Below are 110,302 nucleotides of genomic sequence, written 5' to 3' on the forward strand. Positions count from 1 at the left end.
GATGACGGCCGAGAACCGTGCCGCGTACCTCGCCGACGAGCGCGCCTACCTGGACGCGTGGCCGCTGCGCGAGGAACAGAAGCGGGCGCTGCTCGACCGCGACCTCAACGCCGCCGTGCGCGAGGGCGGCAACATCTACTTCCTCGCCAAGTGGGGTGCCACGCTGGGCTTCTCGTTCCAGCAGATGGCCGGCTCGATGACCGGGATGACCGAGGAGGAGTACCGGGCCATGATGGCCGGCGGCGGCCGGTCCGTGGAGGGCAACCGCATCGACCACGCCGTCCTCGAAGCGGCCCACGCCCCCACCGCCCCGTCCGGGCGCGCGACGGTCACCGGCGCCGTCTTCACCTCGCACGTCCCCGCGATCGGCGCGGCGATGGACCACGGGAAGACCGAAGAGCCGTACTGGCGGCCGGTGTTCGAGGGGTACGAGCGCTCCAGGGCGTGGCAGCGGGAGAACGTGCCCGACGTCGTCGTCCTCGTCTACAACGACCACGCCAGCGCCTTCGACCAGTCGCTCGTCCCGACCTTCGTGCTCGGCACCGGCGCCTCCTTCCCCGTCGCCGACGAGGGGTACGGCCCCCGGCCCGTGCCCGCCGTCGAGGGCGACCCGGACCTGGCCGCGCACCTCGCGCACTCGCTCATCCGCGACGACTTCGACCTCACCCTCGCGAACGAGATGACCGTCGACCACGGGCTGACCGTGCCGCTCTCGCTGATGTTCGGCGACGTCGAGAAGTGGCCGTGCAAGGTCATCCCGTTCCACGTCAACGTCGTGCAGTACCCGGTCCCTTCGGGTGCGCGCTGCTTCCGGCTCGGCCAGGCGCTGCGGAAGGCCATCGAGTCGTACGACCGCCCCGTCGAGGTGCAGGTGTGGGGCACCGGCGGCATGAGCCACCAGCTCCAGGGACCGCGCGCCGGGCTCATCAACCGCGCCTGGGACAACGCCTTCCTCGACCGGCTGGTCGAGGACCCGGCCGGACTGGCCGAGGTGCCGCACCTGGAGTACGTCGAGGAGGCCGGCTCCGAGGGCATCGAGCTGGTCATGTGGCTGATCGCGCGCGGCGCGCTCAGCGACGTCGACGGCTCGGGAGAGGTCGCGGTCGAGCACCGCTTCTACCATGTGCCGGCGTCCAACACCGCCGTCGGCCACCTGATCCTGGACAACCGCCCCCGGGCCGAAGAGCCCGCCGAGAAGGAGTGACATGACTGACGACCGGACCCTGCGGATCGCCCTGGCCGGCGGCGGCGCCTTCGGCGCCAAGCACGCGGCCGCGCTGCGGCGGATCGAGGGCGTCGAGGTGGCCGCCGTGGTGAGCAGCAGCCTCGAACGCGCCCGGAAGTTCGCCGCCGAGCAGGGCGTGGGACGCGCCGTCGGCTCCCTCGACGAGGTGCTCGCGATGGACGACGTCGACGCCGTCGTCCTCGCCACCCCCACCCAGCTGCACGCCGCGCAGACCCTCGCCTGCCTGGAGGCCGGCAAGCACGTGCAGGTCGAGATCCCGCTCGCCGACTCCCTCGGCGACGCCGAGGCGTGCGTGGCGGCGCAGGAGCGCACCGGGCTCGTCGCCATGGTGGGCCACACCCGGCGCTTCAACCCCAGCCACCAGTGGGTGAAGCGGCGCATCGACGCGGGCGAGTTCGGCATCCAGCAGATGGACGTGCAGACGTACTTCTTCCGCCGGACGAACCTCAACGCGCTGGGGCAGCCGCGTTCCTGGACCGACCACCTCCTGTGGCACCACGCGGCGCACACCGTCGACCTGTTCGCGTACCAGACGGGTTCGCCGATCGTGCGGGCGAACGCCGTCCAGGGGCCGGTCCACCCCGAGCTCGGCATCGCGATGGACATGTCGATCCAGCTGCAGGCGGCGAACGGTGCGATCTGCACCCTGTCGCTGTCGTTCAACAACGACGGCCCGCTGGGCACCTTCTTCCGCTACATCGGCGACACCGGCACCTACATCGCCCGGTACGACGACCTGTTCACCGGCAGGGACGAGCCGATCGACGTGAGCGGCGTCGACGTGTCCATGGACGGCATCGAGCTCCAGGACCGGGAGTTCGTCGCCGCGATCCGCGAGGGCCGCGAGCCGAACTCCTCCGTCGCCCAGGTCCTCTCCTGCTACCGGACGCTCGCGGACCTTGAGGCTCAGCTGGCCGGCTGAGGCCCCGGCCGGAAGGAGCCGGGGAAGAGCTCGGCGGTGGTGCGGTGGAGGTAGTCGCGGCCCGCGTAGGCGTCCTTCATGCGGTCGAAGAGGCGCTGGGCCCGCAGCCGCGAGGCCGTCTCGTCGACGCCGGGGACGACGCCGCCGCGCAGGACGGTGCGGCCGTCGACGACGACGGTGTCGACGTCCGCGCCCGAGGTGTTCATGAGCATCGTGCGGACCGGGTCGTCGACCGGGCCGGTGCGCGGGCCGTCGAGCCGGACGACGACCAGGTCGGCGAGGGCTCCGGGGGCGAGTCGGCCGAGGTCGTCACGGCCCAGGGCCCGCGCCCCGCCGAGGGTGGCGGCGCGGTAGTAGTCGGCGGCGGAGCCCGCGTCGAGGCGGCCGGTGGTGAGCTTGGACAGGTTGGTGCCGTAGTCCATGTTGCGGATCATGTCCGGCGGGAAGGAGTCCGTGCCCAGGGCGACGGTGACTCCGGCGGCACGGTAGCGGTCGAAGTCCTCCAGGGCCGCCCCGTAGCGGACCATCGTGTGCGGGCAGTGGACGATGCCGGCGATCGTGGCCAGGTCGTCGAGCTCGCCCGCGTACGGGGTGTCGACCTCGCTGTGGCCGCCGATGTAGATCGCGTGCGGGATCAGCAGCCGCCTGCCGAGCAGGCCCGTCTCCCTCAACAGGGCGAGTGGCGTGGTCTGGTGACGGTCCGCCAGTTCGCGGAGTTCGCCGGTGCCCTGCAGGCAGTGGAGGCGTACCAGGCAGTCGAGGTCCTCGGCGGCGCGCGCGGTGGCGCGCATCAGCTCCGGGGTCAGGGTCTCGATGCGGCAGGGCAGCAGCGCGCCGCGGATCAGGCCGTCGTGGGCGCCGTCGGCGTCCTGGACGAAGCGGATCGCCTCCGCCAGGCCCGCCTCTCCGAGCTCCGGGCGCCAGTGGAGGGTGCGGGTGCCGTCGGCGGTGACGACGGGGACGGCGCTGCGGTAGCTCGGGCCCAGGTACATGCGCAGGCCCAGGCGGGCGGCGCTGTCGGCGACGGACATCAGGTCGTCGTAGGTCTCGGCCCAGTCGGAGTGGGTCTCGGCGGCGATGGGCATGGCGGTGGTGATGCCGTTGCGGAGGAGCTGGCCGAGGGCGTACTCGCGGAGGAAGGCGCGGTCGTCGGCGTCGAAGACCGGTGCAGGGCCGCCGTTCGCGTACTCCTGCGACCACTGGAGTCCCCTGCCGTCGGCGTGCCAGGTGTCCAGGAGGGCGTGGTCGATGTCCGCGAGGGCGTCGAGGTCCACGAACCCGGGGCCCACCAGGGCCGGTCCGGCGTCCATGACGACGTCGCAGTCGGCGGGGTCGCGGCCGACGCCGACGTGCACGATCCGGTTGCCCTCGTAGACGACCTGGCCGTCGCGGATCAGGACGTGGTCGTCGGCCTCGGGGTCGTAGCCGATGACGTGGCTCGCGGTGACGAGGGTGCGCATGCGGGGCTTCCTTGCGGGGAGGGGTGTCCCAGGGTGGGGACCGGGCGGCGGTGTTCAGCGGGCGGGCTTCAGGAGGCGCAGGGCCTCGCGACTCGCGGCGGGGACCGGGCCGACGACCGGGACCGGGAAGCGGTCGCGGAGGGTTTCGGCGGCCTCGCCGAGGGGGCCGCCGCCGATGACGACGGCCTCGGCGCCGTCCTCCCGCACGCAGCGGTCGACGGCTTCGGCGAGCCGTTCCGTCATCTCCTCGGGGTTCGCCGCCAGCCGGTTCGGGTCGCCGGGGGTGAGACGGACGCCGGTGTACCGGGCGGACCGGCCGAGGCGGGCGACGCGGGCGTCGATCGCGGCGGCCAGGCCGGGGGTGGTGGTGGCGATGCCGAAGCGGCGGCCGTCCGCGCCTGCCTCGCGCAGGGCGGCCTCGGCGAGGCCGATGACGGGCACGGTGGTGCGGGCGCGGAGTTCCTCGACGCCGGGGTCGCCGAAGGCGCCGACGACGAAGGCCGCCACGTCGGGGCCGGCCGGGCCGGCGAGGAGGGTGTCCGCCGCGTCGAGGACGTGTCGGACCGAGGCGCGCAGCTGTTCCTCGTCGACGAGCATCGGCGGGCCGGCGGCGACGGTGACGCCCCGGACGTCGAAGCCGTCCTCCGGGCGCAGGGTGCGGCGGGCGATCGCGGCCATCATCGCGGTCGTGGCCCGGTCGGTGTTGGGGTTGACGAGGGCGACGAGGGGCATGCGTGCGTCTCCTTCACGGTGGCGGCGGCCGGACGTCCGCATGGTCCATGGAATCGCGGGGATCGGGTGGGCGTATCCACCGATCGGATGACCCCGCCCAGGACGGCGTGCGGGGCGGGACGGCGAGTGAGCGCCTCCCACCGAGTCGCGGAGGGCGTCACCCCGCTGGGGCACGCCGGGCGGCGCGGCTTCCGGGAGATCATCGGGCTGCTCACGGCGTTCCGCCGAGCGCGGGGGCTGTCGCTCGGGGCTACTCGACGGTAACGTGCGGGGCCGTCCACAGCCTTGGGGGGAATCGCATGGGTGTCGTCACGACGTTCGATCCGGTGGCCGAGCACGAGCGGACGCGCGCCGCGCTGGAGGGCGCGGTCGGGCGCCTGGTGGAACTGGTCGACGGGATCGACGAGTGGGAGGTGCCGTCCGGGGTGCCGGTGTGGTCCGTGGGGGACGTCGGCGCGCACCTCGCCGCCGTGTACCTCGCGTACCGCTCCGCCGTGACCGGCGACGGGGGCGTCGACTGGGACGGGCTGCTCACGGGCCGGGAGGGGTCGTTCGGGGAGCGGATCGCCGCCGTCAACGCCCTGTCCGTCACGCTCATCGCCGGGGAGGAGCGCAAGCGCCTGGGCGCGATCCTCGCCGAGCGGGGCGCGGCCTTCCTGCGGGACTCGGCGGGGCTCGCGCCCGACACGCCGGTCCCCGCGCCCTGGTACGGGCCGGGGCGGACCGTCCCGCTCGCGGCGGCGACGGGTCTGATGCTCAGCGAGACCCTGGTGCACGGGCTCGACATCGCGCGGGGCGCGCGCCGGCCGTGGCTCATCCCTCCGGCGGAGGCCTCGCTGGTGATCGGGCAGGCGATGGTGACGATGATGCCGCTGGCCCTCGACGCGGAGCGGGCGAAGGGGGTGCGGATCGCCTTCGACCTGGTCCTGAAGGGCGGTCCGCGGCTCGCGGTCGTCGTGGAGGACGGCGCGGCGACCGTCACGCGGGATCCGGGGCCGCGCGCGTACGACTGCCGGATCGTGGCGGCCCCGACGGCGTTCCTGCTCGTCTCCTTCGGCCGGCTGCCGATCTGGAAGGCGATCGCGCTGGGCCGGATGCGGGCCGGCGGGCCGCGGCCGTGGCTCGCGACGCGGCTCGGCCGGCTGATCACCGCACCCTGACGCGCGCATCAGACGCGGGGTCCGGTTCCGGGTCCGGGTCCGGTGAACGGCCAGGAGTCGATGTCCCGGTAGCGGACCGGGGCGGGCCCGCGGGCGTCGTCGCTGCCGACGAGGTGGAGCCGCGCGGTCGGCCACGCGCGGCCCTCGAACCCGTCGAGCACCCCGACCGCCTCCGGCACTCCGGCGATGTCGCCGCGACGGGCCCTGGCCAGCGTCAGGTGCGGCCGCAGTGGACGCCCCTCGTAGGCGATCCCGGCCTCCTTGACGAGCCGCCGCACGTCGTCGGCGAGCCGGTGCAGACCGGGGACGTCGCCCGCGATCCCGCTCCACAGGACGCGGGAGTCGAACTGCCCGCCGCCGCGGAGCGAGAGCTCCAGCGGCCCGCGCTCCGCGGCGAGCTCCGCGAGCGGCGCGTGCAGCCGGGGCACGACGGACACCGGCAGCTCGCCGAGGAAGGCGAGGGTGATGTGCCAGTCCTCGATCCGGTTCCAGCGCATCCCGGGGTACGCCGCGTAGGCCGGCGCCAGCGCCCGGGCGAGCTCGTCCTTGGCGTCGTCGGGCGGCGCCAGGGCGATGAAGACGCGGATGGTGGCGGGGGTGGCGGCAAGGGTGGCGGCGGGGTTGGACGTGTCGTTCACGGAACGATTCGTACCGTGCCGGGGCCGGGGCCGTGCGGGCGGGTCCCGTGACGGGACCCGCCCGGCGGGTTCACCAGTCGCCGTCGGCGACCGGGGCGCCCGGCGGGGGCGGCGGGCCGAGGGGCTTGACCTGCCACGGGGCGGGCGGGGTCCACGGGTCGAGGTCGTCGCCCAGCCACTCGCCCACCGGCTTCACGTCGGCGAGGGTGTCGGAGGGGGCGAGGTCGGTGCCGTCGGGATCGTCGTAGTCGTACCAGGGCAGTCCCGCGCGGGTGTACGCGGCGCGGTCGGCGGGCGACGGCGGAGGCTCCTCGCCGGTGATGCGGCGCCACTCGGGCGGCGTCACCAGGTGGACGAAGACGCGGGCCCCCGGGGTGTCCGACCAGTCGCGGGACGCGCGGTCGTCCTTGTACACCTCCTGCCGCATGGTGCCGCCGGCGCCGATGCCCATGGCCGCGGCGGCGGGCGGCGGGCCCGCGGGGGCGGCCATCGGCATCGGCGGCGGGCCGCCGTAGCCGCCGCCGGACGACGACCGGGGCATGGCGGCGAGGCGGCGGGCCCGCTCCTCGGCGAGGCGCCGCTGCTCCTCGCGCCAGGCGGCGCGGAGCTTCGGGTTGAGCGGGAACGCCTGGAGCTGGAGGCCGCCGACGGTCTCCTCGCCGGTGACCTGGCCCTCGACGGTGGCGCCCATGCCGAGCGGGACCGCGACGAACTGGCGCACCGTGCCCTTGCCGGAGTTGATGCCGTCGAGCCACGGCTGGCGGGGCAGCACCACGTAGTTCTGCGGCCGGCGGGAGAGCTTCCCGGTCCACTTCTCGCCGGAGACCGCGCAGACCTTGCCGACGCCGACCTGGAGCGCGGTGGGCTCCGGGCTGCCGGCGAAGCTCAGCCACATCGCCTCGCGGAGGTAGACCGGCAGCATCACGCCGCCCTTGGCCCGCCACGCCTCGGGCACCGTGTCGGGGTGGTCCTCGACCCGGCGGAGCGGAAAGGTGCCGAGCCCCGGCGGCAGCCCGTGGGTACCGGTCTCCGGCAGCCGCAGCGTCCGCATGAAGCGGACCCGCACCCCGTCCCCCAGCACCAGTGTGTCCCCGTCGATCCTGGTCGCGTCAGCGGTCACCGCGTCTCCCCTCGTCTCGGCACCGTCCCCCGTAACACGCCCGGCCGGAGCGGCCGGTTCCCGTCGGGTCGTGGCGTGTCGGCGACGCCTCGCGGGGGTTCCTCGCGCGGCTGCTCCTCGCTACTCCTCGCGGGCGGCTTCGGCCTCGGCGCGTTCCGCGTCGAGGGTGGCCTGGGCGTGGGTGTACAGGTCGCGGACGAACGATCTGGCGTCCTGCGGCGAGATCCCGGCACCGAGACCCAGCAGTCGTTCGGTCCAGGCGGCGAGCGGGTCGCCCTGCTCTTCGGCCATGACGTCACTCCTTCGGCCCCCTCCTCCCATCGTCCGCCCCGCCGCAGCCGACCGCAATCCGCTACCGCTCAGGGCGTGCCGCGCACCCGCAGGGCCGTGTCGCGCAGCCAGTGGGCGCTGCGCTTGGGGGTGCGGGTCTGGGTCGTGTAGTCGACGCGGACGAGGCCGAAGCGCTGGGCGTAGCCGTACGCCCACTCGAAGTTGTCGAGGAGCGACCAGGCGAGGTAGCCGCGGACGTCGGCGCCGGCCTCGCGGGCGCGGGCGACGGCGGCGAGGTGGGCGGAGAGGTAGGCGGTGCGGTCGTGGTCGTCGACGTGTCCGCGGGCGTCGGGGACGTCGTCGTACGCGGCGCCGTTCTCGGTGACGACCAGGGGGGTGCCGGGGTAGTCGCGGGCGATGCGGAGGAGCAGGGCGGTGAGGTCGTGGGGCATGACCTCCCAGCCGAGTCCGGTGACGGGCAGGCCGCCGTGCGGGAGGTTCCGGGTGACGGGGCGGCCCTGGGCGTCGGCGGTGGCGCCGTGCTCGTCGGTCCCTGAACTCCGCATCGAGCGGTAGTAGTTGACGCCGAGGGTGTCGATGGGGGTGGCGATGGCGGCGAGGTCGCCGTCGCGGACCGGGATCTCGACGCCGTGTGCCGCGAGGTCGGCGATCAGGTCGTCGGGGTAGCGGCCGCGCAGGACCGGGTCGAGGTAGAAGCGGAAGCCGAAGGCGTCGGCGCGGCGGGCGGCCTCGCGGTCGGCGGGGCTGTCGCCGGCGGGCGCGCTGGTGCCGAGGAGGTGGGTGACGGCGAGGTCGAGCGGGCGCCGGGCGTCGGCGCGCAGCCGGCGGGCGGCGAGGCCGTGGGCGAGGTGCAGGTGGTGCACGGCGGCGACGCCGTCGGCGAGGGAGCGGCCGCCGGGCGCGTGGACGCCCTCGACGTGCCCGAGGATCGCCGAGCAGAACGGTTCGTTGAGGGTGGTCCAGTGGGTGACGCGGTCGCCGAGCCGGTCGTGGACGAGGGCGGAGTAGTCGGCGAAGCGGTGGGCGGTGTCGCGGGCGGGCCAGCCGCCGGCGTCCTGGAGCTCCTGGGGCAGGTCCCAGTGGTAGAGGGTGAGCCAGGGGGTGATGCCGCGGCCGAGGAGTTCGTCGGTGAGCCGGTCGTAGAAGGCGAGCCCCTTCGGGTTGGCGGGGCCGCGTCCGCCGGGCTGGACGCGGGGCCAGGAGACGGAGAAGCGGTACGTGTCGAGCCCGAGGTCCGCCAGGAGCGCGACGTCCTCGGGCATGCGGTGGTAGTGGTCGCAGGCCGTGTCGCCGGTGTCGCCGTGGTCGATCGCGCCGGGCACGCGGCAGAAGGTGTCCCAGATGGAGGGGGTCCGGCCGTCCTCGGCGACGGCGCCCTCGATCTGGTAGGCGGAGGTGGCGGCGCCGATGCGGAAGCCTGGCGGGAGGCGGGCGATCAGGGCGTCGTCGGCGGGGAAGCGGGCGTCGGCGGACATGGGTGGGTGCTCTCCGGTGGCAGCGGTACGGGGCGGCCCGGGCGCCGCGTCGGGCGTCCGGGCCGCCCCGTACGAGGGGGACGGGAGGTCAGGGCAGGACGTGGTCGGCGTTCAGGACCTGGCCGCGCTCGGGGCGGTACAGGTCGAAGCCCCGGGTGTCGCACTGGAGGCCGCCGTTGACGCAGTGGTCGACCAGGGCCTTGAGGGTGCGCTCCTCCCACGCGTTGAAGAAGTCGTAGTGGAAGGAGTAGCCGCGGCCGCTGGCCAGGCGGACCCGGCTCAGGTCGCCGTTGACCGGCCAGGCCATCTTGAACTCGATCATCGGCAGGGCGACCGGGTGGGAGGCCGGACACATGTTGTCATTGGTTCCGGGCTTCACGACCGGGTACGCCATGTGGCTCTGGTGGTCGGGGGTGTCGAGGTGCAGGCCGTTCCAGCAACTGGGTGCCTGCATGCGGAGGTTGAGCTGGACGTCGGGTCGGCTCGGGCAGTTCGCCGGGATGTCGGTGTTGAAGAAGCTGTCCCCGCACTCCCAGCCCTCGACGAAGCCCTTGTGGCCGCGGAACTCCTGCTCGGTCTGCGTCGGCTTGCCGACGACGAACCGCAGTCCCGTGGGGAAGGGCCGGACGCTCCGGTAGTCGGTGACGCCCGCCTTGTAGTAGATGACCTGCGGGCCCACCGGCAGGATCTTCTGGTCCCCGTTGTACAGGGAGGGCATCCAGTAGGCGGAGGCGTCCGCGGGCGCCTTGCAGGTGGTGGTGCCTCCGTGGAGCGAGCCGGTGGTGCTGGCGGCGTCGGTGGAGGTGTTGCCCATGAACGTGTGGTCGTGGGACGTGCCGTACTGGCCGGGGTAGACGATCGGGTCGTCCGGGGCGGTGTGGGAGACGGCGCAGCCGGCCTGGAACTCGTGGTGGTAGGCCGGGGGCGGGGTGGCCGTGGACGGGGTGACGCCGGTGACCGGCGGGTTCGCCGGTATGTACCCGTCTCCGTCGGCGTCGTCGCCGGAGGCCTGGGTGGAGGCGGCCATCTGGTGCCCGACGTGCTGGGCGGCCGCGGCGACGGCGGGCGGGATGCCGCCGTCCGGGTCCGTGGCCCGGGCGATCGTGCCGATGCCGAGGGCGCCGGCGATGAGGGCCGTGCTCACGAGGAGTACGGAGAGCCGCTGCGGACCCGATCTCATTCTCATGGGGATCTCCTCAGTGGGGGGGAGGGAGGGGTGGTGCGGCCGGTCAGGCGTACACGCCGAACTCGTGGAGCGAGTAGCCCCAGCCGGTGCCGCGCGCGGTCATGTGCACGCGCACGTGGCGGGCGGTGGCTCCCGACCCGATCGTGTCGACGTCGCCGTCGCCGGCGGTCTGGGTGTGGATCGTGCGCCAGTTCCGGCCGTCGTCGGAGACCTGGACCTCGTAGGCGCGGGCGTACGCCGGGTCCCAGACGAGCTGGAGGCGGGAGAAGGAGCGGAGGGAGCCGAGGTCGACCTGGATCCACTGGGGGTCGGACCAGTCGCCGGCCCAGCGGGTGTTGGGGTCGCCGTCGGTGGCGTTGCCGGGCGGGCAGGGGCAGTCGCCGTACGAGGCCTGGAAGGAGGAGGCGGTGGTGGGGCGGCCCCGGGCGAGGTTCGTGCCGGCGACGGGCGGGGCGACGACCTTGACCGACCTGGTCTCGATGCCGGCGTTGCCGCGGCCGTCCTCGGCCTGGACGTACACCTTCCAAACGCCGAGCTTGGCGGGGGCGGTGACGGTCAGGGAGCCGTCGGCGCCCAGCCGGTGCGGGGTCTCGATCAGCCGCTTGTCGCCGTTGGCGTAGTTGCCGCTGAGGAAGACCTTGGTGGTGAGGGGGTCGCCGTCGGGGTCGCGGATGTCGGCGCGGACGGTGAACTCGCCGCCGGCCGGGGCGGATCCGGACGGGGTGACGGTCATGTCCGTGATGACGGGCGGGGTGTTGTCGCCGGCGGTGCTGCCCGTGTACGCCTTCTTCAGGGCGTAGTACGAGAGCCGCTTGAGGCCGTCGGGCAGCAGGTTGAACCAGACGCCGCCGAAGTCGTGCTCGGTGCCGTAGTGGAAGACGGTGGCGCCGAGGGCGACGCCCCGGTGGCCGGTGACGCACTCCCAGGCGCGGGTGTAGCCCTCGGCCTTCTGCACGTCGGTGGGTTCCTCTGCGACGCCGTTGGCGTCCTTGGGGCTCTCCCACTCCCCCGCCGGGCCGGTCTCGGTGATGAGGTACGGCTTGGTGTAGCCGCCCTGCTCCCAGTCCTCGCGCACCCCGCACAGGTCGCCGTAGGCGTTCATCGAGTAGAGGTCGAGGTCGGGGGCGTTGCGCTGGTAGTAGGGCCAGGCTCCGGTCCAGGCGTCGGTGGAGGTCACCGGGTGGTCCGGGTCGATGGAGTGGATCTTCTTGGCGACGTCGTTGACGAAGGTGGTGTAGGCGTTGCGCTGGGCTTCGAGTTCGGTGCCGGAATAGCAGTTCTGGAGGCCGAGGACGGACTCGTTGCCGACGTTCCACATCAGGGTGGCGGGGTGGGACTTGTACTCCTGGACCCACCGGGCGAACTCGTTCAGCATGTTCGTCTTGTACGTCGTGTCGGTGACGTAGTTCGCGCAGCCGCCGGAGCCGGGGCCGCCGCCGGGCTGGAGCCAGAAGCCGTTCATGACGCGGATGCCCTGGGCGGCGGCCGCGTCGAGGAGCGGCTCGGTGGAGCCGTCGGTGCCCCAGGTGCGGATCGTGTTGACGCCCAGGGACTTCACGTCGGGCATGTGGCGGGCGGCGTCGGCGACGGCCGGGCCCCAGGTGACGCCCTTGACGGTGTACGGCTGGCCGCCGACGGTCAGCTGCCAGTCGCCCTGGCCGCCGGTGACGCGGACGGCGCCGCCGGTCTGGGGCGGGGTGCCGCCCTCCTCGCCGTAGACCCTGAACTCCCAGAGGGAGAGGCCGTACCCGCCGGCGCGGGTGACGCCCTGGAGGCGGACGTGGCGGCCGGTGCCGGAGACGGCGATCTCGTCGGTGCCGCCGTCGGAGCCGGTCACGGACTTCACGGTGCGCCAGTCGGTGCCGTCGTCGGAGAGCTGGATGTCGTACGCGGTGGCGTGGGCGGCCTCCCAGTCCAGTACGACGCGGCTGACGGCGGCGGTGCGGCCGAGGTCGACCTGGAGCCACTGCCCGTCGCTCCACTGGCTGGCCCACCGGGTGCCGGGGTCGCCGTCGACGGCCGCGGAGGCGGGGAAGGCGGCGCCCTCGGTGGAGGACGCGGTGGCCGCCCTGCCCTGGGAGAGCAGGGTCTCGGCGGCGGAGGCGGGGGCGGCCGTGAGGGCGGTGAGGGAGGCGGCGAGCAGGGCGCCGAGGGAGACGAGGGAGGCGGTGGTGCGGGCGCGGGGGTGCCGGGCGGGTCCGGCGGGGGCGTGCGTGGGCATGGCGGCTCCGTGACGGGCGCGATGAGGGGAGGGGTGCCCTTCCGGGCGGCGCGGCGGGACGGGTCGCCGCCCGGAAGGGGTGGGAGGGCCGGGGCGCGGCGGCGGGCGGCGCGCCCCGGCGGGTCGTCACGGGAAGTGGACGACGGTGGAGGGCACGGTCGAGGTGCCGGCGGGGATGGTGGACGCCCCGGTGTCGTTGATGACGTGGTTGTAGTGGCCCATGCCGCCGAGGGAGACCACCAGGAGGCTGTGGAACTTCACCCCCGGCTTGACGGGCGCCTTGAAGCCGTGGTCCTGGACGATGGTCGGGTCCACGTTGTAGTTGCAGTAGCTGCCGAGGCCCCACGCCTCGTGGGTGTCCACCGAGTCGTCGACGCGGTAGGCGGCGTAGCCCTTGGTGGTGCCGTTCTGGACGGCGGCCTGGTCGGGAGCGTCGTACGCCTTCTCGTTCTGGTAGAAGACGGTGCGGCCGCGCTCGCCGTACCACTCGACGTCGTACTTGTTGAAGTGCTCGACGAAGAGGCCGGTGGCGAGGACGTCGTCGCCGTGGACGCGGACGCCGTAGTCGGCGCGGTTGGTCTCCCAGCCGACGCCGTCGCCGTGGTCGGCGCGCCAGACCCAGGTGTGGTCGACGATGACGTCGTCGCTGTTGACGACCATGGCGACGGTGGCCTTGCCGGGGCCGGCGCCGCCGATGCGGAGGTAGACGTCCTGGACGGTCGTCGGGTCGGCGGCGTGGTCGGCCGAGGAGTTCTGCGGGCCGAGCTCCAGCAGGACCGGGGAGTTGACCGGGCCGGCGTCGACGAGGAAGCCGGCGAGGCGGACGCCGTCGACGTCGGCGACCTTCATGGCGGCGACGCCGTTGTCCGGGATGATCGTGGCGAGACCGAGGCCGAGCACGATGGTGCCCGCGCGGTCGATCTCGATCGGCCGGTCGACGTGGTAGACGCCGGGCGTGAAGAGCAGGTGCAGGCCCTGCTTGACGGCCTGGTTCATGGTCGCGGCGGTGGTGCCGGGCTTGACGACGTAGAACTGGGTCAGCGGGATCTTCTCGCCCTGCGGGGCGCCGTTCGCCCAGGTGGTGCCGCGGGCGTTGGTCCGCTTGGCCGGGGAGAAGACCTTGTACTGGTTGTCCTCCCAGATCAGGTAGGGCTTCTCACGGGAGATCGGGGTGGTGTCCAGGGTGGTGTAGCGCGGCTCGGGGAAGGAGGTCGGGGGCGCGCCCTCGGTGCCGGAGAAGGTCTGGTTCCAGACACTGTTGGACCAGCCGCCGATCGAGCTGTCGCGGGTGTACCACTGCTGCTGCGAGTAGTTGCCGACCTGGCCGTCGATCTTGGAGTCGGCGATGTAGCCGCCGGAGGCCCAGCCGTAGCCGTTGGGGGCGAGGTTGAGGCCGCCCTTGACGTGCATGCGGCGGAAGGAGGAGGCCTGGGAGACGGCCCAGCGGTCGGTGCCGTTCACCGGGTCGAGGGCGAGGCCCTCGGCGCCGCGCCAGAAGTTCTGGGTGGCGTTGCCGTTGAACCAGCCGGCGTCGACGGTGACGTCGCCGTTGATGGTGGTGTCGTCGGGGCGGACGCCGAGGCCGGCGATCTGGGTGTAGAAGCCGAGCTGGGCGTTGATCCCGTCGTACGTGCCGGGCTTGAGGAGGAAGGCGTGGCGGCCCGCGCCGAACTGGGCGGACTCCTGCTCCTGGAAGACCGCGTCCAGCTTGGCCTGGAGGCCGGGCGTGGACGGGTCGTAGACGTGCACGTCGGGGCCGAGGTCGCCGCCGCCGGGCAGGGTGGGGCCGGTGCCGTCGTCGGAGCCGTACACCTGGAACTCCCAGAGGGAGTAGCCGTATCCGGTGCCTCTGGTGAGGCCGTTCATGCGGACGTAGCGGCCGGAGCCGGAGAGGGCGACCTCGTCGGTGCCGCCGTCGCCGGCCGAGACGGCGGTGACGGTGCGCCAGCTGGTGCCGTTGTCGGAGGCCTGGATCTCGTAGCTCTTGCCGTAGGCGGCCTCCCAGGTGAGGACGGCCCTGCTGAGCTGCCTGCTGGCGCCGAGGTCGACCTGGAGCCACTGGGGGTCCTGCCACTGGCTGGCCCAGCGGGTGCCGAAGTCGCCGTCGACGGCGGCGGAGGCGGGGAAGACGGCACCTTCGAGGGTGGAGGCGGTGGCCGTCCTCCCCTGGGAGAGGAGGGTCTCGGCGGCCTGGGCCGCGGTCGTGGGGACGACCGCGAGCAGGGTGCCGGCCAGGGCGGCGACGAGGGCGCCGGCCGTGGAGCGGCGGAGCGTGGGGGTGGGGCGCCGGCGAGCCGGCGGGGACCCAACGGGGGACATAAGTCTCCTCGGTGATACATGGCGGACACGTGGGAGAGCGCTCTCCCGAAACCTTGCACGGGCGGCGAGTTGACGGTCAAGGCGTACGACACGACTTTTCTTTTGACTTGCATTAAGCATCGATCGCGGAGTGGGGCCGGGGCCGCAGGCGTGTCCCCCACCGGACGGGCCGCACCGATAAAGTGCGTGGATGGGGAATCGAGGACCGACCCTGGAGGACGTCGCACGCGAGGCGGGGGTGTCCCGCGCGACCGTGTCCCGGGTGGTCAACGGCGTGCGGAACGTGGCTCCGGAGATCCAGGAGGCCGTACGCGAGGCGATCGCGCGCACCGGATACGCGCCGAACCAGGCGGCCCGCTCCCTGGTGACGCGCCGCACCGGCGCCGTCGCCCTGGTCCTCTCGGCGACCGGCGGCTCGTTCACCGCGCGCCTCTTCTCCGACCCCTTCTTCGGACGGGTCGTCGACGGCGTCCTCCCGGTCCTCCGCGAGCGCGCCGTGCAGCCCGTGCTGCTGGTCGCGGAGTCCGAGCCGGCCCGGACGCAGCTGGTCGAGTACCTGCGGCGCGGCGGGGCCGACGGCGCCCTGGTGGTGCCGCTCGACGAGGAGGACCCGCTGCCCGGGATGCTCGTCGCGGCCGGGCTCCCGACGGTGCTCTTCGGCAGCCCCCGCGCCGGCGTCCGCTGCGGCTGGGTGGACCTGGACAACGCGTCGGGCGCCCGGCTCGCCGCCGACCACCTGTGGACGGCCGGGCGGCGGCGCCCCGCGACGATCGCGGCGCCCGTGACGGCCCCGGCCGCGCGCGAACGCCTCGACGGCTTCACGGCGGCGCTCGCGGCCCGGGGCGTGACCGGCGTGCCGGTCGAGCGCGGGCGCTTCACCGAGGAGAGCGGCCGGGACGCGATGGCCCGGCTGTGGCGGCGGGACCCGGGGATCGACGGGGTGTTCGCGGCGAACGACCTGATGGCCCGCGGCGCCTGCCGCTTCCTCGCGGAACGCGGCGTGGCCGTGCCCGGCCGGGTGGCGGTGATCGGCTTCGACGACTCGGTGGCGGCCCGCTCGGCCGCTCCCCCGCTGACGACCGTGCGCCAGCCGGTCGAGGAGATGGCCTCGGCGATGGCCCGGCTGATCCTGGCCCGTCTGGACACGGGCACGCCGGAGACCGGTTCGAGGGTCTTCGAACCGGTCCTGGTGGTCAGGGACTCGGCCTGACGGCGGGCCCGGAAGACCGCCCCCCTGACGGCAGGGGCGGCCTTCCGGGCGGTCCGGGGCGGCGGTGCGTCAGCCGCGCAGGTCGCGGTGGGCGCGGATGAGTTCGGCGTAGCGGCGGCCGCTGGTCTTCAGGGTGCGCCGCTGGGTGGCGTAGTCGACGTGGACGAGGCCGAAGCGCTTGTCGTAGCCGTAGGCCCACTCGAAGTTGTCCAGGAGCGACCAGGCGTAGTAGCCGGCGAGCGGGGCGCCCTTGCGGACGGCGCTCGCGCAGGCGGCGAGGTGCTGCTCCAGGTAGCGGGTGCGGTCGGGGTCGTGGACGGCTCCGTCGGGGGCGGTGGTGTCGGGGAAGGCGGAGCCGTTCTCGGTGACGTACAGCTCGCGGACGCCGTACTCCTCGGTGAGCCGCAGCAGCAGGCTCTCCAGGCCGGCGGCCTCGATCTGCCAGTCCATGCCGGTGCGGGGCACGTCGGGGAGGCGGACCTCGCGGGCGTACGGGACGGGTCCCCGGGGGTCGTCGGCGACGGTCACCGGGAAGTAGTAGTTGAGGCCGTGCCAGTCGAGCGGGGCGGCGATGGCCGCCGGGTCGCCGGGCCTCTCGGGGAGTTCGACGCCGTACAGCTCGCGCATGTCGGCGGGGAAGCCCTTGCCGTACACCGGGTCGAGCCACCAGCGGTTGCTGTGGCCGTCCATGCGGCGGGCGGCGGCCAGGTCCTCGGGACGGCTGGAGGCCGGCTCGACGGTGGAGTGGTTCGTCACCAGGCCGACGCGGGCGCCGGGCGCGGCGGCCCGGATCGCGGCGGTCGCGAGGCCGTGGCCGAGGAGCAGGTGGTACGAGGCGCGGACGGCGGCCGTCAGGTCGGTGAGGCCCGGGGCCATCCGGCCCTCCAGGTGGCCGATCCAGGCCGAGCAGAGGGGTTCGTTGAGGGTGGCCCAGCGGCTGACGCGGTCGCCGAGCCGCTCGGCGGCGACGGAGGCGTACGCGGCGAGGTGTTCGGCGGTTTCGCGGGAGGTCCAGCCGCCGCGGTCCTGGAGGGCCTGCGGCAGGTCCCAGTGGTAGAGGGTGACATTCGGGGTGATGCCGGCGTCGAGGAGGCCGTCGACGAGCCGGTCGTAGAAGTCGAGCCCGGCGCCGTTGACGGGGCCGTCGCCGCCGGGGAGGACGCGGGGCCAGGCGATCGACATCCGGTAGGCGTCGGTGCCCAGTTCCTTCATCAGGGCGAGGTCCTCGGGCCAGCGGTGGTAGTGGTCGCAGGCCGTGTCGCCGGTGTCGCCGTGGTCGATCGCGCCGGGCACGCGGCAGAAGGTGTCCCAGATGGAGGGGGCGCGGCCGTCCTCGGCGACGGCGCCCTCGATCTGGTAGGCGGAGGTGGCCGTGCCCCAGGCGAAGGAGGGCGGGAAGGCCGCCAGGTCGATCGGGGTGGCAGTGGGGTCGGACACGGGGTGCCTTTCTGCGGTACGGAGCTGGGGGCGGGGCTGGGGCCGGGGCCGGGACGGGGCACGCGGGTGGTCCCGGCGCCGTGCGGCCGTCACTTGACCGCGCCCGCGGTGAGGCCGGCGACGAGGTAGCGCTGGAGGAGGAGGAAGCCGGCGACGACGGGGACGCTCACCACGAGGGAGGCGGCCATCACCTGGTTCCAGTAGACGTCGTTCTGGGTGGCGTAGCCCTGGAGGCCGACGGCGAGCGTGCGGGTGGTGTCGTCGGTCATGACGGAGGCGAAGAGGACCTCGCCCCAGGCGGTCATGAAGGCGTAGACGGCGACCGCGACGATGCCGGGCCGGGCGGCGGGCACGATCACGCGGAAGAGCGCGCCGATCGGGCCGCAGCCGTCGACCTTCGCCGCCTCGTCGAGCTCGCGCGGGATCGAGTCGAAGTACCCGGTGAGCATCCAGATGGAGAAGGGCAGCGAGAAGGTCAGATAGGTGAGGATCAGGCCTTCCCGGGAGCCGAAGAGGGCCAGGCCCGTGGCGTTGCCGATGTTGACGTAGATGAGGAACAGCGGCAGCAGGAAGAGGATGCCGGGGAACATCTGCGTCGACAGGACGGTGACGGTGAAGACCCGCTTGCCCCGGAAGGTGTAGCGGCTGACGGCGTACGCGGCGAAGATCGCGACGGCGACGGAGAAGACGGTGGCCGCGCCGGCGACGACGATCGAGTTCACGAAGTAGTCGGCGAGCGGGACCGTCTCCCAGATGTCCGCGTACGGGCGCGGGGTGAGCGCGGACGGGATCCACTCGAACTTCCCCGAGACGTCCTCCAGCGGCTTCAGCGAGCTGGAGACCATCACGTACACCGGCAGCAGGACGAAGCCGGTGAGGAGGGTGAGGACGATCCGCCGGGTCCACAGGAAGGAGCGGGGCGGGGCCATCGGGGAGCGCGGGCGGGCCGTGCGCCCGTGGGCGGCGTCAGGCATCGGAGGTCTTCCTTCCGCGGCTGGTGAGCAGGAGGTAGACGCCCGTGACGAGGAGGAGGAAGAGCAGCAGGAGCACGGACATGGCCGAGCCGGTGCCGAAGTTCCACGTCTGGAAGGACGACTGGTAGATGTGGAGCGAGATGAGGTCGGCGGCTTCCGGGGCCGCGTCGCCGAAGAGGACGAACGGCGTGTTGAAGTCGTTGAAGGTCCAGAGGAAGAGGACCAGGACGAGGACCTGGTTGACCGGGCGCAGCGACGGCAGGGTGATGTGCCGGATCTGCTTCCAGACGCCGGCCCCGTCGAGGGCGGCGGCCTCGTACATCTCCCGGGGGATGTTCTGGAGGCCGGCCATCACGGTGAGGAAGGCGAAGGGCCAGCCCTTCCAGACAGAGACGACGAGCAGCGCCCAGAAGCTGTTGTCGCCGATGAGCCAGAAGGCGGGGGTGTCGCCGATGCCGAGCTGGTCGTGGAGGACGTGGTTGATGAGGCCGTTGTCGCGCTGGAACATGAACGTCCAGGTGATGACGGCGGCGTAGACGGGCAGCGCGTACGGGACGAGGAAGAGGGTCCGCAGGACGCCCCGGCCGCGGAAGTTCTCCTGGAGGAGGACGGCCGCGGCCGTGCCGAGGAGCCAGCACAGGCCGACGGAGAGCATGGTGAACCGGCAGGTGGTCAGGAAGGACTTGAGCAGCGACTGTCCGACGGCCGCGTCGAAGTCGAGCGAGACGGAGAAGTTGTCGAGTCCCGACCAGGGGGCGGCGGCCCAGTCGCGGATGTAGAACTGCGTGAGCTCCTTGAAGCTCATGGTGATGCCCATGAGCATCGGCACGAGGTGGACGAGGAGTTCGAGGAGCAGGGCGGGCAGGAGGAGGACGTACGGCAGTGCGAGGCGGCGACGCCCGGAGCGGCGTGCGGTGCGCGCCCCTCCGGGTGTGGCCCTGCGCACCGCCGGCTCCCGCGCGGGGGTGACGGCGGTCTGGGTCATGGGGGTGGTGCCTACTTCTTCGGCATCTGCTGCTGGGCCTTGTCGAGCTTGGCCTTGACGGACTCGGTGGTGACGGGCCGGCCGGCGGCGGCGTCGGCGAAGAGCTCCTTGACGGCGGTGCCCACGACGGTCTCGAACTGCGACTCCTCCGGGACCTGCGGGAGGGCGGCGGCGCTGGAGGCGAGGGTGTCGCGGATGACGGCGAGGGACGGGCCGGAGAAGGCGGCGTCCTTCTGGGCGGTCTTGACCGGCGGGACGGAGCCGTAGGTCTTGTTGAGGGCGGTCTGCTCCTCGTCGCTGGTCATGAACTTCACGAACTTCAGGGCGCCGTCGAGGTTCTTGGTGTTCTTGAAGACGGCGAGGTTGATGCCGGCGACCATGGAGTTGGTGGCGGTGCCGGTGCCCGGCTTGCCCGAGGGGACGGGGGCGGGGACGACGCCCCACTCGTCCTCGCTCATGCCCTGGGAGGCGAAGGTCTGGGACGGGGTCTGCCAGAGGACCATGCCCGTCTTGTCCTTGGCGAAGTCGCTGAGGGACTGGTTCTGGGCGTACTCGGCGTTGCCGGGTGCGACGATCTTGTGGACGGCCATGAGGTCGACGTACTGCTTGACGGCGGCGACGGCGCCGTCGGAGGTGAAGTCGGCCTTGCCGTCGGCGGTGAAGAAGTCGGCGCCGTGCTGCTTGCCGAGGACGAAGACCTGGTGGATGTTGTTGGAGAGGTTGGAGCCCTCGACGCCGATGCCGGACTTGCCCTTCTCGCCGAGCTTCTTGCCGGCGGCGATGACCTCGTCCCAGGTCGTCGGCGGCTCGGCTATGCCGGCGTCCTCGAACATCTGCTTGTTGTAGTAGAGGGCGTAGGCCATCGAGTAGAGCGGGACGGCGGCCGGGTCCTGGCCGGGGGCGCCGGTGGAGCCGAGCGCGGAGTCGACGAAGCGGTCCTTGCCGCCGATGGCGTCGAAGTTCTTCGCGTCCCAGGGGAGGAGGGCGCCGGTGGCCTGGAGGGAGGCGCTCCAGGTGTTGCCGATGTTGAGGACGTCCGGGCCCTGGCCGGAGGTGGCGGCCGTGAGGATCCGGTTGAGGAGGTCGGACCACGGGATCACCTCCAGCTTCACCTCGATGCCGGTGCGGCGCTCGAACTCGTCCAGCTCGGGCTGCAGGACCTTCTTGTCGACCTCCAGGCTGGAGCCCTGGTTGGAGGCCCAGTAGGTGAGGGTCTTCTTCGCCTGGCCGCCGTCCTCCCCGCCGCCGCAGGCGGTCGCGGTGAGGACGAGGGAGAGGGTGACGGCACCCGTGACGGCGGCTCTGATTCTGCGCATGGCTCCTGGTCCCTTTCAGGGAAGGCGGGAGGACCGACAGGGGGAGCGCCCGGACCGCTCTCCGCCGCGTCGGCTTAATTTAGGATGTGAGTTAAACCCCATGAGAAGGGCGCGTCAAGGCTTGTCGTGCGGGTATGTTGCAGCCGACGACTACGAGGGACGGGGACGAGAGTGCACGCGAAGAGTGGCCGCACGGTGCGCGACCTGCGGCGCGAGAACCGGACGGCGGTGCTGCGCAGGCTCTACTTCGACGGCCCGATGAGCCGGCTGACGCTGGGCCCCGCGACCGGCCTCTCCTCCGGCTCGGTCAGCAACGTGGTCGCGGAGCTGGTCGCGGAGGGCCTCGTGGAGGAGGCCGGCAGCGTCGACTCGGCGGGCGGACGCCCCCGCACCCTGCTGCGGATCACCCCGGGCAGCGGCTGCATGATCGGCGTCGACATCGGCGAGACGCGGGTCCGGATCGAGCTGTTCGACCTCGCGCTGACCGAACTCGCCCGCACGGAACGCCCGTTGGCGACGTCGGGACCACGGACGGGGCGGTACGAGGTCGGGGTCGTCGTCGCCCACCTCCGCGACGGCATCGCGGAGGTCCTGCGCGCGGCGGAGGTCCCCGCGGAGCGGCTGCTCGGCGTCGGCATCGGCGTCCCCGGCATCGTCGAACACACCGAGACGGACGGCGCGGTCGTGCACGGCCAGACCATCGGCTGGGACGCCGTCCCCCTCGAACGCCTCCTGCGCGAGGCGGTCGACCTGCCGCCGGAGGTCCCGTACCGCATCGACAACGGCGCGAAGACCCTCGGCCAGGCCGAGATGTGGTTCGGCGCGGGCCGGGGAGCGCGGAGCGCCGCCGTCGTCCTCTTCGGCTCCGGCGTCGGCGCCTGCGTGCTCACGGACCCCCTGGGCCCCGGACGCGCCCTGGAATGGGGCCACCTGACGGTACGGGTACGGGGCCGCCGCTGCCGCTGCGGCGCCCAGGGCTGCCTGGAGGCGTACGCGGGCGCGGAGGCCCTCCTCGAACGCTGGCGCGAGGCCGGCGGCCGGCCACCGGCGGGCGCGGACGAGGAGACGGCGCTGACGGCGATGCTGGCAGCGGCGTATCCGGCACACGCTGGGCCCCACCGGCCCGCGGGCGCCCCGCCCCTGGCGGAACCGGCCGACGGCGGGCCGCGCGACGGCCGCTCGCGCGAAACCGGGACCGGGGCCGAAACCGGGACCGGGAGCGTCGAGGCCGGGACCGGGAGCGTCGCAGCCGGGACGCAGCCCGACGCCGTGGCGGTTGCCGTGCTGGATGAGACCGCCGAGTATCTGGGGGCCGGGCTCGCCGATCTGATCAATCTGTTCCAGCCCGAGCGGATCCTCGTGGGCGGATGGGCCGGGCTGCAGCTCGGGGCGCGGTTCCTCGCGGACGTGGCGTCGTACGCCCGTGCGTACGCGTTGCGGCATCCCGGCGGGCGGACGGAGATCGTGCTCGGCACGCTCGGGCCCGAGGCGGTGACGGTCGGGGCCGGGCTCCTGCCGCTGGTCGACTTCTTCGCCCAGGGCGGGCGGCGGCCCGAGCGGGCGCCGAGCATCCCGGCGCCCGCCTGGCAGACCGCGCTGCGGGACCGGGTCTCCAGCTGAGCCCCGGCCGCCGCCGGAACGGCTACGCGTACGGGTTGAAGGGGATGCCGGCCGGCTTCGCCTTCGCCAGGTGGTCGGCGAAGCTGCCGTCCTTCAGCCCGAAGTGGGCGCTGCCGAAGTCCGCCTGGCTGAGCTTCTCGCGGATGCCGGCCGGGTAGCCGTTCCAGCCGACGAGCGCGGGGAACTGCCAGGTGTGCTGGTGGTTCTCCGGCGGCTCGTCGTTGCCGTTGGCGGCGCGGAAGCAGTGCGTGCCGATGCCGTCCTTGTGGTAGACGACCTTCGGGTGGGTGCCGTCCCAGCGGATGGCGTCCCGGCCGTGGACGGTGAACGACCCGTGGTTCGAGGTGGACACGTACTGCGCCTGCCCGTTCTGGATCCAGACGACGACGTGCTCCCAGTCGTGGCGGTGGCCGCCGAGCCCGCTGCCCCAGACCGCCTGGTCCTTCTCGAAGTACAGGCCGTAGAGGACGGCGCACCAGCCGTTGTCGCAGAGCGCGCGCGAGTAGCCGTTGGTGTTGGTGAGGTCCCAGGAGTCGTGGCACTGGCCGCTGACCGTGCCGGAGGGGTTGAGTCCGGCGTTGAGGGTGCCGTCCGGGCCGATCGCGGCCGTCGGGTAGCAGCCGTCGGTGTCGTAGTCGTACGCGGGCTGGTAGGTCTGCTCCAGGGCGGACGCGTTCGCGGGCAGCGCGGGCGGCGGGGCGGCGAGGGCGGTGCCCGGGACCGCGAGGAGGAGGGCGAGGGCGCTGCCGAGGACGGCGGCCCCCTTCGTGAGGCGACGCGAGGTCTTCAACTCCGGCTCCCTGGTGGGGTCGAGGGGGGTGAGGGTGCGGCGGTCGCGCCGTGTGTCCGACGCGACGGACGACCGCGCGCTGACATGCCCACTCCAAGCCACGGTCAAACGGCAGGCAACCACACGAGGGGCCGGAACGTCCTGATCAGGGATGCCGGGGGAAGACCGGGGAAAGGACGGACGGCTGTGGCGGGACGGGAAGGGAAACCGGGGACGCGGTGGCCGCGGCGGTTCCGGCGGACGCCGGAGGGCGGACGCCCGCGCGGCCGGCTGCTCGCCGGACTCGGCGCCGCGACCGCCGCGCTGCTCGCGCTGCACCGCTTCGTACCGAACACCCCCGGGCGGCTGGGCAGTCTGCTGGAGACCCTCCTCTTCTGGCTCGGCCCCCTCACCGCGCTGCTCCTCCTCTGCGCGGCGGCGCGGCGCGCCCGTACGGCACTGCTCGTCCTGCTCGTCCCGGCCCTGGTCTGGGCCGCCGCCTTCGGTCCGCGACTGCTGCCCGAGGGGCCGCCCGGCCCGCGCGAACTCACCGTCGTCCAGCACAACGTCGCCGACGACAACGCCGATCCGGTCGGCACGGCCCGCGCCCTGACTGACTCCGGCGCCGACCTGATCGCCCTCCAGGAACTGGTCGACCCGGCCCTGACGGTCTACCGCCGGGAACTCGCGCCCCGCTACCCGTACCACGCCGTGCGGGGCACGGTCGGCCTCTGGTCCCGCCACCCGCTCGGCGCCACCCGGGCGCTGGACGTCAGACCGGGAGACCTCACGGAGCCGTGGCAGCGGGCGCTGCGGGCCGAGGTGCGGACACCGTACGGGGAGGTGGCCGCGTACGTCGTCCACCTGCCCTCCGTACGGCTCGGGCCCGGCGGGCTCGCGTCCGCTCGGCGCGACGAGAGCGCCGCCCGCCTCGGACGCCTCCTGGCGTCGGAGCCGGCGCGCCGGGTGATCCTGGCCGGCGACCTCAACGGCACGGTCGAGGACCGCGGCCTGGCCCCGCTCACCTCACGCCTCGGCGCCCCCGCGCGGGGCCTCGCCCTGAGCTACCCGGCCGCCCTGCCCGTGGCCCGCATCGACCAGGTCCTCGCGCGCGGCGGACACGTGCCGGCGATCCGCGCGCTCCCCGCCACCGGAAGCGACCACCTCCCGGTGCTCGCCCGGGTCGCCCTGGACCCGGCCGCGTAGCCGCTCCGCGAACCGGGCGCCGCCGCCGTGTCACACGGCGGCGTGGTGAAGGGCGTCCAGGGCGGCCCGCTCGTCCTCGGAGAGGCGCAGCGCGCCGGCCGCCACGTTCTCTTCGAGGTGGCCGGGGTCGCCGGTGCCGGGAATGGCCAGGACGTGCGGGCCTCGGTGCAGCGTCCAGGCCAGCCGGACCTGGGCGGGGCTCACCCCACGGGCGCGCGCGATCGCCTCCACCGTGCCGTCGTCGCGCGCGGGCGCTCCGGCCTCGCGGCCGGCGCCGGCGATCGAGTAGAACGGCACGAAGGCGATGCCCTGTTCGCCGCAGAGGCGCAGGAGTTCGTCCCGGTCGGGCGAGACGCCGATGCCGTACATGTTCTGGACGCAGACCACCGGTGCGATCGCCTGGGCCTCGGCGAGGTGGTGCGGGCGGATGTTGGAGAGGCCCAGGTGGCGGACGAGTCCGGCGTCGCGGAGTTCGGCGAGCGCGCCGAAGCGGTCGGCGATCGAGTCGGTGCCGACGATGCGGAGGTTGACCACGTCGAGGTGGTCGCGGCCGAGGCGGCGCAGGTTCTCCTCGACCTGGCCGCGCAGTTGCCCGGGAGTGGCGTGCGGCAGCCAGTCGCCCGAGGGGCCGCGGCCGGGACCGACCTTGGTCGCGATGACGAGGTCGTCCGGGTAGGGGGCGAGGGCGCGGTTGACCAGTTCGTTGGCGCAGCGCAGCGACGAGAAGTAGAAGGCGGCGGTGTCGAGGTGGTTCACGCCGAGGTCGACCGCGCGGCGCAGCACCGCGATCGCCTGGTCGCGGTCGCGCGGGACGGCGCCTGGGGCGAACGCCTCGCCGTGCTGGGGCAGCCGCATCGTGCCGAAGCCGATCCGGCGGACCGTGCGGTCGCCGAGCTGCCAGGTACCGGAAGCGGAGGCGTCGATCGTCTGTGAGGTCATGGAGGGATGATCGTCGCGCGGTACCCTGACGGGCTATTGATTCGCGCATGTGCGAATCCGACGGGGAGGGGCGGCGTGGCGGAGCTGGCGTTCTCGGCGAACGACCTCGCGCGGGTGCGGTTCGCCGTCTCGCCGATGTGGGAGGTCGCACCCAGCTTCCGGCTGCTGACGTCGAAGACGCCGCATCCGGTCCACCGGCCCTGGGTCGAGCAGGTGCGCCCCCGGGTGGTGGCGGCCGGGCTGGACCGGGGATGGCTGGCCGAGCTGGTCGGCCCATCCGCCTATGTGCCCGATTTCCTCAACCCGGCCCCCGCGGGGCCCGCCCCCACGGCGGCGGACGAGTGGAACGCGGTCGCGGCGACGCCCGTCGAGCGGGTGCGCCGGGACCTCGACCACCTCGCGCGCCACCAGGGGCGGCTCGGCCCCCGCCTGTCGGACCTGCACGCCGATCCGGCCGCCCGGCTGCCCAAGGTCGCGCACGAGCTCGAAACCTACTGGGAGGTGGCGCTCGCCCCGTACTGGGCGCGGATACGGGCGGTCCTGGACGCCGACGTCTTCCACCGGGCCCGCACGCTCGCCGAGTACGGCTCCGGCCGGCTCTTCGACGACCTGCACACCTCGGTGAGCTGGGACGACAACGCGCTCACCCTCGGCCGCCGGAAGCGCGGAACGCCCCGCCGGTCCGCGGGCGCGGGCCTGCTGCTGATCCCCTCCGCGTTCACCGGGCCCGGCCTGCGCACCCGGGTGCGGCCGCCGGACCCGCCGCAGCTCGCCTATCCGGCCCGTGGTGTCGGCGCGCTGTGGGAGACCCGGCCCGCGACCGGGGCCGGCGCGCTCACCGCGGTCCTCGGCCGGTCACGCACCCTGCTGCTGACCGAGCTGGGGTCCCCGGCCTCCACCACCGAACTGGCCCGCCGCACGGGGCTCTCCCCCGCCGGCGTGTCCCGATGCCTCACGGCACTGCGCGACGCCGGCCTGGTCAGCGCCCACCGGGCCGGCCGCTCCGTCCTCTACGCCCGTACCGCCGCCGCGAGGGCCCTCCTCGAAGCCGCCTCAGCCTGAGGCGGCTTCGAGGAGGGTCCGGGGGCGGCCGTCCGGGCCGGGACGGGCGTGGCGGTAAGGGTGGCGGCGAGGCAGGCGGTGCTGTCGGCGTTCGCGATGTCCTCGTCGACGCCGGTCGAGGGGGCGAACATCCGGGCGGCGGCCCGGCCTTCGCGCGTCGGCGCGGAGCAGACGTACACGTCGAGCGGCCCGAGCCGGTCACAGGCGGCCCGCAGCCGCTCGAAGTCCGGGGCGAGAGCGGCGAGTTCGTCGCGGTTCGCCACCGGAAGGAGCAGCCCGGCCCGCCCGACGGAGGCGATCCGGCCCGGCCCGGCGGGACGCCGCCCCCGCCCCAGGGCGGGGAGGACGAGCTCGTACGCGGCGGGCCCCGGCTCCCTCAGCTCCACGGGCCCGGGTTCGGAGGCGGCGCGGGCCAGGCCGTCGCCTTCGAGCCGGGCCCACCCGCCGAACACCCGCCCGACTATCAACGCCCGGCGGTGTGCAGAAGCCCGTCGAACTCCCCGTCACGAGCGGCGATACGCGCGAGGGCGGCGACGGTGCCGTGCCCGCAGGCGGGCAACTCCCCCTCGGAGGTGAAGAACCGCAGCGCGTAGGCCGGCGCACCGCCCCCGGCGGGCGCCGACGGTGTGACGAAGACGGCGTGCGAGGCCCCGACGAGCCCGGGAACCCGCCGCCGCAGGTCATCGGTCGGCCGTGAGGGCCACTCCGCCGGAACCGGCACGTGGACCGGTCCGCCGTCGTCACCGGACGGGGCGGGGCGCCGGCCCTGGTCGGCAGAGGACGGGAGCGCCCGCCGTCCGCGCCCTCACCGGACGGGCCCCGGTCATCGGCGGTGCCGCGTGGGGGCGGGTCCTCGATGACCGCCGTGGGGCTGCCGCCGGCGTCGCCGCGCAGGCAGGCTCGGACGAGCGTCGCCGATCGGGCCACCTGGGCCCTGGGCACCGTAACCTCCCGAACGCACCCCGGGCCACGGGGCGTCGCCGGGGCCGTCAGGACGGGTGGCCGGTTCGGGAGTTGTAGGTGGGAGGGGTTGACGGGGCCTCGGCGCCTCCATAAGTTCACAGCTTGATAAAAGGCTTGCCGCCTTGTGGGACACGTGCGGGCCCGGGCGGGCCGGGATCCGTGCGGCAGTGCGGCACCGCCTCGACGAAAGGGTTGTCAGGTGCAACTCAAATTGCCACGGGGTGCACGCCCCCGGTCCCTCGCCGCCCTCCTCACCGGCGCCCTCGTGGCGACGGGCCTGGTCCTCACCGCGCCCGGCACCGCACAGGCGGCCGGTGAGCGCGTGGACGTCTGGCTCACCACCACCTCCGACGCCGGGGGCCGTACCGTCACGCGGGGACTCGCCCCGCAGGCGCCGCTCGCCTTCGGGCCGGCCGGCGGCTCCGCGAGCCACACCATCACCGTCGACGAGTCCACGACCTACCAGCAGTTCGAGGGCGGCGGCGCCTCGATCACCGACACCACCGCCCACCTCTTCCGCGGCGGGGCGATCAGCGCCGCCACCCGCGACGAGGTGATGCGCAAGCTCTTCTCCCCCACCGACGGCATCGGGCTCTCCTTCGTCCGCAACCCCATCGGCGCCTCCGACCTCTCGCGGCCCGGCAACGTCTCCCTCGACGACACCTGCTGCGACCTGAACGACTTCGGCGCCAACGGCTACGACACGAACGTGCGGCTGCTGACCTCGCAGGCCGAGCGGCTCAACCCGGCGCTCCGGGTCAAGGGCGTGCCGTGGAGCGCGCCGGGCTGGATGAAGGACAACGGCCGGATGGACCAGATGGGCTGGCTGAAGTGGGAGCACTACCCCACGTACGCCCAGTACCTGGTCAAGTACATCCAGAGCTACCAGGCGGCCGGCGTCGAGGTCGACTACCTGTCGGTGCAGAACGAGCCGAACTGCTGCCAGGCCGGCAATCCCACCGCCATGAACTACCCGGGCATGAGCTGGAACCCGTCCGGGCTCGTCGAGTTCACCAAGAACCACGTCTACCCGGCCTTCCGGGCCGCCGGGATCACCACCAAGGTCCTGGTCCACGACTGGAACTACGGCGACTACGCCGACTTCGGCGCGGCGGTCCTCGGTGACGCGGGCGTCCGGAACGACCCGCTCTTCGGCGGCATCGCCTGGCACGGCTACTTCGGCGACCCCGCCGTCGGCAGTCAGGTCCACGACCGGTACCCGTCCGTGCGGCAGTTCAGCACCGAGCACTCCGGCGGCACCTGGGTCGGCAACCAGCACAACGAGGACCTCAAGGACATCGTCTCCTACGCCCGCAACTGGAGCAGCAGCCTGGTCAAGTGGAGCCTGGCGCTCAACCAGGACATGGGGCCGCACAACGGCGGCTGCGGCACCTGCACCGGTCTCGTCACCGTGCAGGAGGGCGGCGCCCGGGCCGGGCAGGTCGACTACACGATCGAGTACTACACGACCGGTCACCTCACCAAGTTCGTGAAGCCGGGGGCGTACCGGATCGCCTCGACCGACAACGCGACCGTGCAGAACGTCGCCTGGCGCAACCCCGACGGCTCCAAGGCACTGATCGCGCACAACGGCGGCGGCTCCGCGCAGTCCGTCCGCGTCGACTGGGGCGGCCAGTCCTTCACGTACACCCTGCCGGCCCGCACCACCGCCACCTTCACCTGGGCCGGGACGCCGGGCTCCGGCGCGCCCACCGGGGCGCTGACCGGACTCGCGGGCAAGTGCCTGGACGTGGCCGGCGCGTCGAGCGCCGACGGCACCGCCGTCCAGCTGTACACCTGCAACGGCACCGCCGCCCAGCGGTGGACGCTCTCCCCCGACGGCACGATCCGCGCGCTCGGCAAGTGCCTCGACGTGACGGGCGGCGCCACCGCCGACGGGACCAAGGTGCAGCTCTACACGTGCAACGGGACCGGAGCCCAACGCTGGAGTTACGACGCGACCACCCACGACGTGGTGAACACCGCCGCCGACAAGTGCCTGGACGTCACGGGCAACACCTCCGCCGACGGCACCCGGGCGCAGATCTGGTCCTGCACCGGCGCCGCCAACCAGAAGTGGACCCACCAGGCGTCCTGACCGCCTCCCCTCCCCCGTCCTCAGGAGGACACATGCCGCACCAGCACCACCGGCGCAGAGCGCGCCGCCCCCGCACCCTGGCCGCCACCGCCGTCACCGCCCTGATCGCCGGGCTCGTCGGGGCGGTACCCAGCGCCGCCGTACCCAGCGCCGCCGCGCCCGGCGCCGACGAGCCGGCGCCCCGGGCCGTCGACCGCTTCGAGGGCGAGGTGCCCTTCGGGAACCCGCCCGCCGAGGGGATCTTCACCTGGGGCAGCGACGCCGACGACCACCCGGCGCTCACGCTCGCCGAGCGGGCCGACGCCCCCGAGGGGAGCAAGGTCCTCGAAGGCCGCTACGACATCAGCGGCTGGGGCGGCTTCACCCATGACTTCGCCTTCGACCTGCCGGCCCAGGACTGGACCGCCCACGGCGGCATCCGCTTCTGGTGGTACGGGCAGAACACCGCGCCGCTGCCGCCCGGTTCGGGCAGGCGGATCGACTTCGAGCTGAAGGACGGCGGTGCGAACGGCGAGGCGTCCGAGCTGTGGACGACCTCCTTCACCGACGACTGGGAGGGCTGGCACCTCGTCGAACTCCCCTTCTCCGCCTTCCGGTACCGCGCCGACTACCAGCCGGTCGGCGGCATCGACCAGGTCCTCGGCCTCGACCGGATGTGGGGGTACGCGCTGACGCTGCCGACGGGCGCGCCGGGCTCCTTCGCGCTCGACGCGGTGGAGCTGTACGGGAAGGCCGACCCGGCGCTGACCACCCAGGTGGTCACGGAGGCGGCCGTGCACCCGGTGGCGGAGGGCTCCGCCGCCCGGATCGACGTCACCGTGAACACGACGGGCGCGGTGCCCACCGACCGGCCGGTCACCGTCACGTACGCGACGGACGACTCCGGTCCGGCGGTGGCCGGGAAGGACTACCGGCCGGTGGCCGGCAGCTTCGTCCTGCCGGCCGGGACGCCGTCCGGCACCACCCGCTCGATCACCGTGGAGACGCTGAAGGACCGTTCCGGCGAGGCCGCCGAGACGATCCCGGTGAAGCTCACCGTCGAGGGCGCCAAGGCGCCCGCCGAGGACCCGGTCGTCGTGGTGGACGCGCACGGCCTTCCGTACCTCGACAAGCGGCTTCCGGTGAAGCGGCGGGTCGCGGACCTGCTGTCGCGGATGACGCTCGCGGAGAAGGCCGGGCAGATGACCCAGGCCGAGCGGAACGCGCTGCGGGCCCCGGGCGACATCGCCGGGTACGCGCTCGGCTCGCTGCTCTCCGGCGGCGGCTCGGTGCCCACCCCGAACACGCCGGAGGCGTGGGCGCGGATGGTCGACGGCTACCAGCTGCGGACCCGGGCGACCCGGCTCCAGATCCCGCTGGTCTACGGCGTGGACGCGGTGCACGGGCACAACAACGTCGCCGGCGCCACGATCATGCCGCACAACATCGGCCTCGGCGCCTCCCGCGACCCCGCGCTCGCCGCGCGGACCGGCGCGGTCACCGCGAAGGAGGTACGGGCGACCGGCGTCCCGTGGGACTTCGCGCCGTGCCTGTGCGTGACCCGGGACGAGCGCTGGGGCCGGTCGTACGAGGCCTTCGGCGAGGACCCGGCCCTGGTGACCGCGATGGAGACGGTCATCCAGGGGATGCAGGGCGCGGCCGACGGGCGCGACCTGGACCGCAACGACAAGGTGCTGACCAGCGCCAAGCACTTCGTCGGCGACGGCGGCACCGCGTTCGGGTCGTCGACGACGGGCGCGTACACGATCGACCAGGGCGTCACCCGGGTCACCCGCGAGGAGCTGGAGGCGGTGCACCTGGCACCGTTCGCGGAGGCCGTGAAGCGCGGCGCGGGCACGGTCATGCCCTCGTACTCCTCGGTCGACGTCATCGGGGACGGTCTCGGCCCGGTGAAGATGCACGCCCACGCGGAGCTGATCAACGGGGTCCTCAAGGACCGGATGGGCTTCGAGGGCTTCGTCATCAGCGACTGGCAGGCCATCGACCAGATCCCCGGGGACTACCCCAGCGACGTGCGGACCTCGGTCAACGCCGGCCTGGACATGATCATGGTGCCGACGAACTACCAGGAGTTCACCCGGACCCTGGTCGCCGAGGTCGAGGCGGGCCGGATCCCGGTCTCCCGGATCGACGACGCGGTGGCCCGGATCCTGACCCAGAAGTTCCGGCTCGGGCTGTTCGAGAAGCCGTACGCGGACACCACGAACCTCCCCTCGGTCGGCTCGGCCGAGCACCGGGCGGTGGCCCGCGAGGCGGCGGCCGCCTCCCAGGTCCTGCTGAAGAACGACGGCGGGGTGCTGCCGCTGAAGCCGGAGCAGAAGGTGTACGTGGCCGGCTCCAACGCCGACGACCTGGGCAACCAGACCGGCGGCTGGACGATCAGCTGGCAGGGCTCCTCCGGGAAGCGGACCACCGGCACGACGATCCTCGAGGGGATGCGGAGGACCGCGCCCGGGCTGACGTACTCGAAGGACGCCGCCGCGCCGGTGGAGGGGTACGACGCCGGGGTCGTGGTGGTCGGCGAGACGCCGTACGCGGAGGGCGTCGGGGACGTCGGCAACGGCCACGACCTGGAGCTGAGCGCCGCCGACAGGGCGGCGGTCGACCGGGTGTGCGCGGCGATGCCGTGCGCGGTGCTCGTCGTCTCCGGGCGGCCGCAGCTGATCGGCGACCGGCTGCCGGAGATCGACGCCCTGGTGGCGTCCTGGCTGCCGGGCACCGAGGGCGACGGCGTCGCGGACGTGCTCTTCGGCCGGAAGCCCTTCACCGGGCAGCTGCCGGTGACCTGGCCCCGGTCGGAGGCGCAGCTGCCGATCAACGTCGGCGACTCCTCGTACGACCCGCAGTTCCCGTACGGCTGGGGGCTCACCACCCTGACGGCGGCGCCGAAGGGCGGCGAGACGACCCTGAAGGCGCTCGGGCTCGCGGCCCGGGTGCTGCAGACGGCCGGCCGGGGCGATTCACCCGAGGCGCGGCGTCTGGTGGCCCGGGCCCGGCTGCTGGTGCAGGACCGCATCGGTCAGCGGGTCACGGCGGCGGTGGCGAAGCCCTTCGCCGAGGCCGACCACCGGCTGCTGTCCGGTGACCCGGCGGGGGCGGTGGCGAAGCTGACCGCGGCCTACCGAGCGGCCGGCTGAGCGCGGGACCCGGTGGACCGGCGCCTCACGGGAGGCCGGTCCACCGGGTCAGCCCCGGGTCAGTCCCGGGTCCGTCCCGGGGTCGTGTCCCCCTCCGGGCCTCCGCCGAAGCCGTGCATTGCATAGCCATGCGGATTCATGCATACTATTGCCATGTCCAAGGTTCTCACCTCCCTTCCCGTCGGCGAGCGCGTCGGCATCGCCTTCTCCGGTGGTCTCGACACCTCCGTCGCGGTCGCGTGGATGCGTGACAAGGGCGCGGTCCCCTGCACGTACACCGCCGACATCGGCCAGTACGACGAGCCCGACATCGCCTCGGTGCCCGGGCGCGCCAAGACCTACGGCGCCGAGGTGGCCCGCCTGGTCGACTGCCGCGCCGCGCTGGTCGAGGAGGGGCTCGCCGCCCTCACCTGCGGCGCCTTCCACATCCGCTCCGGCGGCCGCGCCTACTTCAACACCACCCCCCTGGGCCGCGCCGTCACCGGCACCCTCCTGGTGCGGGCGATGTTGGAGGACGACGTCCAGATCTGGGGCGACGGCTCGACCTTCAAGGGCAACGACATCGAGCGGTTCTACCGCTACGGCCTGCTGGCCAACCCGCACCTGCGGATCTACAAGCCGTGGCTGGACGCCGACTTCGTCACCGAGCTCGGCGGCCGCAAGGAGATGTCGGAGTGGCTCGTCGCCCACGACCTCCCCTACCGGGACTCCACCGAGAAGGCGTACTCCACCGACGCCAACATCTGGGGCGCCACCCACGAGGCGAAGACCCTGGAGCACCTGGACACCGGTGTCGAGACCGTCGACCCGATCATGGGCGTGCGGTTCTGGGACCCGTCGGTCGAGATCGCCCCCGAGGACGTCACGATCGGCTTCGAGCAGGGCCGCCCGGTGACCGTCAACGGCAAGGAGTTCGCCTCCGCCGTCGACCTGGTCATGGAGGCCAACGCCATCGGCGGCCGGCACGGCCTGGGCATGTCCGACCAGATCGAGAACCGGATCATCGAGGCCAAGAGCCGCGGCATCTACGAGGCCCCCGGCATGGCGCTGCTGCACGCCGCCTACGAGCGCCTCGTCAACGCCATCCACAACGAGGACACCCTCGCCCAGTACCACAACGAGGGCCGCCGCCTCGGCCGCCTCATGTACGAGGGCCGCTGGCTGGACCCGCAGGCGCTGATGATCCGCGAGTCGCTCCAGCGCTGGGTCGGCGCCGCCGTCACCGGCGAGGTCACCCTGCGGCTGCGGCGCGGCGAGGACTACTCGATCCTCGACACCACCGGCCCCGCCTTCAGCTACCACCCGGACAAGCTGTCCATGGAGCGCACCGAGGACTCCGCCTTCGGCCCGCTCGACCGGATCGGCCAGCTGACCATGCGGAACCTCGACATCGCCGACTCCCGCGCCAAGCTGGAGCAGTACGCCGGCCTGGGCCTCATCGGCACCGGCGGCCCCGCCATCGGCGCCGCGCAGGCCGCCGCCACCGGCCTCATCGGCTCGATGCCCGAGGGCGGCGCCGAGGTCATCGCCTCGCGCGGCGAGACCCCCGACAGCGAGGAGACGGCGCTGGACCGCGCCGCCATGGAGTCCGGCACCGACTAGTCCCCGGCACTCCGAGCGACACCCGAGGAGGGGCGGCCCCAGGCCGCCCCTCCTTCCGGTGCGGGGGACCCGGTCGCCCCGGCGAGACGGCGGCGGGCGGCTTCAGCTGCTGCCGTACACCGGGTGGGGAGGTGCGGCGGCGGCGAGGAGTCCGAGGGCGGCCTCGCCGGCTTCCTCGGGGGTCCAGCGGGAGCGTTTGTCGACGGTGGGGCCCGGCCGCCACCCCTCCATGACGGTGATGCGCCCGCCCTCCGTCTCGAGGACCCGCCCCGTCACCCCCGCCGCCGCGTCGGAGCCGAGCCAGACGACGAGGGGCGAGACGTTCTCGGGGGCCATCGCGTCGAAGCCGGGGCCCGCCGGCGCGGCCATCGCGTCCGCGAAGGTCCGCTCGGTCATGCGGGTCCGCGCGGCGGGGGCGATCGCGTTGACCTGGACCCCGTACCGGGCCATCTCGGCCGCCGCGACGAGCGTGAGGCCCACGATCCCGGCCTTCGCCGCCGCGTAGTTGCCCTGGCCGACGCTGCCGAGCAGCCCCGCGCCCGAGCTGGTGTTGACGACCCGGGCCCGGGGCGTGCGCCCGGCCTTGGACTCGGCGCGCCAGTGCGCCGCAGCGTGCCGCAGCGGCAGGAAGTGGCCCTTGAGGTGGACGCGCATGACGGCGTCCCAGTCGTCCTCGCCGAGGTTGACGAGCATCCGGTCGCGGAGGAAGCCCGCGTTGTTGACGAGGGTGTCGAGGCGGCCGAAGCCCTCGACGGCGGCGGCGACCAGCGAGGCCGCGCCCCCCGCGGTGGCGACGTCGCCACCGTGGGCGATCGCCTCGCCGCCGGCCGCCGCGATCTCGTCGACCACGTCCTGGGCGGGGCCCGCGCCGCCGCCGGTGCCGTCGAGTCCGACACCGAGGTCGTTGACGACGACCCTGGCCCCTTCCGCCGCGAAGGCGAGCGCGTGCGCCCGCCCGAGTCCGCGGCCCGCTCCGGTGACGACGACGACGCGTCCCGCGCAGAGTCCGGTCATGTCAGGGTCCTGCCTTTCAGGGGTGGTTGACGGTGGCGGCGTCGAGGAACGCGGGGCGCTCCCCTCCGCCGTGGACGTGGAGCGCCGCGCCGCTGACGTATCCGGCCCGCTCGGAGGCGAGGAAGACGCAGGCGTCGCCGACGTCGGCGGGCGCGGCGAGCCGCCCGAGCGGCACGGTGCGGCCGACGGCGGCGATGCCGTCCTCGTCGCCGTAGTGCAGGTGGGACAGTTCGGTGCGGACCATGCCGAGGACGAGCGTGTTGACCCGGACGAGCGGGGCCCATTCCACGGCCATGGAGCGGGCGAGGTTCTCCAGCGCGGCCTTGGCGGCGCCGTACGCGGCGGTGCCCGGTGACGGGCGGGTGCCGCTGACGCTGCCGACCATGACGACGGAACCCCCGGCCGGCTGCCGGCGCATCACCCGGTACGCGGCAAGCGAGGCGGTCAGCGGGGCGACGAGGTTCAGCTCGACGACCCGGGCGTGCTGGGCCGCGTCGCCGTCGGCGAGGGTGCGGTACGGCGTGCCGCCCGCGTTGTTGACGAGGGTGTCGAGGCGGCCGTGGTCGTCGCGCACCCGCTCGAAGAAGGCCGTCACGGCGGCCGGGTCGCGCAGGTCGACGGGGAGGAAGCGGGCGGTGCGGCCGCCCGCCGTGACGGGCGCGTCGGGGGCCCGCCGGGCGCAGGTCACGACCTCCGCCCCGGCTTCGAGCAGGGCTCGGGCTATCCCGGCGCCGACGCCCCGGGTGCCGCCGGTGACGACGGCGACGGAGCCGGACAGATCGATGGTCACGGCCAAGGGACACCTCCCGCAGCGGGCGAACCGCTGCTATCTTCCACCTAACAAACGTTTGGTGGAAAGGTAGCTGATCTGCCCATGAGTGTCTCCACCTCCGCACCGGACGACGGCGTCACCGTCGTCACCGTCGACTTCCCCCCGGTCAACGCCCTCCCCGTGCGGGGCTGGTACGACCTCGCCGCCGCCGTCCGGTCCGCCGGCGCCGACCCGGAGGTGCGCTGCGTGGTGCTCGCCGCCGAGGGCCGGGGCTTCAACGCGGGCGTCGACATCAAGGAGCTCCAGCGCGCGACCGGCCCCGAGGCGATCCTCGGCGCCAACCACGGCTGCGCCGAGGCCTTCTCCGCCGTCTACGACTGCGCGGTGCCGGTCGTCGCGGCCGTGCACGGCTTCTGCCTCGGCGGCGGCATCGGCCTGGCCGGCAACGCCGACGCGATCGTCGCCTCCGAGGACGCCGCCTTCGGCCTGCCCGAGCTCGACCGGGGCGCCCTCGGCGCCGCCACCCACCTCGCCCGCCTCGTCCCCCAGCACCTCATGCGGACGCTGTACTACACCTCCCGCACGGTCACCGCCGAGGAGCTGCGCCGGCACGGCTCGGTGTGGCGGGTCGTCCCGCGCGCACAGCTGCGTACGGCCGCCCTGGAGCTGGCCCGGGAGATCGCCGCGAAGGACGGCCGGCTCCTCCGCCTCGCCAAGGCGGCCATCAACGGCATCGACCCGGTGGACGTGCGGCGCGCCTACCGCTTCGAGCAGGGCTTCACCTTCGAGGCCAACCTCAGCGGGGTCGCCGACGAGGTCCGCGACGCCTTCGGCACGGACCGGACGCAGAAGGAGGAGGAGCAGGCGTGAGCAGGGACAAGACGATGACCGCCGACGAGGTCGTGGGGCAGCTGCGCAGCGGGATGACGATCGGCATCGGCGGCTGGGGCTCCCGGCGCAAGCCGATGGCACTGGTACGGGCGCTGCTGCGCTCGGACCTCACGGACCTGACCGTGGTCTCGTACGGCGGACCGGACGTCGGGCTGCTCGCCGCGGCGGGGAGGATCCGCAAGCTGGTCGCCGCCTTCGCCACCCTGGACTCCGTCCCGCTGGAGCCGCACTTCGTCGCGGCCCGGCAGCGCGGCGCCTTCGAACTGGTCGAGCTGGACGAGGCGATGATGATGTGGGGGCTCACGGCCGCCGTGCACCGGCTGCCGTTCATGCCCGTCCGCGCCGGGCTCGCCTCCGACGTCATGACGGTCAACCCCGGTCTGCGGACGGTCACTTCGCCGTACGGCGACCGCGAGGAGCTGGTGGCCGTGCCCGCGCTGCGCCTGGACGCCGCGCTCGTCCACCTCAACCGCGCCGACGTCCACGGCAACGGCCAGTACCTGGGCCCCGACCCGTACTTCGACGACCTTTTCTGCGAGGCCGCCGACTCGGCGTACGTCTCCTGCGAGCGGATCGTGGAGAGCTCCGAACTGCTCAAGGACGCCGGGCCGCAGACGCTGCTCCTCAAGCGGGCCTTCGTCGACGGGGTCGTCGAGGCGCCCCGCGGCGCGCATTTCACCTCCTGCGTCCCCGACCACGACCGGGACGAGGCCTTCCAGCGCCACTACGTCGAGGCGGCCCGCGACCCGGAGAAGTGGCGGGAGTTCACCGCGCGGTTCCTGTCCGGCGACGAGGACGCGTACCAGGCCGCCGTGGCGGCGTTCCACGAGGAGGAAGCATGAGCGGCACCGGAACCGAGGCGACCACCACGGCGGCGGCCACCCGGGCCGAGTACTGCGTGGTCGCCTGCGCCGAGGCGTGGCGGGACGCGGGCGAGGTGCTGGCCAGTCCGATGGGGACGGTGCCGACGATCGGCGCCCGGCTCGCCCGGCTCACCTTCGCCCCCGACCTGCTGCTCACCGACGGCGAGGCGCTCCTGATGGGCGACGTGCCGGCGGTCGGCGCGGCGCCCGGGGTGGTGGAGGGCTGGCTGCCGTACCGGCAGCACCTGGCCCTGGTCGCCACCGGCCGGCGGCACGTGATGATGGGCGCCAGCCAGCTCGACCGCCACGGCAACCAGAACATCAGCTGCGTCGGCGACTGGGAGCGGCCGGCCCGCCAGCTCCTCGGCGTGCGCGGCGCACCCGTCAACACCCTGAACAATCCGACGAGTTACTGGGTTCCTCGGCACTCGCGGCGGGTCTTCGTCGAGCGGGTCGACATGGTCTGCGGCGTCGGCTACGACCGGGCGGCGGCGGCCGGCCCCTCGGCGACCCGCTTCCACCGGATCCCGGAGGTCGTCACCGACCTCGGCGTCCTCGACTTCGAGACCCCGGACCGCACGATGCGGCTGCGCGCGCTGCACCCGGGCGTCACGGTCGAGCAGGTGCGGGAGGCGACCGGCTTCGCGCTCGTCGTCCCCGGAGAGGTGCCGTACACCCGGGAGCCCACGGCGGAGGAACTGCGGCTGATCCGCGAGGAGATCGACCCCCGGGGGCTGCGCGACCGCGAGGTCCGGGCATGAGCGACGCGACGATCACGACGCCCCTCACGGCCCTCGTCGGGGTGCGGCACCCGATCGTGCAGACGGGCATGGGGTGGGTCGCGGGGCCCCGGCTCGTGTCGGCCGCCGCGAACGCGGGCGCGCTGGGCGTCCTCGCCTCGGCGACCATGGGCGTCGAGCAGCTCAGGTCCGCCGTGCGCGAGGTCAAGTCCCGTACGGACGCGCCGTTCGGCGTGAACCTGCGGGCGGACGCGGGCGACGCGGCCGAGCGGGTCCGGATCGTCATCGACGAGGGGGTGCGGGTCGCGTCGTTCGCGCTCGCGCCCTCGCGCGAGCTGATCGCCCGGCTGAAGGACGCCGGGGTGGTCGTGATCCCCTCGATCGGCGCCCGCCGGCACGCGGAGAAGGTCGCCGCGTGGGGCGCCGACGCGGTCGTGGTGCAGGGCGCGGAGGGCGGCGGCCACACCGGCGGCGTCGCCACCACCGTCCTCCTCCCCCAGGTGGTGGACGCGGTCGACATCCCGGTGATCGCCGCCGGCGGCTTCCACGACGGCCGGGGTCTCGTCGCCGCGCTCTCCTACGGGGCGGCCGGGATCGCCATGGGCACCCGCTTCCTCCTCACCTCCGACTCGACCGTGCCCGACGCGGTCAAGGCCCGCTATCTGGCGGCGGCGGTCGGGGACGTCACCGTCACCACGAAGGTCGACGGGCTGCCGCACCGGATGCTCCGCAGCGAACTGGTCGACGCCCTGGAGCGCTCGGGGCGGGCCGCCTCGCTGCTGCGGGCCGTGCGGCACGCGGCGGCGTTCCGGCGCGAGTCCGGCATGAGCTGGTCCCGGATGGTCAGGGACGGGATGGCCATGAAGCACGGCAAGGAGCTGACCTGGAGTCAGATCCTGCTCGCCGCGAACACCCCGATGATGCTGAAGGCCTCGATGGTGGACGGCCGCACCGACGCCGGGGTGATGGCCTCGGGCCAGGTCGCCGGCGTCATCGACGACCTGCCGTCGTGCGCGGAGCTCGTCGACCGCGTGATGGCCGAGGCGGCGGCCACGCTCCGCGCCCTGCCCCGCGCGTCCTGAGCACCCGCGCCACGTGCGACGTCCGCCGGGGTGACGGCCACCCCGGCGGACGCATCATGCCTGTCCGCCGCCCTCGCACACCGGCCCCTGACCTACAGCCGCTCGATGATCGTCACGTTGGCCTGGCCACCGCCCTCGCACATCGTCTGGAGGCCGTAGCGGCCTCCGGTGCGCTCCAGTTCGTGGAGGAGGGTGACGGCGAGCTTGGTGCCGGTGGCGCCGAGGGGGTGGCCGAGGGCGATGGCGCCGCCGTTGACGTTGACCTTCTCCGGGTCGGCGCCGGTCTCCTCGATCCAGGCGAGGACGACCGGGGCGAAGGCCTCGTTGATCTCGACGAGGTCGATGTCGTCGAGGGTCATGCCGGCCTTCTTCAGGGCGTACGCGGTCGCCGGGATGGGCGCGGAGAGCATCCGGATCGGGTCCTCGCCGCGCACCGAGAGGTGGTGGATCCGGGCGCGCGGGGTGAGGCCGTGATCGCGTACGGCGCGTTCGCCGGCGAGGAGCATCGCGGAGGCGCCGTCGGAGACCTGGGAGGAGACGGCGGCGGTGATCCGCCCGCCGTCCACCACCGGCTTGAGGCCGGCCATCTTCTCCAGGGAGGTGTCGCGGCGCGGCCCCTCGTCGGTGGTGACGTCGCCGTAGGGGACCAGCTCGCGCGCGAAGCGGCCCTCGTCGATCGCGCGGATCGCCCGCCGGTGGGAGCGGAGCGCGAACTCCTCCATGTCGCGCCGGGTGATCCCCCACTTCTCGGCGATGAGTTCGGCGCCGTGGAACTGGTTGACCGGCTGGTCGCCGTAGCGCGCCCGCCAGCCGGCCGAGCCGGCGTAGGGGCCCTCGGTGAGGCCGAGGGGCTCGGCGGCCCGGCGGCTGGCGAAGGCGATGGGGATCATCGACATGTTCTGCGTGCCGCCGGCGACGACGAGGTCCTGGGTGCCGGACAGGACGGCCTGCGCGGCGAAGTGCAGGGCCTGCTGGGAGGAGCCGCACTGCCGGTCCACGGTCACGCCCGGCACCTCCTCGGGGAGTCCGGCGGCGAGCCAGCAGGTGCGGGCGATGTCGCCGGCCTGCGGGCCGACGGTGTCGAGGCAGCCGAGGACGACGTCCTCCACGGCGGCCGGGTCGACGCCCGAGCGTTCCATCAGGGCCTTCAGGGCGTGCGCGCCGAGGTCGGCGGGGTGGACGGCGGAGAGTCCGCCGTTCCGCCTGCCGACCGGGGTGCGGACCGCTTCGACGATGTAGGCCTCGGCCATGGTCACTCCTCAGTCGTGAGTCGTACGTCCGGTGTCGTCGCGGAGGGCGATCCCCTCCAGCACCATGGACAGGTACTGGCGGGCGATCTCCTCCGGGCTGTGCCGTCCGCCCGGCCGGTACCAGGACGCGGCGACCCAGACGGTGTCGCGCACGAAGCGGTAGGTGAGCCGGACGTCGAGGTCGGTGCGGAAGGCGCCGGAGGCCACGCCGGCCTCCAGGGTCGTGAGCCAGGCCCGTTCGAACCTCCGCTGGGCGTCGGCGAGATAGCCGAAGCGCGGCTGGTCCGTGAGGTGCCGGGACTCCTTCTGGTAGATGGAGACGGCGGCGCGGTGCCGGTCGATCTCCCGGAACGAGGCGGTGACGAGGGCCTCCAGGGTCTCCCGCGGCCCGAGCCGGGCGGCGAGCACGGCGTCGTACCGGGTCCACAGCGCGTCGAGGAAGCCGGAGAGGATCTCGTCGAGCATCGACTCCTTGGAGTCGAAGTGGTAGTAGAGGCTGCCGGCGAGCAGGCCGACGGAGTCCGCGATGCGGCGGACGGTGGTGGCGTCGTACCCCTGCGCGGCGAAGACCTCGGCCGCCGCGTCGAGGAGCTGGCGGCGCCGCTCGGGCGCCGGTCTCACGGGTGCTGGCTGCTGACCGAGAGGACTTCGCCGGTGAGGTAGGAGGCGTACCCGCTGGCGAGGAAGACGATGACGTTCGCGACCTCCCAGGGTTCGGCGTACCGGCCGAAGGCCTCGCGGGAGGTGAGCTCTTCGAGGAGTTCGGGGGTGGTGACCTTGGCGAGGTGGGGGTGCATGGCGAGCGACGGGGAGACGGCGTTCACGCGGACGCCGTACGCGGCGGCTTCGAGCGCGGCGCAGCGGGTGAGGGCCATGACGCCGGCCTTGGCGGCGGCGTAGTGGGCCTGGCCCTTCTGGGCGCGCCAGCCGATCACGGAGGCGTTGTTGACGACGACGCCGCCGGCGCCCGCGGCCTTCATGCGGCGCAGGGCGGCGCGGGTGCAGCGGAAGGTGCCGCCCAGGGTGACGTCGAGGACCTTGTCCCACTGTGCGTCGGTCATGTCGACGAGGTCGGCGGTGCCGCCGAGTCCGGCGTTGTTGACGACGATGTCGAGGCGGCCGTGGGTCTCCTCGGCGCGGTCGAGGAGGGCGGCGACCCGGGTCTCGTCGGTGACGTCGCAGGGCAGGGCGGCGACCCGGTCGGCGCCGAACTCGGCGGCGAGCGCGGCCTCGGACTCCTTGAGGCGGCGGGCGTGGGCGTCGGAGAGGAGGACGCGGGCGCCTTCCTCCAGGAGGCGGCGGGCGGTGGCGCCGCCGATGCCGGCGCCCGCGGCGGCGGTGACGACGGCGGAGCGGCCGGCGAGCAGGCCGTGGCCGGGGACGTACGGGGGCGGGGTGCCGGTCACGGGCGGGCCTCCTTGGGCAGGCCGAGGACGCGCTCGGCGATGATGTTGCGCTGGATCTCGTTGGATCCGGCGTAGAGGGTGTCGGCGCGGGAGAAGAGGTAGAGCCGCTGCCAGTCGGTGAGGTCGTACGGTTCCCCGGCGGCGAGCAGGCCGTCGGCGCCGCAGACGTCCATGGCGAGTTCGCCGAGTTCGCGGTGCCAGGTGGCCCAGAAGATCTTGTTGATGGAGGCCTCGGGTCCGGGGGCTCCGGTGGCGACGCCGCCGAGCATCCTGAGGGCGTTGAAGCGGATGGTCTCCAGGCCGGTCCAGGCGCGGGCGATGCGGTCGCGGACGATCGGGTCGTCGGCGGCGCCGTTCCGCCGGGCCAGTGCGATGACCGCTTCGAGTTCGCGGCGGAAGCCGACCTGCTGGCCGAGGGTGGAGACGCCGCGTTCGAAGCCGAGCGTGGCCATGGCGACCTTCCAGCCGTCCCCGGGCGCGCCGACGATGTGGGCGGCGTCGGTGACGGCCCCGTCGAAGAACACCTCGTTGAACTCGGAGGTGCCGGTGAGCTGGACGATGGGCCGGATCTCGACGCCGGGGGCGTCCAGCGGGACGAGCAGGTAGGAGAGGCCGTGGTGGCGGGTGGAGCCGGGTTCGGTGCGGGCGACGACGAAGCACCAGTCGGCCTCGTGGGCGCCTGAGGTCCACACCTTCTGTCCGGTGACCACCCAGGTGTCGCCGTCGCGTGCGGCGCGGGTGCGGACGCCCGCCAGGTCGGAGCCGGCGTCGGGCTCGGAGTAGCCCTGGCACCACAGTTCGTCGACGGCGACGATCCGGGGCAGGAAGCGGGCGCGCTGGGCGGGGGTGCCGAAGGCGATCAGGGTGGGTCCGAGGAGCTGTTCGCCGATGTGGCCGACGCGGGCGGGGGCGTCGGCGAGGGCGTACTCCTCGTGGAAGGCGACCTGTTCCTCCAGGCTCGCGCCGCGGCCGCCGTACTCCTCGGGCCAGCCGACGCAGGTCCAGCCGTGGGCGGCCATGTGCCGTTCCCAGGCGAGGCGTTCGGTGTGCGCCTCGTGTTCGCGGCCGGGGCCGCCGCGGCCTCGCAGGGACGCGAACTCGCCGGTGAGGTGGGCCCGCAGCCAGCCGCGGACCTCCCTGCGGAACTCCTCGACGTCGCTCATGGCCGTACGTTAACCTACCAAACACTTGTTAGGGAAGGAGGATGGATGTCCACTGCCCGCACCACGCCCACCGGGCCCGTCCGCCACGAACGGCGGGGCCCCGCCGCCGACGTCACCATGGCCCGGCCCGCGTCCCGCGACGCCCGGAACTCCGCGACGACCTGCGCCCCCGAGCGCGACGCCCACCTGCCGTTCGAGCGCAGGGCCGGCCTCTGGCGGGACCACTCCGACAAGGAGGGCACCGAGAGCCGCTTCCCCCGCGAGTCCACGGCCCACCCGGGGATGTGCCGCCGCCGGCGCGAACCGCCCTGGGCGATCGGCGCGTCCGCCCGGGGCGACTGCGTCGCCGGCGGCCTGACGCTCGCCTGGATCGTCGACCTGATCGGGGCCTCCGAGGACGCCTTCCTCGCCGACCCGGTGGTCCGCATAGGCATCCCCGGCGTCGGTTACTTCGCGCACCGCTGGGTCATGCCGCCCCGGACGGGCCTCGCGGACGCGCACGACGCCGAGACCGCCCGCGACGCGCTCGGCGGCATGGACATCCACGCGAAGCTGCGACATTCCGGGGGACGACCCCGCCGCCCCCGGGAGGCGGGAGCCTGATGGACCTCGACTTCTCACCGGCCGACGAGGCCTTCCGCGCCGAGGCCCGCGCCTGGCTCGCCGACCGCGTGCCCGCCACCCCGCTGCCCTCCCTGGAGACGGCGGAGGGATTCGCCGCCCACCGTGCCTGGGAGGCCGAACTCGCCGCCGGCCGCTGGTCGGTGGTCTCCTGGCCAGAGCAGTACGGCGGCCGGGGCTCCTCCGTGCTGCGCTGGCTGGTCTTCGAGGAGGAGTACTACGCCGCCGGCGCGCCCGGCCGGGTCAGCCAGAACGGCATCAACCTCCTCGCCCCCACCCTCTTCGAGCACGGCACCGACGAACAGCGCGCCCGGATCCTGCCGCGGATGGCCTCCGGCGAGGTCATCTGGGCGCAGGCCTGGTCCGAGCCCGAGTCCGGCTCCGACCTGGCGAGCCTGCGCTCCACCGCCGTGCGCGCCGACGGCGGCTGGCTGATCAGCGGCCAGAAGACCTGGTCGTCGCGGGCCGCCTTCGCCGACCGCGCCTTCGGCCTCTTCCGCAGCGACCCGCACGCCGACCGGCCGCACCGGGGACTCACGTACCTGATGTTCCCGCTCGGCGCCGAGGGCGTGACCGTACGTCCCGTGGGCCGGCTCGACGGCAAGCCGGCCTTCGCCGAACTCTTCCTCGACGAGGTCTTCGTCCCCGACGAGGACGTGATCGGCGCCCCCGGCGACGGCTGGCGGGTCGCCATGAGCACCGCCGGGAACGAGCGCGGCCTCACCCTGCGCAGCCCCGGCCGCTTCACCGCCGCCGCCGAACGGCTCGCCGCGCTCTGGCGGGAGACCGCCGACCCCTCCGACACGGCCGTCCGCGACCGCGTCGCCGACGCCGTCATCGGCGCCGCCGCCTACCGCCTCTTCACCTACGCCAACGCCTCCCGGCTCGCCGCCGGCGGCTCCATCGGCGCCGAGTCCAGCCTCAACAAGGTCTTCTGGTCGGAGCTGGACATCGCCCTCCACGAGACCGCCCTCGACCTCCTCGGACCGTACGGCGAACTCTCCGACGAGGCCGCGGACGCGCCCGCGCACGGCGGCTGGGCCGAGGGCCACACCTTCTCGCTGGCCGGGCCGATCTACGCGGGAACCAACGAGATCCAGCGCGACATCATCGCCGAGCGGCTGCTCGGCCTGCCGAAGGGACGCCGGTGATGCGGTTCCTGCTCGACGACGAACAGCGGGACTTCGCCCGCACCCTGGACACGATGCTGGCGGCGGCCGACACCCCCCGGGCGGCCCGCGCCTGGGCCGCGGGCGACCACGCCCCCGGGCTCGCCCTCTGGTCCCGGATCGCCGAGGCCGGCGTGTTCGCGCTCGCCGTGCCGGAGGCGTACGAGGGACTGGGGCCGCTGCCGGTGGAACTGGCCGTCGCCTTCACCGAGGTCGGCCGGCACGCCGTCCCCGGCCCGCTGGTCGAGACGGTCGCGGCGGCGGCGCTCCTGAGCCGACTCGGCGAGGGCGACGGCGAAGTCGGCGACGGCGCGGCCTCCGCCTGGCTGCCCCGGATCGCCACCGGCAAGGCGACCGTCTCGCTGAACGTCCCCGAGCTCACCGGCCCGTACGCGCTGGACGCCGACATGGCCGACGCCGTGCTCGTCGTCGCGGACGACACCGTCCGCCTCGCCTCCGCCACCGGCCCCGTCCAGCCCTCCGCCGATCCGGTACGCCGCCTCGCCCGGCCCGCCTCCGCGGGCACCGCCCTGGCCCGCGGCCCCCGGGTGGCCGCCGCCCGCGCGTACGCCGTCGAGGTCGCCGCCCTGGCGACGGCCGCCCAGTCCCTGGGGCTCGGCCGGGCGCTGCTCGACCGGACGGTCGGGTACGTCCGGCAGCGCACCCAGTTCGGCGTCCCCATCGGCTCGTTCCAGGCGGTGAAGCACCGCCTGGCCGACACGCTGATCGCCCTGGAGTTCGCCCGGCCCCTGCTGTACGCCGCCGCCCTCGCCCTCGCGGAGAGCGGCACGGCGCCGCGGGAGATCGCCGCGGCCAAGGTCACGGCGGGCGAGGCCGCCCACGCCGCGGCCCGCACCGCCCTCCAGCTCCACGGCGCCGTCGGCTACACCGAGGAGCTCGACCTCTCCCTGTGGATCCGCAAGGCACGCCCGCTCCGCGACGCCTGGGGCACCCCCGCCGCCTGCCGCGCCCGCGTCCTCGCCCCCGACGAGAAGGGAGCAGAGGCATGAGGTTCAGCGAGGAGCAGGAAGAACTGCGCACGGCCGTACGGCAGTTGCTCCGGCGCCATCCGGGCGAGGAGGCCTGGTCGCCGCTGGCCGAGCAGATCGGGGTGGCGGGCCTCGCCGTCCCGGAGGAGTACGGCGGCGCCGGCGGCGGGGCCGTGGAGACGCACGTGGTGATGGAGGAGCTGGGCCGGGAGCTGAGCCCCGTCCCGTACCTCGGCTCGGCCGTCCTCGCGACGCAGGCGCTCCTCGCCTCGGGCGCCGGCCCGGAGTGCGCCGCGCTGCTGCCCGGTCTGGTGTCGGGCGCGACGACGGCCGCCCTCGCCTGGGCGGAGGCCGGTTCCTGGGACCCGGAGGCGATACGGGCCGAGGCCGCCCCCGGGCCCGGCGGCGGCTGGCGGCTCACCGGGGTGAAGGAGCACGTCCTCGACGGGGACCGCGCCGGGACGCTGCTGGTGGCGGCGCGGACGGACGCCGGGGTGTCGCTCTTCGCGGTGCCCGGCGAAGGACCGGGGGTCGGCCGCGAGGCGACCGTGCCCATGGACGCCACCCGGGCGCAGCCCCGGGTGGTGCTCCGCGGGGCCGAGGGCAGGCTCGTCGGCGCGGACGGCGACGGCGGCCGGGTGCTGCGGCACGTCCTCGACCTCGCGTGTACGGCGCTCGCCGCCGAGCAGGTCGGCGCGGCCGCGCGGTGCCTGGAGCTCACGGTGGCGTACGCCGGGGAGCGGGTGCAGTTCGGGCGGCCGATCGGCTCCTTCCAGGCGGTGAAGCACCGGCTCGCGGACGCCTACGTCCGCGTCGAGTCGGCCCGCTCCGCCGCGCTCGGCGCCGCCTTCGCCGCGGCGGGCGGCGCGCGGGGACCGGAGCTGACCCGGCTCGCCGCCACCGCCGCGTCGGTCTGCTCGGAGGCCTTCTCCGAGGTGGCGGGCGAGATGATCCAGCTGCACGGCGGGATCGGCGTCACCTGGGAGCACGACGCCCACCGCTACTTCAAGCGGGCGCACGGCTCGTCGCGGCTCTTCGGTCCGCCGCACTGGCACCGCGCCCGGCTCGCCGCCACGCTCGGACTGCCCGCGCCGGTGCCCGTCAGCCGTTGATGGAGAAGAAGATGGTGTCGTGGGTGTACCAGTCGTAGCCCCGCGCCTTGGTCGACTCCCACTCCTCGTGCTCGAACTCCAGCTTCTCGGTGAGGAGGTCGAGGTCGTACACGAAGTCGGGGTCGATCTTGTCGCGGACCGCGCGGTACGCGTCCACGGCCTGCTTGGCCTTGTCCAGCGGCAGCATCCCGATGTCGGGGCCGTCGACGGCGTAGGGGATGGGGAAGGGTATCTCGTCCGGCGGGCCGGAGAAGAGGTAGCCGTGCGGCAGCAGGTCGGCGGGGACGCCGTGCTGCCTCAACTGCTCGTCGAGGAGGCTGAAGAAGGTGCTGGGCCTGGAGTAGACGCCGAGGTCGGAGGGGTCGGATCCGCAGTAGTCGATGACGTGCTGCAGGGCCCGGGCGTAGGCCTTGCCCGCGTACGTCCCCGGCGCGTCGGCGCGGCCCTCGATGAGGTGCTCCAGGGCCTCGGGGATGGTCAGGTCCCAGTCGAGGTCCTGGTGGTCCAGGTCGCGCTGGCTGGCCTCGGCCCGCTCGCGCATCATGGCGAGCACGCGCCGCTGTTCGTCGGTGAGGCGCTCCGCCGCTCCGAGGTAGGCGACGGCCTCGGCGCGGTCGCCGGTGGTGTACGAGATGATTCGGCTCATGATCGACATGCTGCCATCCGGCACTGACAGCGCCCCCTCGGCCGGAGCCGAGGGGGCGCTGTCGGGTGGCGTGGTGACGCGGGGTCAGCCGGCGAGCAGCTGCAGGGTGTCGATGACGCGGTTGGAGAAGCCCCACTCGTTGTCGTACCAGGCGACGACCTTGACGTGGCGGCCGTCGACGCGGGTGAGGGCGGCGTCGAAGATGGAGGAGTGCGGGTTGCCGGTGATGTCGGAGGAGACCAGCTCGTCCTCCGAGTACTCCAGGACGCCGGCGAGCTTGCCCTCGGCGGCCTTGCGGTAGGCCTCGAGGATCTCCTCGCGGGTGACCTCGCGGGCGACCGTGGTGTTCAGCTCGACGATGGAGCCGACCGGCACGGGCACGCGGATCGAGTCGCCGGAGAGCTTGCCGTCCAGCTGCGGAAGGACCAGGCCGATGGCCTTGGCGGCGCCGGTGCTGGTGGGCACGATGTTGACGGCGGCGTTGCGGGCACGGCGGGCGTCGCGGTGCGGGCCGTCCTGGAGGTTCTGCTCCTGGGTGTAGGCGTGCACGGTCGTCATGAAGCCGTGCTCGATGCCGGCCAGCTCGTCGAGGACGGCGGCCAGCGGGGCGAGCGCGTTGGTGGTGCAGGAGGCGTTGGAGACGATCGTGTGCAGCTCGGCGTCGTACGTGTCGCTGTTCACGCCGTAGGCGAGGGTGACGTCGGCGCCGTCGGAGGGGGCGCTGACGAGGACCTTCTTGGCACCGGCGTCGAGGTGGAGGCGGGCGTCCTTGGCGCTGGTGAAGCGGCCGGTGGCCTCCAGGACGATGTCGACGCCCAGCTCGGCCCAGGGGAGCTGGGCCGGCTCGCGCTCGGCGAGGACCTTGATGCGGTGGCCGTCCACCACGAGGGTGTCGCCGTCGACGGAGACCGGGCGGCCGAGGCGGCCGGAGGTGGAGTCGAAGGCGAGGAGACGGGCCAGCGCCTTGGGCTCGGTGAGGTCGTTGACGGCGACGACCTCCAGCGTGGTGTCGCGCTCCAGGAGGGCGCGGAGCACGTTGCGGCCGATGCGACCGAAACCGTTGATGGCGATGCGAGTCATGATGCGGTGTCCCTTCCGTTTCTTCGTCACCCAGCCTCGCCTGCCGTGCCGCCGCGCGGCAGGGGCGAGATCGCCATGGTCCGCAAGGATCGTGCCAAGATCCTGGCGATCGGGCCAGGTGAGGGGCTCAGTCGCCCTGCGTGAAGGTGCGCCGGTAGTCGGTCGGGGTGGTGCCGAGGATCCGCTGGAAGTGCATCCGCAGGTTGGCGCCGGTGCCGAGTCCGGTTTCGGCGGCGATCTGCTCGACGCCGAGTTCGGAGCGTTCGAGCAGTTCGCGGGCGCGGTCGACGCGGGCGCGCAGGAGCCACTGCATGGGGGTGTACCCGGTCTCCTCGACGAAGCGGCGCGAGAAGGTGCGGGGCGAGACGGCGGCGTGCCGGGCGAGGACGTCGAGCGTGAGGGGTTCGTCGAGGCGGTGGAGAACCCACTCGCGGGTGGCGGCGAACCGTTCGCCGTGGGGTTCGGGGACGCTGCGGGGCACGTACTGGGCCTGGCCGCCGCTGCGGTACGGGGCGGCGACGAGCCGGCGGGCGGCGTGGTTGGCGGCGCCGACGCCGAGGTCGCCGCGGAGGATGTGGAGGCAGAGGTCGATGCCGGAGGCGGCGCCGGCGGAGGTGAGAACGCTGCCCTCGTCGACGAAGAGGACGTTCTCGTCGACCTGGACCAGGGGCCACTTCTCCGCCAGGGCACGCGCGTAGTGCCAGTGGGTGGTGGCGCGCCGGCCGTCGAGGAGGCCGGTCGCGGCGAGCGCGAAGGCGCCGGTGGAGATCGCCGCGAGCCGCGCCCCGCGCGCGTGCGCGGCGATCAGTGCCTCGACGACGGCCCCCGGCGGGTCCTCCCGGTCGGGAAATCGGTATCCCGGGACGAAGACGATGTCGGCCCACCCGAGCGCGTCGAGCCCGTGGTCGACGTTGTACGACAACCCGTCACCGCCCGCGACGAGCCCGGGCGTGGCCCCGCAGACACGCACCTCGTAGGGCATGCTCGCCCGGGTCGTGAACACCTGGGCGGGGATCCCGACGTCGAGGGGTTTGGCACCTTCGAGGACGAGAACGGCGACGCGGTACAGACGGGTGGGTGGCACGCTGACGAGCCTACGCGGCCCGACGGCGCCGACCGCCACGCGCGGGCACGCGCGCGTGGGGGGTGTGGGGTGGGGTGGGCGACGCCCGGCCTCCACGACGGCAGGGCGCGCCCGGCCACGCGTGTGTCAGGCCGAGACGGCCAGCGCCCGGCTTCAACCACGGTGGGCGGCCGGACCACGCGCGCGAGGGACAGGACGGGCGGCGCCCGGCCTCCACGACGGTGCGGCGCGCGCCCACACTCACGGGGAAGGCGGGACGGGCGGCGCCCGGCCTTCACAACGGTGCGGCGACCCGGCCACGCACACGAGGACGGGACGGGCCGCGCCCAGCCACCACAACGATGCGGCGGCGCGCCCACACGCACGGGGAAGGCGGGACGGGCCGCGCCCGGCCACCACAACGATGCGGCGACCCGGCCACGCACACGAGGACAGGAGGGGCCGCGCCCAGCCACCACAACGATGCGGCGGCCCGGCCACGCGCGCGAAAGCGGGAGGGGCCGCGCCCGGCCTAAGCGACGGTGTGGCGACCCGCCCACGCGCGCGTGGAAGGCGGGACGGGCCTCGCCCGGCCCTCACGGTGGTATGGCTCCGCGGCCCGCGCGCGCTTCGGGCGCGGCGGGCGGCGCTCGGGCTTGCACGGTGGTGTGGCGGCGGCCCGGCCACGTCCGTGCCGGAGGGGGCGGGCGGCGCTCGGCTTCCACGACGCGCTGGCGGCGCGGCCACGCGCGCGTAGGCGTGGGGTCAGTCGTTCGGGAGGATCACCGCGCGGCCGTCGACGCGGCCGGCGTGGAGTCGCTCGTAGGCTTCGGGGGCTTCGTCCAGGCCGTAGGTCTCGACGTGGACGTCGACGGCGCCCGTGCGGGCCAGGTCCAGGACCTCGATGAGTTCGGCACGGGTGCCCCAGTAGGGGGAGGCTACGGAGACCTCGTACGGGAGGGCGCCGAAGCCGACGGGGAGGGTGCCGCCGCCGAGGCCGACGATGGTGACGTCGCCCTCGACCGCGGCCATGGCCCCGGCGGAGGCGGTGGTGGGCGGGGCGCCGACGAAGTCGAGGACGACCTCGGCGCCGCGCCCGTCGGTGAGGTCGCGGACGGTGCCGGCGGCGGAGGAGTCGGAGAGGACCGTCTCGTGGGCGCCGACGGCCCGCGCGAGGGCCAGCTTCTCCTCGGCGACGTCGAGGGCGACGACCCGGGCGGCGGTCAGCGCGCGCAGCAGCTGGACGGCGACGTGCCCGAGGCCTCCGGTGCCGATGACGACGGCGGTGGAGCCGGGCACGAGCTTCGGCAGGGAGCGCTTGATCGCGTGGTACGGGGTGAGGCCGGCGTCGGTCAGCGGCACCGTCTTCACCGGGTCGAGGCCGCCCAGCGGGACGAGGTGGCGGGGGCTGTCCACGATCATGTACTCGGCGATGGCGCCGGGCGCGCCGAGTCCGGGCGGGCGGATGCCGAGCTCGGCGGCGCGCAGGCAGTAGTTCTCCTTGCCCTGGGCGCACATGAAGCAGTTTCCGCAGCCCCAGGGGCCGTAGACGGCGACGGCGTCGCCCTCGGCGAAGCCGGTGACGCCGTCGCCGAGGGCGGCGACGGTGCCGACGCCCTCGTGACCGAGGGTGAGGGGCAGCGGGAAGGGCAGTTGTTCGGCGGGCCAGCTCATGACGGCGATGTCGGAGTGGCAGACGCCGGCGGCGGTGACCTTCAGGAGGACCTGCCCGGGGGCGGGCTCCGGGTCGGGGACGGTGACGACCTCGGGGGCGGCGCCCACGGTGCGGTACTGCAGGGCCTTCATGGCGGCTTCCTCTCCGGCGCCGCCGTGGCCCTCGGCGATGCCGAGGCGGGCGGGCACACCTTCTCCAGGGTGAAGCCGGACCGCGGCACGCGCGCGGTGGCGGGCGCCGCACGGGGCCCCGGACGCGGGCGCCGGACGCGGGCGCCGGACACCGGCGGGAGCTCAGGCGCGCAGCGTGTACCAGGGGCGTTCGGCGTGCTCGGCGGGGGTGCCGTCGAGGATGCGCGCGGTGCGGGCCGCCGGGTCGAGGAGGACGGTCGCGAGGCTGGCCCAGCGGCGGCCGAGCGGGGCCTCCGGGTCGGGCACGCAGCTGACGGGCGGTTCGCCGGGGCCGGTGACCAGGAGCCGCAGCAGGTCGTCGTGGGTGGTGGCGGGCGCATGGTCGAGGCGGTCGCGGAGGAAGGCGTACCGCTCGCCGGAATCGGGCTGGTAGAGCCAGGTCTTCTCGCGGCGGGCGGGTCCGGGGGTGAGGAAGTGGTTGGTGCGCAGGCGGGTGCCGTCGGGCGTCGGCGGCGCTTCGAAAACGCCGTCGGGGCTGAGGTCGAGCAGGACGGCCCGCCGCCGGTCGAAGAGGAGGAAGGAGCCGGAGGAGGCGAGCGGCGCGGAGCGGATCAGCTCGACGGCGTGGGCGGCGTCGTCGGCCTCCTCCAGGACGAGGGCGGCGAGCACGTGCACCGGGAGGCCGCCGACGCGGTCGTCGCGGTGGCCGAGGATGTTGAAGTGGAGGGCGAGGCCCGCGCTGTTGACGCCGATCTTGGCGAGGATGCCGTGTTCGGTGAGGCCGACGTAGCGGTGGGCGCCGCCGGCGGAGTCGACGGTGTGCCAGGAGGAGCCCAGTTCGACGTGCCAGTCCCAGGTCTGGACGCCGAGGTGGGTGGTGCCGCCGTCGGCGGCGGGGACGCGGCGGACGACGGTGGAGCACTCGCCGGGCGGGACCGTGCGGCTCCGGGCGAGGATCTCGGTACGGGCGTTGAGCGCGGCGACCCGCCAGGGTTCGGCTCCGGCCCCTTCCGCGATGCCCTCGATCTGCTCGCGCAGGGCGGGCCGGAAGGCGTCGACGGCGTCAAGGGCCCGGTGCGCGTCGTCGCGGACGGTCGCCTCGGGTATCTCCGCGAGGGCGAAGAGCCGGTCGTAGACGTCGAGGGCGGTGTTCAGCCCCTCGGCGAGCCGGGCGCCCCGTCGGCGGCCCCGCTCGCGCGGGTCGGCGGCGTCGACGGCGACGTGGAGCCGGTGGTCGGGGCGGGGGAAGGCGGTGCGGGACATGGGCGGGCTTCCTGGGCGGGTGACGGGACCATCATATTGGCCATGCGACCAATAAAACCTGCGGCTCATCCAACAACCTCCCCGCACCACCGTCAAGCCCGCCCCTCCCCCACCCCCGGACACCCCGTCAGAACCTCATCGGGACAGGCCTGTCAGTGGGCTGCGGCAGACTCGGGACCATGCTCACGGGGATCGACGACATCGACTGGACCGGGCTCCAGCACGCCTACGGGGACGCCTCCGACGTGCCGGAGATGCTGCGCGGGCTGCTCTCCGCCGACGCGGACGAGCGGGAGGGGGCCCTGGACGCGCTCTACGGGACGGTCCACCACCAGGGGGACGTGCACGACAGCACGGTGGCCTGCCTCCCCTTCCTCTTCGAGATCGCCACCACCCCCGGCCCCGAGGGGCGCGGCGAGGTGGTGGAGCTGCTGCGGAGCATCCACGGCGACGGACGCGACCCCGAGGTGATGGACTTCTGGTCGGACGACGAGGAGGAGTACGAGGAGTGGTGCCGGCTCCTCGACCGCGCCGAGGCGGACGTCCGCGACCGCGCCGGAAGCCTCCTGCCGCTCCTCGCCGACCCGGACCCCGGGGTGCGGCGGGCCGTGCCGGGGGCGCTCGTACAACTGCTGCCGGACCCGGAGGGCGTACGGGCGGCCCTGACGGGACGGCTCGCGGCGGAGGCGGAGGAGGACCCGACCGTGCTGCGCGCGGTGGCCGCGGCCCTCGGCGACCTGGGGGTGCGCCACGCCCGGCTCGCCGGGGCGACGGCCGACGCCCTGGCGCCGCTGCTCGACCGGCCCGGCGGCGGTCTCCCCCTCGCGGCGCTCACCGCCCTCGCGCGCTGCGCCCCGGACCGCCTCCCCGAGCCGGCGGTCACGGCCCGGCTCGCGGCGGCGGAGCTGCGGACGGCCCGGGAAGGCGCGCCCGAGACCGAACGCGCCCCGGCGCGGTCCACGGACAGCACCCTGATCGGCTATCTGCGCCGGCTGCGCGCCGAGCACACGGCGGGCACCCGGGCGCCCTGGGCGACCGACCTCCTGGGCGAGCTGCACTTCGCCCTCGGCGACCGGGTGGAGGCGCGGTTCGCGCTCGTCGCCGACCAGTTGGGCAGCCCCGAGCGGGGGCAGCGCCGCGAGGCGGTGAACGCGGCCGGGACGCTGCTGTCCGGCTGGCGGGGGCCGCACGAGGAGCCGGTACGGCTCCTGGGCGAGCTGGTCCTCCACGCCGACCCGGTGCTCGCGCGCGAGGCGGCCGCCGAGCTGTGCCGGCTCGCCGTCATCGGGGCACCGGCGGCCGAGGCGCTGGCCGCGCGCGTGGCGCGCGGCCCCGGGCTGCCGCCGCAGGCGCGCTGGCACGAGACGAGTTACGGGGCGGCGCTCTGCGCGCTGGCGGCCCAGGGCGACCCGCGGGCCGTTCCCGGCCTGGCCGAGGTGCTGCGGTACGGACACGTGCCCGAGGAGCTGCCGGAGTGGCTGGCGCGCATGGCCCCGGAGACGGCCGCGCGGCTCGCCCCCGCGCTGACCGCCCGGCTTGCGGCGACGGTCGGCGCGGGCCGGAGCTCCTTCGCGGCGCAGCTCCTGGGGGCGGCGGCCGTGGCCGCCCCGGAGGCCGCCGTCACGGCCGCGGCCGGCTGTCTGAACCTGGAGGGCAAGGCCCGGCTCCGCTCCCGGGAAGCGGCGCTGCGCACCCTGGCCGGTCTCGGCGCCGCCGCGGAGCCGGCGCTCCCGGCCCTTCGGGGTCTCGTCGGGGAGGCCGACGGGGCCGCGCTCGCGGCGGCGCTGTGGGCGGCGGGCGGCGACGCGGAGGCCAGGCGGGCCCTGGCGGCACTGGAGGCGGGGCTCGGCGCCGGGAGCTCCGGGGGCGCGGGCGCCGAGCGCCACGACGCCCTGCGCGCGCTCGCGTGTGCCGGGACGGCGGCGGCCCCGCTGCTTCCCGCGCTGCGCGGGCTCGCCGCGCGCCCGGACGAGGTCGACGCCTGGCACGCGGGCGCGCTGGCGGAGGCCCTGTGGCGGGTGGGCGGGGACCCCGGGGAGACGCTGGCGGCGAGCCTCCACGCCTGGGAGCGGAGCAGATCCAGCCGCCCCGACATGACGGAGATCTGGGCCGCCCTCGGCCCGGCCGCGGCCCCCGTCCTCCCGCTGCTGCGCGCCGAGTCGGCCGCGCCGCGCCGCCACGACAACGAGGGCGGCCGGCGGGGCCGGATGCGCTTTCGCGTCGCGGAGGACGAGCGGCTGCTCCGGCACGCGCGGACGGTCCTCGCCGCGTGCGGGGCTCCGTACCCGGGGCCGGGGCTCAGGCCGAGCAGTTCGGGCAGACGCCCCGATAGGTGACGTCGACCTTGGAGACGGTGAAGCCGTAGCGCTCGGAGGCGGGGAGGACGGCGAGCGGGTCGCCTTCGGGGTGGACGTCGCGGATGGTGCCGCACTCCACGCACACCAGGTGCTGGTGGGCGTGGCGGGCGTTGGGGTCGTACCGCTTCGCGCGGCCGTCGGTGGAGAGCTCCACCACCTCGCCGAGGGAGACCAGTTCGCCGAGGGTGTTGTAGACGGTCGCCCGGGCGATCTCGGGAAGTCGCTCCACGGCGCGTGCGTGCACCTCGTCGGCGGTGAGGTGCACGTGCTCGCCGTCGAGGACCTCCGCGACGACACGCCGCTGCGACGTCATCCGCCACCCTCGGGCGCGCAGCCGCTCCAGCAGGTCACTCATAGGGGCTACCTGTTCCTTCTCGGCGAAGGCCGGAGCGCGGGGCGTCCTCCCCCCGGCACTCCACCTCCACTTTGACATTGTTCTTGACTTGGACTTCGTCCATTGTAGGATCAGTTTTGTTGATGGCCAAGGGACAGGAAGAGCTCATGTCTGAGAACCTCGATGCACACGGCGGAGACGCGAAGGCCGCGGGCGGCGGCTGCCCCGTCCCCCACGGGCAGCGCGCGTCGCACCCCACCCAGGGCGGCGGCAACCGCCAGTGGTGGCCGAACCGGCTGAACCTGCGGATCCTGGCCAAGAACCCGGCCGTGGGCAACCCGCTCGGCGAGGACTTCGACTACGCCGAGGCGTTCAAGGCCCTCGACCTCGCCGCCGTGAAGCAGGACATCGCCGAGGTCCTCACCACCTCGCAGGACTGGTGGCCGGCCGACTTCGGGCACTACGGCCCCTTCATGATCCGCATGGCCTGGCACAGCGCGGGCACCTACCGCATCAGCGACGGCCGCGGCGGCGCCGGCGCCGGCCAGCAGCGCTTCGCCCCGCTCAACAGCTGGCCGGACAACGGCAACCTCGACAAGGCCCGCCGCCTGCTGTGGCCCGTGAAGAAGAAGTACGGCCAGTCCCTCTCCTGGGCCGACCTCATGATCCTCACCGGCAACGTGGCCCTGGAGTCGATGGGCTTCGAGACCTTCGGCTTCGCCGGCGGCCGCGAGGACGTCTGGGAGGCCGACGAGGACGTCTACTGGGGCCCCGAGACCACCTGGCTCGGCGACGAGCGCTACTCCGGCGACCGCGAGCTGGAGGAGCCCCTCGGCGCGGTCCAGATGGGCCTCATCTACGTCAACCCCGAGGGCCCCAACGGCAACCCGGACCCGATCGCCGCGGCCCGCGACATCCGCGAGACCTTCCGCCGGATGGCGATGAACGACGAGGAGACCGTCGCCCTCATCGCCGGCGGCCACACCTTCGGCAAGGCGCACGGCGCCGGCCCCGCCGACAACGTGGGCGCGGACCCGGAGGCGGCCCCGATCGAGGCGCAGGGCTTCGGCTGGTCGAGCAGCTACCGCTCCGGCAAGGGCGCCGACGCCATCACCTCCGGCCTGGAGGTCACCTGGACCACCACGCCGACCCAGTGGGGCCACGGCTTCTTCAAGAACCTCTTCGACTACGACTACGAGCTGACGAAGAGCCCCGCGGGCGCCCACCAGTGGGTGGCCAAGGACGCCGAGGCGATCATCCCGGACGCGTACGACCCGGAGAAGAAGCACCTCCCGACCATGCTCACCACGGACCTGTCGCTCCGCTTCGACCCGGTCTACGAGCAGATCTCCCGCCGCTTCTACGAGCACCCGGAGCAGTTCGCCGACGCGTTCGCCCGCGCCTGGTACAAGCTGACCCACCGTGACATGGGCCCGGTCGTCCGCTACCTCGGCTCCGAGGTCCCGTCGGAGGAGCTGGTCTGGCAGGACCCGCTGCCGGCCCGCACCCACGAGCTGGTCGACGCGGCGGACATCGCCTCCCTCAAGGAGAAGATCCTCGCCTCGGACCTGACGGTCGCCCAGCTGGTCGGCGCCGCCTGGGCCGCCGCCTCCTCCTTCCGCGGCAGCGACAAGCGCGGCGGTGCCAACGGCGGCCGCATCCGCCTGGAGCCGCAGCGCGGCTGGCAGGTCAACAACCCGGACGACCTCGCCCAGGTGCTGCGCGTCCTGGAGGGCGTCCAGGAGTCCTTCAACGCCGGCCGGACCGACGGCAAGCAGGTCTCCCTCGCCGACCTCGTGGTCCTCGCGGGCTCCGCGGCCGTCGAGAAGGCCGCCGCCGCCGCGGGCCGCACCGTCGAGGTGGCCTTCACCCCGGGTCGCGTGGACGCCTCCCAGGAGCAGACGGACATCGAGTCCTTCGCCGCCCTGGAGCCGCGCGCGGACGGCTTCCGCAACTTCCTCGGCAAGGGCGTCCGCCTCCCCGCCGAGTACCTCCTGGTCGACCGCGCCAACCTGCTCACGGTCAGCGCCCCCGAGCTCACCGTCCTCGTCGGCGGCCTGCGCGCCCTGGGCATCACCCAGCCGGGCACCTCGCTCGGTCTGCTCACCGCCAACCCCGGCACGCTGACGAACGACTTCTTCGTCAACCTGCTGGACCTGGGCACCACCTGGTCGCCGGTCTCCGGCGACGCGAACACCTTCGAGGGCCGCGACGACGCGACCGGCGAGGTCAAGTGGACCGGCACCCGCGCCGACCTGGTCTTCGGCTCGAACTCGGAGCTCCGCGCCCTCGCCGAGGTCTACGCGAGCGACGACGCCCAGGACAAGTTCGTGACGGACTTCGTCGCCGCCTGGACCAAGGTCATGGACCTGGACCGCTTCGACCTCCGCTGACCCACCCCGCCGGGGCGGCCGCCGCGAGCCGGCCGCCCCGCACCCCCGCGCCCCCGTGACCCCGCCCCGGTCACGGGGGCGCACCCCTGTCCGGGGTCAGCGGGGGTCGAGCAGTCCCAGGAGGTGGGCGACGGCCTCGGCGACGGCGCCGCGGGCCGGGGTGAGGTACCGGCGCGGGTCGACGTCGGCGGGGTGGGCGGCGAGGTGGTCGCGGACGGCGCCGGTGAAGGCCTTGTTGAGGTGCGTCGAGACGTTCACCTTCGTCATGCCGACGGCGACGGCCCGCGCGAGCAGCGGGTCGGGGACGCCCGAGGAGCCGTGCAGGACGAGGGGGACGTCGACGGCGGCCCGGAGCCGGGCGATCAGGTCCAGGTCGAGGACGGCGTCCCTGGTGACCATCTGGTGGACGCTGCCGACGGCGACGGCGAGCGCGTCGACGCCGGTGGCGGCGACGAAGGCGCGGGCCTCTTCGGGGTCGGTGCGGACGCCGGGATCGTGGGCGCCGCCCTTGCCGCCGACCTCGCCGAGCTCCCCCTCGACCCAGACGCCGTGCCGGTGGCAGTGGTCGACGACCTCCCGGGTGGTGGCCACGTTCTCCTCGTACGGCAGCCGCGCGGCGTCGAACATGACGGAGCCGAGGCCGAGTTCCACGGCCTCGCGCACGAGGTCCGGGTTCTCCGCGTGGTCGAGGTGGACGGCGACGGGTGTCTTGGCGGCGCGGGCCAGCGCGAGCGAGGCGAGCGCGACGGGTTCGAGGCCGCCGTGGTAGCGGACGGTGTTCTCGCTGATCTGGAGGACGACGGGCCGGTCGGCCCGCTCGGCGCCGATGACGATGGCCTCGGCGTGCTCCAGCTGGAGGACGTTGAAGGCACCCACGCCGGCGCCGTCGGCGTGCGCCCGCCGGACGATCTCGTGGGTCGGGGTCAGTGGCATGGTCCTGCTCCGGGTACGAAGGGGTGGGTACGGGGCGGGCGGGGCGAGCCGGTTCAGGCGCCGGTGTCCGCGAGGACGACCGAGCGGGTGAGGTTGCGCGGCCGGTCGGGGTCGAGGCCGCGGGCCTCGGCGACCGCGACGGCGAGGCGCTGCGCGAGGACCAGCTCGGCCAGCGGGTCGAGGCCTCCGGCGACGAGGGTGCCGCCGACCTTGCGGATCTCCTCGGCGAGCCCCCCGGGCAGCGGCCCGAAGCTCCAGGCGACCCGCCCGGGACCGGTGATGCTGATGGGCCCGTGGCGGTACTCCATCGCCGGGTACGCCTCCGTCCACGCGCCGGCCGCCTCCCGCATCTTGAGCCCGGCCTCCTGGGCGAGGCCGTAGGTCCAGCCGGTGCCGAGGAAGGTGAACTGACCGGCCTCGCGGACGGCCTCCTCCAACGGCCGGACCAGGGCGATCTCGGCGTCCTCCGCGGCCCGGGCGACGGTGGCGACGCCCTCGGGCAGGGCGCCCTCGGCCTCCAGGTGGGCACGGAGGAGGGCGAGCGCGGTGGTGGCGAAGCGGGTCTGGACGACCGACTCCTCGTCGGCGAACCCGAGGACGGCGACGGCGTCGGCGAGGTCCATGACGGGGGTGGCCGGATCGGCCGTGATCGCCCCGGTGGCGACGGTGCCGGAGAGCCGGGCGAGGACGGCGAGGACCTCGCTGGTGGTGCCGGAGCGGGTCAGGGCGACGACCCGGTCGTAGCGGCGGCCGAAGGGGAAGCGGGAGGCGGCGAAGGCGTCGGTCTCGCCGTGGCCGCCGGCCTCGCGCAGATCGGCGTAGGCCTGCGCCATGAACCAGGAGGTGCCGCAGCCGATCACGGCCACGCGCTCACCTCGCCGGGGCAGGGCGTCCACGTGCCGCGGCAGCGTGCGGACCGCCTCGCGCCAGGTCTCGGGCTGGGTGGCGATCTCGGCAGTCGTACGGGAGGGGGTCATGCGCACTCCTTGCACGGAAGAGACAGGATCGATGCGTGAAGATGCTCGGAACATCAACTATTCAAGCAGATTCGCGCAACCATCGGCCAGGTTCCCGCGCCCGGCCGACGTAGGATCGGAGCCGTACCCACGGGAGGATCGGTCCTGCATGTCCAAGCACGAGCGGTGGAACGCGCTCCTGGAACTCCTGGCGTCCGCCGGAAAGGTGGAGGTCGAGGAGGCGGCGGCCACCCTGGACGTCTCCGCCGCCACGATCCGCCGCGACCTCGACGAACTGGCCGAGCAGCGCCTCCTCGTCCGCACGCGCGGCGGCGCGGTCGCGCACGGCGTCTCGTACGAGCTGCCGCTGCGCTACAAGTCGGGCCGGCACGCCGCGGAGAAGGCCCGGATCGCCGCCGCCGCGGCCGAACTGATCGCGCCCGGCGAGGTCGTCGGCCTGAACGGCGGGACGACGACCACCGAGGTCGCGCGGGCGCTCGCCCTCCGCTTCGCGGGCGAGCGCGCCGAGACCGGAACCCCCGCCGCCGCCTCCGGCCCGGCCCTGACGGTGGTCACCAACGCGCTGAACATCGCCGCCGAGCTGGCGGTGCGTCCCCAGATCAAGATCGTGACGACCGGCGGGGTGGCGCGCCCGCAGACCTACGAGCTGGTGGGCCCGCTCGCCGCCGGGGTCCTGGGCGAGGTCGTCCTCGACACGGTGGTGCTCGGGGTGGACGGGATCGACCCGGAGCTCGGGGCGATGGCGCACCAGGAGGAGGAGGCGAGCATCAGCCGGCTCTTCGCGGAGCGCGCGAGCCGCGTCGTGGTGGTGACCGACGCGTCGAAGCTCGGACGGCGCGCCTTCGCCCGCATCTGCGGCCTGGACCGGGTCGACCTGCTGGTGACCGACACCGGGCTCGACGCCGGGACGGCCGACCGGCTGACGGAGGCGGGCGTCCGCGTCCACACGGTCTGACGTCCCCTCACGACCAGGCCAGATGAGGCGCCCTGACGCTCCATTGGTCGGACCTCATACCAATCCCCCTACTGGTCCGGCCAGGGTGAACACGCCCGACCCGGCTGTTCACCAAGCCCTTGCCGCACGGGCGTATACCTTTGCGCCCCGCTCCCCCATCATGTCCCCGACGTGCCGCGAGGGCACACCGTGACAGGAGGGGCGGGCATGGTTCCCATCAGCCGCAGGGGGTTCGTCGGCATCGGCGCGGGACTCGGCGCCGGACTCGTCACCGGGGCCGCGGCACCGACCGCGACGGCCTCGGACGCCACACCGGCCTCGGCCGCCGCGCGGGCCGCGACCGGCACCCTCGCCGACGTCCGGCACGTCGTGATCCTCATGCAGGAGAACCGCAGCTTCGACCACTACTTCGGCACGCTCCGCGGCGTCCGCGGCTTCGGCGACCGGGCGGCGGGCAACATCCCCGGCGGCTGGAGCACGTTCCAGCAGCCCGACTGGGGCGGCAGGCAGTTCCCGTGGAAACTGGCCGACACCCCGCCGGCCGGCGGGGTCGACGGCGAGACCCTCGCCCAGTGCAACGGCGACCTGCCGCACAGCTGGACCTCGCAGCACGCCGCCTGGAACCAGGGCCGGCTCGACAACTGGGTGACCGGCGTCGGCAACACCCGCACCCTCGGCCACCTGGACCGCGCCTCCCTCCCCTTCCACCACGCCCTCGCCGACCACTACACGGTCTGCGACGCCTACTTCTCCTCGGCGCTCAGCGCCACGGGACCGAACCGCACCTTCCTGTGGAGCGGGCGGATCGACGGCTCCAGCAAGGACGGCGGCGACGAGTCGGGGCTGACCTGGGAGACGTACGCGGAGGCGCTCCAGCGGGCCGGGGTGAGCTGGAAGGTCTACCAGAACGCCCAGGACAACTACGGCGACAACGGCCTCGCGTACTTCAAGAGGTTCACCGACGCCCGGCCCGGCGACCCGCTGTACGACCGGGGCATGGCCTCGGTCCCGAAGGTCACCGGCTCGACCCCGGACGACATCGCCGCCGCGATCCGCGCGGACGTCGTCGCCGGGACGCTGCCGCAGGTGTCGTGGGTGGTGGCGAACGAGGCGTTCTCCGAGCACCCGTACGCGCCGCCCGGCGACGGCGCCCACTTCGTCGACCTCGTCCACCGCGCCCTGACGGCGAACCCCGAGGTCTTCGACTCCACGGTGATGATCCTCAACTACGACGAGAACGACGGCTTCTTCGACCACGTGCCGCCGCCGGTCGCCCCGCCCGGGACCCCCGGCGAGTACCTCGACGGCGTCCCGATCGGCCTCGGCTTCCGGGTCCCGATGCTGGTCATGTCGCCGTGGACGCGAGGCGGCTGGGTCAGCTCAGAGGTCTTCGACCACACCTCCGTGCTGCGCTTCCTGGAGACCTGGACCGCCGTCCTCGGCACCCCGGCGACCTGCCCGAACATCAGCGCCTGGCGACGGAGGGTCACCGGCGACCTGACCGGCGTCTTCGACTTCGCCCACCCGGTGTACGGGGTGCCCGCCGGCCTGCCGTCGACGGCGAAGGTCATCGGCATGGACACCTGCGCCCCGCTGCCGAACCCCGTCCCGCAGAACAACGCGCTGCCCGCCCAGGAGCCCGGGAACCGGCCCGCGCGGGCCCTCCCCTACCAGCCGAACGGCAACCTGGACCGCTTCGAGTTCGGCGCCGCCGGCAAGATCCTCGCCTGGTTCTCCATGAGCAACCAGGGCCCGCAGGCCCGCAGCGCCGCCCACTTCTCGATCCACCCGCACCAGCACCGCTCCACCGCCGCCTGGCAGTACACGGTCGACCCGGGCACCACGGCCACCGACTACTTCAACATCGGGCTGGGCTCGGGCTCGGGGAAGTACGACATCTCGATGATGGGCCCGAACCGCTTCCTGCGCCGCTTCATCGGCGACGCCTCGAAGGCGGGCAAGGCCATCGAGGTGGCGGCGCGGTACGCCACCGAGCCGGGCACCGGGAAGACGGCGATCTGGTTCCGGATGACCAACTCCTCCGGCGGCCCGGTCACCTTCACGATCCACTCCGACGCCTACCGCACGGACGGCCCCTGGACGTACACGGTCGCGGCGAACTCCTCGCGGGAGGACTTCTTCAACGCGGTGGCGTACACGGACGGCTGGTACGACTTCACGGTCCTGGCCGACGTCGACGGCACCTGGTCGCGCCGCTACACCGGCCACATCGAGACGGGCGCGCCGAGCGTCACCGGCTGACCGGCCGGGCGGGCCCTCACCGCCCGGCCAGGGCCGCGCGCCGGATCGTGGCGTCGAGGAGCGCGAGCGCGTCCTCGGCGGTACGGCCCGGAGCGCGGTTCCAGGGGCCGACGAGCCCGTGCCACCCCTGGGACCGCAGTTCGGTCAGGAGCCAGGCACCGGCCTCGTTCATGGTGGCCGCGCTGCCGTGGCCGAGCCGGTGAGCGGCGAGCAGGGCGCCGCAGAGACAGCGGGCGCCGCGCGCGTCGCGCAGCTTGTACGGGGTGTTCTGCCAGCCCCATTCGGTCAGCACCCGGCGCGCGTACGCCAGGTGGACGGAGGGGCGCACGTCGGCCCGGCCGAGCCTGCGCCAGACGTACAGCCGGTCCGGGAGGACGGCGCCGACGCGGCCCGGCAGCGGGCGTTCGGCGGGCGGGGGCGGGGGCAGCTCGTCGAGCGCGTCCAGGGCGTCGGCGACCAGCCGGTCCACGGGGACGGAGAGGAGACTGCGCCAGGCCTCGGGGGCGGCGCTCTCGTAGAGGCGGGCCGCCTCGCGGTCGAGGGCGTCGGGGTCGAGGTCGGCGTCGATCAGCAGGGCAAGGGATGACATTCCCCCATCATTAGCCGCAGATGTCTGATTTGCGCGCTATGCGCGACACCTCCCGTCCGCAAGTCGCCACACAATTCCCCTAATGGAGCCAGCCGCCCTATTCGGACATTGCACTCCCCGTGACGCGACTCACTTCCCCCGCCCCGAAGCGGACTCCCCGTCCGTCACGACCCGTGCCGCACAAGGGATTCGGGAACGGCCACCGAAACGGTAGATCTTGAATTCCACCCCTTCGATCTTCGGTTCGCCTTTTCCCGCGCATTCGCATCTTGTTCCCCGCCGCATTTCTCGCCTACGGTCACCTCCATTCGGACGGACGCCTAATCCTGCCACCGCCCGAAAGACCTCCCATTTCACCCGACGGCAGGAGCGGGGGACCCACCACACCGCCGGTCCGGTCGTCCGGAACGGCTCGGGGTGAAGCCGCGTGCGCGCGGCCGGACAGCTCCAGTCCGAACCCGACAGCTCACCTCGCAGGCGCCGGAGAGGAAACCGTCATGCCCGCTCACGGCAAGCACCGCCGCCCCCGACGCCGCCCCGTCTCCCGAGGTCTCGCCTTCGCCGGCACCGGCGGCGTGGCCCTCGCCCTGCCCCTGGTCGTGCCCGCCACGGCCGGCGCCGAGCCCGTCGCGCAGCAGGCGGCGCCGACCGCCGCCGTCGCCGTCCAGGCCGCCGCGCAGGCGCCCGCCGCCCCCGCCGCCAGCCACGCGTACACCGTCGTGAAGGGCGACTCGCTTTCCCTGATCGCCCACCGAAAGGGAATTCAGGGCGGCTGGAAGTCGCTTTACCGGGCGAACAAGGAAGCCGTGGGTGACAATCCGTCACTCATTCACCCGGGCCTCGAACTGACGATTCGTCGGGATTCCGCGAAGGCCGCCACGAAGCCCGCCGCCAAGCCCGCCGCCAAGTCCGCCCCCTCCGGTTCCGCCGAACGGGCGAGCCGTTCCTCCGCCCGTGCCGCGGTCCCGGCCGTCCAGGCCCAGCCGGCCGCGGCGAAGGCCGTGCCCGCCGCCACCCGGTACGCCGACAACCTCGACGGCTGGATCCGCGAGTCGCTCGACGTCATGGCCCGCTACGGCATCCCCGGCTCGTACGACGGCATCCTCCGCAACGTGATGCGCGAGTCCTCCGGCAACCCCCGCGCGATCAACCTCTGGGACTCCAACGCCGTGAAGGGCACCCCGTCCAAGGGCCTGCTCCAGGTCATCGACCCGACCTTCGCCGCCTACCACGTGCCGGGGACCTCGCTCGACCCGTACGACCCCGTCGCGAACATCACCGCCGCCTGCAACTACGCGGCCGACCGGTACGGCTCCATCGACAACGTCAACGGCGCCTACTGATCCTCTCCGCCGGTCACGGCGGCGAAGTGGCCGGTGAACCACTCCGTCGCCAGCGCCGCCACCTCCTCCAGGGCCCCCGGCTCCTCGAAGAGGTGGCCTGCGCCCGGCACGACCTCCAGGCGGCTCTCGCAGCGCAGCAGTTCCCCGGCCCGCCGGTTCAGGTCGAGGACGAGGTCGTCGGCGCCGCCGACGACCAGCAGCGTGGGGGCCCGCACCCCGGCGAGCCGCTCCCCCGCCAGGTCGGGCCGGCCGCCCCGGGACACCACCGCGGCCACGTCGTCGTCCGGTTCCGCCGCCGCCCACAGCGCGGCGGCCGCCCCGGTGCTCGCCCCGAAGTAGCCGCGCGGCAGGCGCCAGGTTCCGGCCCGCCCGGCCGTCCAGGCGGCGGCCAGGCCCAGCCGTCCGGCGAGCAGCGGGGTGTCGAAGACCCGTGCGCGGTCGGTCGCCTCGGCCTCGGTGAGCAGGTCGAAGAGGAGGGTGGCGAGCCCGGCCCGGTTCAGCGCGGCGGCCACCGCGCGGTTCCGCGGGCTGTGCCGCCCGCTGCCGCTGCCGTGGGCGAAGAGGACGAGCCCCGAGGCCCCGTCGGGCACCGCGAGATCGCCCGGCAGCTCGGGTCCGCCGGCCGGGACGCGTACCGCCGTGTGCCGTACGACCGGGCCCCGCGCCGCCCGGCTCCGGTCGAGGCGGGCCACCACCTCGGCGTCCGGCGTCTGGTCGAACTCCCGGTAGAACTGCCCGACCGCGTAGAAGCCCTCCGGGGTGTGGACGGCGACGGTCTCGTCGGCCTCGCCGCCGAGCCGGGCGGTCCAGCCGTACGGCGCCACCGGGACGGCCAGCACGATCCGGGCGGCTCCGGCGGCACGTACCGCCCGGCAGGCGGCGAGCGCGGTCGCGCCGGTGGCGAGCCCGTCGTCGACGACCACCGCCGTACGCCCCTCCAGCGGCACCGGGCGGCGGCTGCCCCGGTACGCGCGGGACCGCTCGGCCATCACCAGCCGCTCGCGCTCCTCGGCCTCCTCCAGCTCCCGCCGGGCCACGCCCGCGTCCCGCACCACCTGCTCGTTGACGACGCGGACGCCGCCCTCCCCGATGGCCCCCATGGCCAGCTCGGGCCGGCTCGGCACGCCGAGTTTCCGCACGAGACAGATGTCCAGCGGAGCTTCGAGCGCCTCGGCCACCTCCGCCGCCACCGGCACCCCGCCGCGGGGCAGCCCGAGGACGACGACGTCAGGCCCCTGGAGATGGGCGAGCCGGGCGGCGAGCTGCCGCCCCGCGTCGGCCCGGTCGGCGAAATACATGGCACGCCGCCTTCCCGATCGGCGACCCCCCTCGGGTGCGGGCCGTCGGACCCGGCCCGTACCTCCAGGGTCCCACCGGCGGGGGCGTCACCGCCCCGGCCGGCCTCAGCCCACCCCGTGCCGCACGATCGCCACCGGGCAGTCGGCGTGGTGCAGCAGCGCCTGGCTGACGGAGCCGAGGAGCAGCCCGGCGAAGCCACCGCGCCCCCGGGCGCCCATGACGAGGAGCTGCGCGTTCGCGCTCTCCTCCAGGAGGACCTCGCGGGGCCGGCCGCGTACCAGCCGGGCTTCGGCCTCGGTCCCGGGGTGCCGGCCGGCGACCCGGGCGAGCGCCGTTTCGAGGACGCGGGCGGCCTCCGCGTGCACCTCCTCCGCTCCGGCGAAGAACGGCGTCAGGTCGCCGGGGCCCGAGCGCGGGGCCCAGGCGTGGACGGCGACCAGACCGGTGCCGCGCGACCCGGCCTCCGCGTAGGCGAAGTCGACGGCCGCGTCGGAGTCCGGCGAGCCGTCGACGGCGAGGAGCACCGGCCCCGCCGGCTCGTCCCGGCCGCGCACCACGAGGACCGGGCACGCGGCGTGGGCGGCGAGGTGGACGGCGACCGAGCCGACGACGAGGCCGGTGAAGGCGCCGGTGCCGCGGCTGCCGACGACGACCAGCTCGGCGCCGCGCGACCGGGTCGCGAGGACGGCGAGCGGTTCGCCGGTGATGAGCTCGCCGGAGACCTCGGTGCCCGGGGCGACCGCCCGGGCCCGGGCCACGGCCGTGTCCAGGACGATCTCCGCCTGCCGTCGCAGCCCGCTCTCGGTGGGGCCGTACACCGAGGGTTCCAGGTCGACCCGGAACATCGGCCAGACGAAGGCGTGCGCGACGACCAGGCGCGCACCGCGCGTCCCCGCCTCCCGCGCCGCCGTCTCGACCGCGCCGAGCGCCGACGGTGAGCCGTCCGTCCCGACGAGGACGAACGGCCCGCCGGCCGTCGTGGTCTCCGGTGCCGTGGCCGGCTCCTCGCTGCGCCCCATCGCTCTTCCGTCCTTCCGGTCGTGCACCGCCGGTCGCGGGTGCCTCGTGGTCGAGTACACCCGTCGGTTGCCCGCACGACCGGGCGCCACGCGGGCCGGACGTCCCGACCGGCCCCGCCGAAGGTCCCGAGGGGGCCGCTCGGGACCTTCGGCGGGGTCAGGCGGCCAGGAAGGCCTCGATCGCCCGGGCGAGGTCCTTGGGCGTCTCCTCGGGCGGGTAGTGCCCGGCGTCCGCGAGGACTTCGAGGCGGGCGTTGGGGTACCAGCGCAGCCAGGTCGCCTCCATGGCCTCGGCGCCCAGCGCCGGGTCGTGGGCACCGACGACGAGCAGCACGGGGGTGGGGTTGTCGCGGACCCGCTCGTGGAAGTCGGCGCCGGACCAGGAGTCGAGGTAGGCGCGGAAGGCGGCGGCCGAGGAGCGGCTGACCGAGCGGTCCACGAGGGCGTCCAGCCAGGGGGCGCCGTGCCGGCCGCCGGTGGTGTGGTCGATGATCGCCCGGCGCAGCGCCGGGTCGTCGACGGCGCCCGCGAAGAGCTGCCGGCTCTCCTCGTCGAGCGGGAAGCCGGCGGCGGAGACGGGCGAGATCCCGACGATCGAGCGGACCCGGTCGGGCGCGTCGAGCAGCATCAGCTGGGCGGCCTTGCCGCCCATGGAGTGGCCGATGACGGAGAACGAGTCCCAGCCGAGGTCGTCGGCGACGGCCAGCGCGTCGGCCGCGACCTCCTCCATGGTGTAGGCGCCGTCGGCGTCCCTGGCCTCGCCGTAGCCGCGGCAGTCGACGAAGGCGTAGCTGCCGGCCGACGCGTCGAGGTGCTCCCGGAGCGGGTCGAAGCTGCTGCGGTCCCCGAACCAGTTGTGGAGGACGAGGGCCCTCCCCGGGCCGTCGCCGTGGACGTCGTACGGAAGTACCCGGCCGGTCATGGTGCCCCCTGCGTGCGAGGTGGTGGTGAGCTGGTGGTCGCGTCCGCCGCCGCCGTCGGCGGCCGGTGGACGACGACCGAGTGTGACGGTCCGCACGCGCCGGGTCAACAGGCCGGGGTGCCACGCGCGCCTGCCGGCGGCCGCACGGGTCCGTGCCGGGGTGCCACGCGCGCGTGCCCGGCGGCCGGCGCGGGCCCGTGTCGGGATGCGGGGGCTTTCGCGGCGGGGGCATGCTGGCTGTGTGACCCCGCACGGCCCTGGCCCCGGCCCGCCCCCGGGACCGGCCCCGGGCCCCTCCCCCGGCACGCCGCCGCAAGCCCTGACGCAGGCGCTGGCGGAGGCGGCGACGGACGCCGTGGAGGCGGTCGGCGGTTACGCCGGCGGGGTGTACCTGCGCTCCGGTACGGAGGGGCTGCTGCGCCTCGCGGTGCTCGCGGGGCTGCCGGGCGAGCTGTTCCGGCCGTGGTCGCGGATGCACACCAACCGCCCGTTCCCGGTCGCGGAGGTCCACCGGTCGGGGCAGCCGGTGCAGCTGTCGGACGTCGAGGAGTCGATGCGGCGCTTCCCGCAGCTGGTGGCGAGCCTGCCCTTCCCCTTCGCCTCCCTGTACGCCCCCGTGGTCGCCGGCCGGGAGCGCTTCGGGGTCCTCGTGGTGCTGCGCACGCCGACGCCGGGGCTGCCGGTCGGGGCACGGGACCGGGAGCGGATGGTCCGGGCGGGGCTGCGGCTCGGCGAGGTGCTCGCGGAGCTCTCGGCGGGCGGCACCGGCGTGTGGTGGCCGGGCGACCCGGTCTGCGTGCAGCTGCCGTCGGGCACGGTGCCGCCGGTGCGGTTCGGTTCCTTCGACTGGGACCTGGCGTCGGGGACGGTGACGATGGACGACGGTCTGCGGTCGATCCTCGGCGTCCGGGACGCCTCCCCCCTGCCGATCGAGGCGCTGACCTCGCGGCTCGATCCGGAGGACGGCTACGCGCTGTGGGCGGCGGCCCGCCGGACGGGCACGGCGGACGGCGACGGCGCGGTGCGCCGACTGCGGCTGAAGGGGCCGGACGGCGGGCTCCACCTCCTGGAGGTGTCGGCGCGCTCGCGGTTCGTGGGCTCGGACGGCCACGGGCACCTGGCGGGCACCCTGGTGGACCTGGGCACGGGCCTGGTCGGCTCGGACGCCACGGACCGGCTGCCCCGGGCGATCCTGGCCATCGACCGGCTGGGCCGCGTGACGTACGTCAACGAGCGCACCGAGCGCCTCCTGGGCCGCCCGCGCGGGGCGCTGGCCGGGCGGCCGCTGTGGGAGGCGCTGCCGTGGTTCGGGCTGCCGTTCCACGAGGAGCAGCTGCGGGCGGCGCTGCTGTCGACCGAGCCGGTGCGGTTCGTGGCCCGCCCGGAGGACGGGCAGTGGCTGTCGGTGTCGCTGCACCCGGGCCGGGACGGGGTGACGATGGTCCTCGTCCCGGAGGAGGAACCGGCGCCCGGGTCGGCGGTACCGGCGCCTCCCACGCCGTCCGCGCGCGCCGGGGACGGGCTCGGCTCGGAGGCCGCGCGGGGGGCGTCGCTGTACCGGCCGGTGGCGCTGGCGATCGCGCTGACGGAGGCGATGACGGCGCGCCAGGTGTCGGCGGTGGTCACGGAGGAGCTCCTGCCGGCCTTCGGCGGCCGGCAGCTGGCGATCTACCTGCTGAGCGAGCGGCGGATGTACCTGGCGTGGGAGACGGGCTTCCCGCCGGGCTTCCTCGACCCGTTCGACGGGGTGGCGCTCGACGCCCACCTGCCGGGCGTGGAGGTGCTGACGTCCGGCCGGGCGATGTTCTTCGAGTCGATGCAGGTGCTGCACCGGGCCTATCCGGAGCTGCCGCTGGACGCGGAGACGGGCGCGCGGGCGTTCCTGCCGCTGATCGCCTCGGGCCGGCCGGTGGGCTCGTGCATCCTCGGCTTCGACCGGCCGCGCGACTTCGGCCCGGAGGAGCGGGCGGTTCTCGCGGCGCTGGCCGGTCTGATCGCCCAGGCCCTGGAGCGGGCGCAGCGGTACGACACCGAGTCGGCCGTGGCGCGGGGGCTGCAGGACGCGCTGCTGCCGCACCGGCTGCCGGTGCGGGAGGGCATGGAGACGGTGGGCCGCTATCTGCCGGGGACGCAGGGCATGGACGTGGGCGGGGACTGGTACGACGTGGTGGAGACGGCCGGCGGCGAGCTGGCCCTGGTCATCGGCGACGTGCAGGGGCACGGGGTCGCGGCGGCGGCGACGATGGGTCAGCTGCGGAGCGCGGTGCGGGCCTTCGCGCTGAGCGGCCTGCCCCCGCAGGAGGTCGTGCGCGGCACCAACCGGCTGCTGATCGACCTGGACCCCGGTCAGTTCGCCAGCGCCTGCTACGTCCTCCTCGACGCCAGGACCGGCGACGTACAGGCGGTACGGGCGGGGCATCCGCAGCCGCTGCTGCGGCGGCCGGACGGCGGGGCGGAGCTGCTGGACATCGCGGGCGGGGTGGTGCTGGGGGTGGACGGCCGCGCGTCCTATCCGGTGACCCGGCTGCGCCTCGACGAGGGCGCGGTCCTGGCGCTCTTCACGGACGGCCTGGTGGAGCGTCCGGGCGCGGACATCGACGAGGGGGTGGAGCGGCTGCGCCGGACCCTGGCGTCGACGGGCTCGCTGCCGCTGGCGGAGGCGGCGGACCGGCTGATGCACGAGGCGGTACGGGCCTCGGACCGCCCCGACGACATCGCCCTGCTGCTCGCGTCCCGCTGGCGGCGGCACGGCGGCTAGGCCGAGTACGCGGGGGGGCTCACCCGGTCGGGTCAGCGGCGCTGGTCGGCGGGGGTGGGCGCGGCGAGTCTTGGGAGGGTCCGGCCGTCCGGGCCGGACGTGAACGGGGTGGCCGCGGGATGGCCGCCGAGGCGAGGAGGTCCCGTGCAGCAGGACAAGCAGCCCGACTACCGGCCGGTGGTCTTCCGCGACCGCTCGGCGGGGTACGCGTTCCTGACCCGGTCGACGGCGACGAGCGAGCGGACCATCGAGTGGGACGACGGCAACACCTATCCGGTGATCGACGTCGAGATCTCCTCGGAGAGCCACCCGTTCTTCACGGGGAAGGCGCGGACGGTCGACACGGAGGGCCGGATCGCGAAGTTCGAGCGCCGGTACGGCGAGGGCGGCTGAGGCGCCCGGGAGGCCGGGGCGGGCGGGGCCGTCGTCGTGGCGACGTCGCCCCGCCCGCCCTGTCCCATGAGGAACCGCGCGGGGGCGGGTCAGCCCTCGACGACGCCGGACTTGGCGATCTTGATGGCGGCCTTGGTGGCGCCGGAGGCGGAGCCCAGGGCCTCGATCTTCTTGACCAGGTCCTGGCCCTCGACGACCTCGCCGAAGACGACGTGCTTGCCGTCGAGCCAGTCGGTGACGATCGTGGTGATGAAGAACTGCGAACCGTTGGTGTTCTTGCCCGCGTTGGCCATCGAGAGCAGGAACGGACGGTCGTGCTTCAGCTTGAAGTTCTCGTCCTCGAACTTCGCGCCGTAGATGCTCTTGCCGCCGGTGCCGTTGTGGTTGGTGAAGTCACCGCCCTGGAGCATGAAGGCGGGGATGACGCGGTGGAAGCCGGAGCCCTCGTAGCCGAAGCCGTTCTGGCCGGTGGCCAGCTCGCGGAAGTTCTGCGCGGTCTTGGGGACGACCTCGTCGAACAGGTTGAAGACGATCCGGCCGGCCGGCTCGTCGTTGATGGTGATGTCGAAGAAAACGTTGTTGCTCATGGGGACATCCTGTCATTACCCGCGCACGGCGCACGCCCGGGCCGCCCTCCGGCGGGTCACGACGCGCCGGTGCCCCGCGTCGACAGGGACGCGGGGCACCGGAGACAAGGGGGCGGAGGCTCAGCCGAGTCCGTTCCCGGCGCCGTCCGCGACGACGCCCTCCACGGTCGTGACGGTCTCGTGGAGCACGGCCCCGGCGCCGTCCTCCTGGAGGAGCCCGGTGGCCCCGCCGAGCGGGCTCTGGGCCGCGCTGGCCTGCGGCGGCGGGGTGACGAGGGCGGTGACGACGCCTGCGGCGAGGGAGGCGATGGCGAGCATGCTGCGCTTCTTCATGCCCTGGTCAACTGCCGGGACGGAAAAGAGTTACGGCCGCCGCGCCGCCGGCGTGCCCTCCGCCCGCGGCGCGCGGGGGAACCGGGCCGCTCATCCGTCAACTCGCCCCGGGGAGGCGGACGCTCCGGTGGCGACGAGACCGGCCTCGTAGGCGAGGATCACGAGGTGGACGCGGTCGCGGGCGTCGAGTTTGGCGAGGAGCCGGGTGACGTAGGTCTTCACGGTGGCGAGGGTGATGTGGAGTTCCTCGGCGATCTCCGCGTTGGACAGGCCCCGGCCGACGAGGGTGAGGACCTCCCGCTCGCGTTCGGTGGTGCGTCCGGCGACGTGGCGGGCGGCGGGGGTCGGCCCGTCCGGCGCGGCGGCCCGGCCGTCGCGGGGGCGGCGGGTGAACTCCTTGATGAGCCGCCCGGTGACGGCGGGGGCGATGAGGGCGTCGCCGGAGGCGACGACGCGGACGGCGGCGAGGATCTCGTCCATCGCCATGTCCTTGACGAGGAAACCGGACGCGCCGGCGTGCAGCGCACCGTAGACGTGGTCGTCGTCGTCGAAGGTCGTCAGGACCACGACGCGGGCGCCGGACCGGCCGGCGGTGATCCTCCGGGTCGCCTCGATGCCGTCCGTGCCGGGCATGCGCAGGTCCATGACGACGACGTCGGCACCGGTCTCCTCGACGAGCCGCACGGCCTCGGCGCCGTCGGAGGCCTCGCCGGCGACGAGCAGGTCCTCGGTCTCCGCCATGACCATCCGCAGGGCGGTGCGCACCAGCGGCTGGTCGTCGGCGAGGACGACGCGGACGGGGCGCGGGGCGGGGTCGGTGGTGTCGCTCATGCGGGGGCGTCTCCTGGTGGGACGGGCAGGTGGGCGGTCACACGGAAGCCTCCGTCGGGGCGGGGCCCTGCGGTGAACTCGCCGTGGAGCAGTCCGACGCGCTCGCGCATGCCGACGAGGCCGTAGCCGGAGCCTCCGCCGGTCGGGGCGCGCCGGTGGCCGGGGGCGGCGCCGGGGTTCTCGACGGTGAGGGCGAGGACCCCGGGGTCGCGGTGGTCGACGGTGACGGTGCAGCGGTCGCCGCCGGAGTGGCGGACCACGTTGGTGACGGACTCCTGGAGGACCCGGAAGGCGGAGAGGTCGATGTCGGGCGGCAGGGGCCGCGGGGCGCCGACGCGGCGGACGGTGACGCGCACCCCGGCGGCGCCGGTGGTCTCGGCGAGCCGGTCGAGGGCGGCGAGCCCGGGCAGCTCGGGGAGCGCGGGGTCGCCTGCCGTGCCCGGCGCGTCGGCGCCGCGCAGAGCGCCGAGCATGCGGCGGAGGCCGGCGAGGGTCTCCCGGCTGGCGGCCTCGATCTCGTCGAGGGCGTCGCGGGCCAGTTCGGGGCGCTTGTCGATGACGAGGCGGGCGGCTCCGGCCTGGAGGGCGACGATGCCGATGCTGTGGGCGACGGTGTCGTGCATCTCCCGGGCGATCCGGAGCCGTTCGGCGGTGACGGCCTGTTCGGCGGCGCGGCCGCGGGTCTCCTCGGCGTGCAGGCGGTTCTGGCGCGCGGAGCGCCCGAGGAGCCAGACGGCGCCCGCGGTGGAGACCACGGCGAGGGCCGTGGTGGTGCCCGCGGTCCAGCCGACGAGGGCCCGGACGGCGAGGTGGCCGAGGACGACGCCGACCGCGAGGACGGCGGCGCGTTCGGACTCTTTCGTCGGCCGCCGGGCGGCGATGGTGTAGAGGGCGACGTCGACGGCGAGGTACTGCGCGAGCGGTATGGCGGTGACGCCCAGGGGCACCGAGCCGAGGACCGCGGCGGCGAGGAGGTGGCCGAGCGCGGCGGTGGGACGGCGGGTGAGGAGTGTGCTGCCGCGTAGGGCCAGGGCGGTGGCGAGGCCCAGCATGGTGAGCCCGTCCCAGCGGAGGAAGACGACGCCGGGGAGGACGTCGGCGTCCTCCTGGCCGGGCAGGCGGAGGCGCAGGAGCACGGTGAAGAGGAGCCCGGCGAGCCAGGCGAGCGCGGCCCACCAGCCGGGTGTGACCCGTAGGCGGAGGGGCGTTTGCGACGTCGCTGACATGTGGTGATCGTAGGTCGCGGTGCCGTGCCGGGTCATCAGCCCCTGGCTGTACGACCGGGGATGACGGTCGGTCGCGGAACTGTCCGTCCTGGTCGGATGCCCGGAGGCGGGCCCGGGCGGCACCGTGGTGGACATGATCGAAGTCAGGGAACTCACCAAGCGCTACGGCGCCACCACCGCGGTCGACGGGCTGACGTTCACCGTGCGGCCCGGCCGGGTCACCGGCTTCCTCGGGCCCAACGGCGCGGGCAAGAGCACCACGCTGCGGACGGTCCTCGGACTGCACGCGCCGACGAGCGGGGAGGTGACGGTCGGGGGCCGGCGGTTCGCGGACCGGCCGCGCGGGCTGCGGCACGTGGGCGCGCTCCTCGACGCCTCGGAGGTGCACGGCGGGCGGACCGCCCGGGCGTATCTCGCGGCCCTCGCGCGGAGCAACCGGATCCCGCTCGCGCGGGTCGACGCGGTGCTGGCGGAGGTCGGTCTGGCCGGCGCGGCGCGGCGGCGGATCGGCGGCTTCTCGCTGGGGATGCGGCAGCGGCTCGGCATCGCGGGCGCGTTGCTGGGCGATCCTCCGGTGCTGCTGTTCGACGAGCCGTTGAACGGGCTCGACCCGGAGGGGGTCCACTGGGTGCGGGCGCTGTTCCGGCGGCTCGCGGAGGAGGGGCGGACGGTCTTCGTCTCCAGCCATCTGATGAGCGAGATGGAGCACACCGCGGACGACCTGGTGGTGGTCGGCCGGGGCCGGCTGATCGCCGAGGAGAGCCTGGCGGAGTTCGCGGCCCGTGGCGCACGGCCGAGCGTGGCGGTGGGGACGCCGTCGCCCGGGGTGCTGACGCCGCTGCTGCTCGCCGAGGGCGCGGAGGTGGTCGAGGAGGAGGGCCTGCTGACGGTGACGGGGTTGGGCGCGGCCCGGATCGGCGAGCTGGCGGCGGAGCACCGGGTGGTGCTCGGCCAGTTGACGACCCGCAGGGCCTCGTTGGAGGAGGCGTTCATGGAGCTGACGGCGGAGAGCGCCGACTACACGGCAGGGGGTGTGCGATGACGACGGTGATCGCCGCGGTGGTGGAGCCGCGGGCGAGGTTCCGGGACCTGGTGGCCTCGGAGTGGCTGAAGCTGTGGTCGCTGCGCTCGACCGGCTGGTCGCTGCTGCTCGGCACGCTGGCGGTGGCCGCGTTCAACGTGGGCACGGCGTGGGACCACTGGCGGTACTGGGACGCGTACGACGAGGCGTCGCGGGCGGCGTTCGTGACGAACGGGATGGCGCTCGGGGACGCGTTCACGGGGAACGCGGCGACGGTGCTGGTGCTGTGGTGCGCGGCGATGGGCGCGGTGGCGGTGGCCGGCGAGTACGGCAGCGGGCAGGTGCGGACGACGTTCGCGGCGGTGCCGGCGCGCGGGGCGCTGGTCTCGGCGCGGGCGCTGGTCCTCGCCGGGGTGCACGCCGGGTTCGGGGCGGTGGTCGCGGGCGGGTCGTTCTGGGCCTCGCAGGCGGTGCTGTCGCTGCGCGGTGTCGGGGTGTCGCTGGACCATCCGGGGGCGGTGCGCCTGGTGGTGGCGTCGGCGCTGCTCGCTCCGGTGAGCGCCCTGGCCGGGATGGCGCTGGGGGCGGTGCTGCGGCGCGGGGCGCCGGCCGTGGTCGGTGCGGTGGTGGTGCTGCTCGTGCTGCCGATGGTGCTGAGCGAGGAGCGGCGGCTGACGGCGGTGCTCGCGCACGCGACGCCGTTCCGGGCGTGGCACCGGCTGGCCGGTGAGGGTGCGCCGGGGCCGTACCCGTGGACGACGGGCGGGGCGTGGCTGGTGTACGGCGCCTGGGCCGCGGCCGCGGTGCTCGTGACGGTGGTGGCGGTGCGCCGGCGCGACCAGTGAGGCGGGTCAGCGGGGCTCCGGCCGGGTGAGGCGGCGGCGGACGAGGGTCTCGTGGACGAGGCGGCCGACGAGGGCGCCTCCGTAGACGACGAAGCCGACGCCGACGAGCCAGGACTGGAGGACGAGGACGGTGCCGAACTGACCGTAGGTGACCGCGTTGGAGGCGATCAGCGGGGAGAAGACCAGCTGGGAGAAGATCCGCAGCCCGAGGAGGCCGAGGGCGGTGAGCACGGCGCCGGGCAGCAGCGCCCGCCAGCGCAGCCGGCCGCAGAGGAGGAAGCGCTGGGACCACCAGAAGAAGAGGAAGGTGCCGACGAGGTCGCCGAGGGCGACGAGGGCGGTGACGCCGGCGGGGGCGTGTTCGGGGGCGGGGAAGGCGACGAAGAGGAGGAGGGCGGCGACGAGGACGGCGAGCCAGACGACGTGGCGCCACATGGTGTGCCAGCGGGCGGTGGGGAGGTCCCAGACGCGCTCGTACCCGGTCTGGACGGCGGAGCCGAAGGTGACGCCGAAGGCGGCGAGGGCGGCGAGACCGAAGGCGGTGGTGCGCTGGAGCGCCTGGCCGGGCTGGCCGAAGAGCTGCTCGACCTCCTCCTCGGAGACCTCGGTGACGCCGAGGCCCTGGATGAGCCAGCGGGCGAAGCCCTGGCCGCGGGAGAGGTCGGCGGCGGCCACGACGATGAGGAGGGGGACGAGGGTGAGGAGGCTGAGGGCGGCGAACCCCATGGCGCGGTGCAGGAGTTCCATCGCGCGGCCCCGGTTCCAGATCAGTCCCGCCTCCGACTCGGCCAGGCGGACGTACCACCGCTGGAACCAGGGGGTGTGTGCGGGCGGCGGCGGGTCGCTCGGCGTACCGGGGGTGCGGGGCATGTCAGGTGCGGTACCCGCCGGAGGGCCGGGTCCCGCAGTGATGCGCCCGAACGGGTGGGGGCGGGCGCGGTCAGGGGAGGCGGCGGGCGCCGGGGCCGGGGGTGGCGGTGACCTCGCGGGCGGTGACGACCTCGGCGTCCTCGCCGGCGCACTGGACGACGACCTGGACGGGGGCACCGCAGGCGGTGTGGCGGATGTCCAGGACGGGGCCCTCGGGGTCGCCGGTGTACGTGTCGCCCCACTGCTTGAGGGCGAGCATGACGGGCCAGAGGTCGACGCCCTTGGGGGTGAGCCGGTACTCGTGGCGGGTGCGGGTGCCGGGCTCCCGGTAGGGCACGCTGCTGAGGACTCCGGCGGCGACGAGTTTGCGGAGCCGGTCGGCGAGGACGGCCTCGGAGAGGCCGATGTGGCGTCGGAAGTCGTCGTACCGGCGGACGCCGTTGAAGGCGTCGCGCAGGATGAGCAGGCTCCACTTCTCGCCCACCAGGTCCAGGGTGCGGCGGACCGAGCAGTTCTCGGTGTCGATCTCCAGCCACTTCATGGTCCCACTGTAGCCACCTGGCTCTGTCATTGACAGTCAGCTGAGGCCACGGCTAGCTTCGACGGAAAGAGTCAGCTGCCGGAACGACGGAGCGGAGTGGTCATGGGGCGGTCACGGACGGTCGAGTGGGAGGACGCCGGGGCCACGGCGCGGGCGGCGGCCTCGATGGCCGGGCTCGACTTCCTGCGCGAGATGATCGAGGGCCGACTGCCCGGCCCTCCGATCGCGGCGCTGCTGGGCTTCAGCCTGGCGGAGGCCGAGCACGGGCGGGCGGTCTTCGCCCTGGAGCCCGGCGAGGAGCACTACAACCCGATCGGCAGCGTGCACGGCGGGGTCTACGCCACGCTCCTCGACTCGGCGGCCGGGTGCGCCGTGCACACCACGCTGCCGCTGGGGACCGCGTACACCTCGCTCGACCTGCAGACCCGCTTCCTGCGGCCGATCACGATGGACACGGGCAAGGTGCGGGCCGTCGGCACGGTCCTCTCGCAGGGGCGGCGGACCGCCCTCGCGGAGGCCGGCCTGTACGACGAGGAGGACCGCCTCCTCGCGCACGCCACCAGCACCTGCATGCTCTTCCCGGTTCCCGGCCGGGAGACGGGCGACGGCGCCCGCGCCTGACGCCCGGCACGTGCCCGTCCGGTCAGCGCTGGGCGAGGACCGGGCGGGCGCGGGTACAGCCGTCGGGGGCCGCGTCGGGAGCCGCGGTGGCCTGGAGGGCGGCGCTGACCAGGGTGGCCAGCAGGTCGATGTCGGAGCCCGCGTCGAGCCGCACCGTCACCCAGCCGGAGCCGGCCCGGAGCCGTACCGCGGTCGAGTTCTGGAGGGCGGGGCGCAGCCGGGCGACCATGGCCCGGGTGAGGTGGACGTCGGCCTCGTGCTCGCCGTGGAAATGGACGATCTCCTCCGTCGCCGTCCCGAGGCCGAGTTCAGCACCGCAGTGCGTACGGCCACGGATCAGCGAGGGCCAGCTCATCAGACGTTCACTGGCATGCCTGGCCGTGTTCATACGAGGAGCGTGCCGGGCGGAGGGGCCCTGCACAAGCGTCCCGGCGAAAGATTCCCGTCGAGACCGGAAACGGTCGCCCGAAGAGGGCGATGTGATGGTTTGTCACCACGGTGGGTGGGGCCCGGGAAGCGCTCCGTCACCGCCCCCGGACCCGGACCGCGAGGACGGCGACGTCGTCCTCGGCGTGGCGCGCGCCGAGCCGGCGCAGGACCTCCTCGACGGCCCCCTCCGGCCCCGGATCCGGCGGCGGACGCAGTCCGGCCGGCCGGCCCGGCGAGAGGTCGACGCCCTCGCCCCGGCGCGGGCCGGCCTCCGCCCGGAAGCACTGCGGCTGATCGTGGAGCGCGCCCGCCGGGTCCACTGGCTCAACCCCCGAACAGCCCGCCCTGTGGGGCACCGGCGACTGGGTCGCCCCGCTCGACGCGGACCCGGTGGACATGCGCCCCGGCCGCAACGCCCGCCGGGTCGGCGAGCCCATCACCCGCCTCCTCCCCGTCTGAAGCCGCACCGCAGACGAGCGAGGGGCGCGGCCGGACCGCCCGTGGCACGATCGGGCCATGGCCCCGACCGGATCCGATCGTCCCGAGACCGACTTCCCGCGCGGTGTCGGCGCGCCCGCGACCCGCGCACTCGTCGCCGCCGGGTACACCCGGCTCGACCAGCTGGCCGGAGTGCCGGCGACCGAGCTCGCCGCGCTGCACGGGGTGGGACCGAAGGCCCTGCGGGTGCTCGCCGAGGCCCTCGCCGAGCGCGGCACCGCCCTCGGCTGACCGTCGGCCGACCCGAGTCCGCCCCTCGGCCGGCCCACAGCCTGACCTCGGCTGTACGGCTCCGGGGCGGGCGTTCTAGCGTGGGGGCCATGGAACTCCTGGGAGACATCACCCCCGACCGCCCGCTGCTCGTCCTCGCCGTCAAGGAGGAGGCGCAGTTCCTGGACACGTCGCTGCCCGTGCTCCTCACCGGCATAGGCAAGGTGAACGCCGCGACCGCCCTCGCCACCGCCCTGGCCCGGGGCCCGCGTCCCTCGGGCATCGTCAACCTCGGCACCGCCGGCGCGCTGCGCGCCGGCTGGACGGGCACGCACCTCGTCGGCACCGTCGTCCAGCACGACCTGGACGGTGAGGCCCTCGCGCGGCTGACGACGGGCGAGACGTTCGGGGCGCCGATCTCCCTCCCCGACGGCGGTGACGTGGTGCTCGCCACCGGGGACCTGTTCATCTCCGACGAGACCGCCCGCGCCCGGCTGGCCGAGCGGGCCCCGCTGGTCGACATGGAGGGGTACGCCCTGGCGTACGCCGCCGAGCTCGCCGGGGTGCCGCTGCGGATGGTGAAGCACGTCAGCGACGAGGCGGGCGACGGCGCCGACCGCACCTGGCGCGAGTCGGTCGCCGCCTGCTCCCGCGAGCTGGCCGACTGGGCGGCGGCCCACATCCCGGCGTACCGCCTCTGACCCCGCCCCCTCTGACCCCGCAGCTCCTGACCCCGCCGCTCCTGACCCGTTCGTCGCGGCCCCGGCGGCCGGCTAGCCCAGGGGCAGTTCCAGGACGGACGCGGCCCCCGTCGGCGAGCCGATCTCGGTCTGGGTCCAGGTGACGGAGGCGTCGCCGTACAGCGGGTCCTTGCTGTCGACGACGAGCATCAGCCGGTGGCCCGCCGGGATGTCGTACGCGGCGGCCTGCAGGCGCCAGGTGACGGTGGTGTCCCGGTCGGGCGTCAGGTCGTAGGCGTTGAGCGGCTCGTGGGTGACGATCCGGGCCGTGCCGTCCTCGGCGACGTCGAAGAGGTGGGCGACGAGGCAGGCCGTGGTGACGGTGGAGCGGACGGTGAGACGGAGCCTCGGGACGCCGCGGACGCGCCGGCCGACGGGGCCGCCGTCGGCCGCCACGAGGGGTTCGGTGGCCCAGGCGAGCGCGTGCCGCCGGTCGATCTTGCGGGTGTCGTAGATCTTCGGGTTGCCCCTCCACTCCTCCTGCCCGGTCCTCAGCGGCTCGCCCATCGCGGTGGCCTCGGTGTCCACGCCCGCGAGGAAGGTGCGCCGCCACCCGGTCACCGGCCGGCCGTCCCCCTCCCCCTCCCCGTCCCCGTCCCCACCCACGGGCACGAGTCCGCCGTCCGTGCCGCCCGCGCCCTCCCCGGTGAGGGCCAGGACCTCGTGGCCGGCGGTGACGTCCCGCCAGGTGGGGCGGGACTCGCGGACGGCGGGTTCGACGATCCGCCGGGCGCCGGTGGGCTGCCCGGTGACCGGGTCGGTCACGGGCTCGGTGACGTACGTGAACATCACCTGGGCGCAGACCTCGTCCCAGCTCTCCACTCCGTTGCGCGCGCCCTTGAGGTGGTGGTCGAGCCAGGCGTACGCCTCGTCGAGGACGGGGTCGGGGGCGCCGGGGCGGGTGCCGAGGAGGCCGGCGCCCTCGGGGGCGGCGTGGTCGCCGATCCAGAGGTTGAGCCGCTTGGGGACCCGCAGCCGGTCGAAGGCGTCGACCGCCTGGTTGACGGCGAAGAGGCTCTCGTGCCAGGTGTTCGAGTAGAAGGTGGGGGTGCCGAGGTCGTCGGTGAGGTCGGCGTACGTCTCCGGGGAGCGCCGCTCCGCCCAGCGGACGACGGCGTCGAGGTTCCGGTCGTTCAGGAAGTCGTCGAGGATCCTCCGGTTCGCCTCGTCGAACTTCTCCTCCACGGGCCCGCCGGTGAAGCCGATCAGCGCCTTCACGGCGGCGAGGTGCCGGGTCCGGTTCTCGTAGAGGCTGGTGGCGAGGTTGCCCCAGGTACTGAGGGCGACGACGGCGGTGACGCGTTCGTCGTGGGCGGCGACGAGCTGGCTGATGCCGGAGCCGTACGACTCCCCCATGAAGCCGGTGACGGCGGGGGCGAAGCGCTCGACGGCGAAGTCGATCACGGTCGAGCCGTCGGCGACGTCGTGCGGCCCCGCGACGTCGACGTGCCCCTCGGAGGTGGTGGGCAGGCCGGGGATGCCGAGGCCGCGCGGAGTGTAGGCGAGGACGTGGTAGCCGCGCAGGGCGAGGGCGACGTACGCGCCGGGGAAGAGGCCCCAGCCGAAGGGGGTCCAGCCGGAGGGGAGGACGACGAGGGGGTGCGGGCCGGGGCCGAGCTGCCGCAGGCTGAAGGCGGAGAGCCGGTGGCCGTCGGCCGTCTCGATGCGGTGGTACCCGGGCAGGGCCAGGCGGCGGACCCGGGCGACGCGTTCGGCCAGGGCGGCGGGGAGCGTACCGTCCGGGAGCGCCCCGTCGGCGAGGAGGGCGGTGACGAGGGTCTGGCCGAGGCGGACGGCCTCGGGGTGGACCGTGCCGCCGGAGGCCCACAGGCCGTCGGCGGCGAGGCGGTCCGTGTCGGCCTCGGTGAGGGCCTCGGTGAGAGCCGCGCCGATGCCGGGGAATCCCGGGAACTCCTCGGACGGGCCGTCGGTGATGGGGTTGGGCTGGGGCACGTGCACCCGTTCCTCTCGACTGGGGCGTGACGGTCCGTCACACGGACCCACACAAGCCTCACGTATCGGGAAGGGAGCGGCCAGAGCGCACGAAGGGCGCACGGATCACGCAACGGGGCGGGAACGATCCAGGCTGCCGCGAACTCGACGTTTGGGAGCGGACGAAGCCGTTCCGCAGGGTCTGCTCGGCCGTCTGGGACCGTCCGTCCCCACCCGGAGCCGCTCGGCACCGCCCGGCACCCCTGTCAGCGGGGTTCGTCCGGCGCGCCCTGCCCTCCGGTGCGGACGACGAGGAGCGCGGCGACGTCGTCGTCGAGACCGCCGTCGACGTAGGCGGCGAGGTCCCGGTGGAGGAGTTCGGGGACCTGGCCGGAGGGGGCGGCGGCCCACTGGCGGGCGCGCTCCTCCAGGGGGTAGAAGACGCCGGCCCGGTCGCGGGTCTCGCTGACGCCGTCGGTGTAGAGCAGCAGCCGGTCCCCGGGGCCGAAGGGGAACTCCTCGACCCGGTGGCGGGAGTCGGCGAGGCCCGCGAGGTTGAGCGGCAGCGAGGGGTCGGCGACGTCCACGGAGGTGACCTCGTCGCCGTGCTGGAGGAGCGGGGCGGGGTGGCCGCAGTTGAGGAGGCGGGCGGTGCCGCCGCCGTCGGGGAGTTCGACGAGGACGACGGTGGCGAAGCGTTCGGCGGCGTCGGACTCGGGGTCCCAGGCCGCGTAGCGGGCCAGGCCCTCGTCGAGCCGGTCGGCGAGCGCGGGCAGGTCGGGCGCGTCGTAGGCGGTGGAGCGGAAGGCGCCGAGGAGGACGGAGGCCGTCTCGACGGCGCCGAGGCCCTTGCCCTGGACGTCTCCGAGCATGATGCGGACGGCGCCGGGTATCCGGACGGCCTCGTAGAAGTCGCCGCCGATGCGGGCCTTGGCCGCGGCGGCGACGTACAGCAGATGGAGTTCGACGGGGCCGATCCGGGGCGGGGGCGGGCGGAGCACGACCCGCTGCACGACGTCGGCGACGGCGGTGACCTCGGCGAGGTCCCGTTCGTAGCGGGTGCGGACCGCGCTGACCCAGGCGGCGGCCGCGGTGATGCCGAGGATGAGACCCTCGCTCGCGAGGAGTTCGTCGGCGGCGAACTCGTCCCTGGCGACGACGAGCAGGGCCCTCAGGGCCATGGCCACGAGGCCCAGGCCGATGGTGCCCCGGACGCTCCAGGTGGCGGCGGCGAGCGCGGGGACGGTGATGAGGAGCCGGTCGAGGCGCTCGGAGTCCGGGGTGACGAGGTCCGCGACGACGACCACGGCCATGACCAGGACGGGCAGGGCGCGCCCGAGGGTGACCTGGGTCCGCGCCCCGGGAGCGGGCCGTGGCCGGGGCCGGGGACCAGCTGCGTGCATTTCATGATCGTACGCAGAACGGGCGGCGGGACCGGCGTGCGCCGCCGGGCTGGCGTGTCCCACCGCCCGGGCCACCGCCCGGGCCACCGCGCCCCTCGGGGAAGGCGAGGGCGGCGGGCAGGGTGAGCGCCGCGAGCAGCGCGAGGGCGGGCAGCGCGGCCCCTTCCGCGGGGACGAAACCGCCGCCGGGCACGAGGGCGAGGAGGAGGGCGGCGCCGGCGACGCCGAGCGCGGGGCCGGTGTTCATGGCGGTCTGCTGGAGCCCGCCGGCGACCCCGGCGTTCGCCTCGGGGGCGTGGCGGACGATCGCCGCGGTCGCGGTGACCATCAGGATGACGAAACCCGCGCCGAGGAGCGCCGCGCCGGTCCCGGTCGCCACGGCTCCCGCGCCGCCGTCGAGGCGGGCGAGGACCAGGACCCCGGAGGTGAGCAGGGCGCCGCCGGCGAGGGCCGCGCCCCGCGGCCCGAGCCGCCGCTGGAGCGGCGGGCAGAACGCGGCGCCGAGCACCATCAGGACGGCGAGCGGCAGGAACCGCACCCCGGCGGCGAGCGGGTCGAGCCGCTGCGTCTCCTGGAGGAAGTACGTGACCACGAAGAGGGTGCCGGAGAGCGCGGCGGAGGCGGCGAGCAGCGCGGCGAGCCCGGCGGCCACGGGCCGGCTCCGCAGCAGCGCGGGCGGCAGCAGCGGGTCCGGGGCCCGCCGTTCGTGGCGTACGAGGGCGAGCGCGGCGACCGCCGAGGCGGCGAGGGTGACGGCGGCCCGCCCACCCGCGCCCGGGTGCGGGAGCGTGACGAGCCCGTGCACGAGGAGCCCGAGCGCCAGGGCGAGCAGCAGGGCACCGAGCGGATCGCCACCGGCACGCGCGCGTACGGGGGACTCGCGACCCTCACGCACGCGTGCGACGAGGTCGCCACCGGCACGCGCGGGTGCGAGGGACTCGCCGTCGGCACGCGCGCGTGAGGGGAACCCGCCTCCGGCACGCGCGCGTGCCGGAGCCGTCCGGTGGGGCTCGCGGACGGTGAGGGCGAGGAGGCCGACGGCGAGGGTCGGGGGCACGCCGAGGAGGAAGACCGCGCGCCAGCCGTACGCGGAGACCAGGGCGCCGCCGAGGAGGGGTCCGGCCGCGGCAGCGAGCCCGATGGCGCCGGTGCGCAGCGCGATGGGGCGGGTGAGTCGGTCCGGCGGGTAGGCGGTGCGGAGCATGCCGAGGGTGGCCGGCTGGAGCAGCGCCCCGCAGACCCCCTGGAGGACCCGGAGCAGGACGACGGCGCCGATGCCGGGGGCGAGCGCGATCCCGGCGGAGGCGGCCGCGAAGCCGAGGGCGCCGAGGGCGAAGACCCGGTGGTGGCCGTGGCGGTCGCCGAGCCGCCCGGCGAGGACGAGGAGGCTCGCGACGGCGACGAGGTAGCCGGTGCCGGTCCACTGGACCTGGGCGACGCCGGTGTGCAGGTCGCGCTGGAGGGCGGGCTGGGCGAGCGTCAGGACGGTGCCGTCCAGGGCGACGACGGCGGCGCCGGTGACGCTGCACACGAGGGTGCGTGTGGAGGTGGTGGAGGTGGTGCTCATCGCGGAGGGTCCGCCGGGCCGAGGTGGGCGTCGAGGGTGGCGCGGACGAGCGTCTCGGGGTCGTCGGAACCGGTGGCGAGGGCGAGGCTGCCCCAGTGGCGGAGTTGGGCGAGACCGTGGAGGTTCGCCCAGAGCGCACCGGCGGCCGTGACGGGGGCGACGCCGGTGACGGCGGCCGGGCGGAGTTCGGCGACGAGGGCGGTGAGCCGGGCGAAGAGCGGCAGGCTCGTCTCCCGCAGCCCCAGCCGGCCGCTCTCCAGCAGGTCGTGGCGGAACATCAGCTCGTACATGCCACGGCGCTCGGCGGCGTACGCGAGGTAGCGGCGGGCGAGGAGCTCGGCCCGCGCCCGGGGCCCGGCGTCCGTGCGGTCGGCCTCCCGGTCGGCCTCGGCGACCCTGGCGGCGAGTTCGGCGAAGCCCTCGCGGGCGATGGCCGAGAGCAGGTCGAGATGGGTGGGGAACCAGCGGCGGGGCGCGCCGTGGGAGACGCCCGCGCGGCGGGCGATCTCGCGGAGCGTGAGGGCCTGGGCCCCTTCGGCGTCGACGAGGGCGACGCCGGTCCTGACGAGCCGCTCGCGCAGCTGCGACCGGCCGGCCGTCGGATCGTGCGTCCGGCCCTCAAGCTGATCCCGAAGCTGATCCCGAAGCTCATCGTGAGGCTGATCGTGAGGCCGATCCCCCCGAGGTCGATCCTGAGGTTGGTCCTGAGGTACAGGGTGAGACATAGACACTGTCTACCAGCTCGCGTAGACACCGTCTACTACCCTCCCCGCCCATCGGTTACACTGGTGGACAGCGAAGGGGAGTAGCCCTGCGAACCGGTCGTCGACACACTGGAACCCCCGGGTTCCCGGTGACCGGGTCCGCGCGTGACGCGGACGGGCGAGACCTTCGGCCAGGCATCACCACGTCCACGACCCCGTGGGCGTGGTCCGTCATGCCGGGCCGAGTGGTCCTCCCGTCGCCCACCGAGGTGCCGTGCTGAGCCGCCGGGCCCGGACCGAGCAGAGAGCGCCGGTATGCACCTCGACCCCTTGGCGATCGTCACCGCCTTCGGGCTCATCTTCCTCGCCGAGCTTCCCGACAAGACGATGTTCGCGTCGCTCGCCATGGGCACGCGCATGCGTCCCCTGTACGTCTGGTTCGGCACCTCCGCGGCCTTCGCGGTGCACGTCGCCATCGCCGTCGGCGCCGGCAGCCTCCTCGGGCTGCTCCCCGGCTGGATCGTCAAACTCGTCTCCGCGCTGATGTTCGGCTTCGGCGCGTTCGTCCTGCTGCGCGCGGGGGGCGACGACGAGGAGGACGACGCGGGCGGCAGGACCGTCACCGGCTTCTGGCCGGTCTTCTCCACCGCCTTCATGGCCGTCTTCATCAGCGAGTGGGGCGACCTGACCCAGATCACCACCGCCAACCTCGCCGCCACCAACGGCACCGCGTCGACCGCGATCGGCTCCTTCCTGGCGCTGACCTCGGTCTCCGCCCTGGCCCTCGTCGCCGGCCGCTTCATCGCCAAGCGGGTGCCGCTCAAGACGGTCCAGCGCGTCGGCGGCGTCTGCATGGCGGGCCTCGCGATCTGGTCCCTCGTCGAGGTCTTCACCGGCTGACGCGCCCCGCCCGCTCCGCCCACCTCGCCCGCCCCCGGGGCCGTACCCGCACACGCGTGGGTACGGCCCCGGAGTCGTACCCACCCCTTCCCCGTACGGGCCCCGTTGTCGGTCGCCGGTGCGATCATGCACGGATGGCCACCGCCTCCGAACCGGCCGACCGCCTCGCGGCGTTCGGGAACCAGCTCGTCCACGTGCACCTCTGGCTCCGCGAGGAGCTCGTCGCCCTCCGCTCCGGGCTCGACGACCACCTGTCGGGCGCCGGTGAGCGCCCCCGCGAGCTGCGGGCGCACTGCCTCGCCTTCTGCTCCGCGCTCACCCGCCACCACACCGCGGAGGACGGCGGCGTCTTTCCGGCGCTCGCCGAGGCCCACCCCGAGCTGCGCCCCGTCCTCGACGAGCTGGCCCACGACCACCTCCAGGTGGAGGAGCTCCTGGTCCGTCTCCAGACCCTGCTCGACGGGCTGATCGCGCTTGTCGAATCGCACTTCACGTACGAGGAGAAGAAACTGGTCGCGGCCCTCAACGGCCTCTCGCCCCCGCTGCCCGACGACTTCGCGCTCCGCGATCTCACCGGCGGGTGACCGGCGCGCCTGCCCGTCACCCCGCACCCCGCCCGACCCGCCCGACCCGCACGCACGCACTCACGCACTCACGCACTCACGCACTCACGCACTCACGAGAGGACGCCGCATGAGCGACGATCCGGTCCACGGCGAGCTCGACCGGCTGGCCGGGGAGGTCTCCGACCAGGTGATCGCCTGGCGTCACCATCTGCACCGGCACCCCGAGCTGTCCAACCGGGAGGCGGAGACGGCCCGGCTGGTCGCGGACCATCTGCGGAGCCTGGGCCTCGACGAGGTCCGGACCGGCATCGCCGGGCACGGGGTGGTGGGCGTGCTGCGCGGGACCGCCGCCGGAGGCGACGGCCGGGTGGTCGCGCTGCGGGCGGACACGGACGCGCTGCCGGTGAAGGACCTGTGCGGGGTCGACTTCGCCTCGACCGTGGTCGACGAGGAGTACCCGGGCGGCCCGTTCCCCGTCTCGCACGCCTGCGGCCACGACTGCCACACGGCGATGCTGATGGGCGCGGCGACGGTCCTCGCCGGGGTGCGCGACCGGCTGCCGGGCACGGTCATGTTCGTCTTCCAGCCCGCCGAGGAGGGACCGCCGGTGACCGAGACCGGCGGGGCGCTCGCCATGGTCGACGCGGGCGCCTTCACCGACCCGGTGCCGACCATGGCCTTCGGGATGCACGTGACCCCGGCCCCGAAGGGGTCCCTGGGCTACCGCGTGGGGAACCAGTACGGGGCTTCCGTCCTGGTCTCGATCACGATCACCGGCCAGCAGGTGCACGGCTCCACGCCGTGGCAGGGCGTCGACCCGATGCCCGCGGCCGGGGCGGTGCTCACCGGGATCGGGCAGCTGTACCGCCAGGTGTCCGCCTTCGACCCGGTCACCGTCACCATCGGGCACATCGAGGACGTCGGCCGGTTCAACATCATCGGCCAGACGGTGACGCTCTGGGGCACGATCCGCTGCGCGGAGGAGTCCGACATGGACGACGTGCGGCAGCGGCTCCGGCGCCTCGCCGAGCACTCGGCCGCCGCGTACGGGGCCACGGCCGAGGTGCGGTACCTCCAGCCGGTGCCGCCCGTGCACCACACCGCGCCGTGGGTGGCGGCCGGACTGCCGACCTTCCGGCGGGTCGTCGGCGAGGAGCGCGTCACCGAGACCGGGCAGACCCTCGGATACGACGACGTCTCCGAGTTCGTCAAGCGCTTCGGCGGCCTGTACGTGATGCTCGGCGTCCAGGACACGGTGTTCGGCCCGGACGGACAGCCGGTGCCGGAGGAGGGCGGGCGCGGTCTCGTCGCCAACCACAATCCGCACTTCTACGCCGACGACGACACCCTCGTCACCGGCGTCCGCCTCCACGCGCACGTGGCGTACGACCACCTCACGGGGGCCCTGCTGCCGGTGGAGTAGGCGGCGCGCCGGCCCCGAGTTGCGTCCTCGCGCGCAGCCGCGAGGCTGGGGGTATGAACCTGGATCTCACCGCCCTCGCCGACGAGCACCTGGCCGCCGCTCGCGCCGCACCGCACGGGCGCAGCGCCCATCGGGTGCTGCACGACGGCGTGCTGCGGCAGAGCGTCATCGCGTTGACGGCCGGCACGGCCCTGGACGAACACCTCGCCCCCCAGGCGTCCAGCCTCCAGGTGCTGACCGGCCGGGTGCGCCTGACCAGCCCCGGCCGGACGCACGAACTGTCCGCGGGCGAGCTGCTGGAGATGCCCAAGGAGCGCCATGGGCTGACCGCGGTGGAGGACAGCGTGGTCCTCCTGACGGCGGTCAACGACTGACGGCGGTCGGTTCCCCAAACGACCCAGGCGACCAGGCGCGCAGGCGACCCTCAAGGAGCGAAGCGAGAACGGAGGTTGACGCCCCGCCACTCCGGCCCCACCTCGCACCGCCCCACCTCGCCCCCCCCTCGCCCACCTCACCCCCCCTCGACCCGCCCCGCCCCGCTCATCACGCACCCCCCTGTTAACGTTCACGAATGCGGCTTTTGTCCCGACTCGATGTGCGCGGTCTCGCGCGGCGCGCGGCGGCGCTGCGGCCCCGGCGACGCACCGGCACCGTCACCCTGCCGGAGGACGACACCGCCGACCGGGAACGGCTCCGGGACCTCGCCTCGCTCCTCTGCGAGCTCGGCTCCGACCTGCTGCGGGCCGCCGAGCGCAGCTCGGAGGTCGAGCGGACGCTGCACGACGTCGCCGCCCGCTACGGCACCAGGGCCCGCTGTTTCGTCGTCCCCACCGGGCTGTTCGTCCGGGTCGGCGGCGGGCCGGACGGGCGCGGCGGCGAGCTGGACTTCGCCCCGGTCGAAGGGCCCGACCTCCGGCTCGACCAGGTGGAGGCGCTCCAGGCGCTGGTCGGCCGGATGCTCGCGGAGGAGGTGCCGTTCGGCGAGGTGCGGCGCGCGCTGCGGGAGAACCGGGAGCGGCCGGACCGGTTCAGCCCGGCCGCCACCGTCTTCGGGTACGTGCTGCTGACCGTCGGGCTCGGCACCATGCGGCACGCGACCGTGCCCGCCGTCGCCGGGTACGCGGTGCTCGGCGCGGGCGTCGGTCTGCTGCGCCTCTTCGGCGACCGCCTGCCCGCGGCCCGTACCGCCCTGCCGGTGGTCACCGCCATCCTCGTCACGGCCGCCGCGCTGCGCTGGGCGGGCCCCCTCCTCCACGAGAACCCCGCCGTCCTCTACATCCCGCCGCTCATCGCCTTCCTGCCCGGTGCGGCGCTCACCCTCGGCGCCATCGAACTCGCCACCGGGGCCGCGCTGTCGGGGCTCTCCCGGCTGGCCGGCGCGCTGACCGTGCTGCTCCTGCTCTCGCTCGGCATCCTCGTCGGCTCCGAACTCCTCCGGCCGCGCCCCTCCGGCGGGAAGACGGCCGAGACGCTCGGGCACTGGGCGCCCTGGGTGGGGGTGCTGCTGCTCGGCTTCGGCTTCCTGCTGTACTTCTCCGCCCCGCCCCGGGTCACCGGCTGGCTGCTCGGCGCGCTCCTCGTGGAGCGGCTGGTGCAGTCGGCCGCCTCCGAGCTCGCCGGGGCGGCCTTCGGCGCCTTCGCCGCCGGGGCGGTGCTGCCGCCGATGGCGACCTGGATCGAGAAACGCTCCCGCACCCCCGACCAGGTGGTCTTCCTGCCCTGCTTCTGGCTCCTGGTCCCCGGCGCGGTCGGGCTCACCAGCGTCTCGGAGATCATCGTCGAGAAGGACACCGGCGGCGGTCTGAACAGCCTGGTCGGCACGGTGATCACGGTCGCCGCGATCGCCCTCGGGGTGCTCGTCGGCGCCGGACTCCAGCGCCGCCCCCGGCTGATGCTCGGCGAGCCCGCGCCGAGCACCCCCGAACCCGTCCGGGACGCGGACCGGGCGGAGCGCCGGGCGCAGGAGCCGGCCGAGGGCCTGACCGGACCGGCGAAGGCGCCGGGCGCCGCCGGGGGCTGAACCGTCCTCAGAGCTCGGGGCGCAGCGGGCCCGCGGCGGCGTGGCCGGGTGTGCGGGCGCCGAGGGCGCTGCCGCGCAGCCACTCGGGCCAGCCGAGGTTCCAGTCGCCGTAGCCGTTGTCGAAGGGCGTCATCAGGGCGCCGTACCCGTGGACGACCCGGACGAGGTCGCCCTCGCGGACCGTGCGGTAGAACCAGCGGGCGGCCTCGGTGGACATGCCGGTGCAGCCGTGGCTGACGTCGGCGCTGCCCTGGGCGTCCAGGGACCAGGGGGCGGCGTGCAGGTACTCGCCGCTCCACGTCACCCGGGTGGCCCAGCGGACCTTGAGGTCGTAGAACTCGCGGCTGCCGCGGGCGATGCCGATCGAGTCGCCGCGCATCCGGACCAGCGGCTCCTTGCCGAGGACGACCTTGGTGCCGACGCGGGTGCGGAAGCCGCGCTTGCCGGTGGTGACGGGGATGACGCGGAGCAGGCGGCCCTCGCGGTAGACCCGCATCTCGTGGGCGGCGACGTCGGTGACGGCCTCCACGCGGGCGCCGGTGGTGAAGGTGAGGGGCCGTGAGGGGCCGCCGTGGAGCCGGTCGGTGACGCGGGCCCCGTCGAGGCCCGAGCGGATCCGGACGGTGGCGCCGGACGGCCAGTAGGCGCGCGGCCGGTAGTGCAGGGTGTCGGCGTCCACCCAGTGCCAGGCCCCCTCGACCCGGGGCTCGCTGCGTACCTCCAGGGCGCGCTCCACGGTCCGGCGGGCGGACGGGTCGCCGGCCGGGACGGGGTGGCTGAGCTCCGCGGTGACGGGCTGGCCCACCCCGTACGTACGGCCCCGCCGGCCGCCTCCGGGACCGAAGACCACGGTGAGCCGCTCCCCCGCCGGGGCCTTCGCGGTCCGCACGGCGATCCGGACGGTCCGGCGGCGCGGGCCGCCGTCCCCGGGCTCCTCCACGACGAGCCGGGCGGTGTACGTGCCTCCGGCGGGCAGCGCGACCTCGCTGGTCCAGCGCGTGCCGTCGGCGCCGGCGCGTCCGGCGATCCGGCGTCCGCGCCGGTCGGTGACGGTGACGTCCGTGAGCCGCCCGGGGGTGCGCAGGGCGAGGTCGACGGGCCCTGTGGCGGCGCGGGGCAGGGTGACGGTGGCGGGTGCCGGGGCGGGGGTGGGGTCGGGGTCGAGTTCTGAGTCGGGGTCGGGGTCGGGGTCGGAGTCGGGGTCGGGATCGGGGTCGTCGAGGGTCACGGTGGTGGGGTACAGCCGGCACAGTCCGACGGCGGCCGGGCAGACGCCGACCGTGACCACGGCGGGCGCCTGCGCGGTCGCCGTGCCCGGGTGGCCGTCCGGGGGCGGCTGCGCGGCGGCGGTGGTGACGAGTACGGCCCCGACGGCGAGGGAGAGCGCTCCCCGCCCCTGTACGTATCGGTGTGACGGCACGTCGGACACCCTCCCCTTTCGTCGCTGACCGGTGCTGACCGATGCCGACCGGCCGGAAGCCGGCGGGCGGGCGCCGACCGGAGTATCAGAACCGACGAGAGGAGAAAAAGATGATCAAGGGCATGGGCGTGGCGGGCGAGAGGTCCGCGAGACGACTCGAATGGGTCAGCGGGGCGGTTCGGGGAGCTCCTCCCCGGTCTCCAGGAGGGACTTCAGACTGGAGACGATCGCCGGCCAGCCCTCCCCGATGAGTCCCCGCATGATGCCGTCGGGTTCCAGGCCGCTGTGCGTGACCGTCAGCCGGACCGTGTCGCCGGAGGGTTCGACGGTGAAGGCGACGGTGGACCGGCGCTCGCGGGCGAGGCGTCCGTACACCTCGTCGTCCAGGCGGACGGCCCTCGCCCATTCGGGGGTGAAGGTGTGCCAGGTGTACGCGAGCCGGCGGCCCGGCACGGCCTCGACGACGACCTGCTCGGGGTCGGCGGTCCGGCGGTCGCCCTCGTCCCAGACCATCGGCGCGCCGGGGGTCCACTCCGACTCGAAGGCCACGCCCCAGTAGCGCCGGGTCAGTTCCGGCTCGGTGAGCGCCTTCCACAGTTCGTCCGGGGTGGTCCTGATGTAGCTGGTGTAGACGTACGCGTCGGTCTCCATGGCGCTGCTCGCTCCTCCGGCCCCCGGTCGTCTCCCCCGTGGTGTCGTGGTGATCCAGCCTAGGCAGGGGCGGGGCGGGGTGCCAGGCAGGACCGGGCGGCCGTGGATCCTCCGAACGTTGAATAGGTGCGGAGGAAACTATTCAACGGACTGCTAGCGTGTCCGGATGTCGCTCAAGCACGCCGTCCTCGCAGCTCTTCTGGAGGGCGAGGCATCCGGATACGACCTCGCCAAGATCTTCGACGTGTCCGTCGCCAATTTCTGGGCCGCCACCCCCCAGCAGCTCTACCGCGAGCTCGACCGGCTCTCGGAGGCCGGGCTGATCGCCGCGCGCGTGGTCGAGCAGGAACGGCGTCCGAACAAGCGGATGTTCAGCCTCACCCCGGAGGGCCGGCGGGACCTCGACTCCTTCACCTCTGTGCCGCCGCGGCCCACGGCGGTGCGCGACGAGCTGATGGTGCAGGTGCAGGCCTGCGACGGCGGCGACACCGGGGCCGTACGGGGCTTCGTGGCACGGCACATGGAGGTCTCCCGGGACAAGCTGGCCCGGTACGAACGGCTGCGGGAGTGGCTGCTCGGCGGCCGTGACGAGGAGACGTACCTGCGGGAGGCGGAGCGCGTCGGGCCGTATCTGACGCTGATGCGGGGCCGGCTCCTGGAGGAGGAGAACCTCCGCTGGGGCGAACGCGTACTCGCGGTCCTGGACGCGCGGATCGCCGCGGGCCTCGGCGGACCCGGCCCCGAGGTGGCTCCCGGCGGAGGCGGGCACGGGGTGACGCCCGGCGAAGGCGGGCGCGGGGTGACGGCGGCTCCTACCCTGCGGTAGAACTCTCGGGTAGTCCGTCGGGGAGGCCGGCGGGCGCGGACCGGGCGGACACCGGGAGACCGGGCGCCCGACGAAGGGGCGGACCCCATGAACGTCGGCGATCTCGTCGAGGACTTCACCCTTCCGGATGAGACCGGCGCCCCGCGCTCCCTCTCCGGGCTGCTCGCCGAAGGGCCGGTCGTCCTCTTCTTCTACCCGGCGGCGATGACGCCCGGCTGCACCGCCGAGGCCTGTCACTTCCGCGATCTGGCCGCGGAGTTCCGCGCGGCGGGCGCGCTGCCGGTGGGCGTCAGCGGCGACGAGGTCGAGAAGCAGAAGGAGTTCACCGAGCGGCACTCGCTCGGCTATCCGCTGCTCTCCGACCCCGAGGGTGCCGTACGGGAGCGCTTCGGCGTGCGGCGCGGCTTCTCGCTCGCGCCGACGAAGCGGGTCACGTTCGTGATCGGGCAGGACCAGCGGGTCAAGGAGGTCGTCCGCAGCGAGCTGCGGATGAGCGCCCACGCGGACCGCGCGCTTGCCACGCTCGCGGCGCTGCGCACCGGCTGATCGGCCGACCGGCGGGGGCCCGGGCCCGTCCGCCCGGGCCCCGTCCTCCTCGGGTTCAGACGCCGAGGAGCCTGGCCTTCGCCGCGGCGAACTCCTCGGGGGTGAGCAGTCCTTCCTTGGCGAGCGCGCCGAGCCGGGTCAGCTGTTCCGTCAGGCCCTCGGCGCCGGCCTGCCCGCCGGGCGAAGGCGCGGCCGGGGCCTGCGGGGGCGGGGGCGGCGCGGCGGGTGCCGCCTGCGGGGGCGGCTGCTGGGCCTGTTGCTGGTACTGAAGATCGGCGATCGCCTGTTCCTGGTCCTGTTCGCGGCGGGCGGACCGGGCGGCGCTGCGGCCTGCGGCGTACGCGGCTCCGCCGACGAGGGCACCGCGAAGCAGCGGCGCTCCGGCGGGGCGGACCACGGGGCGGACGAGGGGGCGGCGGCGCATGAACATCGGGTGTCAGCTCCTTCCCGCGGCGGCGGCGACCGCCTGCTCGTAGGCGGCGCGTGCCAATTCCACATGGCCGTCGGGGATGGGCACCCGGGCCGCGATGCGGCCGCCCGCCTCCCGGATGGCCTCGGCGGCCCGGCCGGCCCAGATGTGTTCGACGAGCAGCATCAGCGCGCAGGAGTCCGGTTCGAGGGACTGCGCGACCTCGGCCGCGTCCTCGGGGCCGAGCAGATTGGCCTCGGGGCCGATCTCGGCGGTGGCCTCGTCGTACTCGTCGTACTCGATCAGTTCGGAGGTGGAGACCTCCCCGGACGGTGACCGCACGACGACGAGCGAGTCGATCAGCCTGACCTGTCCCTCCTTGCGGAGTTCGGCGATCGCGGCGACGGCCGCCACCTTCAGCCGCTCGCCCGGAAAGGCGAGCACCACCAATTCCACCGGTCCCATGGCTCTCCGCTCCTGGCTCTCCGCTCCTCCGGGGCGGGGCCGCCGTCCGCGTACGGGATCTCCATGCGACCACGGCGGACGCGGGCCCGCACGCCGAGCCCCGGCAGTCCGCCACGACGTGCGGGTCCGGGCCGGGCGAGTGAGACTCGCTCCAACGCCCGGCCTTCCGGCCGGCGGGAACGGAGTGCGCGGGAATGGACGACTATCCCCTCCTGAACGTCTTCTGGACGATGCTGTGGTTCTTCCTCTGGATCATGTGGCTCTTCCTGCTCTTCAAGGTGATCACCGACATCTTCCGGGACCACGAGCTGAGCGGCTGGGGGAAGGCCGGGTGGCTGATCTTCTGCATCCTGCTCCCCTACCTCGGCGTGCTGGTCTACGTGATCGCCCGCGGCAAGGGCATGGGGCTGCGCGACGCCAAGCAGGCGAAGGACGCGGAGGCCCGTTTCCAGGAGTACATCCGGCAGACGGCCGGCACCCAGGCCGGCGCGGGCGCCCCGAGCGCCACCGACGAACTGGCCCGGCTCGCCGACCTGAAGGAGAAGGGCGCCATCTCCGAGGAGGAGTTCCAGCAGGCGAAGGCCAAGATCCTCGCCTGATCCTCCCCCCTCCCCCCCCCACCCCGCCCGCTCTGCGGGCCCCGCTGCCCCCCGGCATCCCGGACACGCACCCTAATGCGAGTCCGGGATGCCGCTTTGATACGGTCGTGCCGTGAGGTTGACCAAGTTCACCGACCTGGCCCTGCGCGCCGTGATGCGCCTGGCGGTCGCCGAAGACGAGGAGCCCGTCACCACGCGCGTGGTGGCGGAGGAGCTGGCGGTGCCACACGCCCACATGGCGAAGGTGGTCACCCGGCTCCAGCACCTCGGCGTGGTGGAGGCCCGGCGCGGACGCGGAGGCGGGCTCGCCCTCACCGACTTCGGCCGGCGCTCCTCGGTGGGCTGGCTGACCAGGACGCTGGAGGGCGAGGAGGAGGTCGTCGGCTGCGAGGGCGATCCGCCGTGCCCGCTGCGGGCGGCCTGCCGGCTCCGGGGCGCGCTGCGGGAGGCGCAGGACGCCTTCTACCGCACGCTCGACCCGCTGACGGTGGCCGATCTCGTACGCTCGCCGACCGGTCCCGTCCTCCTCTCCCTCACCCCGCGCACCCCTTCCTGACCCCCTCCCACCCCTGCCCGTGCGGCCTCCGTCACACGGGATTCCCCAGCCTTTTAAATACGTAGATCATCTACCAGATTGAGAGTTCCGATGCTGTCCGAGCAGGCCGTACCCGTCGTCCGCGCCACCCTGCCCGCCGTCGGCGGGGCACTCGACCGGATCACCGAGCGCTTCTACGGGCGGCTCTTCGACGCCCACCCCGAGCTGCTGCGCGACCTGTTCAACCGCGGCAACCAGGCCAACGGCGACCAGCGCAAGGCGCTCGCCGGCTCCATAGCCGCCTTCGCCGTCGCGCTCCTGGAGCACCCGGACACCCGTCCCGACACCCTGCTCTCCCGCATCGCGCACAAGCACGCCTCGCTCGGCGTCACGGCCGACCAGTACAAGATCGTGCACGAGCACCTCTTCGCCGCGATCGTCGAGGTGCTCGGCGAGGCCGTCACCCCCGAGGTCGCCCAGGCCTGGGACGAGGTGTACTGGCTGATGGCGAACGCGCTCATCGCCCTGGAGAGCCGCCTCTACCAGGAGGCGGGCGTCGACGACGGCCAGGTCTGGCGCCCGGTGCGGATCTCCGAGCGGCGCGAGGAGACCGCGGACACCGTCTCCCTGACGCTCACCGACCCGGACGGCGAGCCGCTGCCGCCCTTCCGGCCCGGCCAGTACGTGAGCGTGCGCGTCGCCCTCCCGGACGGCGCCCACCAGATCCGCCAGTACAGCCTCTCCAGCGCCCCGGGCCGCCCCGCCTGGCGGATCACCGTGAAGCGGGTCGACGGCGACCCGGCGGGCGAGGTCTCGAACCGGCTCCACACCCACGCGGCCGCCGGCGACGTCCTCCAGGTCTCCGCGCCCTTCGGCGACCTGGTCCTGCCCGAGGGCGACGGGCCGCTGCTGCTCGCCTCCGCCGGCATCGGCAGCACCCCGATGCTCGCCATGCTCGACCACCTCGCCGCCACCGGCGCCGAGCGCCCGGTCGTCGTCGTGCACGCCGACCGCTCCCCCGAGGCGCACGCCCACGCCGAGGAGCTGCGCGAGCTCGTCGGCCGGCTGCCGCAGGGCAGCCTGCACCTCTGGTACGAGGCTCCGGGCGCGTCCGGCGCGCGCGAGGGCCGCGCCGACGTGACCGCCCTGGAACTCCCTGCCGGCACGCACGCCTACCTCTGCGGCCCGCTCCCCTTCCTGCGCGCGGTCCGCGGCGACCTCGTCGCCTCCGGGGTCGCCGCCGCCGACGTCCACTACGAGGTCTTCGGCCCGGACCTCTGGCTCGGCACCGCGGCCTGACCTTCGATCCCCAAGCGCCGTAGCGTTCCCGCAGAGGATCCTGCATAGTGTGGGCGCGGATCGGCCTCGCATTCAGCGGGGCCGACAGGGAATGGACGGAAGCGATGGGATCGTACGGAGCCGGTGGCACCCACCTGGACGCGCGGCGGCCGGTGCGGGGGATCGCCCTCGACATCGGCAGCTCTCGGACGCGGGCCTGGGCGCCGGGGGCGGGCGTCTTCGCCGACGTGCCGAGCACGGCGGTCCGGCGCGGCCGGGTGTCGGACGACTCCGCCCAGCTGCTGCTCCTCAAGCGCCTCGCCGCCTCCGCCCCGGGCGGCGAGAGCCACGACACCGTCGTGATGCTGACCCACCCGGTGCTCGCCGCCCCGGCCGAGCGCGAGGCGGCCCGCCGGGTGGTCGCCGGTCTCGGGCCGGTCCGGGTGATCGCCGTGGACAGCGCCCGGGCCGCCGCGGCCTACGCGGGGCCGCCCGGCGGCGGCCCGCTGCTCGTGGTCGACCTCGGCGCCCGGCTGACCGAGGTCACGCTCGTCGTGGACGGACAGGTGCAGGACGCGCGGCTCGCCGAGCTCGGCGTCGACGACCTGCCCCCGTACGGCGGGGTGTCGGACGCGGTGGTGGGCACCGCCGCCGACATGGTGAGCGACATGTGGCGCGAGGACGCCACCGGCGCGGTGCGCGGAGCACTGCGCCGGGGAGTCCTGGTGACCGGCGGCGGCGCGCTGCGGCTCGACGTGACCGCGCGCCTCGCCCAGGTGCTGCGCGCCCGGGTCCGGCTGGCCAACGACCCGGCGACCAGCGTCGTCCGGGGCGCGGGCCTGATGCTCGCCTCGGCGCTCCGCCACCCGGGGGCCCGACGCACCCGGTGACCGGGACGCGCCGGACGCCGGCGCCTGCGGTGCGGGCGCGTGGGGCGCGGCCGTGTGGGGTACGGGCGCGTGGGGCGCGGGCGCGTGGGGCGCCGCGTCAGCAGCCGGTCGCCCAGATGTGGGAGTCGCCGCGATCGTTGGCCGCGGCGTTGTACCCCACCTCCTGGCCCGGGGCGAGGCAGATGGTCATGCTGCCGCCCTGCCAGGCGCTCTCGTAGACCCGCACGTGGTCCTTGATCCCCGGTCCGGAGATGCCGTGGTTGGCCCACGAGGAGTCGGTGTCGGAGATCCAGCTCTCCCACCAGCCGTCGTCGCCGCTCCAGTTGGCCCGCTGTCCGCCGAAGTTCGAGTCCTGCCAGACACAGAAGTGTCCGGAGGGGCATTCGGCGGCGGTGGCGGGGGCTGCGGCGGTGAGGCCGGTGGTGACGGCGAAGAGGGTGGCGGCCGTGGTGGCCAGGAAGCGCTTCACGGGGTGGCTCTGCCTTTCGGTGGTGGGGTGGGCGCGGGCAGCAGGACCGCCCGCCGCAGCGCGCTGTCGCGCAACTGCCGGTAGGTGGTGAGCTCGTCGCGGTGCAGGGCGCGCACCTCGGCCAGCTCGGCGCGCTCCAGTCGGGCGCGGGTCGCGTCGAGTCCGGTCTCCCGCGCGCAACGGGCGGACTCCTCGGGGTCGGGGCGCTCGGGGCGGGGGCGGCCCGCCGGGGCGACGCACTCCGTCCAGCGGGCGAGGGCGGATCTGTGGGCGGGGTCGTCGCGGTAGCGGGCCTGTGCCTCGGCGCGGAGGTTGTCGACGACGACCTGGACCTGGAACCAGCGGTGCTGGTCGCCGTAGAGCCGGTCCTTGGCGGCGGCCAGGCAGCCGTCGCTGTGGGCGGTGACGGTGGCGCCGGTGGCGAGCGTCACGGAGAGTTCACGGGGCCCGGTCCCGAACAGGGCGGCCTGGAGGGCCCGGTCCCCGGCGGGGGCGCGTGGTTCGGCGGTGGCCCGGATGCCGCGGTCGGTCAGGCAGTCGTCGACGAGCCGGCGCTCGGCCGCCCTGAGGAGCGCGTCCTGCGCGGCGCGCCCGGCAGGCACGGCGGGCGGTCCCGGCACGTCGGGGTGGACGGAGGTGCAGCCGGTGAGCAGCGCGAGCGCGGCGGCGGCCGGCAGCGCCCGGCGGGCGAGCGGTGCGGTGGCGAGCGACATGGGTCCCCCCTCGGACGGTGGCGCGGTGCCTGGTCGGGGGGCCGGAGGATGATCACCGACCGGCCCGAACGATCACTGCCCGTGACGACGGCCGCCATGCGTGAGCTCACTCGAACGGGTCGAACGCGCCGTCGTACGCGCCCCTCGCGCGCTGTGCGCCGCCCGCGCGTGGCCGGCCCCCGACATGGCGGAGCCCCGGCTGGACGGGGGGTTCCAGCCGGGGCCACTCACCGTGACGGGGTGAAGGGCGGTCACCTCTGGGGGGGATCCTCGGGGACCGGCTTCCTTCGCCGTCACATAAGGGTGAACGGTGAACGATTGCTCTGTGTTCCGGATACTTCGGGGTGAACGGTGTGAGTCGGGTCACCCAGCGCGCGTCGGTCAGTCTTTCTCGGGCCGGTAGACGGCTCCGGCGCGGGCGGTGCCGGGGGCGAGGAGTTCGGGGACGGTGACGAAGGTGTAGCCGCGGTTCTGGAGCTCGTCGATGATCCCGGGGACGGCGGGGACGGTGCCGTCGTATATGTCGTGGAGCAGGATGATGCCGTCGCGGTGCGCCTGGTCGAGGACGCGCTGCCGTATCAGGGCGGAGTCGGTCGTGGAGTAGTCCTTGGCGGTGACGCTCCAGAGGATCTGCGCGAGGCCGAGCTCCTTGCTGACGTCACTGACCATGGAGTCGGTGCGGCCCTGGGGCGGGCGCATGAGGACCGGCTTGCGGCCGGTGATCTTCTCTACGGCGTCCTGGGTGCGGGACAGCTCCTCCCGCACCTCGTTCTCGTCGAGGTCGGTGAGGATCTGATGGGACCAGGTGTGGTTGGCGACCTCGTGACCCTCGTCCGCGATCCGCTTGACGACCTTCGGATAGCGGTCGACGTGCTTGTGGCCGAGGAGGAAGAAGGTGGCGGGGACCCTCTTCTCCTTCAGGACGTCGAGGAGGTGCGGGGTGTCCTTGCCCGGTCCGGCGTCGAAGGTGAGCGCGATGCACTTCACCTTGGCGCAGTCGACCCGGCGGGAGTCCGCGCCCGCCTTGTCGTCGCCGCCCGACTCGGCCCGCGCGGCCTGCGGCGTGAGCGGGTCCACCCCGCAGCCGCCGAGAGTGAGCATGAGCGTGGCGGCGGCGAGCACGGCGGCGGTCCTCCCACCGTGACGGCCCGGACTGGATCGGAACATGGTGGTACCCGCTTTCCCCGGTTTCGTGTGTGACGCGGCCCCGTCCGCGCTGGTCAAGGCGCGGGAACCGAAAGGCCGCCGTGAACTCTACACACGGTGTATACCGAGGTCGGAAGGGGGGTCTCCTCTTCCCGTCCGCGGGCATCACTCCGCCCCGGACGGGGCCCGTCCGCTCCGTCCGGGTGCAGGAGGTGTCCCGGGGTGTCCAGGGTCTCCGGGTGGCTCAGCGGGAGGCGAGGAGCAGCCGCGCCTCGGTCTCCTGATCGCCCGAGACCGCTTGGAGGGACTCGATGTCGAAGTCGGCGGCGAGCACCTTCTCGACCTGGGCGACGGCGTGGTACCCACCGGTCAGCACGGCGGCCACCTTCCCGCCGAGGGCGGGGGGAGGCGTGCTCTCGCGCCGGCCGCCGGACGTGTCGAAGGTGGCCATCCAGACCGTGGTGGCCGGTCCTGTCTCCGCCGGGGCGGCGGGCTCCACGTCCTCCAGCCGGTAGTAGCGGTCGAGGACGTCGAAGACCGCCCGGGCGTCCGCCCGGCGGCAGTCACTCAGCTGGACGTTGACGTCGGTGTCGATGTGCAAGTCGTACACGTCGTTCATCTCCTCGCGACCACGTGCCACCCTTCCAGCATCCTCCTTCTCCGCGCCCCCGTCAGCCGGTGGGGAGGAGGCTCTCGACGGTGTCGGCCTCGGCCGCGGCCTTGTCGGGGCGGTGACGCAGCACGCGGGCGAAGCGGAGGGTGATGCCGGCGGGATAGCGGGTGGAGCGCTGGAGGCCGTCGTAGGCGATCTCCACGACCAGCTCGGGCCGGACCCTCACCGTGTACCCGTCGTCCTCGACGGCCAGTTCCGCGAGCCGGTCCGTCTGCCAGCGGAGCATGTCGTCCGTGAGGCCCTTGAAGGTCTTTCCCACCATCACGAAGCCGCTGCCGTCCGCCGCGCGGGCGCCGAGGTGGAGGTTGGAGAGGTAGCCGGTGCGGCGCCCGTGACCCCGTTCGACGGCGAGGACCACGAGGTCGACGGTGTGCACGGGCTTCACCTTGAGCCAGGTCCGGCCGCGCCGCCCGGCCACGTACGGCGCGTCGAGCGCCTTGACCAGGACGCCCTCGTGCCCCCGGGCCAGGGTGTCGGCGAAGAACCGCTCCGCCGCCTCCCGCCCCGCCGGATCCTCCGCGTCGGCGACCTCCAGACGGCGCACCCGGCGCTCCTCGGGCAGCAGCCGGACGAGCACCGCGTGCCGCTCGCGGCCGGGCCGGTCGACGAGGCCCTCCCCGTCGGCGGCGAGGACGTCGAAGAAGACGGGGGTGAGCGGAAGCGCGGCCCGGGCGCCGGTGACGTCCGTACGCGAGCCGACCCGCCCGGCGATGGACTGGAACGCCGCCGGCCGGCCGCTGCCGGGATCGAGGGCGATCAGCTCGCCGTCCAGGATGAACGACCCCGACGGCACCTCGCGGGCGACGGCCACGACCTCGGGCAGACGGGCGGTGATGTCGTCCAGCGAACGCGTGTGGACCCGCACCTCCTCCCCGTCCCGGTGCACCTGGATCCTGATGCCGTCCAGCTTCTCCTCCACCGCGCACGGCCCCAGCGCCCGCACGGCCTCGGCGACGGAACCGGCCGTGTGCGCGAGCATCGGCTGCACGGGCCGCCCGACCCGCAGGGTGAACCGGTCGAGCGCCGCGCGCCCGTCCGCGAGGACCGCCTGGGCCACCGGCGGCAGCGAGCCCGCCAGCATCACGGCGCGCCGCAGTTCGGCGGCGGGCACGTCGGCGGCCTTCGCGACGCCCTCCAGCGCGACGGCGTCCAGCGCCCCCTGCCGCACCTCACCCGAGAGCAGCCGCACCAGCAGCTCCTGCTCCTCGACGGTCGCCGCCGCGCACAACTCCCGCACCCTGCGAGCCCGTTCCCCCTTCGCCCCCGGCCCGGCGACCCCCGCGAGCTCCTCCATCGCCGCGTCCACCCCGGCCAGCGTCAGGGCGGGCACGTCGACGGGGGGAACGGCGGGCGGAACGACCTCCTTGAGCGTGCTCCAGCCGACGCCGATCCGGCCCTGCGGCAGCCGGCCCGAGAGATAGCCGATGACGAGCGGACTCTCCTCGGGCGTGGCCTCCCCGAACAGTTCGGCGAGCAACGCGATCTTCCGCGACCGCGCCGGCGCGGCGGCCACCTCCCGGGAGACCTCGGCGACACGAGCCAACAACATGCCCCCATCCTCACCGCCCACCCAGATACCCGCACCCGCACCCGAGCTCCGCGAACTGTTCGCCATCGACTGAAGTTCGCCGGAGGGAGCCGACGCCGATGTGGACACCCGGGCCCCCACCATCCCCAGCCCCACCGCCCCCGCCTCTCGGTTTCTCAACGCCAGTCGTGTCCCTCGCCCCACCCCCCGCCTGTCGTCGTCCTGCCAGGCAGGGCGCGTCGGATGCGGCGCAGCAGTCCCGGGCGCCGGGTGGCTGTCGCCCGGCCCGGCGGCGGCGCAGCCCTGTCGGTGCGTGGGCGGCCGGGTGGGGGCAGGGGCCGGGGTGTGGGCGGGGCGACCGCGGGCTCGGCCTCCCGCGCCGGTTCCTCTCGCTCCGTGGCTTCCGCCGCTGGTGGGTGCTCGGGCTGCGGAGTCGAATCCTGTTCCGGCGCCGGTCGTCGGCGCTCACCCGGGTGTGGTGCCTGGCGGGCGGTGCGGGCTTCGTCCAGGGCCAGGGCGAGGCTCATCCGGTGCCAGAGGATCTCGTCCGGGTCGTCGGCGCGGACGAGGCGGGCGGCGGTCTCGTGGGCGGCGCCCGAGACGGGGACGCCCGGCGGTGGCACGGGGCGCAGCCGGTCGAGGTAGGTGCGTTCGTAGGGGTCGTCGACGACCTCCGCGACCTGGAGGGGGTCGAGCAGGGAGGCGATCGCCGCCGCGCGGGCCCAGGGGTCGTCGGTGTCGCGCAGGAGGAGGGACAGGTGTCGGGAGCGCCAGTTCCTGGCGCGCAGGTCCTCGCCGGCGGCGTCCCGCTCGCGCACGTCGGCCGGGAGCCGACCGGTGAGCAGTCCGGGATTCTTCTCGCCGAATTCGGTGACCTCGGCGGCCAGGTAGAGCCAGACCACGGCCCGGTAGCGGTTGAGGTAGAAGCGGACCGGGCTCAGGTGGCCGGTGCGGGCCAGGCGGTTGAAGCGGTCGTAGGCGATGGAGAGGAGCGCGGCGGCCTCCCCCGCGCCCACGGCGCGCACGCGCTCCCGCAGGCCGTCGGGGAAGTCCGGCGCCGCCTTGAGCCGGTCGAGCTCGGCGCGCGCGACCGGGCGCCGCTCGGGCGGCCGGTCCCGGTGCGCTCCCCGTGGGTCCGGGACGGCGACCGGGTTCGGGACGGTCCTGATCAGCCCCATCCGGACGGCGAGCCGGAACTCGTCGCGCTTCAGTTCCAGCTCTTCCGCCGCTCGGACCGGTGCCACCGCCCGTGTCGTCTCGTCCACCGTCATGGCGTCCGCCGCCTCTCCCGCTCGTTCACTCCGGCCCATCGACCGGGACCGGGTTCAGGCGAACCCGACACCCATGAACGTAACGGAGAGTGACGGTGCGTGCGCGACCTGTGGACAACCGCCTGTGGAAAACTCAGGCGGTGGGATCGCCCGGCTGACGCGCCGCGACGCCCAGGTGCTCGCCGACCCTGTTGACCAGCAGCGTCATCTCGTACGCGACCTGGCCGACGTCGGCCTCGGCGTCGCTGAGCACGCACAGACAGCTGCCCTCGCCCGCCGCAGTGACGAACAGCAGCGCCTCGTCGAACTCGACCATCGTCTGCCGGGGCCGGCCGGCCCGGAAGTGCCTGCCGGAGCCGCGCGCGAGGCTGTGCAGTCCGGAGGAGACGGCGGCCAGGTGCTCCGCGTCCTCCCGGACGAGTTCGCCGCTCGCGCCCGTCACCAGGCCGTCGTTCGACAGCACCAGCGCGTGCCGTATGGGTCCGACCCGCCGGGTCAGATCGTCCAGGAGCCAGTCGAGCCCCTTGTCCAGCGCCATGCGGTGTCCTCCCCCTCTTCGGTGCGGTCGCGCCGGCCGGGCCCCGTGCCCGCGTGCGCCGTACGGACCGCGTGTCGCGGCAAGCCTTACGCACTGTCGTGGACAGGGCAAGCACCCCGATCCGCCCGGGTGTGCCGTCGTACGCCCGCGGGCCCGTGACGCCCGTTCAGCCTCCGACGCTGTCGAGGAGTCGGGCGGTGTGCATCCGTCCGGCGTACTCGACGACGCGGATGAGGACCTCCTTGCCGGAGTCCCGGTCGCGCGCGTCGCAGAGCAGCACCGGTGTGCCCAGGTCGAGATCGAGGGCGCGGGACACTTCCTGCGCCCCGTAGGAGCGGGCGCCCTCGAAGCAGTTGACGGCCACGACGAACGGGATCTTCCGGTGCTCGAAGTAGTCGACCGCGGGGAAGCAGTCCTCCAGACGGCGGGTGTCGGCGAGGACGACCGCACCCAGGGCGCCCTGCGAGAGCTCGTCCCAGAGGAACCAGAAGCGGTCCTGTCCCGGGGTGCCGAAGAGGTACAGCGAGAGGCCCGCGCGGATGGTGATGCGGCCGAAGTCCATGGCCACGGTCGTGGTGGTCTTCCGGTCCACTCCCCCGGTGTCGTCGACGAGCTCGCCGGCCCGGCTGAGGCGTTCCTCGGTGCGCAGGGGCCGGATCTCGCTGACCGACCCGACCAGGGTGGTCTTGCCGACGCCGAAGCCGCCCGCGACGAGGATCTTCAGGGCGAGAGCGGTGTCGGCGCCGCCGTCCGCGCCGGTGCTGTCAGAGCGCTCGTAGGCCATCGATCACTTCTCTCAGGATGCGTTCGTCGGGGAGCTGCGCGGGCGGTACGGGCCGGCTGACGCGTACGAAGCCCGATTCGAGGAGGTCGCCGAGGAGGACCCGGACGACGCCCACGGGGAGGTCGGCGTCGGCGGCGAGTTCGGCCACCGACTGGGTCTCGGCCCGGCAGAGGGAGAGCAGGGCGCGGTGTTCGGGGCCGAGGAGGTCCTCCTCGGCGCGGCCCGGTGGGTCCTCGTCGACGACGACCAGGGCGATGAGGTCGAACCTGACGTTGCTGGGGCCGGGTTTGGTGCGTCCGCCGGTCATCGCGTACGGCCGGACGAGCGGTCCGGCGTCGGCGTCGTACCACTGGCTGGTCATGGGGCGGGTCTCCGGTCAGCCTGCGGCCGGTGGGGTCGCGGCGAGCCGCGGCGGGGTGTGCAGGTGCTCGCCGACGCGCTTGACGAGCCGGGCCATCTCGTAGGCGATGAGGCCGATGTCGGCGCTGACGGAGCTGAGGACGGCCAGGCAGGAGCCGTCGCCTGCGGCGGCGACGAAGAGGAAGCCGTCGTCCATCTCGACCATGGTCTGGCGGACTCCGCCGGTGTGGAACTGGCGTCCGGCGCCCTTGGCGAGGCTGTGGAAGCCGGAGGCGATGGCGGCGAGGTGTTCCGCGTCCTCGCGGCTGAGCCCGCTGGAGGCGCCGACCGGGAGGCCGTCGCTGGAGAGCACCACGGTGTGCCGCACCTCGCGGACCCGGGTGACCAGGTCGTCGAGGAGCCAGTCGAGTTCGCCGGAGCGGTGGTAGGAGATCCTCTCGTGGTCGATCATGCGTCGTCTCCTTCGGGTCGGGTGGCCTGGGGCGGGTTGGGGCGGGCGCCGAAGTACGGGCCGAGGTCCGTACGCGCGCGTGCGTCGCGGCGCGGGTCGCGCGGGTCGACCGGGGTGGTCTGCGGGGAGGGCTGCGGGGCCGTGGGCGGGGTCGGGGCCGTCCGCCCGGTGTCGCCGTACGGGCGCGTGCCTGGGCGCGTACCCGTGTCCGCACGGGTGTCCGTGCCGGGGTGCGCGGCGCTGTCGGTCCGGGCGATGACCGCCGGGGCGCCCGGGGCGGGGCCGCCGCCGCGCTGCCAGCCGTCGCGGTAGGCGGCCATCCGGTCGCGCACCCGCTCGGGCGTCCGCTCCGGCTCACCGGCGACGGCGGGCGCGGGCAGCGACTCGGGCGCGGGCGCCTCGCGGAGCTGCGGGACGAGGCTCGCCTGGCGGATCCGGCGGGGCAGTCCGCCGTCGTCGCCGTCCGTGTCGCCGGAGCCGGAGCCGGAGCCGGGGACCGGGTCCTTGTCCGTCGCCGCTCCCGACGCCGAGCGCGGCGGTGCGACGGTGTGGCTTCGGGGGCGCAGGGCGGTGACGCCGGCGGGTACGGAGGCCGGGGTGGCGGCCGGGGTGGTCGCGGGAGCGGGGCCGAGCGCGGGGACGGCCGTGGGACGCGGCAGGGCGCTCGGCGTCGTCCGGGGCGGGGCCGGGGTCCGTTCCGGGCCCGGGGGCGGCGGGGTGGCGGAGGTCCGTGGTGCCGTCCCGGCTGTGGCCGGGCCGTGCCCGGCACCTGCCGGGCCGTCCCCGACCGGGGTCCGCGCGCCGGCACCCGCTCCGGCGGTACGGGGGTCGGCCGGGGGGCGGGCGAAGCGGCGGGCCTCCGCGCGGTGGGCCTCCTCGCGTTCGCGGGCGGCGCGTTCGTCGTCCCGGGACGCGGTGTCCTGGGGCGAGCCGGGTCCGGATTCGGCACCGTGGCCCTCCTCCAGGGCGCCCTGGAGGAGGGCGGTGGGGAGGAGGACGACGGCGGTGGTGCCGCCGTACGGGGACGGCCTCAGGTGCACCTTGATCGCGTGCCGGGCGGAGAGCCTGCTGACGACGAAGAGGCCGAGGCGGTCGCTGTCGAAGAGGTCGAGGGCCTCGGAGCGGTCGATGCGGGCGTTGGCCTCGGCGAGGCTCTCCTTGCCCATGCCGAGTCCCCGGTCCTCGATCTCCAGGGCGTAGCCGTTCCCGACGGGCTCGCCGCTGACCCGCACCTTGGTGTGGGGAGGGGAGAACTGGGCCGCGTTCTCGATGAGTTCGGCGAGGAGGTGGGTGAGGTCGGCTACGGCCGCGCCCGCGACGGCGGTCTCGGGGAGCCGGCGCACCTCCACGCGCGCGTAGTCCTCGATCTCGGAGACGGCGGCGCGGACGACGTTGGTGAGCGGCACCGGCATCCGCCAGGCACGGCCGGGCGCGGCGCCGGAGAGGATGATCAGGCTCTCGGCGTGGCGCCGCATCCGGGTCGTGAGGTGGTCGAGCCGGAAGAGGTCGCCGAGCTCGCCGGGGTCGTCGGCGCGGCGCTCCATGCTGTCCAGGAGGTTGAGCTGGCGGTGGACGAGGACCTGGCTGCGGCGGGCGAGGTTGACGAAGACGCCGGAGATGCCGCTGGCCAGTTCGGCGCGTTCGACGGCGGCGGCGAGGGCGGCCCGGTGGACGGTGGTGAGGGCTTCGCCGACCTGGCCGATCTCGTCCTGGGGCGCGGGTCCCGGCGGGGCCTCGGCCCGGACGTCGATCTCCTCTCCGGCGCGCAGCCGGCCCATGGCGGCGGGGAGTTTGCGACGGGCGATGCCGAGGGCGGTGTTGCGGAGGCTGACGAGCTCGACGACGAGCCCGCGGCCGATGCGGACCGAGATGACGAGGGAGGCGGCGACGGCGGCCAGACCGAGGACGACGGCCGCGCCCGCCGGGCTGAGGATGCCGCCCGCGAAGGGGTCGGTGGATTCGGCGGTGGCGGCCCGCGCGTCGTTCTCGACGGCGGTGAGACCGGCGCGTACGGCGGTGAGGGCGGCGTCCCAGTCGGCGGAGGGCGCGGCCTGGGCGGCGGGCCGGCCGTCGGCGGCGCGGGCGACCCGGTCCTCGGCGCCGGTGAGGCGGGCGTGGTCGGGGCCGTCGGCCAGCCGGGACCAGGCGGTCCGGCCGGCCGGGGGCAGGTCGGCGGTGGCCGAGGCGAGGAGGGTCCGCCGGGTGTCGGCCGCGCCGGTGAAGGTGCGCTGGTGGGCGGCGGTCAGTCGGCCGGTGAGGTGGGCGGAGGCGAGGAGGGCGTCCTCGCGGGAGAGCATCTCGCCGGCGCGGGCGAGTTCGAGGAGCACGCGCGCGTGGGAGCCCTGCCCGGTGTCCTGGATGCCGGTGAGGGCGCCGCCGACGGCGAAGCCCGCGGAGACGGCGGCGGTGTACGCGTCGTAGACCCGGTCCCAGTCGCCGCGGCCTTCGGCGGCGCCGGCGCGGAGCCGGGCGAGGCCCTGGGCCTCGCCGACGAAGGCGTCGACGCGGTCGGCGACGTCGGCGGGCAGGTCGCCGGAGTCGCCGACGGTGTGATCGCCGTCGAGCCGCAGCCGGGCGACCGCCTCGTCGGTGCGGCGGATCCGGTCCTTGAGTTCGGCGGCCCGTCCGGCGCCGGGGGCGGCGAGCTGTCGTAGGGCGGCCCGGCGTTCGTCCTGGAGGGCGGCGACGGCGGCGGCCACGGGCTGCCGGATGTCGGCGTCGACGCGCTGGAGCTGGCTGAGCCGGGCCATGTCCTGCGCGGTGGTGACGGTGGCGAAGCCCCAGAGGGCGAGGAGCGAGACGACCGGGACCATGAGCAGCGAGACGATCTTCGCGCGCACGGTCCGGGGCCTCAGCCCTCTGCGGCGGGTCCCCGTGCCGGGGGCGGCGGGGGGATGCCCGGCAACGGGGGCGGGCTGGGGAACGGCGGTGCCGTCGTCCGCCTCCCGGGCCGGAGCGGCGGAGTCCGACGCGGAGCCCGCCGGAGTCGCGTCTCCCGTCGCGGGGGTGCGTGGTTCCGGTTCGTCGGCGGGCGGCCCGGCGTGCGCGCGCCGCCCGCGTGCGGTCGCCGGCGGCGCGGGCGCCACGGCGTCCTGGTTCTTGCGGGGAGTACGCATGGGCTCCTCGTTCCGGCAGTTCTACGGCTGGGGGCGTGGGTGCGGAGGCGGCGGGTGCACGCGTGCGTGCAGGGGGCTTGTCAGGGCGCGGGCGATCGCAGCGGGTCGCGCCCGGCGCGGAAGCCTGAAGGGGCCACGTCGGTCGCTCGCTCGTCCGGTTCGGTGAGGCGTTCGGCGGAGGCGTACGCGGCGCGTTCCCTGGCGGTCGGGGAGAGGGCGACGAACGCGGAGGTGATGAAGAGGTACGAGCCGAGGCCGACGGCGAGCGGGAAGATGAACTGCATGACGGTGGCGCCGGGGAGGTCCGCGGAGGAGGGGACGACCTCGACGCTCACCGCGAACATGCCCGTGTAGTGCATGCTGCTGACGGCCGCTCCCATGACGAGCGAGGCGAGCGCGACCGCGATCGGGGCGTGGATGTTGAGGGCCGCCCAGAGCGCCGCGGTGGCGGCGACGACCGCGATGGCGACCGAGAGGGCGACGAGCGCGGGGTCGTAGTGGACGGTGCCGTGGAGGCGGAGGGCGGCCATGCCCATGTAGTGCATGCTGGCCACGCCGATCCCGGTGGTCAGTCCGCCGATCAGAAGCGATCGGACCCGGTCGCGTCCATAGCCGACGGCGAACACGCCGACCCCCACCACGCCCATCGCGATGACGAGGCTGAGGATGGTGAGCGGTACGTCGTAGCGGATGTCGGTGCCGGTGACGCCGAAGCCGAGCATGGCCACGAAGTGCATGGTCCAGATGCCGGTGCCGATCGCGGAGGCGGCGGTGAGCAGCCAGTTCCGTCGCGAACGGCCGGTCGCGTCGAGCGC

At 74.5% G+C, this 110,302-nt stretch carries 104 protein-coding genes and 1 riboswitch (2 of these 105 cut by a window edge); of the genes, 41 read left to right on the plus strand and 63 right to left on the minus strand.

The window, feature by feature from the left end; translation table 11 throughout:
- Together ligA and HHL19_RS23085 are read left to right on the plus strand one after the other, a co-directional pair.
- A protein-coding gene (gene ligA / locus HHL19_RS23080) for a protocatechuate 4,5-dioxygenase subunit alpha (RefSeq protein WP_169092204.1) crosses the window boundary here: on the plus strand, positions 1–1,204 show its 3' portion. It extends 101 nt beyond the left edge of the window; the window shows 1,204 of its 1,305 coding nt (coding positions 102–1,305); its start codon lies off the left edge, out of view; its stop codon occupies positions 1,202–1,204.
- 1 nt (position 1,205) lies between these two features.
- A complete protein-coding gene (locus HHL19_RS23085; protein ID WP_169092205.1) occupies positions 1,206–2,168 on the plus strand; it encodes a Gfo/Idh/MocA family oxidoreductase in 963 nt (320 codons plus the stop codon).
- Here HHL19_RS23085 and HHL19_RS23090 read toward each other — a convergent pair.
- On the minus strand, positions 2,153–3,628 hold the full coding sequence (locus tag HHL19_RS23090; protein WP_169092206.1) for a chlorohydrolase family protein: 1,476 nt from the start codon (positions 3,626–3,628) through the stop codon (positions 2,153–2,155). The genes HHL19_RS23085 and HHL19_RS23090 overlap by 16 nt on opposite strands.
- 54 nt (positions 3,629–3,682) lie before the next feature.
- On the minus strand, positions 3,683–4,360 hold the full coding sequence (locus tag HHL19_RS23095; protein WP_169092207.1) for an aspartate/glutamate racemase family protein: 678 nt from the start codon (positions 4,358–4,360) through the stop codon (positions 3,683–3,685).
- Positions 4,361–4,659: 299 nt separating this feature from the next.
- Between HHL19_RS23095 and HHL19_RS23100 the strand changes: the two genes are divergently transcribed.
- Positions 4,660–5,520 (plus strand): maleylpyruvate isomerase family mycothiol-dependent enzyme, encoded by an 861-nt coding sequence (locus tag HHL19_RS23100; protein WP_169092208.1) that lies wholly within the window; start codon positions 4,660–4,662, stop codon positions 5,518–5,520.
- Positions 5,521–5,528: 8 nt separating this feature from the next.
- On the opposite strand, the gene thpR is transcribed toward HHL19_RS23100, so the two are convergent.
- From thpR to HHL19_RS23135, 7 genes are all read right to left on the minus strand, one after another.
- A complete protein-coding gene (gene thpR / locus HHL19_RS23105; protein ID WP_169092209.1) occupies positions 5,529–6,158 on the minus strand; it encodes an RNA 2',3'-cyclic phosphodiesterase in 630 nt (209 codons plus the stop codon).
- 70 nt (positions 6,159–6,228) lie between these two features.
- On the minus strand, positions 6,229–7,278 hold the full coding sequence (locus tag HHL19_RS23110) for a hypothetical protein (RefSeq protein ID WP_169092210.1): 1,050 nt from the start codon (positions 7,276–7,278) through the stop codon (positions 6,229–6,231).
- Positions 7,279–7,398: 120 nt separating this feature from the next.
- Positions 7,399–7,569, minus strand: coding sequence for a hypothetical protein (locus tag HHL19_RS23115; RefSeq protein ID WP_169092211.1), 171 nt, complete (start codon positions 7,567–7,569; stop codon positions 7,399–7,401).
- A gap of 68 nt (positions 7,570–7,637) precedes the next feature.
- Positions 7,638–9,044, minus strand: a complete 1,407-nt coding sequence (locus HHL19_RS23120) for a GH1 family beta-glucosidase (RefSeq protein WP_169092212.1) — start codon at positions 9,042–9,044, stop codon at positions 7,638–7,640.
- 88 nt (positions 9,045–9,132) lie between these two features.
- Entirely contained in the window at positions 9,133–10,224 is a 1,092-nt protein-coding gene (locus tag HHL19_RS23125; RefSeq protein WP_169092420.1) for a DUF1996 domain-containing protein, read from the minus strand.
- 49 nt (positions 10,225–10,273) lie between these two features.
- Positions 10,274–12,451, minus strand: coding sequence for a discoidin domain-containing protein (locus HHL19_RS23130; protein WP_169092213.1), 2,178 nt, complete (start codon positions 12,449–12,451; stop codon positions 10,274–10,276).
- Between the two features lie 126 nt (positions 12,452–12,577).
- Positions 12,578–14,770, minus strand: coding sequence for a discoidin domain-containing protein (locus HHL19_RS23135; protein ID WP_169092214.1), 2,193 nt, complete (start codon positions 14,768–14,770; stop codon positions 12,578–12,580).
- A gap of 190 nt (positions 14,771–14,960) precedes the next feature.
- Here HHL19_RS23135 and HHL19_RS23140 point away from each other — a divergent pair, with 190 nt between their 5' ends.
- Entirely contained in the window at positions 14,961–15,980 is a 1,020-nt protein-coding gene (locus HHL19_RS23140; protein ID WP_169092215.1) for a LacI family DNA-binding transcriptional regulator, read from the plus strand.
- A gap of 69 nt (positions 15,981–16,049) precedes the next feature.
- On the opposite strand, the gene HHL19_RS23145 is transcribed toward HHL19_RS23140, so the two are convergent.
- The 4 genes from HHL19_RS23145 to HHL19_RS23160 all read right to left on the minus strand — a co-directional run bounded on the left by HHL19_RS23145 (position 16,050) and on the right by HHL19_RS23160 (position 20,692).
- Positions 16,050–17,417, minus strand: coding sequence for a GH1 family beta-glucosidase (locus HHL19_RS23145; RefSeq protein ID WP_346768384.1), 1,368 nt, complete (start codon positions 17,415–17,417; stop codon positions 16,050–16,052).
- Between the two features lie 89 nt (positions 17,418–17,506).
- Complete coding sequence (locus tag HHL19_RS23150) at positions 17,507–18,346, minus strand: carbohydrate ABC transporter permease (RefSeq protein ID WP_169092422.1); 840 nt, start codon at positions 18,344–18,346, stop codon at positions 17,507–17,509.
- A 37-nt stretch (positions 18,347–18,383) separates the two neighbouring features.
- A complete protein-coding gene (locus HHL19_RS23155; RefSeq protein WP_169092216.1) occupies positions 18,384–19,376 on the minus strand; it encodes a sugar ABC transporter permease in 993 nt (330 codons plus the stop codon).
- Between the two features lie 11 nt (positions 19,377–19,387).
- Entirely contained in the window at positions 19,388–20,692 is a 1,305-nt protein-coding gene (locus HHL19_RS23160; RefSeq protein WP_169092217.1) for an extracellular solute-binding protein, read from the minus strand.
- Between the two features lie 171 nt (positions 20,693–20,863).
- Between HHL19_RS23160 and HHL19_RS37625 the strand changes: the two genes are divergently transcribed.
- A complete protein-coding gene (locus HHL19_RS37625; protein WP_346768385.1) occupies positions 20,864–22,312 on the plus strand; it encodes an ROK family transcriptional regulator in 1,449 nt (482 codons plus the stop codon).
- A gap of 22 nt (positions 22,313–22,334) precedes the next feature.
- On the opposite strand, the gene HHL19_RS23175 is transcribed toward HHL19_RS37625, so the two are convergent.
- On the minus strand, positions 22,335–23,102 hold the full coding sequence (locus HHL19_RS23175; protein WP_169092218.1) for an NPP1 family protein: 768 nt from the start codon (positions 23,100–23,102) through the stop codon (positions 22,335–22,337).
- Between the two features lie 186 nt (positions 23,103–23,288).
- Between HHL19_RS23175 and HHL19_RS23180 the strand changes: the two genes are divergently transcribed.
- On the plus strand, positions 23,289–24,287 hold the full coding sequence (locus tag HHL19_RS23180; RefSeq protein ID WP_346768386.1) for an endonuclease/exonuclease/phosphatase family protein: 999 nt from the start codon (positions 23,289–23,291) through the stop codon (positions 24,285–24,287).
- Between the two features lie 30 nt (positions 24,288–24,317).
- On the opposite strand, the gene HHL19_RS23185 is transcribed toward HHL19_RS23180, so the two are convergent.
- Positions 24,318–25,226, minus strand: coding sequence for an oxidoreductase (locus HHL19_RS23185; protein ID WP_169092220.1), 909 nt, complete (start codon positions 25,224–25,226; stop codon positions 24,318–24,320).
- Between the two features lie 135 nt (positions 25,227–25,361).
- Here HHL19_RS23185 and HHL19_RS23190 point away from each other — a divergent pair, with 135 nt between their 5' ends.
- A complete protein-coding gene (locus HHL19_RS23190) occupies positions 25,362–26,288 on the plus strand; it encodes a helix-turn-helix domain-containing protein (protein ID WP_240981841.1) in 927 nt (308 codons plus the stop codon).
- Here the strand turns inward: HHL19_RS23190 and HHL19_RS23195 are convergent.
- Entirely contained in the window at positions 26,237–26,740 is a 504-nt protein-coding gene (locus HHL19_RS23195) for a PhzF family phenazine biosynthesis protein (protein ID WP_346768387.1), read from the minus strand. The genes HHL19_RS23190 and HHL19_RS23195 overlap by 52 nt on opposite strands.
- Positions 26,741–26,751: 11 nt before the next feature.
- Positions 26,752–27,009 (minus strand): PhzF family phenazine biosynthesis protein, encoded by a 258-nt coding sequence (locus HHL19_RS37630; protein ID WP_346768388.1) that lies wholly within the window; start codon positions 27,007–27,009, stop codon positions 26,752–26,754.
- 507 nt (positions 27,010–27,516) lie between these two features.
- Between HHL19_RS37630 and HHL19_RS23200 the strand changes: the two genes are divergently transcribed.
- The 3 genes from HHL19_RS23200 (at position 27,517) to argG (ending at position 34,088) form a co-directional block, all read left to right on the plus strand.
- Positions 27,517–29,349, plus strand: coding sequence for a ricin-type beta-trefoil lectin domain protein (locus tag HHL19_RS23200; protein WP_346768400.1), 1,833 nt, complete (start codon positions 27,517–27,519; stop codon positions 29,347–29,349).
- Between the two features lie 32 nt (positions 29,350–29,381).
- Positions 29,382–32,486: a glycoside hydrolase family 3 N-terminal domain-containing protein gene (locus HHL19_RS23205; RefSeq protein WP_169092222.1), complete on the plus strand. Its 3,105-nt coding sequence runs from the start codon at positions 29,382–29,384 to the stop codon at positions 32,484–32,486.
- Positions 32,487–32,639: 153 nt separating this feature from the next.
- Positions 32,640–34,088, plus strand: a complete 1,449-nt coding sequence (gene argG / locus HHL19_RS23210) for an argininosuccinate synthase (RefSeq protein ID WP_169092223.1) — start codon at positions 32,640–32,642, stop codon at positions 34,086–34,088.
- Between the two features lie 102 nt (positions 34,089–34,190).
- Here the strand turns inward: argG and HHL19_RS23215 are convergent, their stop codons facing one another.
- Together HHL19_RS23215 and HHL19_RS23220 are read right to left on the minus strand one after the other, a co-directional pair.
- Positions 34,191–35,102, minus strand: a complete 912-nt coding sequence (locus tag HHL19_RS23215) for an SDR family oxidoreductase (protein ID WP_169092224.1) — start codon at positions 35,100–35,102, stop codon at positions 34,191–34,193.
- Positions 35,103–35,118: 16 nt separating this feature from the next.
- Complete coding sequence (locus HHL19_RS23220) at positions 35,119–35,898, minus strand: SDR family oxidoreductase (RefSeq protein ID WP_169092225.1); 780 nt, start codon at positions 35,896–35,898, stop codon at positions 35,119–35,121.
- Between the two features lie 78 nt (positions 35,899–35,976).
- Here HHL19_RS23220 and HHL19_RS23225 point away from each other — a divergent pair, with 78 nt between their 5' ends.
- From HHL19_RS23225 to HHL19_RS23240, 4 genes are read left to right on the plus strand one after another with little or no spacing between them, the layout of a single operon-like run.
- Complete coding sequence (locus HHL19_RS23225; RefSeq protein ID WP_169092226.1) at positions 35,977–36,744, plus strand: enoyl-CoA hydratase family protein; 768 nt, start codon at positions 35,977–35,979, stop codon at positions 36,742–36,744.
- Between the two features lie 14 nt (positions 36,745–36,758).
- Positions 36,759–37,607 (plus strand): CoA transferase subunit A, encoded by an 849-nt coding sequence (locus tag HHL19_RS23230; protein ID WP_169092424.1) that lies wholly within the window; start codon positions 36,759–36,761, stop codon positions 37,605–37,607.
- The gene (locus tag HHL19_RS23235; protein ID WP_169092227.1) at positions 37,604–38,389 is read left to right on the plus strand and encodes a CoA-transferase; all 786 of its coding nucleotides are present in this window, start codon (positions 37,604–37,606) and stop codon (positions 38,387–38,389) included. Before HHL19_RS23230 ends, HHL19_RS23235 begins: the two co-directional genes overlap by 4 nt.
- On the plus strand, positions 38,386–39,450 hold the full coding sequence (locus tag HHL19_RS23240) for a nitronate monooxygenase (RefSeq protein WP_169092228.1): 1,065 nt from the start codon (positions 38,386–38,388) through the stop codon (positions 39,448–39,450). Before HHL19_RS23235 ends, HHL19_RS23240 begins: the two co-directional genes overlap by 4 nt.
- Positions 39,451–39,542: 92 nt before the next feature.
- On the opposite strand, the gene HHL19_RS23245 is transcribed toward HHL19_RS23240, so the two are convergent.
- From HHL19_RS23245 to HHL19_RS23260, 4 genes are read right to left on the minus strand one after another with little or no spacing between them, the layout of a single operon-like run.
- The gene (locus HHL19_RS23245) at positions 39,543–40,700 is read right to left on the minus strand and encodes an acetyl-CoA C-acetyltransferase (protein ID WP_169092229.1); all 1,158 of its coding nucleotides are present in this window, start codon (positions 40,698–40,700) and stop codon (positions 39,543–39,545) included.
- A gap of 9 nt (positions 40,701–40,709) precedes the next feature.
- Positions 40,710–41,321 carry a TetR/AcrR family transcriptional regulator gene (locus HHL19_RS23250; RefSeq protein WP_346768389.1) on the minus strand — a complete coding sequence of 204 codons (612 nt, stop codon included), beginning with the start codon at positions 41,319–41,321 and terminating at the stop codon, positions 40,710–40,712.
- On the minus strand, positions 41,318–42,106 hold the full coding sequence (locus tag HHL19_RS23255; protein WP_169092230.1) for an SDR family oxidoreductase: 789 nt from the start codon (positions 42,104–42,106) through the stop codon (positions 41,318–41,320). The genes HHL19_RS23250 and HHL19_RS23255 overlap by 4 nt, the downstream gene beginning before the upstream one ends.
- Positions 42,103–43,269 carry an acyl-CoA dehydrogenase family protein gene (locus HHL19_RS23260; protein ID WP_169092231.1) on the minus strand — a complete coding sequence of 389 codons (1,167 nt, stop codon included), beginning with the start codon at positions 43,267–43,269 and terminating at the stop codon, positions 42,103–42,105. The genes HHL19_RS23255 and HHL19_RS23260 overlap by 4 nt, the downstream gene beginning before the upstream one ends.
- A 45-nt stretch (positions 43,270–43,314) precedes the next feature.
- On the opposite strand from HHL19_RS23260, the gene HHL19_RS23265 reads away from it, so the two are divergent.
- The 4 genes from HHL19_RS23265 to HHL19_RS23280 are packed head-to-tail and all read left to right on the plus strand — an operon-like array spanning position 43,315 to position 47,160.
- Positions 43,315–43,872, plus strand: coding sequence for a hypothetical protein (locus tag HHL19_RS23265; RefSeq protein ID WP_169092232.1), 558 nt, complete (start codon positions 43,315–43,317; stop codon positions 43,870–43,872).
- On the plus strand, positions 43,872–45,041 hold the full coding sequence (locus HHL19_RS23270) for an acyl-CoA dehydrogenase family protein (RefSeq protein ID WP_169092233.1): 1,170 nt from the start codon (positions 43,872–43,874) through the stop codon (positions 45,039–45,041). Before HHL19_RS23265 ends, HHL19_RS23270 begins: the two co-directional genes overlap by 1 nt.
- The gene (locus tag HHL19_RS23275) at positions 45,041–46,069 is read left to right on the plus strand and encodes an acyl-CoA dehydrogenase family protein (RefSeq protein ID WP_169092426.1); all 1,029 of its coding nucleotides are present in this window, start codon (positions 45,041–45,043) and stop codon (positions 46,067–46,069) included. Before HHL19_RS23270 ends, HHL19_RS23275 begins: the two co-directional genes overlap by 1 nt.
- Positions 46,066–47,160, plus strand: a complete 1,095-nt coding sequence (locus HHL19_RS23280; protein ID WP_169092234.1) for an acyl-CoA dehydrogenase family protein — start codon at positions 46,066–46,068, stop codon at positions 47,158–47,160. The genes HHL19_RS23275 and HHL19_RS23280 overlap by 4 nt, the downstream gene beginning before the upstream one ends.
- On the opposite strand, the gene HHL19_RS23285 is transcribed toward HHL19_RS23280, so the two are convergent.
- The 5 genes from HHL19_RS23285 to HHL19_RS23305 all read right to left on the minus strand — a co-directional run bounded on the left by HHL19_RS23285 (position 47,150) and on the right by HHL19_RS23305 (position 53,018).
- The gene (locus HHL19_RS23285) at positions 47,150–47,806 is read right to left on the minus strand and encodes a hypothetical protein (protein ID WP_169092235.1); all 657 of its coding nucleotides are present in this window, start codon (positions 47,804–47,806) and stop codon (positions 47,150–47,152) included. The genes HHL19_RS23280 and HHL19_RS23285 overlap by 11 nt on opposite strands.
- 84 nt (positions 47,807–47,890) lie before the next feature.
- On the minus strand, positions 47,891–48,886 hold the full coding sequence (gap, locus tag HHL19_RS23290) for a type I glyceraldehyde-3-phosphate dehydrogenase (protein ID WP_169092236.1): 996 nt from the start codon (positions 48,884–48,886) through the stop codon (positions 47,891–47,893).
- 127 nt (positions 48,887–49,013) lie between these two features.
- Entirely contained in the window at positions 49,014–49,970 is a 957-nt protein-coding gene (locus HHL19_RS23295; RefSeq protein ID WP_169092237.1) for a helix-turn-helix domain-containing protein, read from the minus strand.
- Positions 49,971–50,714: 744 nt separating this feature from the next.
- Complete coding sequence (locus HHL19_RS23300) at positions 50,715–51,755, minus strand: NAD(P)-dependent alcohol dehydrogenase (RefSeq protein ID WP_169092427.1); 1,041 nt, start codon at positions 51,753–51,755, stop codon at positions 50,715–50,717.
- 162 nt (positions 51,756–51,917) lie between these two features.
- The gene (locus tag HHL19_RS23305) at positions 51,918–53,018 is read right to left on the minus strand and encodes a C45 family peptidase (RefSeq protein WP_169092238.1); all 1,101 of its coding nucleotides are present in this window, start codon (positions 53,016–53,018) and stop codon (positions 51,918–51,920) included.
- Positions 53,019–53,197: 179 nt separating this feature from the next.
- Here HHL19_RS23305 and HHL19_RS23310 point away from each other — a divergent pair, with 179 nt between their 5' ends.
- Positions 53,198–55,354 (plus strand): PBS lyase, encoded by a 2,157-nt coding sequence (locus HHL19_RS23310; protein ID WP_169092239.1) that lies wholly within the window; start codon positions 53,198–53,200, stop codon positions 55,352–55,354.
- Here HHL19_RS23310 and HHL19_RS23315 read toward each other — a convergent pair.
- Positions 55,317–55,730, minus strand: a complete 414-nt coding sequence (locus HHL19_RS23315) for a Fur family transcriptional regulator (protein WP_169092240.1) — start codon at positions 55,728–55,730, stop codon at positions 55,317–55,319. The genes HHL19_RS23310 and HHL19_RS23315 overlap by 38 nt on opposite strands.
- 146 nt (positions 55,731–55,876) lie before the next feature.
- Here HHL19_RS23315 and katG point away from each other — a divergent pair, with 146 nt between their 5' ends.
- Positions 55,877–58,102 (plus strand): catalase/peroxidase HPI, encoded by a 2,226-nt coding sequence (gene katG / locus HHL19_RS23320; protein ID WP_169092241.1) that lies wholly within the window; start codon positions 55,877–55,879, stop codon positions 58,100–58,102.
- Between the two features lie 96 nt (positions 58,103–58,198).
- Here katG and HHL19_RS23325 read toward each other — a convergent pair whose 3' ends face one another.
- Both HHL19_RS23325 and HHL19_RS23330 read right to left on the minus strand, forming a co-directional pair.
- On the minus strand, positions 58,199–59,035 hold the full coding sequence (locus HHL19_RS23325; RefSeq protein ID WP_169092242.1) for a class II fructose-bisphosphate aldolase: 837 nt from the start codon (positions 59,033–59,035) through the stop codon (positions 58,199–58,201).
- A 53-nt stretch (positions 59,036–59,088) separates the two neighbouring features.
- Positions 59,089–60,012 (minus strand): sugar isomerase, encoded by a 924-nt coding sequence (locus tag HHL19_RS23330; RefSeq protein WP_169092243.1) that lies wholly within the window; start codon positions 60,010–60,012, stop codon positions 59,089–59,091.
- Between the two features lie 148 nt (positions 60,013–60,160).
- On the opposite strand from HHL19_RS23330, the gene HHL19_RS23335 reads away from it, so the two are divergent.
- Both HHL19_RS23335 and HHL19_RS23340 read left to right on the plus strand, forming a co-directional pair.
- Positions 60,161–60,967 carry a DeoR/GlpR family DNA-binding transcription regulator gene (locus tag HHL19_RS23335; protein ID WP_169092244.1) on the plus strand — a complete coding sequence of 269 codons (807 nt, stop codon included), beginning with the start codon at positions 60,161–60,163 and terminating at the stop codon, positions 60,965–60,967.
- Positions 60,968–61,174: 207 nt separating this feature from the next.
- The gene (locus HHL19_RS23340; RefSeq protein ID WP_169092245.1) at positions 61,175–63,229 is read left to right on the plus strand and encodes a phospholipase C, phosphocholine-specific; all 2,055 of its coding nucleotides are present in this window, start codon (positions 61,175–61,177) and stop codon (positions 63,227–63,229) included.
- A gap of 16 nt (positions 63,230–63,245) precedes the next feature.
- On the opposite strand, the gene HHL19_RS23345 is transcribed toward HHL19_RS23340, so the two are convergent.
- Positions 63,246–63,818, minus strand: coding sequence for a hypothetical protein (locus HHL19_RS23345; protein ID WP_206325099.1), 573 nt, complete (start codon positions 63,816–63,818; stop codon positions 63,246–63,248).
- 307 nt (positions 63,819–64,125) lie between these two features.
- Positions 64,126–64,311: riboswitch (cyclic di-AMP (ydaO/yuaA leader) on the plus strand.
- A 4-nt stretch (positions 64,312–64,315) separates the two neighbouring features.
- On the opposite strand from HHL19_RS23345, the gene HHL19_RS23350 reads away from it, so the two are divergent.
- Positions 64,316–65,161 (plus strand): LysM peptidoglycan-binding domain-containing protein, encoded by an 846-nt coding sequence (locus HHL19_RS23350; RefSeq protein WP_169092246.1) that lies wholly within the window; start codon positions 64,316–64,318, stop codon positions 65,159–65,161.
- On the opposite strand, the gene HHL19_RS23355 is transcribed toward HHL19_RS23350, so the two are convergent.
- From HHL19_RS23355 to HHL19_RS23365, 3 genes are all read right to left on the minus strand, one after another.
- Entirely contained in the window at positions 65,155–66,459 is a 1,305-nt protein-coding gene (locus HHL19_RS23355) for a phosphoribosyltransferase family protein (protein WP_169092247.1), read from the minus strand. The two genes, HHL19_RS23350 and HHL19_RS23355, sit on opposite strands and share 7 nt — an antisense overlap.
- A 105-nt stretch (positions 66,460–66,564) precedes the next feature.
- Entirely contained in the window at positions 66,565–67,479 is a 915-nt protein-coding gene (locus HHL19_RS23360) for a universal stress protein (RefSeq protein ID WP_169092248.1), read from the minus strand.
- A 157-nt stretch (positions 67,480–67,636) separates the two neighbouring features.
- A complete protein-coding gene (locus HHL19_RS23365; RefSeq protein ID WP_169092429.1) occupies positions 67,637–68,401 on the minus strand; it encodes an alpha/beta hydrolase in 765 nt (254 codons plus the stop codon).
- A gap of 205 nt (positions 68,402–68,606) precedes the next feature.
- Between HHL19_RS23365 and HHL19_RS23370 the strand changes: the two genes are divergently transcribed.
- Positions 68,607–71,159, plus strand: coding sequence for a SpoIIE family protein phosphatase (locus HHL19_RS23370; RefSeq protein WP_169092249.1), 2,553 nt, complete (start codon positions 68,607–68,609; stop codon positions 71,157–71,159).
- Between the two features lie 144 nt (positions 71,160–71,303).
- On the plus strand, positions 71,304–71,552 hold the full coding sequence (locus HHL19_RS23375; RefSeq protein WP_169092250.1) for a type B 50S ribosomal protein L31: 249 nt from the start codon (positions 71,304–71,306) through the stop codon (positions 71,550–71,552).
- Positions 71,553–71,641: 89 nt separating this feature from the next.
- On the opposite strand, the gene HHL19_RS23380 is transcribed toward HHL19_RS23375, so the two are convergent.
- The 4 genes from HHL19_RS23380 to HHL19_RS23395 form a co-directional block, all read right to left on the minus strand.
- The gene (locus HHL19_RS23380; RefSeq protein WP_169092251.1) at positions 71,642–72,139 is read right to left on the minus strand and encodes a peptidylprolyl isomerase; all 498 of its coding nucleotides are present in this window, start codon (positions 72,137–72,139) and stop codon (positions 71,642–71,644) included.
- 120 nt (positions 72,140–72,259) lie between these two features.
- A complete protein-coding gene (locus tag HHL19_RS23385; protein WP_240981815.1) occupies positions 72,260–72,472 on the minus strand; it encodes a hypothetical protein in 213 nt (70 codons plus the stop codon).
- Positions 72,473–72,562: 90 nt separating this feature from the next.
- The gene (locus HHL19_RS23390) at positions 72,563–73,303 is read right to left on the minus strand and encodes a response regulator transcription factor (RefSeq protein WP_169092252.1); all 741 of its coding nucleotides are present in this window, start codon (positions 73,301–73,303) and stop codon (positions 72,563–72,565) included.
- Positions 73,300–74,529, minus strand: a complete 1,230-nt coding sequence (locus HHL19_RS23395; protein WP_240981816.1) for a histidine kinase — start codon at positions 74,527–74,529, stop codon at positions 73,300–73,302. The genes HHL19_RS23390 and HHL19_RS23395 overlap by 4 nt, the downstream gene beginning before the upstream one ends.
- A 133-nt stretch (positions 74,530–74,662) precedes the next feature.
- On the opposite strand from HHL19_RS23395, the gene HHL19_RS23400 reads away from it, so the two are divergent.
- Both HHL19_RS23400 and HHL19_RS23405 read left to right on the plus strand, forming a co-directional pair.
- Positions 74,663–75,571: an ATP-binding cassette domain-containing protein gene (locus HHL19_RS23400; protein ID WP_206325100.1), complete on the plus strand. Its 909-nt coding sequence runs from the start codon at positions 74,663–74,665 to the stop codon at positions 75,569–75,571.
- Positions 75,568–76,395, plus strand: a complete 828-nt coding sequence (locus HHL19_RS23405; protein WP_169092254.1) for an ABC transporter permease — start codon at positions 75,568–75,570, stop codon at positions 76,393–76,395. The genes HHL19_RS23400 and HHL19_RS23405 overlap by 4 nt, the downstream gene beginning before the upstream one ends.
- Before the next feature lie 6 nt (positions 76,396–76,401).
- Here the strand turns inward: HHL19_RS23405 and HHL19_RS23410 are convergent, their stop codons facing one another.
- The gene (locus HHL19_RS23410) at positions 76,402–77,265 is read right to left on the minus strand and encodes a YhjD/YihY/BrkB family envelope integrity protein (RefSeq protein WP_169092255.1); all 864 of its coding nucleotides are present in this window, start codon (positions 77,263–77,265) and stop codon (positions 76,402–76,404) included.
- A gap of 70 nt (positions 77,266–77,335) precedes the next feature.
- The gene (locus HHL19_RS23415) at positions 77,336–77,806 is read right to left on the minus strand and encodes a helix-turn-helix domain-containing protein (RefSeq protein ID WP_169092256.1); all 471 of its coding nucleotides are present in this window, start codon (positions 77,804–77,806) and stop codon (positions 77,336–77,338) included.
- Between the two features lie 102 nt (positions 77,807–77,908).
- On the opposite strand from HHL19_RS23415, the gene HHL19_RS23420 reads away from it, so the two are divergent.
- Positions 77,909–78,427, plus strand: coding sequence for a PaaI family thioesterase (locus HHL19_RS23420; RefSeq protein WP_169092257.1), 519 nt, complete (start codon positions 77,909–77,911; stop codon positions 78,425–78,427).
- A 22-nt stretch (positions 78,428–78,449) separates the two neighbouring features.
- Here the strand turns inward: HHL19_RS23420 and HHL19_RS23425 are convergent, their stop codons facing one another.
- Together HHL19_RS23425 and HHL19_RS23430 are read right to left on the minus strand one after the other, a co-directional pair.
- Entirely contained in the window at positions 78,450–78,815 is a 366-nt protein-coding gene (locus HHL19_RS23425) for a luciferase family protein (protein WP_240981817.1), read from the minus strand.
- A 136-nt stretch (positions 78,816–78,951) separates the two neighbouring features.
- On the minus strand, positions 78,952–79,176 hold the full coding sequence (locus tag HHL19_RS23430; protein ID WP_169092258.1) for a hypothetical protein: 225 nt from the start codon (positions 79,174–79,176) through the stop codon (positions 78,952–78,954).
- 196 nt (positions 79,177–79,372) lie between these two features.
- Between HHL19_RS23430 and HHL19_RS23435 the strand changes: the two genes are divergently transcribed.
- Complete coding sequence (locus tag HHL19_RS23435) at positions 79,373–79,585, plus strand: DNA-binding protein (protein ID WP_169092259.1); 213 nt, start codon at positions 79,373–79,375, stop codon at positions 79,583–79,585.
- A gap of 89 nt (positions 79,586–79,674) precedes the next feature.
- Complete coding sequence (locus HHL19_RS23440) at positions 79,675–80,265, plus strand: nucleosidase (protein WP_206325101.1); 591 nt, start codon at positions 79,675–79,677, stop codon at positions 80,263–80,265.
- Between the two features lie 72 nt (positions 80,266–80,337).
- Here the strand turns inward: HHL19_RS23440 and HHL19_RS23445 are convergent, their stop codons facing one another.
- From HHL19_RS23445 to HHL19_RS23460, 4 genes are all read right to left on the minus strand, one after another.
- Positions 80,338–82,257 carry a CocE/NonD family hydrolase gene (locus HHL19_RS23445; protein WP_346768392.1) on the minus strand — a complete coding sequence of 640 codons (1,920 nt, stop codon included), beginning with the start codon at positions 82,255–82,257 and terminating at the stop codon, positions 80,338–80,340.
- A 245-nt stretch (positions 82,258–82,502) separates the two neighbouring features.
- Complete coding sequence (locus HHL19_RS23450) at positions 82,503–83,639, minus strand: PP2C family protein-serine/threonine phosphatase (protein WP_169092261.1); 1,137 nt, start codon at positions 83,637–83,639, stop codon at positions 82,503–82,505.
- 1 nt (position 83,640) lies between these two features.
- Positions 83,641–85,206, minus strand: coding sequence for an MFS transporter (locus HHL19_RS23455; RefSeq protein WP_169092262.1), 1,566 nt, complete (start codon positions 85,204–85,206; stop codon positions 83,641–83,643).
- The gene (locus tag HHL19_RS23460) at positions 85,203–85,931 is read right to left on the minus strand and encodes a TetR/AcrR family transcriptional regulator (protein WP_169092263.1); all 729 of its coding nucleotides are present in this window, start codon (positions 85,929–85,931) and stop codon (positions 85,203–85,205) included. The genes HHL19_RS23455 and HHL19_RS23460 overlap by 4 nt, the downstream gene beginning before the upstream one ends.
- Positions 85,932–86,225: 294 nt before the next feature.
- Here HHL19_RS23460 and HHL19_RS23465 point away from each other — a divergent pair, with 294 nt between their 5' ends.
- The 5 genes from HHL19_RS23465 to HHL19_RS23485 all read left to right on the plus strand — a co-directional run bounded on the left by HHL19_RS23465 (position 86,226) and on the right by HHL19_RS23485 (position 90,819).
- Positions 86,226–86,810, plus strand: coding sequence for a TMEM165/GDT1 family protein (locus tag HHL19_RS23465; protein WP_169092264.1), 585 nt, complete (start codon positions 86,226–86,228; stop codon positions 86,808–86,810).
- A 134-nt stretch (positions 86,811–86,944) separates the two neighbouring features.
- Positions 86,945–87,394 (plus strand): hemerythrin domain-containing protein, encoded by a 450-nt coding sequence (locus HHL19_RS23470; RefSeq protein ID WP_169092265.1) that lies wholly within the window; start codon positions 86,945–86,947, stop codon positions 87,392–87,394.
- A 109-nt stretch (positions 87,395–87,503) separates the two neighbouring features.
- Positions 87,504–88,799: an amidohydrolase gene (locus HHL19_RS23475; protein ID WP_169092266.1), complete on the plus strand. Its 1,296-nt coding sequence runs from the start codon at positions 87,504–87,506 to the stop codon at positions 88,797–88,799.
- Between the two features lie 53 nt (positions 88,800–88,852).
- Complete coding sequence (locus tag HHL19_RS23480; protein ID WP_169092267.1) at positions 88,853–89,173, plus strand: cupin; 321 nt, start codon at positions 88,853–88,855, stop codon at positions 89,171–89,173.
- Positions 89,174–89,370: 197 nt separating this feature from the next.
- Complete coding sequence (locus tag HHL19_RS23485; RefSeq protein ID WP_169092268.1) at positions 89,371–90,819, plus strand: threonine/serine exporter family protein; 1,449 nt, start codon at positions 89,371–89,373, stop codon at positions 90,817–90,819.
- A gap of 7 nt (positions 90,820–90,826) precedes the next feature.
- Here the strand turns inward: HHL19_RS23485 and HHL19_RS23490 are convergent, their stop codons facing one another.
- Positions 90,827–92,239, minus strand: a complete 1,413-nt coding sequence (locus tag HHL19_RS23490; protein ID WP_169092269.1) for an Ig-like domain-containing protein — start codon at positions 92,237–92,239, stop codon at positions 90,827–90,829.
- Positions 92,240–92,404: 165 nt separating this feature from the next.
- Positions 92,405–92,890 carry an SRPBCC family protein gene (locus tag HHL19_RS23495; RefSeq protein WP_169092270.1) on the minus strand — a complete coding sequence of 162 codons (486 nt, stop codon included), beginning with the start codon at positions 92,888–92,890 and terminating at the stop codon, positions 92,405–92,407.
- A gap of 166 nt (positions 92,891–93,056) precedes the next feature.
- On the opposite strand from HHL19_RS23495, the gene HHL19_RS23500 reads away from it, so the two are divergent.
- Both HHL19_RS23500 and HHL19_RS23505 read left to right on the plus strand, forming a co-directional pair.
- The gene (locus HHL19_RS23500; protein WP_169092271.1) at positions 93,057–93,716 is read left to right on the plus strand and encodes a PadR family transcriptional regulator; all 660 of its coding nucleotides are present in this window, start codon (positions 93,057–93,059) and stop codon (positions 93,714–93,716) included.
- Positions 93,717–93,803: 87 nt separating this feature from the next.
- The gene (locus HHL19_RS23505) at positions 93,804–94,262 is read left to right on the plus strand and encodes a peroxiredoxin (protein WP_169092272.1); all 459 of its coding nucleotides are present in this window, start codon (positions 93,804–93,806) and stop codon (positions 94,260–94,262) included.
- 55 nt (positions 94,263–94,317) lie between these two features.
- Here HHL19_RS23505 and HHL19_RS23510 read toward each other — a convergent pair whose 3' ends face one another.
- Positions 94,318–94,692 (minus strand): SHOCT domain-containing protein, encoded by a 375-nt coding sequence (locus HHL19_RS23510; protein WP_206325102.1) that lies wholly within the window; start codon positions 94,690–94,692, stop codon positions 94,318–94,320.
- A gap of 6 nt (positions 94,693–94,698) precedes the next feature.
- A complete protein-coding gene (locus tag HHL19_RS23515) occupies positions 94,699–95,136 on the minus strand; it encodes a DUF6325 family protein (protein WP_169092273.1) in 438 nt (145 codons plus the stop codon).
- 194 nt (positions 95,137–95,330) lie between these two features.
- On the opposite strand from HHL19_RS23515, the gene HHL19_RS23520 reads away from it, so the two are divergent.
- The 4 genes from HHL19_RS23520 to HHL19_RS23535 all read left to right on the plus strand — a co-directional run bounded on the left by HHL19_RS23520 (position 95,331) and on the right by HHL19_RS23535 (position 98,438).
- A complete protein-coding gene (locus HHL19_RS23520; RefSeq protein WP_169092274.1) occupies positions 95,331–95,735 on the plus strand; it encodes an SHOCT domain-containing protein in 405 nt (134 codons plus the stop codon).
- Between the two features lie 112 nt (positions 95,736–95,847).
- Positions 95,848–96,291 carry an Rrf2 family transcriptional regulator gene (locus tag HHL19_RS23525; protein WP_169092275.1) on the plus strand — a complete coding sequence of 148 codons (444 nt, stop codon included), beginning with the start codon at positions 95,848–95,850 and terminating at the stop codon, positions 96,289–96,291.
- A 90-nt stretch (positions 96,292–96,381) separates the two neighbouring features.
- The gene (locus HHL19_RS23530) at positions 96,382–97,569 is read left to right on the plus strand and encodes a globin domain-containing protein (protein WP_169092276.1); all 1,188 of its coding nucleotides are present in this window, start codon (positions 96,382–96,384) and stop codon (positions 97,567–97,569) included.
- Positions 97,570–97,673: 104 nt separating this feature from the next.
- Positions 97,674–98,438, plus strand: a complete 765-nt coding sequence (locus HHL19_RS23535) for a rod shape-determining protein (RefSeq protein ID WP_169092277.1) — start codon at positions 97,674–97,676, stop codon at positions 98,436–98,438.
- Between the two features lie 97 nt (positions 98,439–98,535).
- On the opposite strand, the gene HHL19_RS23540 is transcribed toward HHL19_RS23535, so the two are convergent.
- From HHL19_RS23540 to HHL19_RS23595, 12 genes are all read right to left on the minus strand, one after another.
- Positions 98,536–98,907 (minus strand): peptidase inhibitor family I36 protein, encoded by a 372-nt coding sequence (locus HHL19_RS23540; RefSeq protein WP_169092278.1) that lies wholly within the window; start codon positions 98,905–98,907, stop codon positions 98,536–98,538.
- On the minus strand, positions 98,904–99,620 hold the full coding sequence (locus tag HHL19_RS23545) for a hypothetical protein (protein ID WP_169092279.1): 717 nt from the start codon (positions 99,618–99,620) through the stop codon (positions 98,904–98,906). Before HHL19_RS23545 ends, HHL19_RS23540 begins: the two co-directional genes overlap by 4 nt.
- Positions 99,621–100,001: 381 nt before the next feature.
- The gene (locus tag HHL19_RS23550; protein WP_169092280.1) at positions 100,002–100,787 is read right to left on the minus strand and encodes a polysaccharide deacetylase family protein; all 786 of its coding nucleotides are present in this window, start codon (positions 100,785–100,787) and stop codon (positions 100,002–100,004) included.
- A gap of 223 nt (positions 100,788–101,010) precedes the next feature.
- Positions 101,011–101,385, minus strand: coding sequence for a hypothetical protein (locus HHL19_RS23555; RefSeq protein ID WP_169092435.1), 375 nt, complete (start codon positions 101,383–101,385; stop codon positions 101,011–101,013).
- Between the two features lie 52 nt (positions 101,386–101,437).
- Complete coding sequence (locus HHL19_RS23560) at positions 101,438–102,988, minus strand: ATP-dependent DNA ligase (protein ID WP_206325103.1); 1,551 nt, start codon at positions 102,986–102,988, stop codon at positions 101,438–101,440.
- A 155-nt stretch (positions 102,989–103,143) separates the two neighbouring features.
- Positions 103,144–104,238: a DUF6397 family protein gene (locus tag HHL19_RS23565; protein ID WP_169092282.1), complete on the minus strand. Its 1,095-nt coding sequence runs from the start codon at positions 104,236–104,238 to the stop codon at positions 103,144–103,146.
- Between the two features lie 133 nt (positions 104,239–104,371).
- A complete protein-coding gene (locus HHL19_RS23570; RefSeq protein ID WP_169092283.1) occupies positions 104,372–104,776 on the minus strand; it encodes a roadblock/LC7 domain-containing protein in 405 nt (134 codons plus the stop codon).
- A 166-nt stretch (positions 104,777–104,942) separates the two neighbouring features.
- Positions 104,943–105,560 carry an ATP/GTP-binding protein gene (locus tag HHL19_RS23575; RefSeq protein WP_169092284.1) on the minus strand — a complete coding sequence of 206 codons (618 nt, stop codon included), beginning with the start codon at positions 105,558–105,560 and terminating at the stop codon, positions 104,943–104,945.
- A complete protein-coding gene (locus HHL19_RS23580; RefSeq protein ID WP_169092285.1) occupies positions 105,541–105,921 on the minus strand; it encodes a DUF742 domain-containing protein in 381 nt (126 codons plus the stop codon). Before HHL19_RS23580 ends, HHL19_RS23575 begins: the two co-directional genes overlap by 20 nt.
- A 15-nt stretch (positions 105,922–105,936) precedes the next feature.
- A complete protein-coding gene (locus HHL19_RS23585; protein WP_169092286.1) occupies positions 105,937–106,371 on the minus strand; it encodes a roadblock/LC7 domain-containing protein in 435 nt (144 codons plus the stop codon).
- Complete coding sequence (locus HHL19_RS23590; protein ID WP_206325104.1) at positions 106,368–109,487, minus strand: ATP-binding protein; 3,120 nt, start codon at positions 109,485–109,487, stop codon at positions 106,368–106,370. Before HHL19_RS23590 ends, HHL19_RS23585 begins: the two co-directional genes overlap by 4 nt.
- 80 nt (positions 109,488–109,567) lie before the next feature.
- Positions 109,568–110,302, minus strand: partial view of an MHYT domain-containing protein gene (locus HHL19_RS23595; RefSeq protein WP_169092287.1) — the 3' portion only. The gene runs 102 nt beyond the window's last position; 735 of the gene's 837 nt are visible here — the last part of the coding sequence; its start codon lies off the right edge, out of view; its stop codon occupies positions 109,568–109,570.

It is taken from the genome of Streptomyces sp. R302 (genome assembly GCF_012927245.1).
GTDB lineage: Bacteria > Actinomycetota > Actinomycetes > Streptomycetales > Streptomycetaceae > Streptomyces.

Excerpts from the sequence above, each read along its gene's own strand:
- HHL19_RS23120 (WP_169092212.1), bottom strand. The coding sequence starts at position 9,044 with ATGTCCGCCGACGCCCGCTTCCCCGCCGACGACGCCCTGATCGCCCGC.
- HHL19_RS23510 (WP_206325102.1), bottom strand. The coding sequence starts at position 94,692 with ATGTTCATGCGCCGCCGCCCCCTCGTCCGCCCCGTGGTCCGCCCCGCC.
- HHL19_RS23310 (WP_169092239.1), top strand. The coding sequence starts at position 53,198 with ATGCTCACGGGGATCGACGACATCGACTGGACCGGGCTCCAGCACGCC.
- HHL19_RS23475 (WP_169092266.1), top strand. The coding sequence starts at position 87,504 with ATGAGCGACGATCCGGTCCACGGCGAGCTCGACCGGCTGGCCGGGGAG.
- HHL19_RS23580 (WP_169092285.1), bottom strand. The coding sequence starts at position 105,921 with ATGACCAGCCAGTGGTACGACGCCGACGCCGGACCGCTCGTCCGGCCG.
- HHL19_RS23450 (WP_169092261.1), bottom strand. The coding sequence starts at position 83,639 with ATGCACGCAGCTGGTCCCCGGCCCCGGCCACGGCCCGCTCCCGGGGCG.
- HHL19_RS23565 (WP_169092282.1), bottom strand. The coding sequence starts at position 104,238 with ATGACGGTGGACGAGACGACACGGGCGGTGGCACCGGTCCGAGCGGCG.
- HHL19_RS23235 (WP_169092227.1), top strand. The coding sequence starts at position 37,604 with ATGAGCGGCACCGGAACCGAGGCGACCACCACGGCGGCGGCCACCCGG.
- HHL19_RS23390 (WP_169092252.1), bottom strand. The coding sequence starts at position 73,303 with ATGAGCGACACCACCGACCCCGCCCCGCGCCCCGTCCGCGTCGTCCTC.
- katG (WP_169092241.1), top strand. The coding sequence starts at position 55,877 with ATGTCTGAGAACCTCGATGCACACGGCGGAGACGCGAAGGCCGCGGGC.
- HHL19_RS23520 (WP_169092274.1), top strand. The coding sequence starts at position 95,331 with ATGGACGACTATCCCCTCCTGAACGTCTTCTGGACGATGCTGTGGTTC.
- HHL19_RS23280 (WP_169092234.1), top strand. The coding sequence starts at position 46,066 with ATGAGGTTCAGCGAGGAGCAGGAAGAACTGCGCACGGCCGTACGGCAG.
- HHL19_RS23270 (WP_169092233.1), top strand. The coding sequence starts at position 43,872 with ATGGACCTCGACTTCTCACCGGCCGACGAGGCCTTCCGCGCCGAGGCC.
- HHL19_RS23395 (WP_240981816.1), bottom strand. The coding sequence starts at position 74,529 with ATGTCAGCGACGTCGCAAACGCCCCTCCGCCTACGGGTCACACCCGGC.
- HHL19_RS23410 (WP_169092255.1), bottom strand. The coding sequence starts at position 77,265 with ATGCCCCGCACCCCCGGTACGCCGAGCGACCCGCCGCCGCCCGCACAC.
- HHL19_RS23460 (WP_169092263.1), bottom strand. The coding sequence starts at position 85,931 with ATGTCTCACCCTGTACCTCAGGACCAACCTCAGGATCGACCTCGGGGG.
- HHL19_RS23090 (WP_169092206.1), bottom strand. The coding sequence starts at position 3,628 with ATGCGCACCCTCGTCACCGCGAGCCACGTCATCGGCTACGACCCCGAG.
- HHL19_RS23400 (WP_206325100.1), top strand. The coding sequence starts at position 74,663 with ATGATCGAAGTCAGGGAACTCACCAAGCGCTACGGCGCCACCACCGCG.
- HHL19_RS23425 (WP_240981817.1), bottom strand. The coding sequence starts at position 78,815 with ATGAACACGGCCAGGCATGCCAGTGAACGTCTGATGAGCTGGCCCTCG.
- HHL19_RS23185 (WP_169092220.1), bottom strand. The coding sequence starts at position 25,226 with ATGACCTCACAGACGATCGACGCCTCCGCTTCCGGTACCTGGCAGCTC.
- HHL19_RS23585 (WP_169092286.1), bottom strand. The coding sequence starts at position 106,371 with ATGATCGACCACGAGAGGATCTCCTACCACCGCTCCGGCGAACTCGAC.
- HHL19_RS23560 (WP_206325103.1), bottom strand. The coding sequence starts at position 102,988 with ATGTTGTTGGCTCGTGTCGCCGAGGTCTCCCGGGAGGTGGCCGCCGCG.
- HHL19_RS23370 (WP_169092249.1), top strand. The coding sequence starts at position 68,607 with ATGCGGGGGCTTTCGCGGCGGGGGCATGCTGGCTGTGTGACCCCGCAC.
- HHL19_RS23535 (WP_169092277.1), top strand. The coding sequence starts at position 97,674 with ATGGGATCGTACGGAGCCGGTGGCACCCACCTGGACGCGCGGCGGCCG.
- HHL19_RS23470 (WP_169092265.1), top strand. The coding sequence starts at position 86,945 with ATGGCCACCGCCTCCGAACCGGCCGACCGCCTCGCGGCGTTCGGGAAC.
- HHL19_RS23480 (WP_169092267.1), top strand. The coding sequence starts at position 88,853 with ATGAACCTGGATCTCACCGCCCTCGCCGACGAGCACCTGGCCGCCGCT.
- HHL19_RS23155 (WP_169092216.1), bottom strand. The coding sequence starts at position 19,376 with ATGACCCAGACCGCCGTCACCCCCGCGCGGGAGCCGGCGGTGCGCAGG.
- HHL19_RS23530 (WP_169092276.1), top strand. The coding sequence starts at position 96,382 with ATGCTGTCCGAGCAGGCCGTACCCGTCGTCCGCGCCACCCTGCCCGCC.
- HHL19_RS23315 (WP_169092240.1), bottom strand. The coding sequence starts at position 55,730 with ATGAGTGACCTGCTGGAGCGGCTGCGCGCCCGAGGGTGGCGGATGACG.
- HHL19_RS23350 (WP_169092246.1), top strand. The coding sequence starts at position 64,316 with ATGCCCGCTCACGGCAAGCACCGCCGCCCCCGACGCCGCCCCGTCTCC.
- HHL19_RS23205 (WP_169092222.1), top strand. The coding sequence starts at position 29,382 with ATGCCGCACCAGCACCACCGGCGCAGAGCGCGCCGCCCCCGCACCCTG.
- HHL19_RS23135 (WP_169092214.1), bottom strand. The coding sequence starts at position 14,770 with ATGTCCCCCGTTGGGTCCCCGCCGGCTCGCCGGCGCCCCACCCCCACG.
- HHL19_RS23325 (WP_169092242.1), bottom strand. The coding sequence starts at position 59,035 with ATGCCACTGACCCCGACCCACGAGATCGTCCGGCGGGCGCACGCCGAC.
- HHL19_RS23130 (WP_169092213.1), bottom strand. The coding sequence starts at position 12,451 with ATGCCCACGCACGCCCCCGCCGGACCCGCCCGGCACCCCCGCGCCCGC.
- HHL19_RS23265 (WP_169092232.1), top strand. The coding sequence starts at position 43,315 with ATGTCCACTGCCCGCACCACGCCCACCGGGCCCGTCCGCCACGAACGG.
- HHL19_RS23380 (WP_169092251.1), bottom strand. The coding sequence starts at position 72,139 with ATGAGCAACAACGTTTTCTTCGACATCACCATCAACGACGAGCCGGCC.
- argG (WP_169092223.1), top strand. The coding sequence starts at position 32,640 with ATGTCCAAGGTTCTCACCTCCCTTCCCGTCGGCGAGCGCGTCGGCATC.
- HHL19_RS23465 (WP_169092264.1), top strand. The coding sequence starts at position 86,226 with ATGCACCTCGACCCCTTGGCGATCGTCACCGCCTTCGGGCTCATCTTC.
- HHL19_RS23515 (WP_169092273.1), bottom strand. The coding sequence starts at position 95,136 with ATGGGACCGGTGGAATTGGTGGTGCTCGCCTTTCCGGGCGAGCGGCTG.
- HHL19_RS23150 (WP_169092422.1), bottom strand. The coding sequence starts at position 18,346 with ATGGCCCCGCCCCGCTCCTTCCTGTGGACCCGGCGGATCGTCCTCACC.
- HHL19_RS23555 (WP_169092435.1), bottom strand. The coding sequence starts at position 101,385 with ATGAACGACGTGTACGACTTGCACATCGACACCGACGTCAACGTCCAG.
- HHL19_RS23500 (WP_169092271.1), top strand. The coding sequence starts at position 93,057 with ATGTCGCTCAAGCACGCCGTCCTCGCAGCTCTTCTGGAGGGCGAGGCA.
- HHL19_RS23095 (WP_169092207.1), bottom strand. The coding sequence starts at position 4,360 with ATGCCCCTCGTCGCCCTCGTCAACCCCAACACCGACCGGGCCACGACC.
- HHL19_RS23570 (WP_169092283.1), bottom strand. The coding sequence starts at position 104,776 with ATGGCGCTGGACAAGGGGCTCGACTGGCTCCTGGACGATCTGACCCGG.
- HHL19_RS23340 (WP_169092245.1), top strand. The coding sequence starts at position 61,175 with ATGGTTCCCATCAGCCGCAGGGGGTTCGTCGGCATCGGCGCGGGACTC.
- HHL19_RS23415 (WP_169092256.1), bottom strand. The coding sequence starts at position 77,806 with ATGAAGTGGCTGGAGATCGACACCGAGAACTGCTCGGTCCGCCGCACC.
- HHL19_RS23335 (WP_169092244.1), top strand. The coding sequence starts at position 60,161 with ATGTCCAAGCACGAGCGGTGGAACGCGCTCCTGGAACTCCTGGCGTCC.
- HHL19_RS23405 (WP_169092254.1), top strand. The coding sequence starts at position 75,568 with ATGACGACGGTGATCGCCGCGGTGGTGGAGCCGCGGGCGAGGTTCCGG.
- HHL19_RS23545 (WP_169092279.1), bottom strand. The coding sequence starts at position 99,620 with ATGTCGCTCGCCACCGCACCGCTCGCCCGCCGGGCGCTGCCGGCCGCC.
- HHL19_RS23140 (WP_169092215.1), top strand. The coding sequence starts at position 14,961 with ATGGGGAATCGAGGACCGACCCTGGAGGACGTCGCACGCGAGGCGGGG.
- HHL19_RS23495 (WP_169092270.1), bottom strand. The coding sequence starts at position 92,890 with ATGGAGACCGACGCGTACGTCTACACCAGCTACATCAGGACCACCCCG.
- HHL19_RS23455 (WP_169092262.1), bottom strand. The coding sequence starts at position 85,206 with ATGAGCACCACCTCCACCACCTCCACACGCACCCTCGTGTGCAGCGTC.
- HHL19_RS23355 (WP_169092247.1), bottom strand. The coding sequence starts at position 66,459 with ATGTATTTCGCCGACCGGGCCGACGCGGGGCGGCAGCTCGCCGCCCGG.
- HHL19_RS23435 (WP_169092259.1), top strand. The coding sequence starts at position 79,373 with ATGGCCCCGACCGGATCCGATCGTCCCGAGACCGACTTCCCGCGCGGT.
- HHL19_RS23485 (WP_169092268.1), top strand. The coding sequence starts at position 89,371 with ATGCGGCTTTTGTCCCGACTCGATGTGCGCGGTCTCGCGCGGCGCGCG.
- HHL19_RS23440 (WP_206325101.1), top strand. The coding sequence starts at position 79,675 with ATGGAACTCCTGGGAGACATCACCCCCGACCGCCCGCTGCTCGTCCTC.
- HHL19_RS23160 (WP_169092217.1), bottom strand. The coding sequence starts at position 20,692 with ATGCGCAGAATCAGAGCCGCCGTCACGGGTGCCGTCACCCTCTCCCTC.
- HHL19_RS23245 (WP_169092229.1), bottom strand. The coding sequence starts at position 40,700 with ATGGCCGAGGCCTACATCGTCGAAGCGGTCCGCACCCCGGTCGGCAGG.
- HHL19_RS23085 (WP_169092205.1), top strand. The coding sequence starts at position 1,206 with ATGACTGACGACCGGACCCTGCGGATCGCCCTGGCCGGCGGCGGCGCC.
- HHL19_RS23300 (WP_169092427.1), bottom strand. The coding sequence starts at position 51,755 with ATGAAGGCCCTGCAGTACCGCACCGTGGGCGCCGCCCCCGAGGTCGTC.
- HHL19_RS23115 (WP_169092211.1), bottom strand. The coding sequence starts at position 7,569 with ATGGCCGAAGAGCAGGGCGACCCGCTCGCCGCCTGGACCGAACGACTG.
- HHL19_RS23285 (WP_169092235.1), bottom strand. The coding sequence starts at position 47,806 with ATGAGCCGAATCATCTCGTACACCACCGGCGACCGCGCCGAGGCCGTC.
- HHL19_RS23385 (WP_240981815.1), bottom strand. The coding sequence starts at position 72,472 with ATGAAGAAGCGCAGCATGCTCGCCATCGCCTCCCTCGCCGCAGGCGTC.
- HHL19_RS23225 (WP_169092226.1), top strand. The coding sequence starts at position 35,977 with ATGAGTGTCTCCACCTCCGCACCGGACGACGGCGTCACCGTCGTCACC.
- HHL19_RS23345 (WP_206325099.1), bottom strand. The coding sequence starts at position 63,818 with ATGTCATCCCTTGCCCTGCTGATCGACGCCGACCTCGACCCCGACGCC.
- HHL19_RS23365 (WP_169092429.1), bottom strand. The coding sequence starts at position 68,401 with ATGACCGGCCGGGTACTTCCGTACGACGTCCACGGCGACGGCCCGGGG.
- HHL19_RS23420 (WP_169092257.1), top strand. The coding sequence starts at position 77,909 with ATGGGGCGGTCACGGACGGTCGAGTGGGAGGACGCCGGGGCCACGGCG.
- HHL19_RS23550 (WP_169092280.1), bottom strand. The coding sequence starts at position 100,787 with ATGTTCCGATCCAGTCCGGGCCGTCACGGTGGGAGGACCGCCGCCGTG.
- HHL19_RS23230 (WP_169092424.1), top strand. The coding sequence starts at position 36,759 with ATGACCGCCGACGAGGTCGTGGGGCAGCTGCGCAGCGGGATGACGATC.
- HHL19_RS23125 (WP_169092420.1), bottom strand. The coding sequence starts at position 10,224 with ATGAGATCGGGTCCGCAGCGGCTCTCCGTACTCCTCGTGAGCACGGCC.
- HHL19_RS23590 (WP_206325104.1), bottom strand. The coding sequence starts at position 109,487 with ATGCGTACTCCCCGCAAGAACCAGGACGCCGTGGCGCCCGCGCCGCCG.
- HHL19_RS23575 (WP_169092284.1), bottom strand. The coding sequence starts at position 105,560 with ATGGCCTACGAGCGCTCTGACAGCACCGGCGCGGACGGCGGCGCCGAC.
- HHL19_RS23505 (WP_169092272.1), top strand. The coding sequence starts at position 93,804 with ATGAACGTCGGCGATCTCGTCGAGGACTTCACCCTTCCGGATGAGACC.
- HHL19_RS23260 (WP_169092231.1), bottom strand. The coding sequence starts at position 43,269 with ATGAGCGACGTCGAGGAGTTCCGCAGGGAGGTCCGCGGCTGGCTGCGG.
- gap (WP_169092236.1), bottom strand. The coding sequence starts at position 48,886 with ATGACTCGCATCGCCATCAACGGTTTCGGTCGCATCGGCCGCAACGTG.
- HHL19_RS23100 (WP_169092208.1), top strand. The coding sequence starts at position 4,660 with ATGGGTGTCGTCACGACGTTCGATCCGGTGGCCGAGCACGAGCGGACG.
- HHL19_RS23360 (WP_169092248.1), bottom strand. The coding sequence starts at position 67,479 with ATGGGGCGCAGCGAGGAGCCGGCCACGGCACCGGAGACCACGACGGCC.
- HHL19_RS23190 (WP_240981841.1), top strand. The coding sequence starts at position 25,362 with ATGTGGGAGGTCGCACCCAGCTTCCGGCTGCTGACGTCGAAGACGCCG.
- HHL19_RS23330 (WP_169092243.1), bottom strand. The coding sequence starts at position 60,012 with ATGACCCCCTCCCGTACGACTGCCGAGATCGCCACCCAGCCCGAGACC.
- HHL19_RS23215 (WP_169092224.1), bottom strand. The coding sequence starts at position 35,102 with ATGACCGGACTCTGCGCGGGACGCGTCGTCGTCGTCACCGGAGCGGGC.
- HHL19_RS23305 (WP_169092238.1), bottom strand. The coding sequence starts at position 53,018 with ATGTCCCGCACCGCCTTCCCCCGCCCCGACCACCGGCTCCACGTCGCC.
- HHL19_RS23275 (WP_169092426.1), top strand. The coding sequence starts at position 45,041 with ATGCGGTTCCTGCTCGACGACGAACAGCGGGACTTCGCCCGCACCCTG.
- HHL19_RS23240 (WP_169092228.1), top strand. The coding sequence starts at position 38,386 with ATGAGCGACGCGACGATCACGACGCCCCTCACGGCCCTCGTCGGGGTG.